Annotated in this window: 117 protein-coding genes, 8 tRNA genes, 3 rRNA genes and 3 pseudogenes (2 of these 131 running past the window's edge); 33 read left to right on the top strand and 98 right to left on the bottom strand. The window is 45.9% G+C overall.

The genetic code is table 11. The features are described from left to right. The 5 genes from ICN10_RS05105 to ICN10_RS05085 all read right to left on the bottom strand — a co-directional run. Positions 1-354, bottom strand: partial view of an ABC transporter ATP-binding protein gene (locus tag ICN10_RS05105; RefSeq protein WP_216213282.1) — the 5' portion only. 501 nt of this gene lie to the left of the window's left edge; the window shows 354 of its 855 coding nt (coding positions 1-354); its start codon is at positions 352-354; its stop codon lies beyond the left edge, outside the window. A 10-nt stretch (positions 355-364) separates the two neighbouring features. Then, complete coding sequence (locus ICN10_RS05100; RefSeq protein ID WP_216213278.1) at positions 365-1828, bottom strand: glutamate synthase subunit beta; 1464 nt, start codon at positions 1826-1828, stop codon at positions 365-367. A 41-nt stretch (positions 1829-1869) separates the two neighbouring features. Continuing rightward, on the bottom strand, positions 1870-6615 hold the full coding sequence (locus ICN10_RS05095; RefSeq protein ID WP_216213276.1) for a glutamate synthase-related protein: 4746 nt from the start codon (positions 6613-6615) through the stop codon (positions 1870-1872). Between the two features lie 194 nt (positions 6616-6809). Next, complete coding sequence (locus ICN10_RS05090; RefSeq protein ID WP_216213273.1) at positions 6810-7514, bottom strand: transposase; 705 nt, start codon at positions 7512-7514, stop codon at positions 6810-6812. A gap of 12 nt (positions 7515-7526) precedes the next feature. Further along, a complete protein-coding gene (locus ICN10_RS05085; RefSeq protein ID WP_216213270.1) occupies positions 7527-9863 on the bottom strand; it encodes a penicillin-binding protein 1A in 2337 nt (778 codons plus the stop codon). 141 nt (positions 9864-10004) lie between these two features. Here ICN10_RS05085 and ICN10_RS05080 point away from each other — a divergent pair, with 141 nt between their 5' ends. The 4 genes from ICN10_RS05080 (at position 10005) to aroB (ending at position 13445) form a co-directional block, all read left to right on the top strand. Then, positions 10005-10700 (top strand): hypothetical protein, encoded by a 696-nt coding sequence (locus ICN10_RS05080; RefSeq protein ID WP_216213269.1) that lies wholly within the window; start codon positions 10005-10007, stop codon positions 10698-10700. 116 nt (positions 10701-10816) lie between these two features. Then, the gene (locus tag ICN10_RS05075) at positions 10817-11809 is read left to right on the top strand and encodes a secretin and TonB N-terminal domain-containing protein (protein ID WP_255536810.1); all 993 of its coding nucleotides are present in this window, start codon (positions 10817-10819) and stop codon (positions 11807-11809) included. Positions 11810-11821: 12 nt separating this feature from the next. Further along, positions 11822-12346: a shikimate kinase gene (locus ICN10_RS05070; RefSeq protein ID WP_216213262.1), complete on the top strand. Its 525-nt coding sequence runs from the start codon at positions 11822-11824 to the stop codon at positions 12344-12346. 16 nt (positions 12347-12362) lie between these two features. After that, the gene (gene aroB, locus ICN10_RS05065) at positions 12363-13445 is read left to right on the top strand and encodes a 3-dehydroquinate synthase (RefSeq protein WP_255536874.1); all 1083 of its coding nucleotides are present in this window, start codon (positions 12363-12365) and stop codon (positions 13443-13445) included. On the opposite strand, the gene cyaY is transcribed toward aroB, so the two are convergent. Further along, a complete protein-coding gene (cyaY, locus tag ICN10_RS05060) occupies positions 13442-13849 on the bottom strand; it encodes an iron donor protein CyaY (protein ID WP_255536809.1) in 408 nt (135 codons plus the stop codon). The genes aroB and cyaY overlap by 4 nt on opposite strands. Before the next feature lie 17 nt (positions 13850-13866). Between cyaY and ICN10_RS10205 the strand changes: the two genes are divergently transcribed. Both ICN10_RS10205 and lysA read left to right on the top strand, forming a co-directional pair. Continuing rightward, positions 13867-14058 carry a lipoprotein gene (locus ICN10_RS10205; protein WP_082786345.1) on the top strand — a complete coding sequence of 64 codons (192 nt, stop codon included), beginning with the start codon at positions 13867-13869 and terminating at the stop codon, positions 14056-14058. Next, the gene (gene lysA / locus ICN10_RS05050; RefSeq protein WP_216213256.1) at positions 14058-15356 is read left to right on the top strand and encodes a diaminopimelate decarboxylase; all 1299 of its coding nucleotides are present in this window, start codon (positions 14058-14060) and stop codon (positions 15354-15356) included. The genes ICN10_RS10205 and lysA overlap by 1 nt, the downstream gene beginning before the upstream one ends. 97 nt (positions 15357-15453) lie before the next feature. Here lysA and ICN10_RS05045 read toward each other — a convergent pair whose 3' ends face one another. Further along, a complete protein-coding gene (locus ICN10_RS05045; RefSeq protein WP_216213253.1) occupies positions 15454-16170 on the bottom strand; it encodes a cytochrome c in 717 nt (238 codons plus the stop codon). A 114-nt stretch (positions 16171-16284) separates the two neighbouring features. Between ICN10_RS05045 and yihA the strand changes: the two genes are divergently transcribed. Continuing rightward, positions 16285-16950: a ribosome biogenesis GTP-binding protein YihA/YsxC gene (gene yihA, locus ICN10_RS05040; protein WP_216213250.1), complete on the top strand. Its 666-nt coding sequence runs from the start codon at positions 16285-16287 to the stop codon at positions 16948-16950. Next, positions 16934-17953, top strand: coding sequence for a porphobilinogen synthase (hemB, locus tag ICN10_RS05035; RefSeq protein ID WP_370626194.1), 1020 nt, complete (start codon positions 16934-16936; stop codon positions 17951-17953). The genes yihA and hemB overlap by 17 nt, the downstream gene beginning before the upstream one ends. 32 nt (positions 17954-17985) lie before the next feature. Here the strand turns inward: hemB and dsbD are convergent, their stop codons facing one another. The 53 genes and pseudogenes from dsbD to ICN10_RS04770 form a co-directional block, all read right to left on the bottom strand. Further along, positions 17986-19662, bottom strand: a complete 1677-nt coding sequence (gene dsbD / locus ICN10_RS05030) for a protein-disulfide reductase DsbD (RefSeq protein ID WP_216213247.1) — start codon at positions 19660-19662, stop codon at positions 17986-17988. Beyond that, positions 19659-20009, bottom strand: a complete 351-nt coding sequence (cutA, locus tag ICN10_RS05025) for a divalent-cation tolerance protein CutA (protein ID WP_216213244.1) — start codon at positions 20007-20009, stop codon at positions 19659-19661. Before cutA ends, dsbD begins: the two co-directional genes overlap by 4 nt. A gap of 69 nt (positions 20010-20078) precedes the next feature. After that, on the bottom strand, positions 20079-20474 hold the full coding sequence (gene rplQ / locus ICN10_RS05020; RefSeq protein WP_068320139.1) for a 50S ribosomal protein L17: 396 nt from the start codon (positions 20472-20474) through the stop codon (positions 20079-20081). Between the two features lie 16 nt (positions 20475-20490). Further along, on the bottom strand, positions 20491-21471 hold the full coding sequence (gene rpoA, locus ICN10_RS05015; protein ID WP_068320137.1) for a DNA-directed RNA polymerase subunit alpha: 981 nt from the start codon (positions 21469-21471) through the stop codon (positions 20491-20493). 23 nt (positions 21472-21494) lie between these two features. Next, positions 21495-22118, bottom strand: a complete 624-nt coding sequence (gene rpsD, locus ICN10_RS05010) for a 30S ribosomal protein S4 (RefSeq protein ID WP_011901924.1) — start codon at positions 22116-22118, stop codon at positions 21495-21497. A 118-nt stretch (positions 22119-22236) separates the two neighbouring features. After that, positions 22237-22644, bottom strand: coding sequence for a 30S ribosomal protein S11 (gene rpsK / locus ICN10_RS05005; protein ID WP_015420254.1), 408 nt, complete (start codon positions 22642-22644; stop codon positions 22237-22239). Positions 22645-22662: 18 nt separating this feature from the next. Beyond that, on the bottom strand, positions 22663-23028 hold the full coding sequence (gene rpsM / locus ICN10_RS05000) for a 30S ribosomal protein S13 (RefSeq protein ID WP_015420253.1): 366 nt from the start codon (positions 23026-23028) through the stop codon (positions 22663-22665). Between the two features lie 24 nt (positions 23029-23052). Next, positions 23053-23169 carry a 50S ribosomal protein L36 gene (gene rpmJ, locus ICN10_RS04995; RefSeq protein WP_012357167.1) on the bottom strand — a complete coding sequence of 39 codons (117 nt, stop codon included), beginning with the start codon at positions 23167-23169 and terminating at the stop codon, positions 23053-23055. Between the two features lie 33 nt (positions 23170-23202). After that, positions 23203-23421 carry a translation initiation factor IF-1 gene (infA, locus tag ICN10_RS04990; protein ID WP_068320132.1) on the bottom strand — a complete coding sequence of 73 codons (219 nt, stop codon included), beginning with the start codon at positions 23419-23421 and terminating at the stop codon, positions 23203-23205. A gap of 4 nt (positions 23422-23425) precedes the next feature. Continuing rightward, positions 23426-24763 (bottom strand): preprotein translocase subunit SecY, encoded by a 1338-nt coding sequence (gene secY, locus ICN10_RS04985; RefSeq protein WP_216213241.1) that lies wholly within the window; start codon positions 24761-24763, stop codon positions 23426-23428. 17 nt (positions 24764-24780) lie between these two features. Continuing rightward, the gene (rplO, locus tag ICN10_RS04980) at positions 24781-25221 is read right to left on the bottom strand and encodes a 50S ribosomal protein L15 (protein WP_068320126.1); all 441 of its coding nucleotides are present in this window, start codon (positions 25219-25221) and stop codon (positions 24781-24783) included. 27 nt (positions 25222-25248) lie between these two features. Continuing rightward, on the bottom strand, positions 25249-25437 hold the full coding sequence (gene rpmD / locus ICN10_RS04975; protein ID WP_015420249.1) for a 50S ribosomal protein L30: 189 nt from the start codon (positions 25435-25437) through the stop codon (positions 25249-25251). A gap of 24 nt (positions 25438-25461) precedes the next feature. Beyond that, complete coding sequence (gene rpsE / locus ICN10_RS04970; RefSeq protein WP_011901917.1) at positions 25462-25980, bottom strand: 30S ribosomal protein S5; 519 nt, start codon at positions 25978-25980, stop codon at positions 25462-25464. 18 nt (positions 25981-25998) lie between these two features. Next, positions 25999-26352, bottom strand: a complete 354-nt coding sequence (gene rplR / locus ICN10_RS04965) for a 50S ribosomal protein L18 (RefSeq protein ID WP_215360615.1) — start codon at positions 26350-26352, stop codon at positions 25999-26001. Between the two features lie 13 nt (positions 26353-26365). Further along, on the bottom strand, positions 26366-26899 hold the full coding sequence (rplF, locus tag ICN10_RS04960) for a 50S ribosomal protein L6 (protein ID WP_215360614.1): 534 nt from the start codon (positions 26897-26899) through the stop codon (positions 26366-26368). A gap of 10 nt (positions 26900-26909) precedes the next feature. After that, positions 26910-27305 (bottom strand): 30S ribosomal protein S8, encoded by a 396-nt coding sequence (gene rpsH, locus ICN10_RS04955; RefSeq protein WP_011901914.1) that lies wholly within the window; start codon positions 27303-27305, stop codon positions 26910-26912. 24 nt (positions 27306-27329) lie between these two features. After that, complete coding sequence (rpsN, locus tag ICN10_RS04950) at positions 27330-27635, bottom strand: 30S ribosomal protein S14 (RefSeq protein ID WP_011901913.1); 306 nt, start codon at positions 27633-27635, stop codon at positions 27330-27332. A 9-nt stretch (positions 27636-27644) separates the two neighbouring features. After that, a complete protein-coding gene (gene rplE / locus ICN10_RS04945; RefSeq protein ID WP_046329383.1) occupies positions 27645-28187 on the bottom strand; it encodes a 50S ribosomal protein L5 in 543 nt (180 codons plus the stop codon). A gap of 16 nt (positions 28188-28203) precedes the next feature. Then, positions 28204-28512, bottom strand: coding sequence for a 50S ribosomal protein L24 (rplX, locus tag ICN10_RS04940; RefSeq protein WP_011901911.1), 309 nt, complete (start codon positions 28510-28512; stop codon positions 28204-28206). A gap of 9 nt (positions 28513-28521) precedes the next feature. Continuing rightward, positions 28522-28890, bottom strand: coding sequence for a 50S ribosomal protein L14 (gene rplN, locus ICN10_RS04935; RefSeq protein WP_015420241.1), 369 nt, complete (start codon positions 28888-28890; stop codon positions 28522-28524). 183 nt (positions 28891-29073) lie between these two features. Beyond that, positions 29074-29343, bottom strand: a complete 270-nt coding sequence (rpsQ, locus tag ICN10_RS04930) for a 30S ribosomal protein S17 (protein WP_011901909.1) — start codon at positions 29341-29343, stop codon at positions 29074-29076. A 12-nt stretch (positions 29344-29355) separates the two neighbouring features. Continuing rightward, positions 29356-29550 carry a 50S ribosomal protein L29 gene (rpmC, locus tag ICN10_RS04925; protein ID WP_068320118.1) on the bottom strand — a complete coding sequence of 65 codons (195 nt, stop codon included), beginning with the start codon at positions 29548-29550 and terminating at the stop codon, positions 29356-29358. Positions 29551-29564: 14 nt separating this feature from the next. Next, positions 29565-29978 (bottom strand): 50S ribosomal protein L16, encoded by a 414-nt coding sequence (gene rplP / locus ICN10_RS04920; protein ID WP_011901907.1) that lies wholly within the window; start codon positions 29976-29978, stop codon positions 29565-29567. A 2-nt stretch (positions 29979-29980) separates the two neighbouring features. Beyond that, complete coding sequence (gene rpsC, locus ICN10_RS04915; protein WP_068320116.1) at positions 29981-30808, bottom strand: 30S ribosomal protein S3; 828 nt, start codon at positions 30806-30808, stop codon at positions 29981-29983. An 8-nt stretch (positions 30809-30816) separates the two neighbouring features. Further along, on the bottom strand, positions 30817-31149 hold the full coding sequence (rplV, locus tag ICN10_RS04910; RefSeq protein ID WP_198929325.1) for a 50S ribosomal protein L22: 333 nt from the start codon (positions 31147-31149) through the stop codon (positions 30817-30819). A gap of 7 nt (positions 31150-31156) precedes the next feature. Continuing rightward, positions 31157-31435 (bottom strand): 30S ribosomal protein S19, encoded by a 279-nt coding sequence (gene rpsS, locus ICN10_RS04905; RefSeq protein WP_046329379.1) that lies wholly within the window; start codon positions 31433-31435, stop codon positions 31157-31159. A gap of 19 nt (positions 31436-31454) precedes the next feature. Next, a complete protein-coding gene (gene rplB / locus ICN10_RS04900) occupies positions 31455-32285 on the bottom strand; it encodes a 50S ribosomal protein L2 (protein ID WP_068320114.1) in 831 nt (276 codons plus the stop codon). Positions 32286-32287: 2 nt separating this feature from the next. Continuing rightward, positions 32288-32602 carry a 50S ribosomal protein L23 gene (gene rplW / locus ICN10_RS04895; protein ID WP_068320111.1) on the bottom strand — a complete coding sequence of 105 codons (315 nt, stop codon included), beginning with the start codon at positions 32600-32602 and terminating at the stop codon, positions 32288-32290. Beyond that, complete coding sequence (gene rplD, locus ICN10_RS04890; RefSeq protein ID WP_011901901.1) at positions 32599-33219, bottom strand: 50S ribosomal protein L4; 621 nt, start codon at positions 33217-33219, stop codon at positions 32599-32601. Before rplD ends, rplW begins: the two co-directional genes overlap by 4 nt. Before the next feature lie 11 nt (positions 33220-33230). Then, positions 33231-33887 carry a 50S ribosomal protein L3 gene (gene rplC / locus ICN10_RS04885; protein WP_216215180.1) on the bottom strand — a complete coding sequence of 219 codons (657 nt, stop codon included), beginning with the start codon at positions 33885-33887 and terminating at the stop codon, positions 33231-33233. Between the two features lie 197 nt (positions 33888-34084). Further along, on the bottom strand, positions 34085-34396 hold the full coding sequence (gene rpsJ / locus ICN10_RS04880; protein WP_011901899.1) for a 30S ribosomal protein S10: 312 nt from the start codon (positions 34394-34396) through the stop codon (positions 34085-34087). Between the two features lie 116 nt (positions 34397-34512). Next, positions 34513-35703 carry an elongation factor Tu gene (gene tuf, locus ICN10_RS04875; RefSeq protein ID WP_215348176.1) on the bottom strand — a complete coding sequence of 397 codons (1191 nt, stop codon included), beginning with the start codon at positions 35701-35703 and terminating at the stop codon, positions 34513-34515. 50 nt (positions 35704-35753) lie between these two features. After that, positions 35754-37856, bottom strand: a complete 2103-nt coding sequence (fusA, locus tag ICN10_RS04870; protein WP_216213238.1) for an elongation factor G — start codon at positions 37854-37856, stop codon at positions 35754-35756. A 27-nt stretch (positions 37857-37883) separates the two neighbouring features. Further along, positions 37884-38354 carry a 30S ribosomal protein S7 gene (rpsG, locus tag ICN10_RS04865; RefSeq protein WP_068320103.1) on the bottom strand — a complete coding sequence of 157 codons (471 nt, stop codon included), beginning with the start codon at positions 38352-38354 and terminating at the stop codon, positions 37884-37886. Positions 38355-38515: 161 nt separating this feature from the next. Then, on the bottom strand, positions 38516-38896 hold the full coding sequence (gene rpsL / locus ICN10_RS04860; RefSeq protein WP_011901896.1) for a 30S ribosomal protein S12: 381 nt from the start codon (positions 38894-38896) through the stop codon (positions 38516-38518). 177 nt (positions 38897-39073) lie between these two features. Then, a complete protein-coding gene (gene rpoC, locus ICN10_RS04855) occupies positions 39074-43336 on the bottom strand; it encodes a DNA-directed RNA polymerase subunit beta' (protein WP_068320098.1) in 4263 nt (1420 codons plus the stop codon). Position 43337: 1 nt separating this feature from the next. Further along, complete coding sequence (gene rpoB / locus ICN10_RS04850; RefSeq protein ID WP_216213235.1) at positions 43338-47438, bottom strand: DNA-directed RNA polymerase subunit beta; 4101 nt, start codon at positions 47436-47438, stop codon at positions 43338-43340. Positions 47439-47665: 227 nt separating this feature from the next. Continuing rightward, the gene (gene rplL, locus ICN10_RS04845; RefSeq protein WP_216213232.1) at positions 47666-48040 is read right to left on the bottom strand and encodes a 50S ribosomal protein L7/L12; all 375 of its coding nucleotides are present in this window, start codon (positions 48038-48040) and stop codon (positions 47666-47668) included. A gap of 153 nt (positions 48041-48193) precedes the next feature. Then, positions 48194-48709 (bottom strand): annotated as a pseudogene (rplJ, locus tag ICN10_RS04840) (50S ribosomal protein L10); the annotation flags it as partial. 239 nt (positions 48710-48948) lie between these two features. After that, positions 48949-49650: a 50S ribosomal protein L1 gene (gene rplA, locus ICN10_RS04835; protein WP_215348179.1), complete on the bottom strand. Its 702-nt coding sequence runs from the start codon at positions 49648-49650 to the stop codon at positions 48949-48951. A gap of 2 nt (positions 49651-49652) precedes the next feature. Continuing rightward, the gene (gene rplK, locus ICN10_RS04830) at positions 49653-50084 is read right to left on the bottom strand and encodes a 50S ribosomal protein L11 (protein ID WP_068320088.1); all 432 of its coding nucleotides are present in this window, start codon (positions 50082-50084) and stop codon (positions 49653-49655) included. Positions 50085-50251: 167 nt separating this feature from the next. Then, entirely contained in the window at positions 50252-50824 is a 573-nt protein-coding gene (gene nusG / locus ICN10_RS04825; RefSeq protein WP_216213230.1) for a transcription termination/antitermination protein NusG, read from the bottom strand. Positions 50825-50831: 7 nt separating this feature from the next. Next, positions 50832-51209 carry a preprotein translocase subunit SecE gene (secE, locus tag ICN10_RS04820; protein WP_068320084.1) on the bottom strand — a complete coding sequence of 126 codons (378 nt, stop codon included), beginning with the start codon at positions 51207-51209 and terminating at the stop codon, positions 50832-50834. 20 nt (positions 51210-51229) lie between these two features. Next, a tRNA-Trp gene (locus ICN10_RS04815) sits at positions 51230-51305 on the bottom strand. Positions 51306-51319: 14 nt separating this feature from the next. Further along, on the bottom strand, positions 51320-52510 hold the full coding sequence (gene tuf / locus ICN10_RS04810) for an elongation factor Tu (RefSeq protein ID WP_215348176.1): 1191 nt from the start codon (positions 52508-52510) through the stop codon (positions 51320-51322). A gap of 64 nt (positions 52511-52574) precedes the next feature. Then, positions 52575-52649, bottom strand: a tRNA-Thr gene (locus ICN10_RS04805). Positions 52650-52670: 21 nt separating this feature from the next. Continuing rightward, positions 52671-52744, bottom strand: a tRNA-Gly gene (locus tag ICN10_RS04800). A gap of 5 nt (positions 52745-52749) precedes the next feature. Further along, positions 52750-52834: transfer RNA gene (locus ICN10_RS04795), tRNA-Tyr, on the bottom strand. Between the two features lie 105 nt (positions 52835-52939). Beyond that, positions 52940-53053: ribosomal RNA gene (gene rrf / locus ICN10_RS04790) — 5S ribosomal RNA — on the bottom strand. A gap of 106 nt (positions 53054-53159) precedes the next feature. After that, positions 53160-56033: ribosomal RNA gene (locus tag ICN10_RS04785) — 23S ribosomal RNA — on the bottom strand. A 267-nt stretch (positions 56034-56300) separates the two neighbouring features. Further along, positions 56301-56376 (bottom strand) — tRNA-Ala (locus ICN10_RS04780). A gap of 30 nt (positions 56377-56406) precedes the next feature. Continuing rightward, a tRNA-Ile gene (locus tag ICN10_RS04775) sits at positions 56407-56483 on the bottom strand. Positions 56484-56542: 59 nt separating this feature from the next. Further along, positions 56543-58075: ribosomal RNA gene (locus ICN10_RS04770) — 16S ribosomal RNA — on the bottom strand. Together the 16S, 23S and 5S rRNA genes with 5 tRNA genes alongside form the textbook arrangement of a ribosomal RNA operon. 492 nt (positions 58076-58567) lie before the next feature. Here ICN10_RS04770 and ICN10_RS04765 point away from each other — a divergent pair. After that, a complete protein-coding gene (locus ICN10_RS04765; protein ID WP_216213229.1) occupies positions 58568-59224 on the top strand; it encodes a GNAT family N-acetyltransferase in 657 nt (218 codons plus the stop codon). An 11-nt stretch (positions 59225-59235) separates the two neighbouring features. Here ICN10_RS04765 and ICN10_RS04760 read toward each other — a convergent pair whose 3' ends face one another. The 3 genes from ICN10_RS04760 to ICN10_RS04750 form a co-directional block, all read right to left on the bottom strand. Next, entirely contained in the window at positions 59236-59535 is a 300-nt protein-coding gene (locus tag ICN10_RS04760) for a c-type cytochrome (protein ID WP_216215178.1), read from the bottom strand. 77 nt (positions 59536-59612) lie between these two features. Then, positions 59613-60263: a BON domain-containing protein gene (locus tag ICN10_RS04755; RefSeq protein ID WP_216213227.1), complete on the bottom strand. Its 651-nt coding sequence runs from the start codon at positions 60261-60263 to the stop codon at positions 59613-59615. A gap of 33 nt (positions 60264-60296) precedes the next feature. After that, positions 60297-60899, bottom strand: a complete 603-nt coding sequence (locus ICN10_RS04750) for a phosphoheptose isomerase (protein WP_216213225.1) — start codon at positions 60897-60899, stop codon at positions 60297-60299. Positions 60900-61002: 103 nt separating this feature from the next. Here ICN10_RS04750 and rsmI point away from each other — a divergent pair, with 103 nt between their 5' ends. After that, positions 61003-61896: a 16S rRNA (cytidine(1402)-2'-O)-methyltransferase gene (gene rsmI / locus ICN10_RS04745; protein ID WP_216213224.1), complete on the top strand. Its 894-nt coding sequence runs from the start codon at positions 61003-61005 to the stop codon at positions 61894-61896. 61 nt (positions 61897-61957) lie between these two features. Here the strand turns inward: rsmI and ICN10_RS04740 are convergent. Beyond that, positions 61958-62449, bottom strand: a pseudogene (locus tag ICN10_RS04740) (cytochrome c5 family protein); the annotation flags it as partial. Between the two features lie 103 nt (positions 62450-62552). Between ICN10_RS04740 and ICN10_RS04735 the strand changes: the two are divergent. The 3 genes from ICN10_RS04735 to ICN10_RS04725 all read left to right on the top strand — a co-directional run bounded on the left by ICN10_RS04735 (position 62553) and on the right by ICN10_RS04725 (position 64079). After that, positions 62553-62628, top strand: a tRNA-Arg gene (locus ICN10_RS04735). Positions 62629-62701: 73 nt separating this feature from the next. Next, entirely contained in the window at positions 62702-63853 is a 1152-nt protein-coding gene (locus ICN10_RS04730) for a fatty acid desaturase (RefSeq protein ID WP_370626217.1), read from the top strand. A gap of 40 nt (positions 63854-63893) precedes the next feature. Further along, the gene (locus ICN10_RS04725) at positions 63894-64079 is read left to right on the top strand and encodes a hypothetical protein (protein WP_041396810.1); all 186 of its coding nucleotides are present in this window, start codon (positions 63894-63896) and stop codon (positions 64077-64079) included. Positions 64080-64100: 21 nt separating this feature from the next. Here ICN10_RS04725 and ICN10_RS04720 read toward each other — a convergent pair whose 3' ends face one another. Continuing rightward, a complete protein-coding gene (locus tag ICN10_RS04720) occupies positions 64101-64745 on the bottom strand; it encodes an MBL fold metallo-hydrolase (RefSeq protein WP_216861060.1) in 645 nt (214 codons plus the stop codon). Between the two features lie 82 nt (positions 64746-64827). On the opposite strand from ICN10_RS04720, the gene gcvH reads away from it, so the two are divergent. Further along, complete coding sequence (gene gcvH, locus ICN10_RS04715; RefSeq protein WP_255536808.1) at positions 64828-65220, top strand: glycine cleavage system protein GcvH; 393 nt, start codon at positions 64828-64830, stop codon at positions 65218-65220. A gap of 3 nt (positions 65221-65223) precedes the next feature. On the opposite strand, the gene priA is transcribed toward gcvH, so the two are convergent. The 26 genes from priA to dnaA all read right to left on the bottom strand — a co-directional run bounded on the left by priA (position 65224) and on the right by dnaA (position 91951). After that, the gene (gene priA, locus ICN10_RS04710; protein ID WP_216213220.1) at positions 65224-67350 is read right to left on the bottom strand and encodes a primosomal protein N'; all 2127 of its coding nucleotides are present in this window, start codon (positions 67348-67350) and stop codon (positions 65224-65226) included. Positions 67351-67616: 266 nt separating this feature from the next. Further along, entirely contained in the window at positions 67617-68735 is a 1119-nt protein-coding gene (gene hemE / locus ICN10_RS04705; protein WP_216215172.1) for a uroporphyrinogen decarboxylase, read from the bottom strand. A gap of 9 nt (positions 68736-68744) precedes the next feature. Then, positions 68745-69161, bottom strand: a complete 417-nt coding sequence (locus ICN10_RS04700) for a F0F1 ATP synthase subunit epsilon (RefSeq protein ID WP_068320066.1) — start codon at positions 69159-69161, stop codon at positions 68745-68747. 12 nt (positions 69162-69173) lie between these two features. Then, the gene (atpD, locus tag ICN10_RS04695) at positions 69174-70574 is read right to left on the bottom strand and encodes a F0F1 ATP synthase subunit beta (RefSeq protein ID WP_015420207.1); all 1401 of its coding nucleotides are present in this window, start codon (positions 70572-70574) and stop codon (positions 69174-69176) included. Positions 70575-70629: 55 nt separating this feature from the next. Further along, on the bottom strand, positions 70630-71499 hold the full coding sequence (gene atpG / locus ICN10_RS04690; RefSeq protein WP_216213218.1) for a F0F1 ATP synthase subunit gamma: 870 nt from the start codon (positions 71497-71499) through the stop codon (positions 70630-70632). 17 nt (positions 71500-71516) lie between these two features. Further along, positions 71517-73058 carry a F0F1 ATP synthase subunit alpha gene (gene atpA, locus ICN10_RS04685; RefSeq protein ID WP_216213215.1) on the bottom strand — a complete coding sequence of 514 codons (1542 nt, stop codon included), beginning with the start codon at positions 73056-73058 and terminating at the stop codon, positions 71517-71519. 45 nt (positions 73059-73103) lie between these two features. Continuing rightward, the gene (locus ICN10_RS04680) at positions 73104-73640 is read right to left on the bottom strand and encodes a F0F1 ATP synthase subunit delta (protein ID WP_068320059.1); all 537 of its coding nucleotides are present in this window, start codon (positions 73638-73640) and stop codon (positions 73104-73106) included. A 1-nt stretch (position 73641) separates the two neighbouring features. Further along, the gene (locus tag ICN10_RS04675; RefSeq protein ID WP_068320057.1) at positions 73642-74112 is read right to left on the bottom strand and encodes a F0F1 ATP synthase subunit B; all 471 of its coding nucleotides are present in this window, start codon (positions 74110-74112) and stop codon (positions 73642-73644) included. 63 nt (positions 74113-74175) lie between these two features. Next, a complete protein-coding gene (atpE, locus tag ICN10_RS04670) occupies positions 74176-74442 on the bottom strand; it encodes a F0F1 ATP synthase subunit C (protein ID WP_012357116.1) in 267 nt (88 codons plus the stop codon). Positions 74443-74487: 45 nt separating this feature from the next. Next, positions 74488-75363: a F0F1 ATP synthase subunit A gene (gene atpB, locus ICN10_RS04665; protein ID WP_068320055.1), complete on the bottom strand. Its 876-nt coding sequence runs from the start codon at positions 75361-75363 to the stop codon at positions 74488-74490. 40 nt (positions 75364-75403) lie between these two features. Further along, positions 75404-75898 carry an ATP synthase subunit I gene (locus tag ICN10_RS04660; RefSeq protein ID WP_216213213.1) on the bottom strand — a complete coding sequence of 165 codons (495 nt, stop codon included), beginning with the start codon at positions 75896-75898 and terminating at the stop codon, positions 75404-75406. 69 nt (positions 75899-75967) lie between these two features. Further along, positions 75968-76858 carry a ParB/RepB/Spo0J family partition protein gene (locus ICN10_RS04655; protein WP_068320051.1) on the bottom strand — a complete coding sequence of 297 codons (891 nt, stop codon included), beginning with the start codon at positions 76856-76858 and terminating at the stop codon, positions 75968-75970. 23 nt (positions 76859-76881) lie between these two features. Then, positions 76882-77652: a ParA family protein gene (locus tag ICN10_RS04650; RefSeq protein ID WP_216213210.1), complete on the bottom strand. Its 771-nt coding sequence runs from the start codon at positions 77650-77652 to the stop codon at positions 76882-76884. A gap of 19 nt (positions 77653-77671) precedes the next feature. Next, positions 77672-78340, bottom strand: coding sequence for a 16S rRNA (guanine(527)-N(7))-methyltransferase RsmG (rsmG, locus tag ICN10_RS04645; protein ID WP_216213208.1), 669 nt, complete (start codon positions 78338-78340; stop codon positions 77672-77674). After that, positions 78333-80255 (bottom strand): tRNA uridine-5-carboxymethylaminomethyl(34) synthesis enzyme MnmG, encoded by a 1923-nt coding sequence (gene mnmG, locus ICN10_RS04640; RefSeq protein WP_216213205.1) that lies wholly within the window; start codon positions 80253-80255, stop codon positions 78333-78335. Before mnmG ends, rsmG begins: the two co-directional genes overlap by 8 nt. Before the next feature lie 106 nt (positions 80256-80361). Beyond that, a complete protein-coding gene (locus ICN10_RS04635) occupies positions 80362-81099 on the bottom strand; it encodes a TSUP family transporter (protein WP_216213202.1) in 738 nt (245 codons plus the stop codon). A gap of 124 nt (positions 81100-81223) precedes the next feature. Continuing rightward, positions 81224-82153, bottom strand: a complete 930-nt coding sequence (locus tag ICN10_RS04630; protein WP_216213199.1) for a branched-chain amino acid ABC transporter permease — start codon at positions 82151-82153, stop codon at positions 81224-81226. Between the two features lie 2 nt (positions 82154-82155). After that, complete coding sequence (locus ICN10_RS04625) at positions 82156-83076, bottom strand: branched-chain amino acid ABC transporter permease (RefSeq protein ID WP_216213196.1); 921 nt, start codon at positions 83074-83076, stop codon at positions 82156-82158. Positions 83077-83092: 16 nt separating this feature from the next. Beyond that, positions 83093-84319 (bottom strand): ABC transporter substrate-binding protein, encoded by a 1227-nt coding sequence (locus ICN10_RS04620; RefSeq protein ID WP_068320659.1) that lies wholly within the window; start codon positions 84317-84319, stop codon positions 83093-83095. 22 nt (positions 84320-84341) lie between these two features. Further along, the gene (locus ICN10_RS04615; RefSeq protein ID WP_068320038.1) at positions 84342-85046 is read right to left on the bottom strand and encodes an ABC transporter ATP-binding protein; all 705 of its coding nucleotides are present in this window, start codon (positions 85044-85046) and stop codon (positions 84342-84344) included. Continuing rightward, positions 85043-85810: an ABC transporter ATP-binding protein gene (locus ICN10_RS04610; protein ID WP_216213193.1), complete on the bottom strand. Its 768-nt coding sequence runs from the start codon at positions 85808-85810 to the stop codon at positions 85043-85045. Before ICN10_RS04610 ends, ICN10_RS04615 begins: the two co-directional genes overlap by 4 nt. Before the next feature lie 106 nt (positions 85811-85916). After that, a complete protein-coding gene (locus ICN10_RS04605) occupies positions 85917-86138 on the bottom strand; it encodes a DUF3717 domain-containing protein (RefSeq protein ID WP_215350048.1) in 222 nt (73 codons plus the stop codon). A gap of 2 nt (positions 86139-86140) precedes the next feature. Next, a complete protein-coding gene (locus ICN10_RS04600) occupies positions 86141-86635 on the bottom strand; it encodes an SET domain-containing protein (protein ID WP_216213190.1) in 495 nt (164 codons plus the stop codon). Between the two features lie 2 nt (positions 86636-86637). Then, complete coding sequence (gene gyrB / locus ICN10_RS04595; protein ID WP_216213187.1) at positions 86638-89136, bottom strand: DNA topoisomerase (ATP-hydrolyzing) subunit B; 2499 nt, start codon at positions 89134-89136, stop codon at positions 86638-86640. An 11-nt stretch (positions 89137-89147) separates the two neighbouring features. After that, complete coding sequence (gene dnaN / locus ICN10_RS04590) at positions 89148-90263, bottom strand: DNA polymerase III subunit beta (RefSeq protein ID WP_216213184.1); 1116 nt, start codon at positions 90261-90263, stop codon at positions 89148-89150. Positions 90264-90526: 263 nt separating this feature from the next. Continuing rightward, on the bottom strand, positions 90527-91951 hold the full coding sequence (dnaA, locus tag ICN10_RS04585; RefSeq protein ID WP_255536807.1) for a chromosomal replication initiator protein DnaA: 1425 nt from the start codon (positions 91949-91951) through the stop codon (positions 90527-90529). A 222-nt stretch (positions 91952-92173) separates the two neighbouring features. On the opposite strand from dnaA, the gene rpmH reads away from it, so the two are divergent. From rpmH to mnmC, 7 genes and pseudogenes are all read left to right on the top strand, one after another. After that, positions 92174-92308: a 50S ribosomal protein L34 gene (rpmH, locus tag ICN10_RS04580; RefSeq protein WP_011903922.1), complete on the top strand. Its 135-nt coding sequence runs from the start codon at positions 92174-92176 to the stop codon at positions 92306-92308. 8 nt (positions 92309-92316) lie between these two features. After that, positions 92317-92634 carry a ribonuclease P protein component gene (gene rnpA, locus ICN10_RS04575; RefSeq protein WP_255536806.1) on the top strand — a complete coding sequence of 106 codons (318 nt, stop codon included), beginning with the start codon at positions 92317-92319 and terminating at the stop codon, positions 92632-92634. A 1-nt stretch (position 92635) separates the two neighbouring features. Beyond that, entirely contained in the window at positions 92636-92875 is a 240-nt protein-coding gene (yidD, locus tag ICN10_RS04570; protein ID WP_216213180.1) for a membrane protein insertion efficiency factor YidD, read from the top strand. Positions 92876-92885: 10 nt separating this feature from the next. Next, positions 92886-94559 (top strand): membrane protein insertase YidC, encoded by a 1674-nt coding sequence (yidC, locus tag ICN10_RS04565; protein WP_216213178.1) that lies wholly within the window; start codon positions 92886-92888, stop codon positions 94557-94559. 42 nt (positions 94560-94601) lie between these two features. After that, a complete protein-coding gene (mnmE, locus tag ICN10_RS04560; protein ID WP_216215166.1) occupies positions 94602-95963 on the top strand; it encodes a tRNA uridine-5-carboxymethylaminomethyl(34) synthesis GTPase MnmE in 1362 nt (453 codons plus the stop codon). Between the two features lie 90 nt (positions 95964-96053). Continuing rightward, complete coding sequence (locus ICN10_RS04555; protein WP_216213176.1) at positions 96054-97919, top strand: phosphoenolpyruvate carboxykinase (GTP); 1866 nt, start codon at positions 96054-96056, stop codon at positions 97917-97919. 48 nt (positions 97920-97967) lie between these two features. After that, a pseudogene (gene mnmC / locus ICN10_RS10135) lies at positions 97968-99059 on the top strand (FAD-dependent 5-carboxymethylaminomethyl-2-thiouridine(34) oxidoreductase MnmC); the annotation flags it as partial. Here the strand turns inward: mnmC and ICN10_RS04550 are convergent. Both ICN10_RS04550 and dprA read right to left on the bottom strand, forming a co-directional pair. After that, entirely contained in the window at positions 99029-101707 is a 2679-nt protein-coding gene (locus tag ICN10_RS04550; protein WP_216213174.1) for a DNA topoisomerase III, read from the bottom strand. The pseudogene mnmC and the gene ICN10_RS04550 sit on opposite strands and share 31 nt — an antisense overlap. Positions 101708-101903: 196 nt before the next feature. Beyond that, complete coding sequence (dprA, locus tag ICN10_RS04545; protein ID WP_216213172.1) at positions 101904-102605, bottom strand: DNA-processing protein DprA; 702 nt, start codon at positions 102603-102605, stop codon at positions 101904-101906. A 71-nt stretch (positions 102606-102676) separates the two neighbouring features. Between dprA and def the strand changes: the two genes are divergently transcribed. The 11 genes from def (at position 102677) to ICN10_RS04490 (ending at position 111794) form a co-directional block, all read left to right on the top strand. Further along, positions 102677-103192, top strand: a complete 516-nt coding sequence (gene def, locus ICN10_RS04540; protein WP_216213170.1) for a peptide deformylase — start codon at positions 102677-102679, stop codon at positions 103190-103192. A gap of 8 nt (positions 103193-103200) precedes the next feature. Then, a complete protein-coding gene (fmt, locus tag ICN10_RS04535; protein WP_216213169.1) occupies positions 103201-104199 on the top strand; it encodes a methionyl-tRNA formyltransferase in 999 nt (332 codons plus the stop codon). 2 nt (positions 104200-104201) lie between these two features. Next, positions 104202-105068, top strand: coding sequence for a zinc metalloprotease HtpX (gene htpX, locus ICN10_RS04530; protein ID WP_216213166.1), 867 nt, complete (start codon positions 104202-104204; stop codon positions 105066-105068). 1 nt (position 105069) lies between these two features. Beyond that, complete coding sequence (gene rsmB, locus ICN10_RS04525) at positions 105070-106386, top strand: 16S rRNA (cytosine(967)-C(5))-methyltransferase RsmB (protein ID WP_216213163.1); 1317 nt, start codon at positions 105070-105072, stop codon at positions 106384-106386. Continuing rightward, on the top strand, positions 106383-106964 hold the full coding sequence (locus ICN10_RS04520) for a DUF4390 domain-containing protein (RefSeq protein WP_068320005.1): 582 nt from the start codon (positions 106383-106385) through the stop codon (positions 106962-106964). Before rsmB ends, ICN10_RS04520 begins: the two co-directional genes overlap by 4 nt. Next, positions 106961-109270, top strand: coding sequence for an ATP-binding protein (locus ICN10_RS04515; RefSeq protein ID WP_216213160.1), 2310 nt, complete (start codon positions 106961-106963; stop codon positions 109268-109270). The genes ICN10_RS04520 and ICN10_RS04515 overlap by 4 nt, the downstream gene beginning before the upstream one ends. Positions 109271-109272: 2 nt before the next feature. Further along, complete coding sequence (locus ICN10_RS04510) at positions 109273-109956, top strand: response regulator (RefSeq protein ID WP_216213158.1); 684 nt, start codon at positions 109273-109275, stop codon at positions 109954-109956. Between the two features lie 93 nt (positions 109957-110049). Further along, a tRNA-Phe gene (locus ICN10_RS04505) sits at positions 110050-110125 on the top strand. Positions 110126-110327: 202 nt separating this feature from the next. After that, a complete protein-coding gene (locus ICN10_RS04500) occupies positions 110328-110834 on the top strand; it encodes a hypothetical protein (protein ID WP_216213154.1) in 507 nt (168 codons plus the stop codon). Positions 110835-110839: 5 nt separating this feature from the next. Next, positions 110840-111319 carry a hypothetical protein gene (locus ICN10_RS04495; protein ID WP_216213152.1) on the top strand — a complete coding sequence of 160 codons (480 nt, stop codon included), beginning with the start codon at positions 110840-110842 and terminating at the stop codon, positions 111317-111319. Between the two features lie 7 nt (positions 111320-111326). Then, the gene (locus ICN10_RS04490; RefSeq protein WP_216213149.1) at positions 111327-111794 is read left to right on the top strand and encodes an HD domain-containing protein; all 468 of its coding nucleotides are present in this window, start codon (positions 111327-111329) and stop codon (positions 111792-111794) included. Here ICN10_RS04490 and ICN10_RS04485 read toward each other — a convergent pair. The 5 genes from ICN10_RS04485 to ICN10_RS04465 all read right to left on the bottom strand — a co-directional run bounded on the left by ICN10_RS04485 (position 111780) and on the right by ICN10_RS04465 (position 114709). Next, positions 111780-112076 (bottom strand): hypothetical protein, encoded by a 297-nt coding sequence (locus tag ICN10_RS04485; protein ID WP_216213147.1) that lies wholly within the window; start codon positions 112074-112076, stop codon positions 111780-111782. The genes ICN10_RS04490 and ICN10_RS04485 overlap by 15 nt on opposite strands. 53 nt (positions 112077-112129) lie before the next feature. Further along, complete coding sequence (locus ICN10_RS04480) at positions 112130-112492, bottom strand: hypothetical protein (RefSeq protein ID WP_216213145.1); 363 nt, start codon at positions 112490-112492, stop codon at positions 112130-112132. Positions 112493-112618: 126 nt separating this feature from the next. Then, entirely contained in the window at positions 112619-113113 is a 495-nt protein-coding gene (locus ICN10_RS04475) for a hypothetical protein (RefSeq protein ID WP_216213142.1), read from the bottom strand. 7 nt (positions 113114-113120) lie between these two features. Continuing rightward, on the bottom strand, positions 113121-114092 hold the full coding sequence (locus ICN10_RS04470) for a YafY family protein (RefSeq protein ID WP_216213139.1): 972 nt from the start codon (positions 114090-114092) through the stop codon (positions 113121-113123). Between the two features lie 302 nt (positions 114093-114394). Beyond that, complete coding sequence (locus tag ICN10_RS04465; RefSeq protein WP_216213134.1) at positions 114395-114709, bottom strand: hypothetical protein; 315 nt, start codon at positions 114707-114709, stop codon at positions 114395-114397. A 160-nt stretch (positions 114710-114869) separates the two neighbouring features. On the opposite strand from ICN10_RS04465, the gene dcm reads away from it, so the two are divergent. Beyond that, positions 114870-115343: the 5' end (the start) of a DNA (cytosine-5-)-methyltransferase gene (dcm, locus tag ICN10_RS04460; RefSeq protein ID WP_216213131.1), read on the top strand. The gene runs 765 nt beyond the window's last position; 474 of the gene's 1239 nt are visible here — the first part of the coding sequence; its start codon is at positions 114870-114872; its stop codon lies off the right edge, out of view.

The raw sequence follows: 115343 nt of genomic DNA, 5'->3' as shown, positions 1-115343 counted from the left end.
TTCAAAAACACTAAGGTCGGTGAACAAAGCGCCAAACTGAAATAGCATCCCCATACGTCGACGAGCTACCATCAACTCAGCGCCGCTCATCTTGCCAATATCTTGTCCTTCAAAAAGAACTTGGCCCGATTGGGCTGTATATTGACCGCCAATCAGGCGAAGAATGGTGGTCTTGCCACAACCAGAGCCACCCATAACAGCAACCACTTGACCGCGTCGAAACTCCATATTGAGTCCCGACAAAATTTGCCGCTCACCCGGAGCATAGGAAAAGTTGACGTCTTTAATAGAGACGACAACTTCGCCTGCAGCTTGCTTGCTTACATCCAAGGAGTTTGGCTGGCTACTGTTCATATCCTCGATATTATCGAGGTAAAACAGAAGACCCCATTAAATACTCGTCCACTGAACGGGCACATTGACGGCCTTCACGAATCGCCCAAACTACGAGAGACTGTCCGCGACGCATATCGCCAGCAGCAAATACCTTGGGAACGTTCGTTTGATAGGCATTTTGACCGTCCACAGTAGCTTTAGCATTGCCACGAGCATCTTTTTCAACGCCAAAAGCATTCAGTACTTGCTGAACTGGAGACACGAAGCCCATTGCTAAAAGCACTAAATCTGCCTTGATCTCAAATTCAGAGTTTGGCACTTCTGACATCTTGCCGTCTTTCCACTCCAAACGTACGCCGATCAACTTCTCTACTTTGCCGTTTTTACCTTCAAAACGTTTTGTTCCAACAGACCAGTCACGATCACAGCCCTCTTCGTGAGAGGAGGATGTGCGCAACTTTGTTGGCCAATATGGCCATACCAATGGCTTGTTTTCCTCTTCTGGAGGCTGCGGGAGCAATTCAAACTGAGTAATCTTGGTAGCGCCGTGGCGGTTTGAAGTTCCTACACAATCAGAGCCGGTATCACCGCCGCCGATAACTACAACATGCTTGTCGGTTGCACGGATTTCATTTTTGAAATCGCCTGCATTTTCTTTGTTCTGTGGAATCAAAAATTCCAACGCATAGTGCACACCGGCTAACTCACGACCTGGGACTGGCAAATCACGTGGCTGCTCTGCGCCACCAGTGATCACTACAGCGTCAAAATCTTTCATCAACTGCTCAGGTGAAACTGTTTTGTTGGAGTAATTTTTTACTTCAGCACCAATCGCTTCTTTACCAACAAACACACCAGTTTCAAACTTCACACCTTCAGCTTGCATCTGCTCTACGCGACGGTCAATCAACCACTTTTCCATTTTGAAATCAGGAATACCGTAGCGCAGCAAACCGCCAACGCGATCATTCTTCTCAAACACAGTCACATCATGACCAACACGAGCCAATTGCTGTGCAGCCGCCATACCCGCAGGACCGCCGCCAACTACCGCTACTTTTTTACCTGTCTTGGTCTTGGATGGCTGAGGCTTAACCCAACCACTTTCCCAGCCCTTATCAATAATGGCGTGCTCAATAGATTTAATGCCAACTGCAGTGCTATTAATACCTAAAGTACATGCGGCTTCGCAAGGAGCTGGACAAATACGACCAGTAAATTCTGGGAAGTTATTGGTTGATTGCAAAACGTCTAATGCATTCTTCCAATCATTATGGAATACCAAATCATTAAAGTCAGGAATGATGTTGTTCACTGGGCAACCGTTATTACAAAACGGGATGCCGCAATCCATACAACGTGCGCCCTGAACTTTAGCCTCTTCATCAGTTAATGCAGCAACAAATTCTTTGTAGTGATGGAGACGTTTAACCGGCGCTTCGTACGTTTCATCAACGCGCTCAAACTCCATAAATCCAGTGACCTTACCCATATCGAATCCTTAGTATCTTTTCTTAATGTCTATCTATTTGATTAAGCAGCAACGGTTTTGTTCTGAGCCTTTTCCCACAACTCACCGAGAGCACGTTTGTACTCAGTTGGGAGAACCTTCACAAAACGTCCGCGGGCATTTTCCCAGTCAGCTAAAAGCGCTTTTGCGCGCTCAGAGCCAGTGTGGCGGAAATGACGCTCAATCAAGCCCTTCAAGATTTGCTCGTCTGTTAAACGCTCACCACCATCTTTAACATCGACAGGGGCATGCCACTCAGACTTCGGCATCTTGGCAATCTGCTCGGCAGAAGGCAGGACTTTTTCCAAAGTAGCCATGCTGGTGTTGCAACGCTTATCGAACAAACCATCTTCGTCGTAAACATAAGCAATACCGCCGCTCATACCTGCAGCAAAGTTACGGCCTGTTGCGCCCAATACAACTACTGTGCCACCAGTCATGTACTCACAACCATGGTCGCCAGTACCTTCAACAACTGTTGTAGCACCAGAGTTACGTACTGCGAAACGCTCACCGGCTACACCGTTAAAGAATGCCTCGCCAGCAATCGCACCGTAGAGAACAGTGTTGCCAACAATGATGTTTTTCGCTGTGTCGCCACGGAACTCATGCGGAGCACGAACAATCACACGACCACCTGACAAACCTTTACCAACGTAGTCATTTCCATCACCAACCAAATCTAAGGTGATGCCGCGAGCCAAGAAAGCTGCGAAGCTTTGACCAGCAGTGCCATTCAACTGAATGTGGATCGTGTCATCTGGCAAACCTGCATGGCCATAACGCTGAGCTACTTCACCTGAGAGCATTGCGCCAACTGTACGGTTCACGTTCTTAACAGGAACAATGAAAGATACCTTCTCACCACGCTCTAAGGCAGGCTCGCTCTTCTCAATCAAAATATTGTCGAGTGCGCTAGCTAAGCCATGATCTTGCGTCAACACTTGATAACGTGGAACTTCAGCAGCAACCTGTGGTTCAGCAAAAATCTTGCTGAAATCCAAGCCATGTACTTTCCAGTTCTCAATACCTTTGCGGGTATCTAACAAATCAACGCGACCAATTAAGTCATCAAATTTACGAATACCCAATTGCGCCATGATCTCGCGAGCCTCTTCAGCAATAAAGAAGAAGAAGTTCACTACATGCTCTGGCTTGCCAGAGAATTTCTTACGCAATTCTGGATCTTGTGTAGCAACACCAACTGGGCAGGTATTTAAATGACACTTACGCATCATGATGCAACCCTCAACAACCAATGGAGCTGTCGCGAAACCAAATTCATCTGCGCCCAATAAAGCACCAATCACTACGTCGCGACCAGTCTTCATTTGGCCGTCAGCTTGAACACGAATACGACTGCGCAAGCCATTGAGAACCAATGTCTGCTGTGTTTCAGCTAAGCCGAGTTCCCATGGAGAACCAGCGTGCTTGATTGAAGAAAGTGGGGATGCGCCGGTACCGCCATCATGACCAGCAATCACAACATGGTCTGCTTTAGCTTTCGCAACACCAGCCGCAACAGTTCCAACACCCACTTCAGAAACCAACTTCACAGAAACGTCGGCTTTTGGATTGACGTTCTTCAAGTCATGAATCAACTGGGCGATATCTTCAATCGAATAAATGTCGTGGTGCGGAGGAGGAGAAATCAAACCAACACCTGGCACTGAGAAACGCAACTTGCCGATGTAGTCAGAAACCTTACCCCCCGGCAATTGACCGCCTTCACCAGGCTTAGCGCCCTGTGCCATCTTGATCTGAATCTGATCAGCAGAACGCAAATATTCTGTAGTTACACCAAAACGACCAGAAGCAACTTGCTTAATCTTAGAGCGCAAAGAGTCGCCATCTTGCAATGGAATATTAGCCTCAACTACGTCGCTACCCAGGATGCTTGCTAAAGACTCACCCTTCTTAATTGGAATACCCTTGAGTTCATTAACATAACGGTTTGGATCTTCACCGCCTTCGCCAGTATTGGACTTACCGCCAATACGGTTCATAGCAATCGCCAAAGTAGCGTGGGCTTCTGTAGAGATCGAACCCAAAGACATCGCGCCCGTTGCAAAACGTTTAACGATTTCTTTTGCAGACTCTACTTCGTCCAATGGAATGGCTTTTGCTGGATCAATCTTGAATTCAAACAAACCACGCAAAGTCATTTGACGCTTAGTTTGATCATTGATGATGTTGGCGTACTCTTTATAAGTCTGATAGCCTTTCTCAGCGCCGATACGTGTGGAGTGCTGCAACTTCGCAATCGTGTCAGGAGTCCACATATGGTTCTCGCCACGAATGCGGAAAGCGTACTCACCACCAGCGTCAAGCATATTAGTTAGAACTGGGTCATTACCAAATGCTGATGAGTGCATGCGCAATGCTTCTTCAGCCACTTCAAATACGCCGATACCACCAACGTTTGATGGAGTGCCCTTGAAGTATTGATCAATGATGTCGTGGTTTAAACCAATGGCTTCAAAAATCTGTGAGCCTGTATAAGACATGTAAGTAGAGATACCCATTTTGGACATCACTTTTTGCAAGCCCTTACCAATCGCTTTCACAAAATTCTTCACTGCTTTTTCTGCAGATAAATCACCGGATAAACCTTTAGCCATTTCAGCTAAGGTTTCCATTGCGAGGTATGGATGAACTGCTTCTGCACCATAACCAGCCAAGAGTGCAAAGTGATGAGTCTCACGCGCGCTGCCTGTTTCCACCACTAAGCCAACGCTAGTACGCAAACCTTTTTGCACTAAATGTTGATGAATGGCAGAAGTAGCCAATAAAGCAGGAATTGCTACGTGCTTTTCATCAACCTGACGATCGCTCACGATCAAAATGTTGTAACCAGAGCGCACTGCATCAGCAGCTTCAGCGCACAGAGAAGCTAAACGCGCTTCAATACCAGCCTTACCCCATGAAGCTGGATAGCAAATATCCAATTCATAAGAGCGGAACTTGCCATTGGTGTAATGACCAATATGACGAATCTTAGTGATGTCATCAAAATCCAAAATTGGCTGACTTACTTCCAAGCGCATTGGTGGATTGATGTTGTTGGTGTCTAACAAGTTTGGCTTAGGGCCAATGAAAGAAACCAAAGACATCACCATGTTCTCGCGAATTGGATCAATCGGAGGATTGGTAACTTGTGCAAACAACTGTTTGAAGTAGTTATAGAGCGGCTTGTTCTTATTAGAGAGAACCGCTAATGGGCTGTCATTACCCATTGAACCAATAGCTTCTTCACCATTCATGGCCATTGGAGCCATGAGGAACTTAATATCTTCCTGGGTGTAGCCAAATGCTTGTTGGCGATCTAATAATTTTGCCGCTGGACGAATCGTGGTTTTCTCATCAACCAAGTCCACCTTACTGGCATCAACTTCGTCCAACTTCACACGAACCGCATCGATCCAGCTCTTGTATGGCTTAGCTTTAGAAACGGCATTCTTCAACTCAACGTCATCAATGATGCGACCTTGCTCCATGTCGATCATGAACATCTTGCCTGGTTGTAAGCGCCATTTTTGTACGATCTTGCTCTCAGGAATCGGCAATACACCAGCCTCAGATCCCATGATGACGAGGTCATCATCAGTTACGTAATAACGTGCTGGACGTAAACCATTGCGATCCAAAGTGGCGCCAATTTGACGACCATCGGTAAATGCCATTGCTGCAGGACCGTCCCATGGCTCCATCATTGCTGCATGGTATTCATAGAATGCGCGACGATTGTCATCCATCAATGCATGTTGTTCCCATGCCTCAGGAATCATCATCATCATGGCTTGCGCCAATGGATAGCCAGACATTACCAACAACTCTAAACAGTTATCGAAACATGCAGTGTCTGATTGACCTGGATAAATTAATGGCCACAGTTTTTGCAAGTCATCGCCAAGCACTGGGGAGCTAATTGCACCTTCACGTGCATTCACCCAATTGACGTTGCCTTTAACAGTATTGATCTCACCGTTATGCGCAATCATGCGATACGGATGCGCCAATTCCCAAGCAGGGAAAGTGTTGGTAGAGAAACGTTGATGCACTAAAGCCAGCGCTGAGACAGTGCGCTTGTCTTGCAAGTCTTGGTAATAAGCACCAACTTGATTGGCTAACAGCAAACCCTTGTAAACAATGGTTCTAGCAGACATTGAGGCAACGAAATATTCCTTGCCATGTTTGAGATGCAAATCTTGAATCGCGTGACTTGCTGTCTTACGAATGACATACAACTTACGCTCAAGCGCGTCGGTTGTCATGATGTCACGACCACGACCAATAAAAATTTGACGAATGAATGGCTCTGTCATTTGTACTGTTGGAGACATCGGCAATTTCACATCCACCGGAACATCTCTCCAACCTAAAACAACTTGACCTTCTAAACGAACGGTACGCTCTAATTCTTGCTCGCAAGCTAAACGAGATGCATGCTCCTTCGGCAAGAAAATCATGCCAACACCATACTCACCTAATGGTGGCAATGTCACACCTTGCTTGGCCATTTCTTCGCGATACAAAGTATCTGGAATCTGAATCAAGATACCAGCGCCATCACCCATCAATGGATCAGCACCAACTGCTCCCCGGTGATCTAAGTTCTCAAGAATCTGTAAACCCTGAGAAACGATCTCATGTGATTTCTTGCCTTTAATGTGTGCAACGAATCCTACGCCGCAAGCGTCGTGCTCATTACTTGGGTCATATAAACCTTGAGCGATAGGGCGAGGGTCTGTATTTAATTGTGTAGTCATAGTATTTCCGAGGGGCGACAAAGGCCTAATTACTTTTGGAGGATCAAATATAGGTGAATACCCATACCGATGCAATAGAAATAAAATGAGTCTGTCCCATTTATTTTGATGCCGCACCAATATGTATTACTTATATGGGGACAGAGTCAAAATATTCAATACCCAAAATTTATTTTTGGAAAGCTTTTATTTCTCTAAGTCGTTGAATTTAAAGAGTTTGTTTTTCTAGGGCGGCCACGATGCCGTATTACCGCTATCTCTGGGGCATTTTTGAAGAGCTTTTGCGCATAAATATCACTCACCCAAGGCTTGGAGCGAAGCAAGGATTCTGTAATTTGGCGATCCTCCCAGTGGGGTGCCCCCTCCTTCACAAAACTAGCCCAGGTCATTTGCCTTTCAAAGGGCGTATTACCTAACCTCCAAAAATGCTGGTGATCCACTAGCCATGGTTCGGCATTACCCCCAATATGCGTTGCAAAACTAGTCCAAGTTGAGCTTTGAGGGTTCGACTCAAATCCAGCCCTCACTGGGTTGAGTTCGATATAACGCTGACAACGCAAAAAATAATCTGGATCAATTAAGGATGAGCGATACCGACCTTCCCAAATAGTTCCAGAGCGTCGATGCTGTTGATTGAAATATTGCGCATAACGACGTCCCAGGGATTGCATGGTTTTTGCAAGAGAGTCTTCATTTTGCGGAGTCATCAACAGGTGCACATGATTCGGCATCAAAGCAAAAGCATGAACTGCACAACCAAATTGCCTTGCTGCCTCACGCAACCACTCTAAATAAGTGCGACGATCTTCATCGGTAAAAAACAGCGTTTCGCGATTATTACCACGAACCATCACATGCATTGCTTGGCCTGGTATTACAGTGCGCGCTTGCCGTGCCATGTTGAATACGAACTATTGAAGTTCGCGGACACCGCCATTGCTTGAGAATTCTGGAATAAACCAGTCGCCATCCACTTGCGTTACTCCACTTGGAACTTCACGCGTCTCCTGCGGAACCTCTCTTAGCGCGGTACCCATATAAGAAATCCACATAGGCAACGCAAGGCCACCACCAGTCTCTCGATCACCCAGGCTAGCCGGCTTATCAAAACCAATCCATGCAATCGCAACGACTTTGGGGTTATACCCAGCAAACCATGCATCGTGAGAATCATTGGTTGTACCAGTTTTACCTGCGATATCACTACGGCCTAATTTGCCGCGTGCAGAAGCTGCAGTCCCTGACTTAGTTACCTCTTGCAACATGCTATCCATGACAAACGCTGTACGGGCATCGAGCACACGCGGTGCATCTTCCCGAGCATGAGTAGGCTTTGCCTCAAACATGACAGTCCCTTTGGAGTCGACCATCTTGTTAATCAAGAATGGATCCACTCGATAACCGCCGTTCGCAAAAACACTGTAAGCAGAAGCCATTTGTAATGGTGTAACTGAACCCGCGCCCAACGCCATTGTTAAATAAGGAGGATGCTTTTCTGGCTCAAAACCAAAACGCTGAATGTATTCCTGAGCATAGGAAGGACCAATAGCGCGAATGATGCGCACAGAAACCAGGTTCTTCGATTTAGCTAAAGCAGTGCGTAAGCGCATCATGCCCTCATATTTGCCATCGTAGTTTTTTGGCTCCCAGGCTTGGCTACCAGTTTCCATACTGCCAATCGATAAAGGTGCATCATTCACCATCGTGCTGGGTGTGAAACCTTTTTCAATCGCGGCGGCATAGATGAATGGCTTAAATGAGGAGCCTGGCTGACGCAAGGCTTGTGTCACATGGTTGAATTGATTGCGACGGAAATCAAAGCCACCCACCAAAGAGAGAATTGCGCCAGTCTCAGCGTTCATGGAAACAAACGCGGCCTCTACTTGAGGCAACTGAGCTAACTTCCAAACTCCACCGTCTGACAGAAGCCGCACAACTGCACCAGGACGCAAACGTTTCTTAGGTTGAGTGCTATCGGTAATAGATGCTGCTGCCAACTTCATGCCCTCACCTTTAATGGTGATAGTGTCGCCAGTGGCAATCATGACCTGCATTTCTTTTGGCTTGATATCAAGCACAACACCAGACTGCAAATCATCTAACTGTGGATAAGCAAGTAATGCTTCATCAATGGCGCGTTGGCGTTTTACAGAATCTTCAGGAAGATCAATAAAACCTTCTGGGCCACGATAAGCGTGACGCAAGTCATATTCAAAAATTCCCTTACGTACCGCTTTGTAAGCGGCATCTTGATCTGCTTTCAAGATGGTGGTGTAAACATCAATTCCTTGGGAGTAGATTGCCTCACCATATTGCGTAAATAGCAATTGGCGCACCATCTCCGCTGGGAAATCTGCGCGAACAGCAAACTCGTTACCAAGACCTCGAATATGCAATTCCTCGATCATCGCTTTTTGATAATCCTCTGGAGTGATATATCCCAGATCGCGCATACGCTGCAAAATGTACTCCTGGCGAATCTTGGCACGACGGAAGTTGCTAACAGGGTTATAAGCTGACGGCGCCTTTGGTAGGCCGGCCAACATTGCAGACTCAGCAATGGTGATGTCTTTTAACTCTTTGCCAAAATAAATCTGCGCCGCACTAGAGAAACCATAAGCCCGCTGCCCTAAGAAAATCTGGTTCATATAGATTTCCAGAATCTTGTCCTTAGTTAATTGAGACTCAATTTCCCAGGCTAATAAAACTTCATAGATTTTTCGGCTAAAGGTCTTCTCGTTGCTGAGGAAGAAATTGCGCGCCACCTGCATGGTGATGGTTGAAGCGCCCTGCGAAAGATGTCCGCGCAAGTTGGTTAATGCAGCACGCAAAATTCCAACATAGTCCACACCACCGTGAGAATAGAAGCGATCGTCCTCAATTGCTAAAACAGCATTGCGCATACTTTGAGGAATTTCATTTAATGGGATTACCTTGCGACGCTCCTCACCAAACTCACCAATTAACACTTTGTCCGCCGTATAGATGCGCAGAGGAGTCTTTGGGTTGTAATCAGTTAAGGCGGAGATCTTTGGAAGATTAGGTTTTGCAACCAAAAAGGCATAACCCATCAGCAATGTAATCACTACGGCAAAAACCACGCCAATAATTAACAAAGCTTTTACTAATGGATTACTTGAATTCTTGCGCGGCAAGCCAGGCTGAACTCGTGTTTGCCGAGGACGTCTATCGGATGGACGAATAGGACGCTGATTAAGCGGCGGCTTGTCTTTTGGAGGTAAGGCCATATGCCCAAATTATAGGGTGCTTAGTCAATTTCCCTAAAAGCTCCAAATACCCTGTTTTACGTATGCCAAATGCCTACTTTCTGACGCTGGGTTCAATCTGAGCCGATGGCTTTTCAGGACTCAAAACTGAAGAATAGGGTCATGCCTGCACGCCACATTTCCAGCCAATCTTTTGACGAAATTTTGAGTGATCTTGGCGACGACCCCGCCATTCCCGATCCCCATGGAATTCGTAAACCACCCCCACATCAAAGCGCCGCACCCAAGACCTCAGGAAGGAGCAATAACCCCACTTTCACAGACCCACTTAACAAGTTAGAAATCCCAACTTCTATTCAAAAAATAGGCGGGATGATTGCCCTATTTTTCGGGATATTAATAGCTTCAGCAGTTGCAATCTACATTGCCTTTAACACCCTCAATCAGACATCCCAAAGCACTCAAGAGGAGTCTCAAAAGCTCATTTCCGAGCTAAAAAAGGACATGGCCTTATTGCGCGATGAATTTCATCAAGATCAAGATGATTTATATGCAGCAATAGATGAAATAGAAGTAAGCATTCACTCATTAATGAATAAAAAGCCCGAAAGCAGGGTTACCAGCAAACCTAGGATGCCGTCCTATGAGGCCGAATTACGCCGCTGGCGATACCTGGGTGCAGCCCAAATGGGAGACTCTCATCAAGCATTTTTTAATACCGGGAAAAGCAATATTGCTTTTGAAAAAGGGGGCCAAGCTTTGGGCGAATGGCGTCTTAGCAGCATAGAAAATGGCAGCGCAATCTTCTCTCATCCGGAAGGCAAATTTCTGGTGTTGAAAGCCTTCTCAAGCGAATGAGCCACTGCATTCATCGTCTCCAAAAATACTTCAATAGAGTCTGCTTTTCGCTAGCGTTATTCATGCTGCTTTCGCCCAACCTAGCGGGTGGTAACTCAGACTCACAAAACCATTTTTTGAGTCCAATTAGCCTGCAATTTACTGACATTGAAATAAGAGAGCTTTTACAGGTTTTAGCTAAATTGGGTAATACCAATTTTTTATTAAGTGAGTCGATCAAGGGAAGGATTTCAGTCGATCTCAACAAGACCCCTTGGCAGACTGCCCTTCATTCCATTCTTGCCAGTCGCGGCTTGAGGCTCGTTCGTAATGGCGATATCTATTGGATTGGGCCCCATGCAGAAATTCAGGCCTTTCAGAAGTTTCGTCGTGAGGATGCTGCGCTACCTTTTGGTGGCGATCACATCAATAGTCCAAGGCAGATTCTGATAGAAGCTCGCATTGTGGAGGCAGATGAACGCTTTGCTAAAGAACTGGGGGTCAAGCTGGGCTATCAAGCAAGTGGGGAAGGCGATCAAAAGCTAGTTGGTAGCATGGATTTAGCTGGCGCTGGATTAAGTGGCTTTAATCCAGCAACCATAGCTGCAACCTTAGTCTCGAAAAATGGGAGCCGCATTCTTCAGGCAGAACTATCTGCCCTAGAATCTGCGGGCCAAGGAAAAATTCTTTCCAACCCCCGAATCATGACAGGCGACCAAGTAAAGGCCACGATTGAACAAGGCACTGAACTCCCCTATCAAACCTCCAATCAAAATGGCAGCAAATTGCAATTTAGAAAGGCTAATTTAAGACTTGAAGTTCTTCCCAAAATTCATCCAGATGGAAAGATTTCAATGCTAGTAGGCATAAACAAAGATACGGTAGGCATGAAAACAGAGCAGGGTTATGCGATTGATACCAAAAGCCTCAGTTCCGAGGTCACTGTTGAGAATGGTGGAACAGCGATCATTGGCGGCATATTCCAAACCACCGAGCGAGAGGATGAAGTCAAAATCCCTTTATTAGGGGATATACCGCTAATTGGCCATTTTTTTCGCCATAAATCCAAATTACAAGACAAAACTGAATTGTTAGTCTTTTTAACTCCGACCGTTCTCGACAAACCCTAATAAAATCGAAGGGTGAACTCTTCGACAAACAATATCTTTCTGATCGGCCTCATGGGCGCCGGGAAGTCGACCGTCGGTAAAGTTTTAGCAAAAAAATTGGGGCGTCGATTTCTTGATGCTGACCACGTCATCGAAGAGCGCTGTGGCGTAAAAATTCCAGTCATATTTGAAATGGAAGGCGAAGAAGGTTTTCGCAAACGCGAGGCTCAAGCCATTCGCGAAATCACCTCTGAAAACGATATCATTTTGGCAACTGGCGGAGGCGCTATTCTCTTGCCAGAAAATCGCCAAGCACTCAGTGAGCATGGAACTGTTATCTACTTACACGCCAATCCGATTGAACTCTGGCATCGCACTAAAGGTGGCGAAGGTCGCCCACTTCTTAAAAATGGTGACGCCAAAAAAATACTAGAGAACTTGTACGCTATTCGCGACCCTCTCTATCGTGAAATTGCTGACCACGTGATTGAAACTGGTAAACCGAGTGTTAACCAACTGGTTAACACCTTAATCATGCAACTTGAACTCTCCGCATAAATACATTGGCAATATGATGAAAACACTTGAAGTTGATCTAGGTAATCGCAGTTATCCAATTTATATTGGTACAGACCTCATTGACCAGCCAAACTTATTTAGCGCCTGCGAAAAAGCAACCTCGATCTATATCGTCAGCAACACTACGGTTGCCCCGCTCTATGCTGAGCGCTTGACCAAGACCCTGAATACTTTTGGAAAGCCCGTTAAAACGATCGTCTTGCCTGATGGCGAGTCATACAAGGACTGGAAAAACCTTCAGCTTATTTTTGATGATCTCTTGAAGTTTGGCGCTGATCGCCAAACCATGTTAGTTGCTTTGGGTGGCGGAGTCATTGGTGACATGACTGGGTTTGCTGCGGCTAGCTTCATGCGTGGCATTCGCTTTATTCAAGTGCCAACCACTTTACTTGCTCAGGTAGATTCTTCAGTGGGCGGCAAGACCGGTATCAACCACCCTCTTGGTAAAAACATGATCGGCGCCTTTCATCAGCCGGCGGCAGTGATTGCAGATCTCAACACATTAAAGACCTTGCCTCCACGTGAGCTCTCTGCTGGTCTTGCAGAAGTAGTGAAACATGGTGCTATTGCAGACGCTCAATTTTTGGATTGGATTGAAGCCAATGCAATCCCTTTACTTGCTTGCGACACAGAAGCGATGGGTCATGCAGTGTTACGCTCGTGCGAAATTAAATCTGCAGTAGTTTCCGCAGATGAAAGAGAAGGCGGTATTCGTGCAACTCTAAACTTTGGTCACACCTTTGGACACGCAATTGAAGCAGGCATGGGTTATGGCGAATGGCTACACGGCGAGGCAGTTGGTTGTGGCATGGTCTTAGGTGCAGACTTATCTCGGCGCCTCAACTACATCAGCGAAGCCGATGTCCAACGTCTCACTAAAATTATCCAGTCGATGAATCTGCCAATCACACCGCCAAAGTTTGGTGCGGAACGTTATATGGAGCTGATGCAGGTTGACAAGAAAACCGAAGGCGGCCAAATCCGTTACGTTGTTCTAGAAAAGATTGGTAAAGCCCAGATTAAAAGCGTAGCTGATGCCCAAGTGATTGAAACCTTAAGCGCCACAGGTGCCGCTTAAATTAGGGCAATCTTTATTTCTGCGCCTGCTTGGGCAGCAGCAAACCCTGACAAATCACTTAAAAGCTCTTTGCCAGTTTTAGTGTCCAGCCACAAAGGTTTGGCCATAGTGCCAGCCCAACGATAGTGATATCCACCTGATTTTGCGGCCACCCAAATTTCATGTAAGGGTGGCTGAGTATTCACTACGATGACGCTTTTATCTTTAAAGCGAATATTGATGACGTTTCCACCCTGGCGCTCGACATCTAAGTCCAGATCCAATGCATCATCGGCAGCCTCTAATGCCACCTCTATAGAATGCAGCAAATGGCTTCCCAATTGATAAAACTGCTTGTCATCAATGGTTTCTGCGCCTGAATTATTTGGATTCATAGTGGAGTCCTGCATGCTATATTCAATCATTCGTTTTAGAGACATTCATGATAGCGATTCTTAATAGAACCCTCTGCCTTAGCCTTTTATTATCCCTTGTTGGGTGTGGGGTAAGAGGACCGCTATATATGCCAAACGTGCCACCGGTTCCACCCGCCCCTACAGAGCCAGAACCCAAAGGCAAGCTCTACCCGCCCCAAACACCTGCCAGTCCAAGCAATTCTTCAACGGCCAAGTAATGACAAGTAAAGCGCTTCCAATCCCTCAGTTATCCGGTTTTACCGAACGTAATGGCAACTGGTATGCCGAAGAAATTCCGCTTGCTGACTTAGCGAAAGAGTTTGGAACGCCCCTCTATGTCTACAGCAAGAAGGCGTTGACCGAAGCCTATCAGGCTTATGACAAGGCATGCGTAGATGCCAATGGCAAACGTCGTGCGCGCGTGCACTACGCCATGAAGGCCAACAGTAATTTAGCAGTGCTCGATTGCTTTAAAAAACTAGGCTCTGGATTTGACTTAGTTAGCGGCGGAGAATTAGCGCGCGCATTGGCCATCGGCGCAGACCCAAAAAGTTTGGTATTTGCGGGCGTAGGCAAATCGGCATCTGAAATCGGTGCAGCCTTAAAGGCTGGCGTTAAATGTATCAATGTTGAATCAATTGCTGAGCTACACAAGATTAACAAGGTTGCTACCGAACTGAATCTACGCGCCCCAATTTCTTTGCGCGTTAATCCGGATGTGGATGCACAAACTCATCCTTATATTTCTACTGGATTGAAGGGCAACAAATTTGGCATCGCCTATCACGAGGTTTTAAAAACTTATCGTGAGGCCTCACAACTTTCTCAAATTGACGTTGTTGGGATTGATTGCCACATTGGCTCACAAATCACCACCACCGCTCCTTACCTAGATGCGCTCGATAAAGTTTTGGATCTTGTAGCGCAACTGAAAAAAGAGGGTATTGTTATTCACCACCTTGATCTCGGTGGTGGTCTCGGAATTTCTTATAGCGATGAAACTCCCCCAGATATCACTGAGTTTACGAACACCTTATTAAATCGAGTAGCAGAACGTGGCTTTGGGCATTTAGATGTTGTTCTTGAACCAGGTAGATCCTTAGTTGGCAATGCTGGCGTGCTCTTAACCACCGTGGAATATCTAAAGCCAGGTGCTGAAAAGAACTTCTGTATTGTCGATGCCGCCATGACAGAGTTAATGCGCCCAGCCTTATATGAAGCACATCACGGCATTGTGCCCGTCAAAAAGAAAACAGCAACAGCTTTGACTTACGACATTGTTGGTCCAGTTTGCGAGTCTGGTGATTGGCTAGGAAGAGATCGTCATCTTGCAGTAGAAGAAGGTGATCTTCTTGCCATTCTGTCTGCTGGTGCTTATGGTTTTGTGATGGCATCCAACTACAATACGCGGCCTAAACCTGCAGAGATTATGGTTGACGGAAAAAATGCTTACGTCATTCGTGCGCGTGAAAATACTGCCGACTTATTTTCTTCTGAAAAAACTTTACTGAACTAAAAATTGCTTAGTCTTAGTGATGCAATAGCAATGCAAAAGTTTTAGGCAATAAAAAAACCCGCTACTTGAGCGGGTTTTTTTATTTGAAGAAATTCGCTTAATGCAAACCAGCGATGTAATCAGAAACTGCTTTCATTTCTTGATCAGAAAGCTTAGTAGCAATCGCAGTCATCTGGCTGCTATTTTTACGCACACCTTCACGGAACGCGAGCAATTGTGAGTTTGTGTAATCGGCCCATTGACCACCTAAGAGTGGGTACTGAGCAGGAATACCGGCACCAGTTGGGCTATGGCAAGCCGCGCATGCTGGAACACCTTTTGCTGCAATACCACCACGATAGATGCTTTGACCTAGTTCAATTGTGTTCTTGTTTTGTGCAACGCCTTGTGACAATGGTTGCTTAGCTAAATAAGCTCCAATGTTTTGCATGTCTTGTTCAGTTAATGTTGCCGCCATACCCATCATCACAGGATTAGCGCGAGTACCCTCTTTAAAGTTCTTCAACTGCTTAGCTGTATAAGCTGCGTGCTGAGCAGATAACTTAGGCCATGTAGCAACTGCGCTTTGACCTTTAGGGCCATGGCAAGTTAAGCAAGCTGTAACGCCGCGTGAAGGATCGCCATTAGAGTACAGAGCCTCGCCAGCTGCTGCGTCGACTTTTGGCTTGCCTGGAATGGCAGCCTTGGCTTCAGCAGCAGGAGCCGCATCGGCAGCAAAAACTGTGCCAGAAAAGCCAATCAAGGCGAAAATAGAGAGAGCCGCAAAACCAGCACGTAAGCCAGTTAATTTGGAGATTTGAGAGGTTTGACGCATTATGTTTACCTTGGCAAAAATTCCTAAAAGTGTTTGGGCCCTGCATTTACAACCTTTTACCCAACACCATGAGATATTTCATGATTTTGCGTGATTTTACAATAGCTTCTGGACATGTCTAAACTCTTTCAAGCCCGCTTCGCCACCACAGTCAATGACACCCATTGCCTGCCTGCCACGCCCCTGCGTGAGGTAGCCTTTGCCGGACGCTCAAATGCAGGCAAATCCAGCGCTCTTAACGTGCTTTGCAACCAAAAAAGGCTTGCCTTTGCCAGTAAAACCCCTGGGCGCACCCAACACATCAACTATTTTGGGATTTTTGCAAAAGACGACCTTTTGGGCTATTTGGTGGATTTACCGGGTTATGGCTATGCCGCCGTCAATCATGAGACCAAATACCACTGGAATGCCCTCCTAAGCGACTATCTACAGGAGCGAGAGCAGTTGGTAGGCATGATCCTCATTGTTGACTCTAGGCGTGGCATAACCGAGCTAGACGAGCAAATGATTGAGTGGTTTGTGCCAACCGGCAAGCCAATCCATGTTTTGCTGAGTAAATGCGACAAACTCAATAAAAGCGAGTGCAAGCATGCACTAGAGGCAGTTCGCAATCAATTACAACAATATGACCCCGCTTTGCCCGACGGCAATGGCGAGTCCAAACAACTTACGGCACAATTATTTTCAAGCACCAAACGTATTGGGCTTGAAGAGGCCGACAATATTGTTATTAAATGGTTATTTGAAGCAGAGACTAAAGAAGATGAAATCACCAGCTAATTCATTGCTTAATTTTCCAGGGCATCGTCCTCGTCGCATGCGTCGTGATGATTGGTCACGCCGCCTCATGCAAGAGAACAGCGTCTCTACCAATGATTTGATCTACCCAGTGTTTTTGCTAGAAGGTCAGGGCAAATCTGAAGCCGTTGCATCGATGCCAGGCGTGAATCGTGTTTCTTTGGATTTGCTTTTTCCAGTCGCACAAGAGTGCGTTGATTTAGGCATTCCAGTACTTGCACTCTTTCCAGTAATTGATGCAGCGCTAAAGACGCCGAATGGCAAGGAAGCCTTTAATCCAAAGGGGCTCATCCCATCTGCCGTTCGTGAGCTCAAGAAACGTTTCCCAAATTTAGGCATCATGACTGATGTTGCACTTGATCCATACACAAGCCATGGTCAAGATGGTGTGCTCGATGATCAGGGTCGCATCCTAAATGATGAGACCACCGCCATCTTGGTACAGCAAGCAGTTGCGCAGGCTGAAGCAGGTGTTGATATTGTTGCGCCATCAGACATGATGGATGGCCGCATTGGAAAAATTCGTGAAGCGCTTGAACAAAAGAAACTCATTCACACCCGCATCATGGCTTACTCAGCTAAATATGCCTCTGCTTTTTATGGCCCATTTAGAGATGCAGTAGGGTCTGCAAAGAATCTGGGTAAAGCCGATAAAAAAACCTATCAAATGGATTGCGCCAATGGGGATGAGGCTTTGCGGGAGATTGCCCTCGATATTAGCGAAGGTGCTGATATGGTGATGGTCAAACCAGGCATGCCTTATTTGGATATTGTTCGTCGCGTAAGAGAAGAGTTTGATTACCCTACTTATGCCTACCAAGTGAGTGGCGAATACGCCATGCTCAAGGCAGCCGCACAAAACGGTTGGCTAGATCATGATGCCGTCATGATGGAATCTTTACTTGCATTTAAACGTGCTGGTGCAGACGGCGTTCTAACTTACTTTGCGCTTGAAGCGGCAAGACTCATTAAAGCAGCTAAGTAATTCAATATTTACTTGTTGGTTGTATAGCTGCTTTAGTTTTTCAATACGTTTCTTAAGCGTTCAATAAAACGCTGCGGTGGCATATAACCAATGACGCGTTGATCTTTTTGCTCTTGAGAATTTTGATCAAAGATCAAAATTCCTGGCGGACCAAACAATCCAAAGCGCTTAAGTAATGCCTGGTTCTCAGGGCTATTTGCAGTGACGTCAGCCTGCAATAAAACAAACTGCTTTAGCTCCTTGCTAACCTCTGGATTAGCAAAAGTATTCACTTCCATTTCTTTGCAACTGATACACCAGTCTGCATAAAAATCGAGGAGCACTAATTTCTTTTCTTCTTTGGCTTTGCTCAATTGAGCATCAAGCTGCGCCGGCGACTGAATGACCACAAAAGCCAATTCTCCGACCTGATGAATGCTTTGACCGTTGACTATTTTTGCGCCCCCCGCAACATCATTCGTTTGCAGCAATGGTGATGCAATCCAAGCTGCTGTTGCAACCAGCAATACACCCAAAGTACGCTGTAACCACACCATCCAGATTCCAGTAGATGGAATCAAGATGCGTGCCTCAACAGCAATAAATAGCAGCGGCAGACCCATTCCTAACGCCATAACAAAGAGTAAGCCCGCGCCCAAACTCATAGAACCGGTTTGGGCAATAAAGGCTAAAACGCCTGCTAAAGGAGCTGTAATGCAGGGGCTGGCTACCAAAGTGGAAATACCCCCCAAAGCAAAGGCACCAAATACGCTACCGCCCTTTTGACGCCCTGCCAACCTATCGACATGCTGATGCCACGATTGGGGCAGACGTAAGTCATACAAGCCAAATAGACTGCCAGATAGGGCTAATAGCAATAGGGCAAAAGTAGCGAGCGCAAAGGGGCTTTGCAGGGCGCGTTGTACGCTGCCCCCTAGGGCTGCCATGAGTACGCCAGCTAAGGCATATACCAATGCCATACCTAAGACGTATGCGAGCGCTAAGGCGCTTGCACGACCCTTAGAGACAGCTTTGCCACCCTGGGTACCGAAGATAACGCTCGACAAAATTGGCAGCATCGGAAGCACGCAAGGCGTGAATGCCAATGCCAGACCCAACACAAAGAAGGCTAGAAATAAATACGCAGTTGAAGTGCTTTCTAAAAAGCGGCTGATGGCATTAACGTCATCACGCTGACGCCATAAATCTGCCAAACTAAATTGGTCATTCGCCTGCACACTAGACGAGGGAGCACCATCCAATGCTTCTGGAATTGGCGCTGCTTTTACGCCAGGTCCGGCAAGTAAAAATTTAAGGTTCATGGGTGGATAGCAAATCCCTGCTTCCGCACAACCCTGAAGAGTGACCTCCAAATGAACGGGCTGTCCAGCCACCGACTTGATCTCTAAAAAGACTAAGAACGGATCTTTGTATACCTGCAGCTTTTTTTGAAAAGTTTCATCAAACTTTTCTATACCTGATGGCAGTGAAGGCCCTATATTACTTAGCTTCCCAGCCTGTGAGCCCGCCTGAAACTTCAAAGACTCTTGATAAATGTAATAGCCTTTGGCAGGCAAAAATTCCAGTTCAATTTGATTGGAATTTTCAAGCCAAGTAGCCTCAACCCGAAATGCTTTTTCTGGCGGCAAGAAATCTTGCGCAGCAAATACTTGTGCTGAGATGAACAGCAAGAGTGCAAAAATTTTCCCCAAGAATGAATGTAATTTCATGACTTCGAATTTACCTCAGACTCAACCCACTTGCCGTACTGACTTTCATATTGCTCAGGAGCAAATGCCAAAATCTCAGGCAGGTCATATGGATGCGCGTTTTTAATAAAAGCTAATATCTCAAGCCACTTAGGTTCGGTGGTTTTTGCAGCAAGAAGAACTTCTTGTTCTTCGCAAATTTTGCCTTCCCAGCGATAAATCGATTGAATGCCCTCAGTAAGCTGCACGCAAGCTGTCAAATTCTGTTCAACCAAGGCTCGAGCTAAGCCCTTGGCAGCCTCCAGACTTGGAAGACTTGTAACGACTACCAAAAGCTTGCTGGGATTGACTGTAGCGTTTTCAGACATTCTGTATTTATAACCCGATAAATGAAAAAAGCCAGACCGAAGCCTGGCTTTCTACTGTAACCGTGAGACTTAAGCCTCTTCAGCTACTACTGCAGTTTCATCAACTTCTGGGCGATCTACCAACTCAACCAAAGCCATTGGTGCATTGTCGCCATGACGGAAGCCAAACTTCAAAATGCGAAGGTAGCCACCTGGACGTGTTGCGTAGCGTGGTCCGAGTTCTGTAAAGAGCTTGGCAACGATATCGCGATCACGTGTGCGATTGAATGCTAAGCGACGGTTTGCCAAGTTATCTTTTTTACCCAAGGTAATTAAAGGCTCAACAACCATGCGCAATTCTTTAGCTTTTGGCAAAGTCGTTTTAATGACTTCGTGCTCCAAAAGTGAATTGGACATGTTGCGCAGCATCGCCAAGCGATGTGATGATGTTCTGTTTAGTTTGCGTAAGCCGTTTCCGTGACGCATGATGCTTCCTTTCTAATTATTTCTCGAGGTTAGCTGGAGGCCAGCTTTCGAGTTTCATGCCAAGACTTAAGCCACGAGCCGCCAATACATCTTTGATTTCATTCAAAGATTTACGACCTAGATTAGGCGTCTTCAACAATTCATTCTCTGTACGTTGAATCAAGTCACCGATGTAGTAAATGTTCTCAGCCTTCAAACAGTTTGCAGAGCGCACTGTCAACTCGAGGTCATCTACTGGACGCATCAACATTGGATCAACCATTGAAGAGCGGCTTGGTGCCAAATCACCAGAAACTTCGCTGCTCTCAAGAGCTGCGAATACAACTAACTGATCAACCAAGATACTAGCTGCTTGACGAATTGCTTCTTCAGGAGACAACACACCGTTTGTTTCGATAGTCATTACGAGACGATCGAGGTCGGTACGTTGCTCAACACGAGCAGATTCAACAGCATAGCTAACACGGCTTACCGGGCTGAATGAAGCATCCAACACGATACGACCAATGATCTTAGTAGCTTCGTCGTTATATTGACGTACGTTACCTGGAACATAGCCGCGGCCTTTTTCAACCTTGATCTGCATGTCCAACTTGCCACCAGCAGACAAGTGAGCGATCACATGATCAGGATTCATGATTTCTACATCATGTGGCAAATCGATATCTTTTGCAGTAACAACGCCTGGGCCTTCTTTACGCAAATTGATAGTAACTTCGTCACGTGACTGCAACTTAAATACGATACCTTTGAGGTTCAACAAGAGGTTAACTACGTCCTCTTGAACTCCATCCAATGTGGAGTACTCATGAACAACACCTGCAATAGCTACTTCAGTTGGCGCATAACCAACCATCGAGGACAACAGTACACGACGTAATGCATTTCCGAGTGTGTGGCCATAGCCACGCTCGAACGGCTCCATAACAACCTTTGCTTGGTTGGCGGTAAGCGCTTCAACAGAAATAATCTTTGGCTTGAGCAAATTTGTTTGCATATTTTTTCCTTGAGAGTGCCTAATTAGCGTGAATACAATTCGACGATCAAACTTTCATTAATTTCACCGCTAATATCTTCACGGTCAGGCACTTGCTTAAATGTTCCCTCGAGCTTGGCTGCGTCAACTGAAACCCAAGTAACAGCTGCCATTTGCCCAACCAAATTGAGTGATTCTGTAATACGCGCTTGCTTCTTCGCTTTTTCACGAATAGCAACTACATCACCAGGCTTAACCTGAATAGATGGAATATTCACAGGGCTGCCATTGAGCAAAATTGCGCAATGGGAAACCAACTGACGTGCTTCAGCGCGTGTTGAACCAAAGCCCATGCGATAAACCACATTGTCTAAACGTGACTCGAGCAACTGGAGCAATGTTTCACCAGTGTTGCCCTTACGACGCTCAGCCTCTGCGAAGTAACGACGGAATTGACGCTCTAATACGCCATAGATACGCTTAACCTTTTGCTTTTCACGCAATTGATTACCGTAATCAGATGTTCTTGAGCCAGATGTACGGCCATGTTGACCAGGCTTAGTATCTAACTTGCACTTGTCTGACAGGGCGCGACGTGCGCTCTTTAAAAATAAGTCGGTACCTTCCCGACGTGCTAATTTGGCCTTAGGCCCTAAGTAACGTGCCACGATGCTTTCCTTTCTTTGCCGCAGTCTTGCGACCGGCGGTGAGTTCGCCCTTTAAATCAGGCGAACAGTGGGCTTTAATAAAAAACTACTGAAACTGTTGTACTGCCAACTTCCAAGCTTAGATACGACGACGCTTTGGAGGACGGCAACCATTGTGTGGAACTGGAGTTACGTCTTGAATCTCAGTGATCTTGATGCCCAATGAGTTCAATGCACGAACTGCTGATTCACGACCTGGGCCTGGGCCTTTGATCTGAACTTCCAAATTCTTGATACCGCATTCAATGGCTGTCTTACCAGCAACTTCTGCAGCTACCTGAGCAGCAAAAGGTGTTGATTTACGTGAGCCTTTGAAGCCCTGGCCGCCAGAAGTTGCCCATGAAAGCGCATTTCCTTGACGATCAGTGATCGTAATAATGGTGTTGTTAAAAGAAGCGTGAACGTGTGCAATACCGTCAGCAACGTTCTTTTTAACCTTCTTACGAGCGCGCTGTGAAGCGGCGGAAGCGGATTGTTGTTTTGCCATGTCAATAAACTTTCTTGATTATTTCTTCAGTTGCACGCCAGACTTACGTGGGCCCTTACGGGTACGCGCGTTAGTCTTAGTACGTTGACCACGTACAGGCAAGCCCTTACGATGACGAACACCGCGGTAGCAACCTAAGTCCATCAAACGCTTGATGCTCATAGTTACTTCACGACGAAGGTCACCTTCAGTAATGAATTTACCTACTTCATCACGCAACTTTTCCAAGTCACCGTCAGTAAGGTCTTTAACTTTTTTGTCGATTGCAACACCTGTGGTTTCACAAATTTTGCGTGCACGAGTTGTGCCAATGCCAAAAATTGCTGTTAAACCGATAACAGTATGTTGATGATTTGGGATGTTTACCCCAGCGATACGTGCCATGAGATTTCCTCTTAATTAACCAGATCAGCCTTGACGCTGCTTATGACGTGCGTCTGAAGAACAGATCACGCGCACAACGCGTTTGCGCTTAATGATCTTGCAATTTCTGCAAATACACTTAACGGATGCTAAAACTTTCATAACTCACCTCTTAAAAATAGGTACTACTAATCTTTACTTCGCACGGAAAATGATTCTGGCGCGCGTTAGGTCGTAAGGAGTCATCTCCACCGTCACCTTGTCTCCCGGCAAAATACGGATGTAATGCATCCGCATCTTTCCGGAAATGTGCCCTAGAACCACATGTCCGTTTTCAAGCTTCACGCGAAACATCGCGTTCGGCAAATTCTCTACAACTTCTCCCGCCATCTGAATTACATCGTCTTTAGACATTCAGTTAAGCGCCCATCTTAAAGTTGGCTTTCTTCATCAAAGAGCCATACTGCTGTTGCATTACGAATGACTGAACTTGAGCCATGAAATCCATTGCAACAACAACAATAATCAACAGTGAAGTACCGCCGAAATAAAACGGCACGTTGTACTTCAACACTAAGAATTCTGGCAACAAGCAAACCAGAACCATATAAATTGCACCGGCTAGAGTCAAACGCACCAAGATCTTATCGATGTAACGCGCTGTTTGATCGCCTGGACGAATACCCGGAACGAATGCACCACTCTTCTTTAGGTTCTCAGCTGTATCGCGGCTGTTAAATACCAATGCGGTATAGAAGAAGCAGAAGAAGATAATCGCAGCTGCATACAAAATCGTGTACACAGGTTGTCCTGGTGCCAAAGTGGCTGCCAAGTCTTTAATAATTCTGCTGAACATATTAGTTGGCTCGCCTGAAGTGAACCAGCCAGCAATCGTTGCAGGGAACAAAATGATTGAAGAAGCAAAAATTGGAGGAATAACGCCTGCCATATTCAACTTCAATGGGAAGTAAGAAGATTGTCCACCATAGATCTTGTTGCCAACTTGACGCTTAGCGTAGTTAACCAAGATACGGCGCTGACCGCGCTCTACAAACACCACAAAATAAGTCACCGCTACGCAAATCACAACGATCAGCATTGCAGAAATAATATTCATTGAGCCAGTACGAACCAACTCTAACAAGCTTGCTAACGCATTCGGCAGACCAGAAACAATGCCGCCGAAAATGATGATGGAAATACCGTTACCAAGACCACGCTCAGTAATTTGCTCACCAAGCCACATTAAGAACATCGTGCCAGTAACCAAAGTTACTACAGTGTTCAATTCAAACATCAAACCTGGGTTGATAACCAAACCTGGCTGAGCCTGCAAGGCAACAGAAATACCCAATGCTTGGAATGTTGCCAAGAGCACAGTGCCGTAGCGTGTGTACTGAGTAATCTTACGCTGACCAGCTTGACCTTCTTTTTTCAAAGCCTCTAAAGAAGGCACAACGATGGTCATTAACTGCATGATGATCGATGCAGAAATGTACGGCATGATTCCTAAGGCAAAAACGGTGAAGCGAGATAAAGCACCGCCTGAGAATAGATTGAACATTCCCAAAATACCGTCCTTTTGGCCAGAAAATAACTGTGCCAATTGGTCTGGGTCGATTCCAGGAACAGGAATATGTGCACCCAAACGGAACACGAGCAAAGCCAACACCAGGAAGACTAAGCGTTGGCGTAATTCGCCAAACTTGCCACCTGCTGCTGGGGTGCTTGCGTTATTGGTAGGTGCTAATGCCATATCTACTAAAAGACCTATTAAGCCAATTCAACCAATTTGCCGCCAGCTGCTTCAATAGCTGCTTTAGCGCCGGCAGTTGCTGTGATGCCCTTGAGGGTTACAGCAATCTTGAGTTCGCCAGTCTTAATAACCTTAACTGCATTGATCTGCTCACCAGCAAAACCATGAGCTTTCAATACCAATAAGTCCACTTCTGGCAAATTGATTTTTGCTAAGTCGTTCAAAGTAATTTGACCAACATGACGACGTGTCAAAGACACGAAACCACGTTTTGGCAAACGACGATACATAGGCATCTGACCGCCTTCAAATCCAACCTTGTGGAAACCACCAGAACGGGATTTTTGACCTTTGTGACCACGGCCAGCAGTTTTACCAAGACCAGAACCAATGCCGCGACCAACGCGACGACGGTTTTTCTTGGAGCCTTCTGCAGGTTTAATTGTGTTGAGTTGCATATTCTTCGCCTATTTACTTGCTAGTTATTAGCCAATGACTTTAACTAGATAAGAAACTTTATTAATCATGCCGCGAACAGCTGGAGTGTCTTCCAATTCAGAAACTGAATTGATGCGACCGAGGCCTAAGCCACGAACAGTTGCACGATGGCTTTCACGTGTACCGATCAAGCTGCGTACTAATTGCAGTTTGACTTTGGAGTTAGATGTTGTCATTTATAGATTCCTAATCTTTTGGTCTTAGCCGAGAATCTCTTCAACTGACTTACCGCGCTTAGCAGCAATCTCAGCAGGAGTACTCATCTTGCTCAAACCATCAATGGTTGCACGAACCAAGTTGTATGGGTTTGTTGAGCCGAGTGACTTAGCAACCACGTTAGTTACACCCATTACGTCGAAAATCGCGCGCATTGGGCCACCAGCAATAATTCCAGTACCGTCTTTAGCTGGAGAAATCAAAACGCGTGACGCGCCATGCTGACCAGTAACAGTGTGCTGCAAAGTACCTTTACGCAAAGTAACCTTGATCATCTTGCGACGTGCTTCGTCCATTGCCTTTTGAACAGCAACTGGAACTTCTTTTGATTTGCCTTTACCCATGCCGATGCGGCCATCGCCATCGCCAACTACAGTGAGTGCAGCGAAGCCGAGAATACGACCACCCTTAACCACTTTAGTTACACGATTAACAGCAATCATCTTCTCGCGAAGACCATCATCACGCTCTTCGTTTTGCATCTTAGTTTGCATTTTTGCCATGTTTTTTCCTAAACCCTATTAGAACTTCAGGCCGGCTTCACGCGCAGCTTCAGCTAAGGCCTTAATACGGCCGTGGTAACGATGACCGGAACGATCAAACGCAACATCAACAACGCCTGCCTTAACAGCACGCTCAGCAACTAACTTGCCGATTTGTTTTGCCGCTTCAGCGTTGCCGCCGTTTTTGATCGCTTGGCGCAAATCTTTTTCCATTGTTGAAGCAGCTGCTACAACCTTGGTTCCGCATGGGCTATAAACCTGAGCAGAAATATGTGTGTTGCTACGGATAACTGTTAAGCGATTTGCCAATGCTTCGGCAATGCGAATACGAGTCTGCCTAGCACGTCTTTGTCTGGATTCGTCTTTATTCATTTTCTAATCTCGCTTACTTCTTCTTAGTTTCTTTCAGATGCACAACCTCATCCACGTAGCGAACACCCTTGCCTTTGTATGGCTCTGGTGAACGGTATGCGCGAACTTCAGCTGCGACCTGGCCAACTTGCTGCTTGTTGGAACCTTTGATAATGATTTCAGTTTGAGTTGGAGTCTCGGCCTTTACACCCTTTGGCAGGTTGTAAATAATGTCGTGTGAGAAACCTAACTGCAATTTCAATGTTTCGCCTTGAGCAGCAGCACGGTAACCAACGCCTACTAAGCTGAGCTTGCGCTCAAAGCCAGCAGTTACGCCAACAACCATGTTGTTAACTAAAGCACGGGCTGTACCTGACTGTGCACCAGCTTCTGGTGAGTCGTTATTTAAAACAACTGTCAATACGCCATCTTCTTGTTTCAAACCAACAGAAGGATGCAAGTTATGTGTCAAAGTGCCCAAAGGACCTTTAACAGTAATGTTTGCACCGTTGATGCTGATTTCAGCGCCTTTAGGAACTGTAATTGGTGATTTACCTACGCGGGACATATTTCGCTCCTTAAGCTACGTAGCAAATAACTTCGCCGCCCACGCCTGTTGCACGTGCTTTACGGTCTGTCATTACGCCTTGAGGGGTTGAAATAATTGCAATGCCCAAGCCATTCATTACTTCTGGAATGTCATGACGGCCTTTATAGATACGCAGACTTGGTGTAGATACACGGTCGATACGCTCGATAACAGGACGGCCTGCATAGTATTTGAGATCAATGTGGAGCACTGGCTTAGCTGCTTCACCTTTGATTTCGAAACTTTCGATATAGCCTTCATCTTGCAAAACTTTTGCGATGGCTACTTTAACTTTTGACGACGGCATCAAGACTACGGGTTTCTGCACTGCTTGCGCATTGCGGATCCTTGTCAACATGTCGGCGATTGGATCGCTGATACTCATGAGTTCTCCTAATTCTTTCGCCGCTTACCAGCTGGCCTTGGTTAAACCGGGGATTTCGCCACGGAAGGCGATTTCACGAATCTTGCTACGAGCCAAACCGAATTTACGGAATGTGCCACGTGGGCGACCGGTTAATGAACAACGATTTCTTTGACGAATCGGGCTTGCGTTACGTGGAAGTGCCTGTAGTTTCAAGCGAGCTTCATAGCGCTCTTCATCGCTGCGTGATTGATCAGCAATGATCGCTTTGAGTTCGGCACGCTTAACAGCGTACTTCTCTACAGTTTTTGCGCGCTTATTTTCGCGCTCAATCAGGGATAGTTTTGCCACGTTAGCCTCTTAATTGCGGAAAGGGAATTTGAATGCTGCCAACAAAGCTTTTGCTTCTTCATCGGTTTTAGCAGTCGTCGTAATACTGATATTGAGACCACGGAGGGCATCAATTTTGTCGTATTCGATTTCAGGGAAAATAATCTGTTCTTTAACGCCGATGTTGTAGTTACCACGGCCGTCAAATGCTTTACCAGAAATGCCGCGGAAGTCGCGTACGCGTGGCAATGCAACAGTAACGAAACGGTCCAAGAATTCGTACATGCGTGCGCCACGCAATGTCACCATGGCACCGATTGGGTAACCTTGACGAATTTTGAAACCTGCAATCGCTTTTTTAGCTTTAGTTACAACTGGCTTTTGGCCTGCAACTTTAGTTAAATCGCCTACTGCATTTTCGATAATTTTCTTGTCGTTCACTGCATCGCCTAAGCCCATGTTCAGGGTTACCTTAGTGATACGTGGAACTTCCATTACTGACTTGTAACCAAATTTGGCGATCAAATCAGCAACAACTTTAGCTTGATAGTGTTCTTGAAAACGTGTGCTCATAATTTCTCCGTGCCCCTTATGCGCTTAAAGTTGCGCCAGTGGTTTTGAGGAAACGTTGCTTTTTACCGTCCACGAGTTTGATACCAACACGTGATGGTTTGCCGTTACCGTCAACCACAGCCACATTAGAAATGTGAACAGGCATCGTCTTGTCAATCATGCCGCCAGTAACACCGGCTGCTGGATTTGGCTTAACGCTCTTTTTATAAATATTTACGCCTTCGATTACTAACTTGTTCTCGAGAACGGCTGTAACAGTTCCTTGCTTGCCCTTATCGCGGCCAGTCAACAGAACTACGGAATCACCTTTACGAATCTTTTTCATATCAGCCTCTTAAATAACTTCGGGGGCGAGAGAAACGATCTTCATGAACTTCTCAGTACGCAATTCGCGTGTAACTGGTCCGAAGATACGTGTGCCAATTGGCTCTAACTTAGCGTTGAGCAATACCGCAGCGTTGCCATCGAACTTAATCAATGAACCATCTGGACGGCGAACACCCTTAGCAGTTCTAACTACTACGGCGTTATAAATGTCACCTTTTTTTACACGGCCACGTGGAGCAGCGGACTTTACAGTCACTTTAATGACATCACCGATACTGGCGTAACGACGCTTAGAGCCGCCCAATACCTTGATGCACAACACTTCACTGGCGCCTGTGTTATCGGCAACCTGTAATCTACTTTCGGTTTGTATCATTTCTAATCCCCAACTTATTGGCCAAAGGCAAACAGTCTTGGTTCCGTCTATGGGCTTTAACGAAAGTTAAAACCCGGAATTAATGAAAAACACTGCTTCTCCAATAAAACCAGAGAAGCCTTCTATTCTACTACGTAAAACAGGGATTTGGGAAGAATCTTCGCCAAAATCCCTAATATTTCTTTAAATACCCTTTGAAGCTTCAACTAAACGGGTCACAACCCAAGATTTAGTGCGTGAAATTGGCTTAGATTCAGCAATTTCAACGGTATCACCCATCTTGTATGTGCCAGCTTCGTCATGAGCGTGGTACTTTTTGGACTGGCCAACGTACTTACCAATCACTGGATGCTTAACTTGACGCTCAACCAACACCGTCACAGTTTTTTGCATTTTGTCGCTAACGACGCGGCCCACAAGGGTGCGGCGCAAGGGTTTAGATAATTCTGTCATATCCCTTTTTCCTTATTTCTGTGCAGTCTTTTGGGCGATAAAAGTCTTCACACGAGCGATGTCGCGCTTATTTTTACCCAATTGGCTGGTATTTGTGAGTTGCTGAGTGCCTTTTTGCATGCGGAGCTTGAAACCGGTCTTAAGCAACTCGGTTAACTCTGCATTTAAAGCGTTCAGATCTTTTGAAGCTAATTCTGTATTTTTCATAATCTCTATCCCGATCAACCTAAGTGGCGAATCACGAAAGTGGTCTGTAAAGGCAACTTAGCAGCAGCAAGCTTGAAAGCTTCGCGCGCCAATTGCTCATCAACACCGTCCATCTCGTAGAGCACTTTGCCTGGTTGAATTTCAGCTACGTAGTACTCTGGATTACCTTTACCGTTACCCATACGTACTTCAGCAGGTTTTTGTGAAATTGGCTTATCTGGGAAAATGCGAATCCAAATACGGCCACCACGTTTAATGTGACGAGTCATTGCACGACGTGCTGACTCAATTTGACGAGCAGTCAAACGACCACGGCCAACGGCCTTCAATCCAAAGTCACCAAAGGCTACAGAACTACCGCGTGTTGCCACGCCAGTGTTACGGCCTTTTTGTTCCTTACGATACTTGCGACGCTTTGGTTGTAGCATGCTTACTCTCCTGACTTCTGCGTATCTGCGGCAGGTGTTTCAACCTTACGCACACGCTTTACTGCTGGTTTAGCAGCAACTAATGGCTTGTCTGTGCCAGCAGCTGGTTTACGAGCAGCTGTCTTGCTTGGAGCACGACGAGTTTTCTTTTCTTCGGCAGCTGGTTCAGCAGCTTGTGCAGCAACTTGAGCTTCTGCACCACGACCCAATGTGTCGCCTTTGTATACCCAAACTTTTACACCGATGATGCCGTATGTTGTTTCCGCTTCTGAAGTTGCGTAATCAATATCAGCCTTCAATGTATGAAGTGGAACGCGACCTTCACGGTACCATTCGCGACGAGCAATTTCAGCACCATTCAAACGACCAGATGACATGATCTTGATGCCTTGTGCGCCTAAACGCATTGCGTTTTGCATTGCACGCTTCATTGCACGGCGGAACATGATGCGCTTCTCTAACTGTTGAGTAATAGAGTCAGCGATCAATTGCGCATCAACTTCAGGCTTACGAATTTCTTCGATGTTCACGTGAACTGGAACGCCCATACGCTTTTGTAATTCGCGGCGGAGCACTTCAATATCTTCGCCTTTTTTACCGATTACAACGCCTGGACGTGAGCTATAGATAGTAATACGTGCATTCTTTGCAGGACGCTCGATAACTACTTTACTTACGGATGCATTCTTCAACTTCTTCTTCAGATAGATGCGAACGTCAACGTCCTCTTTCAACATCTTTGCGAAGTCAGTATTGTTTGCATACCAACGTGATGTCCAATTCTTCGTTACCGCGAGTCGGAATCCGGTTGGGTTTATCTTTTGTCCCATATCTTTCCTTAGTTACTCAAGGTCACGCTAATGTGACAAGTTTGTTTTTCAATTTGATTTCCACGACCCTTAGCGCGTGCGGTAAAGCGCTTCAATGAAGTGCCTTTATCAACAATAATTGCTGAAACCTTGAGCTCATCAATGTCAGCACCTTTATTGTGTTCAGCGTTGGCCACTGCGGACTCAACAACTTTCTTCACAATGAAGGCAGCTTTCTTGGGGCTGAAGTTCAAAATGTTTAATGCGCGGGCAATCGGCAAACCACGAATTTGGTCAGCGACCAAACGAGTCTTTTGCGCAGAAATGCGGGCACCCTTGTGAATAGCTTTAACTTCCATCATCATCCCCTTACTTCTTCGTTACTTTCTTGTCAGCAGCGTGACCTTTGAAAGTACGGGTCAAGGCAAATTCGCCTAACTTATGACCCACCATGTTTTCTGATACATATACCGGAACGTGTTGACGACCGTTATGTACAGCAATCGTCAGACCAATAAAGTCTGGGAGGATTGTTGAACGGCGTGACCAAGTTTTGATCGGTTTTTTGTCTTTATTGGCTTGTGCGACTTCAACTTTATTTACTAAGCTGGCTTCGCAAAATGGGCCTTTTTTAGCTGAACGTGTCATATCTATTTATCCTTATCGCTTAACGTTTTTGACGACGTTGAACGATCATCGAAGTTGTACGCTTATTGCGACGTGTACGATAACCTTTGGTTGGTGTGCCCCATGGGGATACAGGTACACGGCCTTCGCCAGTTCTACCTTCACCACCACCGTGTGGGTGATCTACTGGGTTCATTGCCACACCGCGAACGGTTGGGCGAATACCACGCCAGCGATTTGCACCAGCTTTACCGATAACGCGCAAGCTATGCTCTTCATTACCAACTTCACCAATAGTGGCACGGCAATCAATCAGAACACGGCGAACTTCACCGGAGCGCAAACGCACCTGAGCGTATACGCCTTCACGAGCTAACAATACTGCGGAACCACCAGCAGAACGTGCTACTTGAGCACCTTTGCCAGGCATGATTTCTACACAGTGAATAGTGCTACCAACTGGAATATTGCGAATCGGCAAGTTGTTACCAGACTTGATAGGGGCTTCAGAGCCACTCATCAACGCCTGACCAACAGTCATGCCTTTTGCAGCCAGAATATAACGACGCTCACCATCAGCAAACACGATCAATGCAATATTTGCACTGCGGTTTGGATCGTATTCCAAGCGTTCAACTTTTGCTGGAATACCATCTTTGTCGTTGCGTTTGAAGTCAACAACACGATAGTGATGCTTATGACCACCACCTTTATGACGGGTAGTGATGTGACCGTTATTGTTACGGCCAGCTTTTTGAAACTGTGGCTCTAACAATGGTGCAAAAGGCTTGCCTTTATGGAGGTCAGGATTGACCACCTTGACCATTGAGCGACGACCTGGTGAGGTCGGTTTTGTTTTCATCAAAGGCATGATTAATTCGCCTCCGCTTCAAAGTTAATTTCTTGACCTGGCTTCAAGCTTACGTAGGCCTTCTTAGTGTGGTCACGACGACCTTCAAAACGGCCATAGCGCTTAGGCTTACCTTTTTGATTTACGATTTGAACTGAGTCAACTTGCACTTTGAAGAGCAATTCAACTGCTTGTTTCACATCGCTCTTGTTTGCGTCGCGAGCTACTTGGAATACCACTTGTTCGTTTTTCTCTGCAACCATAGTGGCTTTTTCAGAGATCACCGGTCCAAGCAGAACCCTCATTAGGTTGTGATCGTTTTTACGGACTTGGCTCATTTCAGCAACTCCTCAATTTTTGCGATCGCAGCTTTGCTTACCAATACTTTTTTGTATTGAACCAAAGCTAATGGATCAGCGTGCTGTGGCTCACATACAGCAACTTTATGCAAGTTACGTGATGCCAAGTACAAATTCTCGCTAACCTGATCAACAATAATCAAGACTGAATCCAAGCCCATTGCTTTAACTTTGTCAGCTAAAACTTTAGTCTTTGGAGCGTCGAGACTGAATTGATCAACAACATTCAAACGACCTTCGCGAGCTAACTGAGACAAAATTGATCTCATACCAGCGCGGTACATTTTCTTGTTTACTTTTTGGCTGAAATTCTCTTCTGGAGAATTCGGGAATATACGACCACCTCCACGCCACAGCGGGGAAGAGCTCATACCAGCACGCGCACGACCAGTACCTTTTTGACGCCAAGGTTTCTTAGTTGTGTGCTTAACTTGCTCACGGTCTTTTTGTGCACGGTTACCGCTACGTGCATTTGCTTGGTAAGCCACTACAACTTGGTGTACCAACGCTTCGTTATATTCACGTTCGAAAACTTCTGGTGAAGCTTGTACGCCCGCACCTAAAGTACCGTTGTCCTGGAGAAGCTTAAGTTCCATATTCGCTCTCCTTATTTCTTCTTCAACGGTGTTTTAACCGCTGGAGTAACAATAACTTTACCGCCTGGGGCACCTGGAATAGCGCCTTTAACCATGATGAGATTACGTTCTGCATCAATGCGTGCGATGACTAAATTTTGAACTGTACGTGTAACGTCACCCAAGTGACCGGTCATACGCTTACCAGGGAAAACACGACCTGGATCTTGCGCCATACCGATTGAGCCTGGTACGTTATGTGAACGTGAGTTACCGTGGGATGCACGACCAGAAGCGAAGTGATAACGCTTGATGGTACCTGCGTAGCCCTTACCGATAGACACGCCTTGTACGTCCACTTTTTGACCAGCAGTAAATGCAGTGTCAGCAGGAATTACTTGTCCTGGTGTCATTTCTGCGATTTTTGCTGCGTCTAAATGAAATTCGTTGAGACCGTTACCAGCCATCACTCCTGCTTTAGCGAAGTGACCAGCCATTGCTTTGGTAACGCGAGTAGCTCTACGTGTGCCATGTGCCAACTGGATAGCGTTATAGCCATCAGTTGCCTGGGTCTTGATTTGAGCGACTCTGTTGTCGCTCACGTCGATTACGGTGACAGGAATCGCTTCCCCTTCGTCCGTAAATAGACGGGTCATGCCGACCTTGCGGCCGATTAAGCCTAAGCTCATATTCATGCTCCACGCCGACTTCGATTGGTCGGCAAAATTAATTTAAGTGATTTACAAGTAAAAGTACTTCTAAATCAATAACTTACAACGTTTTTAATGCTGATAAAACTAAGATTATCGCCCAAATAATTGAGCGAAGCCTTAGATTCTATCCCGAAAACCCAGTCTTGACAAGCAAAAAGACTGGGAACAACAAATTACTGCAACTTAATTTCGACGTCCACACCTGCTGGGAGGTCTAATTTCATCAAAGCATCTACAGTTTTCTCTGTAGGATCAACGATATCCATCAAACGGAGATGGGTACGGATCTCTAATTGATCACGGGATGTCTTGTTCACGTGTGGTGAACGCAAGATATCAAAGCGCTCGATACGAGTTGGCAAAGGCACTGGACCCTTAACAACTGCACCAGTACGTTTAGCTGTATCAACGATTTCAGCTGCAGACTGGTCGATCAAACGGTAATCAAATGCTTTAAGGCGAATACGAATTTTTTGGTTTTGCATATTAATTCCAAAGAGCGTTGTGGTGCTGCCACGTTATACATCTAAAGAGCACGGTGACATCAGCAGCACTGATGTCACCGGTTAGCAAACCGCTAAATATTTGTTACTAGTAAAACTTAAGCCAAAATCTTTGCAACCACGCCGGCGCCAACAGTACGGCCACCTTCACGGATCGCAAAACGTAAACCTTCTTCCATCGCGATAGGAGCGATGAGTTTTACGGTAATCGTGACGTTATCACCAGGCATTACCATTTCTTTGTCTTTTGGCAACTCGATTGAACCAGTTACGTCCGTTGTACGGAAGTAGAACTGTGGACGATAGTTGTTAAAGAATGGAGTATGACGACCACCTTCGTCTTTACCCAAGATGTAAACCTCGGCTGTAAAGTGAGTATGTGGGGTGATTGAACCTGGCTTAGCCAATACTTGGCCGCGCTCAACTTCTTCACGTTTTGTACCGCGTAACAAGATACCAACGTTATCGCCTGCTTGACCTTGGTCGAGCAATTTGCGGAACATTTCAACACCAGTACAAGTTGTCTTGAGTGTTGGCTTGATACCGATGATTTCGATCTCTTCACCAACTTTAACGATACCGCGCTCGATACGGCCTGTAACAACAGTACCGCGACCGGAGATAGAGAACACGTCTTCTACTGGCATCAAGAACGCGCCGTCAACAGCACGCTCTGGAGTTGGGATGTATGAGTCAAGTGCTTCAGCCAATTTCATGATGGCTTCTTTACCCAATTTACCTTCGTCGCCTTCAAGGGCTAACTTAGCAGAACCTTGGATGATTGGTGTGTCATCGCCAGGGAAGTTGTACTTAGATAGAAGCTCACGAACTTCCATTTCAACTAACTCGAGCAATTCAGCGTCATCAACCATGTCGCACTTGTTGAGGAACACCACGATGTAAGGAACACCAACTTGGCGTGCCAAGAGGATGTGCTCACGAGTTTGTGGCATTGGGCCGTCAGCAGCAGAGCAAACTAAAATTGCGCCGTCCATCTGAGCAGCACCAGTAATCATGTTCTTAACGTAGTCAGCATGTCCTGGGCAATCAACGTGAGCGTAGTGACGGTTAGCTGTCTCGTACTCAACGTGCGCTGTATTAATCGTAATACCGCGTGCTTTTTCTTCTGGAGCAGCATCGATCTGATCGTATGCTTTAGCTTCGCCACCGAATGCTTTAGAAAGCACGGTTGCGATTGCTGCTGTCAATGTGGTTTTACCGTGGTCAACGTGACCAATGGTGCCTACGTTTACGTGCGGTTTTGTCCGCTCGAATTTTTCTTTTGCCATTTTTGTCTGCCTTCTCTAGCTAGTCAATATTCAAAATTAATGTGGATAAATTACTTCGCTTTAGCAGCCATAACTGCTTCAGCAACGTTCTTAGGTGCTTCGGAATAATGCTTAAATTCCATGGTGTAGGTAGCGCGGCCTTGGGTCAACGAGCGCAAGCCAGTTGAGTAACCAAACATCTCTGCCAACGGCACTTCAGCGCGAACGATCTTACCGCCGCCTGGAATGTCATCCATACCTTGCAAAATACCGCGACGGGATGAGAGATCACCCATTACGTTACCCATGAAATCTTCTGGCGTTTCAACTTCAACAGCCATCATCGGCTCAAGCAACACTGGGGATGCTTTGCGCATACCGTCCTTGAACGCCATAGAACCCGCCATCTTAAATGCGTTTTCATTGGAATCAACGTCATGGTATGAACCGAAGAACAATGTTGCTTTGATATCTACAACTGGATAGCCAGCCAAAATACCGGAGTTCAATGTTTCGATGATGCCTTTTTCTACCGCAGGGATGTATTCACGTGGAACAACACCGCCCTTAATAGCGTCAACGAATTCAAAACCTTTGCCTGGGGCTTGTGGCTCTAACTTCAAGACCACGTGACCGTATTGACCACGACCACCAGACTGCTTAACGAATTTACCTTCGATCTCTTCGCAAACCTTACGAATCGTTTCACGGTATGCAACCTGTGGCTTACCAACAGTTGCTTCTACACCGAATTCACGCTTCATACGGTCAACCAAAATTTCCAAGTGGAGCTCGCCCATACCGGAAATAATTGTTTGGCCTGATTCTTCGTCAGTCTTCACACGGAAAGAAGGATCTTCTTGTGCCAAGCGATTCAAAGCAAGACCCATTTTTTCTTGGTCAGCTTTTGTCTTTGGCTCAACAGCTTGAGAGATCACAGGCTCTGGGAATACCATGCGCTCCAAAATAACGATGCTATCTGGATCACACAATGTTTCGCCTGTAGTTGCGTCTTTCAGACCAACTGCAGCAGCGATATCGCCAGCAAATACTTCTTTGATTTCTTCACGTTCGTTTGCGTGCATCTGCAACAAACGACCAACACGTTCTTTCTTACCCTTAATTGGGTTGTAGATTGTGTCGCCAGATTTCATTACGCCTGAATAAACACGGAAGAAGATGAGCTGGCCAACAAATGGGTCAGTCATGATCTTAAATGCCAACGCAGAGAACTTCGCGCTATCAGACGCTTCACGTGTTGTAGGCGTGCCATCTTCCAATTCACATGGAACTGGTGGAACGTCTAATGGTGAAGGCAACAATTCAACTACAGCATCCAACATCGCCTGAACGCCTTTGTTTTTGAAAGCTGTTCCGCACAACATTGGAACGATTTCATTGGCAATAGTACGTTGACGCAATGCTGCTTTGATTTCTTCTTCGGTCAAGCCTTCGCCACCGAGATACTTTTCCATCAACTCTTCTGAGCTTTCAGCAGCAGCTTCGAGCATCTTCTCGCGCCACTCTTCAGCAGAAGCCTGCAATTCAGCAGGGATGTCTTCGTATGTAAATTTAGTACCTTGTGAAGCCTCATCCCAATAGATAGCCTTCATCTTCACCAAATCCACAACGCCTTTGAAGTTTTCTTCAGCGCCGATTGGAATTTGGATCAAAATTGGATTTGCTTTAAGGCGAGTTCTCATTTGGTCGTAGACCTTGAAGAAGTTCGCACCAGTACGGTCCATCTTGTTTACGAATGCTAAACGTGGAACTTGATACTTGTTAGCTTGACGCCACACAGTTTCAGATTGTGGCTGTACACCACCTACCGCACAGTAAACCATGCAAGCGCCGTCCAAAACACGCATTGAACGCTCAACTTCAATAGTGAAGTCTACGTGTCCTGGGGTATCAATAATGTTGATACGGTGCTCTGGGAAATTACCAGCCATGCCCTTCCAGAACGTTGTAGTAGCAGCAGAAGTAATCGTGATACCACGCTCTTGCTCTTGCTCCATCCAGTCCATGGTTGCAGCGCCGTCATGAACTTCACCAATCTTGTGATTAACACCGGTGTAGAACAAAACGCGTTCTGTAGTTGTTGTTTTACCTGCGTCAATGTGCGCAGAAATACCGATATTGCGGTATTTGTCGATAGGGGTTTTACGTGCCACTGTTGGTGCCTTTTCTTTACTATTTGATTAGAAGCGGAAATGTGAGAAAGCTTTGTTAGCTTCTGCCATACGGTGAACTTCTTCACGCTTCTTCATTGCGCCGCCACGACCTTCAGCAGCTTCTAATAATTCGTTGGCTAAACGTTGAGCCATAGATTTTTCGCCACGCTTCTTAGCAGCTTCACGCAACCAGCGCATTGCCAAAGCGGAACGACGTGATGGACGAACTTCAACAGGAACTTGATAGTTAGCGCCACCAACACGACGGCTCTTAACCTCAACCATTGGCTTAACGTTGCCCATGGCTGTTGAAAAAATTTCGAGTGGTTCTTTATTTGCTTTTTTCTCGATGTGATCAAAGGCACCGTAAACGATACGCTCTGCAACCGATTTCTTGCCGTCCAACATGAGGACGTTCATGAATTTAGCTACTTCTACATTACCGAATTTTGGATCCGGCAAAATTTCCCGTTTGGGAACTTCACGACGACGTGGCATAACTACTCCTTCAGTTCAGTTAGGGGTGTTCACATGAATCACCCGCTCCGGCTGTCCTACTATCCAAGAAAATTCTTAGACGGAACAGCCACTTACTTGTCTTTTAAGTCTGACAAACAATGACTTACTGCAAAAAACTACAACTGCTTAATTACGAAAAATTAAGCAGCTTTCTTAGCGCGCTTAGCACCGTACTTGGAACGTGATTGCTTACGGTCTTTAACACCTTGCAAGTCAAGTGAGCCACGAACGATGTGGTAACGAACACCTGGCAAATCCTTTACACGACCACCACGAATCAACACTACTGAGTGTTCCTGGAGGTTATGGCCTTCACCACCAATGTATGAAATAACTTCAAAACCATTGGTTAAGCGAACTTTGGCTACTTTACGAAGCGCAGAGTTAGGCTTTTTAGGAGTAGTGGTGTACACACGTGTACAAACACCACGGCGCTGCGGACTGTTTTCCAGTGCAGGGCTCTTGCTTTTAACGATAAGCCTGGATCTTGGCTTGCGTATTAATTGATTAATTGTTGGCATAAAATAGCTCGGTTAGTACTTCTTTGTTGCTTTCTTCAAGAAAATCAATGACTTAGAGAATTTCTAGGTCAAAAAGACCCTCTTCTGAATCAGTAGAACTCAGCATTCTAGCTTGGCCAGCCTTTTCCGTCAACCAAATGGGGAAAAAACTGGCCATTTCTGGCCAGAATTACCAAATTAGCTTGGATCAGCCTCCCCAGTAGGAGCAACGACTTCAGCCTCGATTTCTACAGGCATATTGGCCATTGCTTCCTCTTCGGCGGCAATCATTTGAGCGCGGTCACGCTCGAATTGCTCTCTGACCTTGCGTGCACGGCGATAAGACAAGCCGGTACCAGCAGGGATCAGACGACCAATAATGACGTTTTCCTTGAGGCCACGGAGTGTATCGGTCTTGCCCATAATTGCGGCTTCGGTCAATACACGGGTGGTTTCTTGGAAAGAAGCCGCTGAAATAAAGCTGTCGGTCGACAAGGATGCCTTAGTAATACCTAGCAACACGTTATCGAACTGAGCTGGGTGCTTACCTTGGGCGATCACTGCATCGTTAGCGTCATACAACTTAGAACGCTCAACTTGCTCACCAGTGATGAATGATGTGTCGCCTGGATCAGTTACCTGAACACGACGCAACATCTGACGCACGATAACTTCAATGTGCTTGTCATTGATCTTCACACCCTGGAGACGATAAACGTCTTGAACTTCGTCAACGATGTAGATTGCCAACTCTTCGATACCTTTGAGAGTCAAGATGTCGTGTGGATCAGCAGGGCCTTCCACAATCATCTCGCCCTTGTTCACAACTTGACCGTCGTGAACGAGAACTTGCTTCTCTTTAGGAATCAAGAATTCATTGGCTTCACCGTCCATATCGGTAATCACCAAACGTTGTTTACCTTTGGTTTCTTTACCGAATGAAACTGTTCCAGTAACTTTCGCCAATACTGCTGCATCTTTTGGTGAACGTGCTTCGAACAATTCTGCAACGCGTGGCAAACCACCGGTAATGTCGCGAGTCTTCTGTGATTCGATTGGAATACGTGCCAATACTTCACCGACTTCAACCTTCTGGCCATCTTTAACAGTAATCAAAGCGCCTACCTGGAGGCCAATGTTTACTGGATGATCAGTACCAGCGATCATGACTTCATTACCCTTTTCATCAACCAAGTTGATCATTGGGCGAACGCCTTTGCTTGCTGCTGAACGACGCTTACCGTCAATAACCACCAAAGTGGAAAGACCGGTAACTTCGTCAACCTGCTTAGCAACAGTTACACCTTCTTCGACGTTGTCGAAGCGAGCGATACCAGCGTACTCAGAAATAATCGGACGTGTTAATGGATCCCAAGTTGCTAAGCTTGCGCCAGCCTTAACTGCTGCATCTTCTTTCAACAAGAGAGTTGCACCGTAAGGAACTTTATGACGCTCGCGCTCGCGACCATTCTCATCAACGATCAAGGCTTCGCCAGAACGTGAAATCACGATCTGCTCACCCTTCGCGTTCTTCACAACACGCATCGTGCCGGAGAACTTCAATGCACCATTTGATTTAGCTTCAATATTGCTTGCAACTAAAGCGCGTGACGCTGCACCACCAATGTGGAAGGTGCGCATAGTCAACTGTGTACCTGGCTCACCGATCGACTGAGCAGCGATAACACCAACTGCCTCACCAACGTTAACCAAACCACCGCGACCTAGATCACGTCCGTAGCACTTAGCGCACAAGCCAAAGCGAGTTAAGCAAGACAATACTGTGCGAACTTTAACTTCGTCGATGCCCAATGCAACGATTTGATCAACATGATCTTCATCGAGCAATGTGTCGTTAGGAACAATCACTTCTTGTGTGTCAGGGTGAACGATGTCACCGATACATACACGACCCAAAATACGATCACGCAATGCTTCGATAATCTCGCCGCCTTCAACAAGCGCCTTCATTGTTACGCCAGTAGTCGCGCCGCAATCCTCTTCGATCACCACGAGATCTTGAGTAACGTCGCACAAACGACGTGTCAAGTAACCAGAGTTCGCTGTCTTCAATGCTGTATCAGCCAGACCTTTACGAGCACCGTGGGTTGAAATGAAGTACTGCAACACGTTCAAGCCTTCACGGAAGTTCGCAGTAATTGGGGTTTCAATGATGGAGCCATCAGGCTTAGCCATCAAACCACGCATACCAGCCAACTGACGAATCTGCGCTGCAGATCCACGCGCACCGGAATCCGCCATCATGTAGATGGAGTTAAAGGATTCTTGGCGAACAGTCTTACCGTTGCGGTCGAGTACATCAACGTGTGACAACTCATCCATCATTGCTTTACCAACTTGGTCGCCTGCGGCACCCCAAATATCAACCACGTTGTTATAACGCTCTTGATTGGTTACGAGACCAGACATGAACTGCTTGTCATACTCTTTAACCTTGGCAGAAGCTTCAGTGATGATGCGCTCTTTAGATGTTGGGATCAACATATCGTCGATCGCAACAGAGATACCAGCATTGGTTGCCAAACGGAAACCAGACTGCAAGAGACGGTCAGCAAAAATGACTGTTTCACGCAAACCGCACTTGCGGAATGACGTGTTGATCAAACGTGAGATTTCTTTTTTCTTTAAAGGCTTGTTGATTTCCTCGAAAGACATGCCTTTAGGCAAAATCTCAGACAAGATTGCACGGCCAACTGATGTTTGATAGATCTTGGTCTTCTCAGCAAAACGCGCATCGCCTTCTGCCTTCTTGTCCACGATCTCATACTCAGTAATACGCACAGCAACACGTGAAGCCAATTCAACTTGACCTGCTTCGTATGCACGCACTACTTCAGTAATGTTGGCGAAAACCATGCCTTCGCCCTTACCGTTGATCTTGTCACGTGTAGCGTAGTACAGACCCAACACCACGTCCTGCGAAGGAACGATTGATGGCTCGCCGTTAGCTGGGAACAATACGTTGTTCGAAGCCAACATCAATGTACGTGCTTCCATTTGCGCTTCGAGCGACAAAGGAACGTGAACCGCCATTTGGTCACCGTCAAAGTCAGCGTTAAATGCCGCGCAGACTAATGGGTGCAATTGGATTGCTTTACCTTCAATCAGCATTGGCTCGAAAGCCTGAATACCAAGACGGTGCAATGTAGGCGCACGGTTCAACATGATTGGATGTTCACGAATCACTTCTTCGAGAATGTCCCAAACGATTGGAGTCTGGCTTTCAACTTCTTTCTTTGCAGCCTTAATAGTGGTTGCAATTCCCAAAGTCTCGAGCTTGTTGAAAATGAATGGCTTGAACAATTCCAAAGCCATCAATTTTGGTAAGCCGCACTGATGCAATTTCAATGTAGGGCCAACCACGATGACTGAACGACCAGAGTAGTCAACACGTTTACCCAACAAGTTTTGACGGAAACGACCGCTCTTACCTTTAATCATCTCAGCTAAGGACTTGAGAGGACGCTTGTTAGCGCCAGTCATAGCCTTACCGCGACGACCGTTGTCGAGCAATGAGTCAACCGCTTCTTGCAACATACGTTTTTCGTTGCGAACGATGATCTCTGGTGCGCGCAACTCTAACAAACGCTTCAAACGGTTGTTACGGTTAATAACGCGACGATAGAGATCGTTCAAATCGGAGGTAGCAAAGCGACCGCCATCCAACGGCACCAATGGGCGCAATTCAGGTGGCAATACTGGCAATACTTCCATGATCATCCAGTCAGGCTTAATGCCTGAAGTCTGGAACGCTTCGAGCACTTTTAAGCGCTTAGCGTATTTCTTGATCTTGGCATCGCTACCAGTAGCTTTCAAGTCAGCACGAATGGTTTCAACTTCACGATCGATATCAATCGAACGCAAGAGATCACGAATACCTTCCGCGCCCATGATGGCGGTAAATGCACCGTCACCATACTCTTCAGTCTTGGCAATGTATTCGTCTTCAGACATGATCTGACCGCGCTTCATCGCGCCCTCAGGAGTCATGCCAGGATCAACAACTACATATGCTTCGAAGTAAAGAACGCGCTCGATATCACGCAATGTCATATCGAGAACCATACCCAAACGGGATGGTAAGGACTTCAAGAACCAAATGTGCGCTACAGGGGCTGCCAACTCAATGTGGCCCATGCGCTCACGACGTACCTTAGCGAGAGTAACTTCAACGCCGCACTTCTCGCAGATTACGCCACGGAACTTTAAGCGCTTGTACTTACCGCATAAGCACTCGTAGTCTTTTGTTGGTCCAAAAATCTTGGCGCAAAACAAACCATCACGCTCGGGCTTAAAAGTCCGGTAGTTGATGGTTTCTGGCTTGCGTACTTCACCAAAAGACCATGAGCGAATTTTCTCAGGAGATGCGAGGCCAATCTTGATGACATCAAACTGCTCATCACCCTGCGTTTGCTTAAATAAATCGAGCAATGCTTTCATATCAGTTGCGCTCCATGTCAATGTCAATACCCAACGAACGGATTTCTTTTACCAGCACGTTGAAGGATTCGGGCATGCCAGCATCAATCGTGTGCTCGCCCTTGACGATGTTTTCGTAAACCTTGGTACGGCCTGCGACGTCATCGGACTTCACTGTCAGCATTTCCTGCAAGACATATGAAGCACCGTATGCTTCGAGGGCCCAGACTTCCATCTCACCAAAGCGCTGACCACCGAACTGAGCTTTACCGCCCAATGGCTGTTGCGTTACTAAAGAGTAAGGTCCGGTTGAACGAGCATGCATCTTGTCATCGACCAAATGGTGGAGTTTCAAGACGTGCATTACGCCAACAGTTACTGGACGCTCAAACTGATCGCCAGTACGGCCGTCGCACAAAATCATTTGCTGACGTGAAGGAGTCATCTTCAAAGAAGTAGCAACTTCTTCTGGATAAGCCAACTCGAGCATGCGTCCGATTTCAGCTTCTGTAGCACCGTCAAACACTGGGGTTGCAAATGGCAAGCCTTGGCGGAGATTCTCAGCCAATACTGTGATTTGCTCATCAGTGAAGTTGTCGATGTCTTCAATACGGCCTGTTTCGTTGTAAAGCTGCTTCATGAACTTACGGAGTTCAGCTTGTTTAGCTTGTTGACGAACCATCTCGTCGATACGCTTACCAATACCTTGAGCAGCCCAACCTAAGTGGGTTTCCAAGATCTGGCCAACGTTCATACGGGAAGGAACACCCAATGGGTTCAAGACGATGTCAACAGGGCGTCCGTCAGCCATAAATGGCATGTCTTCTGCTGGAGCGATTTTAGAAACCACACCTTTGTTACCGTGACGACCGGCCATCTTGTCACCAGGCTGTAAGCGACGCTTAACAGCCAAGTACACCTTAACCATCTTCGTTACGCCAGGCTGCAAATCATCGCCCTGGGTAAGCTTGGTGCGCTTCTCTTCGAAGGCTTCATCAAACTGTTTACGTTTCGCTTCGATAGAGGACTTAATCGCTTCAACTTGTGAGGCAACTTCATCATCTGCTGGACGCACATCAAACCAATGGTATTTATCTAAGCCAGCAAGGTATTCCTTGTCGATCTTAGTGCCTTTAGCTAATTTCTGAGGACCACCATTAGCAACTTTGCCAATCAACAGTTTTTCTAAACGCATGAAGGCATCGCCCTCAACAATACGCAACTGGTCGTTTAAGTCCAAACGATAGCGTTGTAATTCTTCTTGAATGATTGACTGTGCACGGGCATCGCGCTCAATACCTTCACGGGTGAAGACTTGAACATCGATAACAGTACCGATCATTCCTGATGGAACGCGCAAAGAAGTATCTTTTACGTCAGATGCTTTTTCACCGAAGATCGCACGGAGGAGCTTCTCTTCAGGAGTGAGAGTTGTCTCGCCCTTTGGAGTTACCTTACCAACCAATACGTCACCAGCTTCAACTTCAGCACCGATGTAAACAATACCGCTTTCATCTAAACGGGAGAGTTGTGACTCTGCCAAATTAGAGATATCGCGAGTAATTTCTTCTGAACCAAGCTTGGTATCACGTGCAACTACTGACAACTCTTCAATATGAATAGAGGTGTAGCGGTCGTCAGCAACAACTTTCTCAGAGATCAAGATTGAATCTTCAAAGTTGTAACCGTTCCATGGCATAAATGCCACAGTCATGTTTTGACCCAAAGCCAATTCACCTAAATCGGTAGATGCACCGTCAGCAACTACGTCGCCGCGGGCTACACGATCGCCAACCTTCACGATTGGACGTTGGTTAATGTTGGTGTTTTGGTTTGAACGGGTGTACTTGATGAGGTTATAAATATCCACACCAACTTCACCAGCTGCAGTTTCATCATCGTTCACACGAATCACAACACGATTCGCATCAACATAATCAACAATACCGCCACGCGCTGCTAATACAACAGTGCCGGAGTCAACCGCAACAATACGCTCTAAGCCAGTACCAACTAATGGCTTATCTGGACGCAAGCAAGGAACTGCTTGACGCTGCATGTTCGCACCCATCAACGCACGGTTCGCATCATCGTGCTCTAAGAATGGAACGAGTGAGGCAGCAGCAGAAACGATCTGGCTAGGAGCAACGTCGATGAAATCGATGCGCTCTGGGCTAACCATCATGGTTTCACCAGCTTGACGAGCAGAAACCAATTCGTCAGCTAATTTACCGTTTTTGTCGATCGTTGCATTCGCCTGAGCAATAACGTATTTCGCCTCTTCAATAGCAGACAGATACATCACTTCATCGCTTACCTTGCTATTAGCAACCTTACGATAAGGCGTTTCCAAGAAACCATGCTCATTCAAACGCGCAAACAACGCGAGTGAGTTGATCAAACCAATGTTTGGTCCTTCTGGAGTTTCGATTGGGCAAACACGTCCGTAGTGGGTTGGATGCACGTCGCGCACTTCGAAACCTGCGCGCTCGCGTGTCAAACCACCAGGTCCCAATGCAGAAATACGACGCTTGTGCGTGATCTCTGAGAGTGGGTTGGTTTGGTCCATAAACTGGGACAACTGTGAAGAACCGAAGAACTCACGAATAGCAGAAGAGATTGGCTTGCTGTTAATCAAGTCATGCGGCATGAGGTTTTCTGTTTCGGCTTGGCCGAGACGTTCTTTAACCGCACGCTCTACACGTGACAAACCAGCTCGGAATTGGTTTTCTGCCAATTCGCCAACGCAACGTACACGACGATTACCTAAGTGATCGATGTCGTCTACTTCGCCTTTGCCGTTACGCAAATCTACGAGGGACTTAATGGTGTCGAGAATATCTTCGTTTGACAGAACCATTGGACCTTCCATTTCTGGACGGTTCAAACGGCTGTTGACCTTCATGCGGCCAACGCGTGACAAATCGTAGGTATCTTCGCTATAGAACAAGCGCTGGAACAAGGCTTCAACAGCATCTTCTGTTGGAGGCTCACCAGGACGCATCATGCGATAGATGGCGATACGAGCAGCCATTTGATCCGCAGTTTCGTCAGTACGCAATGTCTGTGAAATGTACGCACCAGAATCTAAATCGTTGGTGTAGATGGTTTCTAACTGCTTGATACCTGCATCGCGCAATGTCGCCAATAACTCTTCAGTGATTTCATCATTAGCGTAAGCCAAGATTTCACCGGAGTCTGGATCAACAATATTACGTGCAACTACACGACCAATTAAATAGTCATCTGGTACAGCGATTGTTTTTGTTTTTGCAGCTTCGAGTTCGCGAATATGCTTTGCATTGATACGCTTGTCTTTTTGAATGACTACAACGCCATTCTTGTCGAGCACATCAAAGCTAGCCAACTGACCACGCAAACGCTCTGGCACAAATTCCATTGAGCCGCCATTAGCAGTCAATGAGAAATGGTCAAAGTTAAAGAAGTTAGCAAGAATCTGTTCGTTGTTTAAACCAATTGCTTTGAGCAAAATGGTGACAGGCATCTTACGACGACGGTCAACGCGGAAATAGAGAATATCTTTTGGATCAAATTCGAAATCGAGCCATGAACCACGGTAAGGAATGATGCGTGCTGAGAACAGCAACTTACCTGAGCTGTGTGTCTTGCCCTTATCGTGCTCAAAGAACACGCCTGGGGAACGGTGCAACTGAGAAACGATCACGCGCTCAGTACCGTTAATCACAAAAGAGCCGTTTTCTGTCATGAGTGGAATTTCACCCATGTAGACTTCGCTCTCTTTTACCTCTTTAACCTTAGTAGGCGCTTCGCGATCATAAATAATCAAGCGAACTTTTGCGCGTAAGGCAGAGTGGTATGTGTAACCACGTTGTTGACATTCTTTAACGTCAAATGGTGGCTGTGATAACTGGTATGACACGTATTCCATACGTGCGTAGCCGTTGTTAGACACAATTGGGAACGCTGATGTAAAGGCGGCTTGAAGTCCCTCAGTAAGACGAGACATTGCCGGCTTATCAGCCTGTAAAAATTTAGCGTAGGATTCCAGCTGCGTTGCGATCAGGTACGGAACCTGGTGGTTGTTTACTCGCTTAGCAAAGCTTTTACGGACTCGCTTGCGTTCGGTGAAGCTATAGTTCATTTCATCTCCGAATTCAGCGACTGTACAAAGATTTGGCGATTGGCCACTACCAATCACTGGCGGACAACACTAAACCGTTTCGATCTAGTGTCCGACCAAACTTGCATTCTGCAGTCGTATCAGAAGGCAAACCCGATTTCAATCAGAAATGAAATCGGGTTTGACCACTAATGGTCAAACCCAACATGGCTAACGCCCCTTTTTGAGAGGCGCCAGCATTGTGTGTATTACTTGAGTTCTGCTTTAGCGCCAGCTTCTTCAAGCTTCTTCTTAGCTTCTTCAGCAGTTTTCTTGTCAACGCCTTCTTTGATTGGCTTTGGTGCACCGTCAACCAAGTCCTTAGCTTCTTTCAAGCCAAGACCAGTAATTTCGCGAACTGCCTTAATTACTGAAACCTTGTTTGCGCCAGCTTCGAGCAAGTTAACAGTGAATTCTGTTTGCTCTTCACCAGCAGCAGCTGCGCCACCACCAGCAGGACCAGCAACAGCCATAGCTGCAGCTGAAACGCCAAACTTCTCTTCGAACGCTTTAACCAAGTCGTTCAAATCCATAACGGACATGCTACCTACTGCATCAATGATTTCTTCTTTAGTAATCGCCATTTTTAGCTCCTAATACTTAAATAGTTAATCTGTCGCTTATTCAGCGGCAGGGGTTTCGTTTGCTTCTGTTCCAGCTTCTGGGGCTGCGGCTGCAGGCTCAGCGGCTGCTTCTGGAGCGGCTTCAGCGGCTACTGCTGCTGGGGCTGCTGCTTCTGCAGGTGCTGCTGCGGGAGCGGGTGCTCCAGCTGCCTTTTGTGCTGCTACTGCGCCCAATACGCGAGCCATCGCAGATACCGGTGCCAACATCACACCTAACAACTGAGATAACAACTCGTCGCGGCTTGGAATTGTTGCGAGGGCTTTTACACCTGCAACGTCTAACAACTTGCCGTTATATAAGCCAGCAGTAATGACTAGCTTGTCTTGAGTCTTAGCAAAGTTCTGCAATACTTTTGCCGAAGCAATCGGATCAGCAGAGATGCCATAGATCAAGGGGCCAACCATCGAATCAGCAAGAGGCTCAAACTGAGTGCCTTGTGCAGCACGGCGTGCCAATGTGTTCTTCAAAACGCGAAGATATACACCTTGGTCACGTGCGCTAGCACGTAGCTTTGTCAACTGCTCTACTGGAATACCACGGTATTCAGCGAGCACGACAGTTTGGGCTCCAGCCAATTGAGCGCCGACATCAGCAACAATCGCTTTTTTGTCTTGTACATTCAAAGGCACGGTTTAACTCCATAAAAACCAACTGTTTCCAGTTGGGGTTACACACCAGCGTCTGATCATTTGTTCACAAAGTCTCTTGTGAAAATCTTTTCAGGGTCGCCATCTGCGCTGGCTATTACTTTCGTAACGATTAAGAATTAATTTCTGAGTAAGCAAACCAATCCACCAACGGTCTTTGATGTTCGACTCTCACTCAAAGAGCGGGAGTCGACCCAAAGTTCTTTTTTGTTACAGGCTAATTAAGCTGCTGCCTGTAACGATGCTTGGTCTACGCGTACGCCTGCACCCATGGTGCTGCTTACGGCAACCTTCTTTAAATAGATGCCCTTAGATGCAGGTGGCTTTGCTTTATTCAAAGCCTCAAGCAATGCGAGCAAGTTGGATTTCAATGCAGTTGGCTCGAATGAACGACGGCCAATGCTTGCGTGCACGATACCGGCTTTGTCCACACGGAACTGAACTTGACCAGCTTTTGCATTCTTAACTGCAGTAGCAACGTCAGGAGTAACAGTTCCAACTTTTGGATTCGGCATCAAACCACGTGGGCCCAATACTTGACCTAAAGTACCAACAATTTTCATTGTGTCTGGAGATGCGATCAAAATATCAAAATCAATTTTGCCGCCTTTAATTTGTTCAGCAAGATCTTCCATGCCAACGATTTCTGCACCAGCAGCTTTAGCTTGCTCAGCCTTCTCGCCTTGTGCAAAAACAGCTACACGAACATGCTTACCTGTACCAGCTGGGAGCACTACTGCGCCACGCACAACTTGGTCAGATTTCTTAGCATCAATACCCAACTGAACAGCAACGTCGATAGACTCATCAAACTTAGCAGTTGCACACTCTTTAACGAGGTTCAATGCATCGTCCAATGAATAGAACTTATTGCGATCAACTTTGGATTGAATTGCTTTTACGCGTTTAGATAACTTAGTCATGATTAGAGACCTTCCACAGTGATGCCCATGGAACGGGCGCTACCAGCGATAGTTCTAACAGCTGCGTCCATATCGGCTGCTGTCAAATCTGGCATTTTTGCTTTAGCGATTTCTTCCGCTTGAGCACGAGTAATTGAACCAACCTTATCGGTATGGGGACGTGGTGATCCTTTTTCGATCTTCGCAGCCTTCTTAATCATGATGGTTGCTGGAGGAGTCTTCATGATGAATGTGAAGCTCTTATCAGCAAACGCTGTAATCACGACTGGAATTGGTAGGCCAGGTTCCATGCTCTGAGTTTGAGCATTAAACGCCTTACAGAATTCCATAATGTTGAGGCCGCGTTGACCCAATGCTGGACCTACGGGTGGTGATGGATTTGCTTTACCTGCAGGGATCTGCAGCTTAATAAAGCCAATGATCTTCTTTGCCATGTGTTGCTCCTTAAAGCGCGCCTAACCTCATTAGGAAAGACCGCTGTTGAGTAAACGCTTCGCTAGTTTTTGGCTTTCTAGCTCCGCTCCTCGGTTAAATACAAAATCTAAATAACCATCTAAAACTACAAACTACTACACTGCAAAACTGGACTAAGTCCTTGTTTTTACATCTTTTCTACTTGGCCGAACTCCAGTTCAACTGGGGTACCGCGGCCAAAAATTGTAACAGAAACGCGTAATCTTGACTTCTCATAATTGACTTCTTCGATATTTCCATTGAAATCAACAAATGGGCCTTCTTTAACGCGCACAATCTCACCAACTTCAAATAGGGTCTTAGGCTTAGGCTTATCTACACCTGCCTGCATTTGATCCATGATTTTCGCTACTTCAGCAGTGGAAATTGGGCTTGGGCGGTTACGAACACCACCTACGAAACCAGTCACTTTTGGCGTATTTTTCACTAAATGCCAGCTCTCGTCGGTCATTTCCATCTCAATCAGGACATATCCTGGGAAGAAACGACGCTCAGAAACTGATTTTGTGCCGGATTTGATTTCCACAACCTCTTCGGAAGGAACCAAAATACGACCAAATTTCTCAGGCATGCCAGAACGTGAAATACGCTCTTCGAGGCCTCTTTTCACGCTTTTTTCCATTCCGGAATAAGCATGGATTACATACCAGCGCATATTGCCGGTAGCTTGTGGATTTACAGCTACTTCAGAATCAGTCATTTTTTACTCACTTCCAGCCCAAAAAGACTGAAAAAACTAGCCATTCAATCAATTTGTCTGCAATCCACAAAAACAAGGACATGATCAGAACAAAGCCAAATACGACTAGAGTCATCTGGGTAGTCTCTTTACGAGTCGGCCAAACAACCTTTTTTACTTCATACCAAGAATCTTTTGCATAGGCGATAAAACGACGCCCGTCTGGTGAAATCGCCACAATTAAAACTGCTGATGCAATGCCGCCAAACAAAACGGCAAGACGTACCAACATAGACTGGTCAGCCAACGTGTAGTAGAGCACTAGCGCTGCGACAACGATTAAAGCAGCGAGTCCAGAGACCCAGCTGCTTTTTTCTTCAGATTGACTTGCTGTTTGTTGAGACATATTGCTTTCAGTTCAAATCGTGGCAGGGGCGGAGGGCATCGAACCCCCAACCTTTGGTTTTGGAGACCAACGCTCTGCCAATTGAGCTACACCCCTTTATAAAAAACTAATTAAGCCAAAATCTTTGCAACCACGCCGGCGCCAACAGTACGGCCACCTTCACGGATCGCAAAACGTAAACCTTCTTCCATCGCGATAGGAGCGATGAGTTTTACGGTAATCGTGACGTTATCACCAGGCATTACCATTTCTTTGTCTTTTGGCAACTCGATTGAACCAGTTACGTCCGTTGTACGGAAGTAGAACTGTGGACGATAGTTGTTAAAGAATGGAGTATGACGACCACCTTCGTCTTTACCCAAGATGTAAACCTCGGCTGTAAAGTGAGTATGTGGGGTGATTGAACCTGGCTTAGCCAATACTTGGCCGCGCTCAACTTCTTCACGTTTTGTACCGCGTAACAAGATACCAACGTTATCGCCTGCTTGACCTTGGTCGAGCAATTTGCGGAACATTTCAACACCAGTACAAGTTGTCTTGAGTGTTGGCTTGATACCGATGATTTCGATCTCTTCACCAACTTTAACGATACCGCGCTCGATACGGCCTGTAACAACAGTACCGCGACCGGAGATAGAGAACACGTCTTCTACTGGCATCAAGAACGCGCCGTCAACAGCACGCTCTGGAGTTGGGATGTATGAGTCAAGTGCTTCAGCCAATTTCATGATGGCTTCTTTACCCAATTTACCTTCGTCGCCTTCAAGGGCTAACTTAGCAGAACCTTGGATGATTGGTGTGTCATCGCCAGGGAAGTTGTACTTAGATAGAAGCTCACGAACTTCCATTTCAACTAACTCGAGCAATTCAGCGTCATCAACCATGTCGCACTTGTTGAGGAACACCACGATGTAAGGAACACCAACTTGGCGTGCCAAGAGGATGTGCTCACGAGTTTGTGGCATTGGGCCGTCAGCAGCAGAGCAAACTAAAATTGCGCCGTCCATCTGAGCAGCACCAGTAATCATGTTCTTAACGTAGTCAGCATGTCCTGGGCAATCAACGTGAGCGTAGTGACGGTTAGCTGTCTCGTACTCAACGTGCGCTGTATTAATCGTAATACCGCGTGCTTTTTCTTCTGGAGCAGCATCGATCTGATCGTATGCTTTAGCTTCGCCACCGAATGCTTTAGAAAGCACGGTTGCGATTGCTGCTGTCAATGTGGTTTTACCGTGGTCAACGTGACCAATGGTGCCTACGTTTACGTGCGGTTTTGTCCGCTCGAATTTTTCTTTTGCCATTTTTAATCTGCCTTTAGTTAACTCTTAAACCAAACACGAAATACACAATTAATAAAACCATACATGGTGCCCATGGGCAGGATCGAACTGCCGACCTCTCCCTTACCAAGGGAGTGCTCTACCACTGAGCCACATGGGCGTAATCTAATGCAACAAATTCTGGAGCGGGATAAGAGAATCGAACTCTTGACCGAAGATTGGAAATCTGCTGTTTTACCATTAAACTAATCCCGCACATCTGGTGGAGGGGGTAGGATTCGAACCTACGTAGGCGTAGCCAACAGATTTACAGTCTGCCTCCTTTAGCCGCTCGGACACCCCTCCGCGAACCCAATATTCTGACTCCAAATGGAGTTTCTGTCAATCACTCTAAACGCTTTGCACAAGTAAAAACGCCCAGACCTAAGAGGGTCTGGGCGTCGCATTGGTGCCCGGCAGTTACCTACTTTCACACGGGTAATCCGCACTATCATCGGCGTAGAATCGTTTCACTGTCCTGTTCGGGATGGGAAGGAGTGGTTCCAATTCGCTATGGTCACCGGGCGTAGAGGGTCGAGTTGCTGATTAAATCAACAACTCTATTTGAGTAAGCATGTAATAAGGATGCAGATTAAATCTGGCAAACATCCAACACAATAGTGCTGGTTATAGGATCAAGCCTAACGGGCAATTAGTATCGGTTAGCTTAATGCATTACTGCACTTCCACACCCGACCTATCAACGTTGTGGTCTTCAACGACCCTTTATGTAGGTTAAACCTACGGGAGATCTCATCTTCAGGCAAGTTTCCCGCTTAGATGCTTTCAGCGGTTATCTCTTCCGTACATAGCTACCCTGCGATGCTTCTGGCGAAACAACAGGTACACCAGCGGTACGTCCACTCCGGTCCTCTCGTACTAGGAGCAGCCCCCGTCAAATCTCCAACGCCCATGGCAGATAGGGACCAAACTGTCTCACGACGTTTTAAACCCAGCTCACGTACCTCTTTAAATGGCGAACAGCCATACCCTTGGGACCGGCTACAGCCCCAGGATGAGATGAGCCGACATCGAGGTGCCAAACACCGCCGTCGATATGAACTCTTGGGCGGTATCAGCCTGTTATCCCCAGAGTACCTTTTATCCGTTGAGCGATGGCCCTTCCATACAGAACCACCGGATCACTATGACCTGCTTTCGCACCTGCTCGACTTGTCGGTCTCGCAGTTAAGCACGCTTTTGCCATTGCACTTTAGGTACGATGTCCGACCGTACCAAGCGTACCTTCGTACTCCTCCGTTACACTTTGGGAGGAGACCGCCCCAGTCAAACTGCCTACCATGCACTGTTCCCGACCCGGATAACGGGCCAAGGTTAGAACCTCAAATAAATCAGGGTGGTATTTCAAGGTTGGCTCCAACAGAACTAGCATCCTGTTATCAACGCCTCCCACCTATCCTACACAGACCGATTCAAAGTCCAATGCAAAGCTACAGTAAAGGTTCATGGGGTCTTTCCGTCTAGCCACGGGTAGATTGCATCATCACAAACATTTCAACTTCGCTGAGTCTCAGGAGGAGACAGTGTGGCCATCGTTACGCCATTCGTGCAGGTCGGAACTTACCCGACAAGGAATTTCGCTACCTTAGGACCGTTATAGTTACGGCCGCCGTTTACTGGGACTTCAATCAAGAGCTTGCACCCCATCATTTAATCTTCCAGCACCGGGCAGGCGTCACACCCTATACGTCCACTTTCGTGTTTGCAGAGTGCTGTGTTTTTATTAAACAGTCGCAGCCACCTTTTTATTGCAACCCTTTCGTCCTCCCGTTGTTCACGGTCAAACTACAAGGGCGCACCTTATCCCGAAGTTACGGTGCAAATTTGCCGAGTTCCTTCTCCTGAGTTCTCTCAAGCGCCTTAGAATACTCATCTCGCCCACCTGTGTCGGTTTGCGGTACGGTCTTGTTAGACTGAAGCTTAGAGGCTTTTCTTGGAACCACTTCCAATTGCTTCGCGAATAAATTCGCTCGTCTCACGCCCTTGAATTACGCTACCGGATTTACCTAATAGCCATCTCCAACGCAAGAACCGGGACTTCCAACACCCGGACAACTTTCCGCGATCCGTCCCCCCATCGCATCTAACAATGGTCAAGGAATATTAACCTTGTTCCCATCAGCTACGCATCTCTGCCTCGCCTTAGGGGCCGACTCACCCTGTTCCGATGAACGTTGAACAGGAAACCTTGGGCTTACGGCGAGGGGGCTTTTCACCCCCTTTATCGCTACTCATGTCAGCATTCGCACTTCTGATACCTCCAGCATCCTTTACAAGACACCTTCACAGGCTTACAGAACGCTCTCCTACCATCACATTACTGTGATCCGCAGCTTCGGTTATATGCTTAGCCCCGTTACATCTTCCGCGCAGGACGACTCGATCAGTGAGCTATTACGCTTTCTTTAAAGGATGGCTGCTTCTAAGCCAACCTCCTGACTGTTTTAGCCTTCCCACTTCGTTTCCCACTTAGCATATATTAGGGACCTTAGCTGGCGGTCTGGGTTGTTTCCCTCTTGACACCGGACGTTAGCACCCGATGTCTGTCTCCCGTGCTTGCACTTGTAGGTATTCGGAGTTTGCTATGGCGCAGTAATCCGCAATGGACCCCACTACCATGACAGTGCTCTACCCCCTACAGTGATACACGAGGCACTACCTAAATAGTTTTCGGAGAGAACCAGCTATTTCCAGTTTTGTTTAGCCTTTCACCCCTATCCACAGCTCATCCCCTAACTTTTCAACGTTAGTGGGTTCGGTCCTCCAGTACGTGTTACCGCACCTTCAACCTGGCCATGGATAGATCAACTGGTTTCGGGTCTACACCCAGCAACTAGCGCCCTATTCGGACTCGCTTTCGCTACGCCTTCCCTATTCGGTTAAGCTTGCTACTGAATGTAAGTCGCTGACCCATTATACAAAAGGTACGCAGTCACCCCTTACGAGGCTCCTACTGTTTGTATGCACACAATTTCAGGATCTATTTCACTCCCCTCCCGGGGTTCTTTTCGCCTTTCCCTCACGGTACTTGTTCACTATCGGTCGATTACGAGTATTTAGCCTTGGAGGATGGTCCCCCCATATTCAGACAGGATTTCACGTGTCCCGCCCTACTTGTCTCTAGCCTAGTACCACCCAATAATTTTCACATACGGGACTATCACCCTTTATTGTTGGACTTTCCATTCCATTCTGTTAATTACTGAGCTATCACTAGAAGGCTCTTCCCATTTCGCTCGCCACTACTCTGGGAATCTCGGTTGATGTCTTTTCCTCTCGCTACTTAGATGTTTCAGTTCACGAGGTTCGCTTCTCATACCCTATGTATTCAGGTATGGATACCACAAAAGTGGTGGGTTTCCCCATTCAGAAATCCCCGGATCAAAGCTTATTTACCAGCTCCCCGGGGCTTATCGCAGGTTATAACGTCTTTCGTCGCCTGTAATCGCCAAGGCATCCATCATGTGCACTTATTCACTTGATCCTATAACGAGCACCATTGCTAGTACCTGTTACAGGTTTACTTCTACTTCTGACATGTTTGCCGTAATCCAAACTGTAAGTACTTTGTTAAGAACTTGGTAAAACTCGTTTGTATTACTGATTGATGATTCAATCTTTACCCTTATTACATTGTCAAATGTCCTCTCAAAGAAACATTTGACACTTTGCTTACTCAAATTTTTAAAGAACAGCCATAAATGGCAAAACTAAACAATTGTTAAATCGCTTAGTTTTGACATTTAGATGATGGTGGAGGATGACGGGATCGAACCGACGACCCCCTGCTTGCAAAGCAGGTGCTCTCCCAGCTGAGCTAATCCCCCAACGTCCCACTAAGTCTTGTTTCTGGCTGGTGGTGGGTCTGGTAGGACTTGAACCTACGACCCCTGCGTTATCAACACAGTGCTCTAACCAGCTGAGCTACAGACCCGTGGCTTTTATTGTCAACCGATAAGTGTGGGCACTATAGATCCAGCATCTTTTCTCTAGAAAGGAGGTGATCCAGCCGCACCTTCCGATACGGCTACCTTGTTACGACTTTACCCCAGTCATGAACCCTGCCGTGGCAGTCGCCCTCCTTGCGGTTAGGCTAACGGCTTCTGGCAAAACCCACTCCCATGGTATGACGGGCGGTGTGTACAAGACCCGGGAACGTATTCACCGCGACATTCTGATCCGCGATTACTAGCGATTCCAGCTTCACGTAGTCGAGTTGCAGACTACGATCCGGACTACGATGCATTTTCTGAGATTAGCTCCCCCTCGCGGGTTGGCAACCCTCTGTATGCACCATTGTATGACGTGTGAAGCCCTACCCATAAGGGCCATGAGGACTTGACGTCATCCCCACCTTCCTCCGGTTTGTCACCGGCAGTCTCTTTAGAGTGCTCTTGCGTAGCAACTAAAGACAAGGGTTGCGCTCGTTGCGGGACTTAACCCAACATCTCACGACACGAGCTGACGACAGCCATGCAGCACCTGTGTTCACTTTCTCTTACGAGCACCTAATGTATCTCTACTTCGTTAGTGACATGTCAAGGGTAGGTAAGGTTTTTCGCGTTGCATCGAATTAATCCACATCATCCACCGCTTGTGCGGGTCCCCGTCAATTCCTTTGAGTTTTAATCTTGCGACCGTACTCCCCAGGCGGCTGACTTCACGCGTTAGCTACGTTACTCAGGATGTAAATCCCGAACAACTAGTCAGCATCGTTTAGGGCGTGGACTACCAGGGTATCTAATCCTGTTTGCTCCCCACGCTTTCGTGCATGAGCGTCAGTGTTATCCCAGGGGGCTGCCTTCGCCATTGGTATTCCTCCACATATCTACGCATTTCACTGCTACACGTGGAATTCTACCCCCCTCTGACACACTCTAGCTATACAGTCACAGGCGCCATTCCCAGGTTAAGCCCGGGGATTTCACGCCTGTCTTGTATAACCGCCTGCGCACGCTTTACGCCCAGTAATTCCGATTAACGCTCGCACCCTACGTATTACCGCGGCTGCTGGCACGTAGTTAGCCGGTGCTTATTCTTCAGGTACCGTCATTCCCGGACTGTGTTAGAGCCGGTGTTTCTTCCCTGACAAAAGAGCTTTACAACCCGAAGGCCTTCTTCACTCACGCGGCATTGCTGGATCAGGGTTTCCCCCATTGTCCAAAATTCCCCACTGCTGCCTCCCGTAGGAGTCTGGGCCGTGTCTCAGTCCCAGTGTGGCTGATCGTCCTCTCAGACCAGCTACTGATCGTCGCCTTGGTGGGCTTTTACCCCACCAACAAGCTAATCAGGCATCGGCCGCTCTAATCGCGCGAGGTCTTTCGATCCCCCGCTTTCCCCCTCAGGGCGTATGCGGTATTAGCACAGCTTTCGCTGCGTTATCCCCCACGATAAGGTACGTTCCGATGTATTACTCACCCGTTCGCCACTCGCCACCAGGTGCAAGCACCCGTGCTGCCGTTCGACTTGCATGTGTAAGGCATGCCGCCAGCGTTCAATCTGAGCCAGGATCAAACTCTTCAGTTCAATTCCTGTGATCCTTGCGGATCGTCGCACTCATTCAAGAAATTGACTTGGTAATAAAACCAAATCTTTTTACTGTCTATGAGTACTATTTATTTACATCTGTCCCGAAGGACTGGATGCTTTCACTTAGTACCCACAATTATCGGTTGACTAATTTTTAAAGAGGGCTGACTTGTTTTGTATTTCAAATAACATTCAGCAGAGAGGTGAGACTATAGCGCACTTATTTTGGGTCGTCAACACCTTTCGTAGTCTTTTTCTTAAAAAAGGCAGGGTTTTTTCCTATTAAAAAAATAAACCCAATAAAAACAAGCACTTATTTTTGAAAAAAAATTTCAACTTTTTTCTTAAATTTCTAATTTTTTAAGCTTTTTTGGATTCAAGGTATGAATTCAGCCGATTTTTGACCACAAATTCACCCCCCTTATTGCGCATAAGCCACACATTAGGGAAAACCCTGAAAATTATTCTAATTCCTGCTAATATATTGCTATGCACAATAAATTAGCGAATAGTCACTTACCTGCGAGCCCATATTCGGCAGGGCAGACTGTACCCGTTCGCGAACTTCATGCGGGCTACAGAGAAGAGATATTGAATCATTTACTACAGCTAAATGATGAAGATAGGCGCTTACGGTTTGGTACTCAAACCCCTGATGAGGTCATTCGTCACTATGTAGAGCACTTAGATTTCAACAAAGATGCCATTTTTGGCGTATTTGATTTGGATCTGAAGCTCATTGGCATGGCCCATTTAGCCTACTTACCAGAGCATAAGGGGCAACCACGAGCCGCTGAATTTGGTGTATCAGTACTGCCAGAAGGGCGCTCTCAGGGCCTAGGGACAGCGCTACTGCAGCGTTCTGCCGTGCATTCACGCAATACCCGCATTGAAACACTATATGTTCACTGCCTTGCAAACAATAAGGCGATGATGCATTTGGCACAAAAGGCTGGAATGACAGTTGAATACGCCTATGGCGATGCCGACGCTTGCCTTAAATTGCCGCCCGCAAGTCCTGCAACCATTGTGGAAGAAGCTGCAAACGAACAGTGGGCCGATATGGATTACGTACTGAAGAAAAACCTCAAGCAATCCAATCAAGCATGGTGGTGGTTCTTAGGTAGGCCTGGTCTCGCGCGTTAATTAATTCTGCATTAATTTTTGTTGGGTGCGCCACGCAATATCCAACTAGTTAATGTAGACAGATCCGCATCATTCAGTTTTGTGTTCGCCGGCATAGGCACCACACCCCAAGACCCAGATCCGCCTTTAGCGATTTTATTTTTTAAAAACGCTTGAGCATTTGCATCGCCCTTATATTTTTCTGCAATCGCTTGAAAGCTTGGGCCAACAATTTTTTTATTGATTGCATGACAACCTAAGCATGCATTTTGTTTTGCAATTGCAATTGCAATTGCTTTTTCATCTTCAGCACTAGCTTGTGCAACAGGCATAAAGTAAGCGAGCGCTGCAAACAAAAATAATATTTTTACAGTCACTCGCTTTTTAAACATCAACAGCCTTCAATAAATTACTGAAATTTTGGTGGGCTACTAGGTTGTGTTTGATCAGCCTTGCCTTGTTTTTCTAGGCGCACTTTTTCTTCTTGAGAAATAATGTCGAAGTAAACATAAACATCTTTAACGCCGTTTGTATTGCTAGCTACTTTCTTGGCAATATCTGCTTCGTTTTGCGTCAAGATACCCATAAGATAAATGCTGCTACCTTCAGCAACTATCGCCATAGAATTCGATGGCAACTGATCAGTGAAGATCATTTGAGTTTTGATTTTTGATTCGAGATAAGAATCATTTGCGCGAGCTGTGTAACTACTATTCGGCCCAATAATTAATTCGTTAAATACCGAGCGTGCGTTCTTCATCGCCTTGACGTAGGAGCCGGCCTCACCCTTAATATCGGCGTCCTTAACCTCTCCAGTTAACAACACTTTTTGATTAAACGAAGTGACGTTAATGTGCGCGTTATCTCCGAATTTCTTCGCCAGCGCATTTCCTGCTTCTAGCTCAATACCCTTATCAATTGCTTGTACGCCTGGCGTGCGTCGATCCGCCGCTATCGATGCGCCAGCTGCAACACCGCCCACTGCAAGTACACCACATGCTGTCACCTGAGATGCAATTAACAGCACAACAAATAACTTGGCGATAGAGGAAATTTTCATTGGGATATTTTCTGTGTTGAGTGTCAATAAATTTTAGTCGAGCAAAACATGATCTACGCCATCGCATAAGGCGTGCAGTAAAACCAAGTGAGTTTCCTGAATGCGCGCAGTTCGAGTTGATGGTGCGCATAAATGAATGTCATCTTTATCTAACAACTGCGCAATTTTTCCGCCGCCATTTCCGGTCAACGCAATAATTTTAATGCCCATCTTTTTTGCAGCTTCAATTGCCTTAACAACGTTCTTTGAGTTTCCAGAAGTTGAAATTCCCAAAAGAATGTCGCCCTTTTTTCCAAGCCCGCGAACTTGCTTACTAAAAACTTCGTCATAGCTGTAGTCATTTCCAACTGCAGTCAGAATAGAAGTGTCGGTTGTCAGAGCAATCGCCGCCAACTCTTGGCGCTCTCTTTCAAACCGACCGATTAACTCAGCGGCAAAGTGTTGAGCATCGGCAGCCGAGCCACCATTGCCGCAAGCCATGACCTTACCGCCAGCGCGCAAACATTCCACCATTGCCAATACGCCTACAGCAACAGAGTCAGGCAACACTTTCTCGGCCTCTTGCTTTACCGCAATGCTATCTAGAAAATGTTGGGAGGCGCGCTTGCGCAAACGTTCATTGAGATCTTTTTCCATAGCAATATTATGCGCCAAAGATGGCCTAATTTCAGCGCCAATCGGGTCATCTCAAAAGCAACGTATTCTCTTACTAATTATTTAACTTTTTCAGGCAAATCCCATGGAACTTAGCTCATTTGATTTTTTAAAGCAGCAGGATTTGCCTGCTGGGGCTCTTTACATGGTGGCCACACCTATTGGAAATTTGGGTGACATTACCTTACGCGCCCTACACGTATTAAATGCAGTGGATGGAATTGCCTGTGAAGACACTAGGCATAGCGGAGCGTTACTCCAGCAATTTGGCATACATAAAAAATGTTTAGCGCTTCATGAGCACAATGAAATCAGTGGGGCTCAAACAGTTATTCAGCATCTCGCCAATGGCGAGCGTTGGGCCTATATCTCAGACGCAGGTACGCCGGGAGTTTCTGACCCTGGGGCAAGACTTGTAAGTGAAGTTCAAAAAACTGGGTTGCGGGTAATACCCATTCCTGGGGCAAGCGCAGTGTCTGGTGCGATTTCAGTGGCGGGATCTGTGATGCATGGGTCGGAAGGGCGCTTTCAGTTTTTAGGTTTTTGGCCCAACAAAACAAAAGATCGCGACACCTTCTTACAAGATATTTCTAGCAGCAAAAAAGCAAGCATCTTTTTTGAATCACCACATCACATCAAAGAGACATTGGCGCTATTGGCGAATCATCTAGAGTCCGATCGTCAGCTTTTGATTTGTCGCGAGTTAACCAAAAAATTTGAAGAGATTGTTTCGCTTGAAGCCTGCAACGTTGCCAGCTGGCTTGCGACTGCAGAGAGCCTTAAAGGCGAATTTGTAATTGTGGTTGCAGGCCGTCCAGCCAAAGGCGATGAGGCGCCCGAACATGCATCGCTACTATTGTGGGCTAATGCACTAAGGCCTTATATGGGTAGCAAAGAAATTGCGGCAGTCCTCTCGCAAACTCTAGGGCTCACAAAAAAAGAGGCATACCAAATTGCCTTAGATGCAAAAAGCGAATAAGCAAAAATAAAAAAGCTGGCATATAGCCAGCTTTTAAATACGTGCAAAGAAATTATTTAGCAGCGGGAGCAGCAGGCGCTTTTGGCTCTGGTAATTTGCCACCAGCAGAATTTGCCAAGTACACAACTGCACGACCTAACTCATAGTCACTCACATCAGCAGGAGCGGCACCACCACGAGCAGGCATAGCACCTTTGCCCTTAATTACAGATGCTAGTAAGCCGTCATAGCCTTTACCTAAACGTGAAGCCCATGCGCCTGCATCACCAAATTTAGGCGCACCTGCAGCGCCGCTTGCATGACATGCAGCGCAAACTGCTTTATAAACTTGCTCGCCTGTTTGAAGCTCTTTAGGGGCGCTAGCGTCTTTAAAATTCAACTGGGCTACTGGCTTGATCAATTGCTCGGCGCTTGCAGACGAATCGCTACGCTTGCCATTGTTTACAAACACCATTAGCAACAAAATAATGATGAGTGGCACAAAAAAGCTTGCAAACACCATGATGATGAGTTGTTTTGGGGACTTAATCAGACTTCCGTGCTCGTTGCTCATAAGAATTTATCGTTTGACGGGTTTTAGGATTGTTTTGCCGTGATTATAACTAGAGAGTAGGGTTATAGGCACTTACAATAGATGGGTAGCCAGATTTTCACTGGCGCCCGTAGCTCAGTGGATAGAGTATTGGCCTCCGAAGCCAAGGGTCGCAGGTTCGATTCCTGCCGGGCGCGCCAAAAACAAAGGGGTTTTTGACTTACATCATGCGAAAAATTGCGAAAACCGCTATCATTTCCACCTAACTTATTGATTCTTATCGTGTCTACACATCTAAATTCCGCCCTTTCAGAGCCTTCTTTGACTAACCCGTTGCCGCCAGAGGCACCATTACCGCATCGAAAAATCATTCGAAGCTGGTTAATTCCAATGGCACAAGGCGAAACGGGGCGCGCAATCATGCTCCTAGTAGTAGATGCCCTTTTATGGCTTGGCTGTATCGCTGGAACCATATTTGTTGAAAGCATTCTGCTAAAAATCGTTTTTGGTGTGATCGCAGGGTTTGTAACAGGACGCATCTTTATTTTGGGTCATGATGCATGTCACCAAAGCTACACCCCTAATCGCGAACTTAACAAGGTGTTGGGTCGCATTGCTTTCTTGCCTTCACTCACACCATATAGCTTGTGGGATGTTGGTCATAACGTTGTGCATCACGGACAAACAAATCTGAAGGGCTTTGACTTCGTTTGGGCGCCTTTATCAAAATCAGAATACGACGCGCTTCCCGCATGGCGTAAGGCTTTGGAGCGTCTTTATCGTAGCGGCTGGGGCCCTGTTTTCTATTACTTAATTGAAATTTGGTGGAGACGCGAGTACTTCCCAAATGCAAAAAACAAACCTGGTGATCGCCCAATTTTCCTAAAAGATAATTTGCTCGTTACCGCATTTGCGATTGTTTGGATTGCTTGTTTAATTGCTGGCGCCATTGCAACTGGTCAATCTATTTGGATTGGTTTAATCACTGGCTTCGCAGTTCCATTCCTATTCTGGAACGGCATGATTGGTTTTGTGGTCTACGTACACCATACCCATCCAAAAGTCTCTTGGTACGACAAAAAATCTGAGTGGTTACGTGCTCAGCCATTCGTCTCAACTACTGTTCATCTGACCTTTAACTGGATTTGGGGCAAATTGATGCACCACATCATGGAGCACACAGCGCACCATGTGGACATGAGCGTACCGCTTTATCGCCTGCCAGAAGCCCAGCAGACTCTTGAAACCATCCTTCCAGAGCGTATTTTTGTACAAAAGTTCTCTTGGGGCTGGTATTTCGATACTGCGCGCAAGTGCAAGCTTTATGACTTTGAAAACAAGGCTTGGCTAGACTTTGACGGCAATAAAACGGCTGATTCAGTCCGAGTTGTGCTCAGCCCAGCTCCAGCGGGACAAAACGGGTAAAATAGATCTTCTGTATAGATTTGCCTTACCCGGATTGCCCATGACTACCTCGACTCCAGCAGCTACCCAAGAAACCTCTCAGAGCCTTAAATTTTGCTCTTCTTGCAGCCGTGAAAAACGACTTGAGGGTGGCACATGGATTCCAACAAGCAATCGTAAGCAACGCTGGATCTGCGCTAGCTGTTTATACAACCGTACACATCGTACCGGCTCAGCAAAAACCTAATATCACTAGTAGTAAAAAGTTTTAAGCGCGATCCCCAACATAGGGATTCGTTTTTCGCTCCTGGCCAAATGTCGACATTGGTCCATGGCCCGGCACAAACTGAACATCATCCCCCAAGGGCCACAATTTAGTTTTAATCGCATGAATTAAATCCGCATGGTTGCCTCGCGGAAAATCTGTCCTGCCAATTGAGCCGGCGAATAAGACATCGCCAACAATTGCCAAACGATCTTCTTTGTCAAAAAACACTACGTGACCTGGAGTGTGTCCTGGACAATGAAACACTTCCAAATCAACATTGCCAACTTTTACATGGTCGCCATTATTCAACCAACGATCAGGCTCAAAAACTTTGGCGTGTCCAAAACCAAAGCGCACTGTTTGCTCTGGTAATTGATCAATCCAAAATCGCTCATCTTCCTGCGGCCCCTCAATGGGCACGCCAAGCTGATCAGCCAAGTCTTTAGCGGCTGCGCAATGATCAAGATGTCCATGGGTTAGTAAGATCTTTTTTACGTTTCCGCCCATCTGCTTAACGCCTTCGAGGATCTTCTCAATATCACCACCCGGATCCACCACCGCAGCATCGCCAGTCTCTTGGCAAACCAAGATGGAGCAATTTTGTTCATAAGGGGTAACAGGAACAATTCCTAATTTGATTGGCATATATGTACAGTAGCTAAATTCATAATTTGATGGATAAACATTTTATGAGAGTGGGCATAAAATGCACTCAAAGGATAAAACAATGAACAGCCAAGATACTTTTAAATTTGCAGAAACCCACGAATGGGCCGATCAGGAAGATGATGGCCTAATCTGGGTTGGCATTAGCAACCACGCCCAAGAGGCTCTTGGTGATGTCATGTTCTTTCAGGCACCAAAGCTAGGTCAACAAGTAAAGCAGGGCGAAGCGATTGCAGTGATTGAATCAGTAAAAGCAGCGAGCGATATTCATGCTCCAGTGAGCGGTGAAATTGTTGCGCTCAATGAGGAGGTAGATGCATCACCTGAGCTCGTAAATGAAAAGCCTTATGGTGTGTGGCTTTTTAAAATCAAACCTACATCTGATGACAGTCTTGCCTCTGATTTAAGCCAGCTCTTAACTTTAGAAACATATAACGCAGGCCCGGGGGCTTAAACATTAGATAGAAATTGGGTCGCGCTCAATGAGCCAACGAATGCGGCCTTCCTTGCTAATGCGCCCCTGAGAATTCTCCCGCAAATAGCGGTCTATCGCCTCTAAAATTTCTTGTAAATTTTTACGATCATCAGACTCCACCAGGAGCTGGGCGCGCTCTGAACCTGCCACTCGCATCATCGCCTTGGGAACGGGGTCGTAGACTCTGAGCCCATTAGCTATATGGCCGCCAGACTTTAAATAGCCCTTCAAAGCGCTCAGAAACTGGATTGCCTTATCAAGACTTTTGGCCTCGGCATGAACTAATGCCTGATACGCAAATGGAGGCAAGCCAGCCTCTTTTCTTTCGTTTGCCGTATAGGATAAAAATCCATCGACGTCATGACGCAAAAGAAACTGAAAAACTGCAGCCTCTGGAAATTGGGTTTCGATATAAATTGCGCCGCCCGCTTCTCCGTCTTTGCCCGATCTTCCTGCGCGACCAGCCACCTGGACTAGTTGCGCAAACAATCTTTCTGCAGCTCTAAAGTCCTGTGAAAACAATCTGCTATCGGCATCCAATACGGCAACCAAACCAATATTTTGATAATCGTGCCCCTTGGCGATCATTTGGGTACCAACAACGATATCAACATTTCCCTGGTGTATTTCCTGAAAGAGCTCTTCAGCACCTTTACTCTTTCTACTTGAATCCGTATCCACTCGCAACACTCTAGCGCTTGGCCACATCTCTTCAATAGAGTCTTCAATCTTTTGGGTGCCTTGCCCTAGGGTCTTGAGATCGGCATTGCCGCACTCAGGACAATGATTCGGGATGCTCTTAGCCAGGCCGCAGTGGTGACAACTCAAAACTGATTTTCTGGCCAAAGCACCAGCCTTATGAAGCACCATATATGAACTACATTGCTCGCATTTAGATAACCATGAGCACGCGCTGCAACTCAGCACCGGCGCATAACCACGCCTATTGATGAGTATGAGGCTTTGCTGCTGTTTTTCTAAATTCTGAGTGACTGCATGCGCAAGCGTTTTAGTAATGAGGCTTTTAGACTTTGGCTTCTCTACATCGCCAGGGCTAAATTGTGTTTGTGGATCACGTGTGTTCACCAAATGTACTTTAGGAAGGCTTGCGCCTTGTGCGCGTTGATCTAAGCGAATATATTCATAGCGTCCCGCTTTAGCAGCCATCCAAGTTTCAAGCGATGGCGTGGCAGATGCTAACAAGATTGGCACTTTAAGATCATGAGCACGCCAAACAGCAAGGTCGCGCGCAGAATAACGAATGCCATCTTGCTGTTTATAGGATGGGTCATGCTCCTCATCTACAACGATAGCGCGTAAGTTGGGCAGGGGTGTTAATGCTGCTAAACGTGTACCCAAAATAATTTGTGCTTTGCCAGTCATTGCTTCGTGCCACGCAATACCTCTAACCTTTTCACTAACGCCACTGTGAAGTACAACCATTTTTTTATCGGGGAAATATGCGCGCACTCTGCGCTCTAACTGTGGCGTTAAATTTATTTCAGGAACCAGGAGTAATGCTTGCGCATTTACATCATCCAAAATTCCACTAAGCCAGTTTAAAAATACTGCGGTCTTTCCGCTGCCTGTTTGTCCTTGCAACAGAATTGCCTTGAATTCATTCGAGGGGCAGGCGCGTAATTTTTCTAACGCAAGTTTTTGTCCTTCGTTTAAATGGCCTTCATCGACATATCCCTCAACAGCCTCTTGTTTGGTTTTTTTCTTTTGCTTTTCCTCGGCAGCAACTAATTTTTTTGGAATTTTTTCCCAGTCATCCGGCTTTTTCCACATCTGCGGAATGGTGGGAATAATGGTTTCCCCAAGGGCGTGGATGTAATACTGGCTTGCAAAGTTCATTAAGCGCAGAACTGCGGGGTCTAAAGGAGGCAGCGGGGCTACCCTAGAAACACTTTTTAATTTATCAAGCTCATAATCAGAGTGAGTGCTTACTTTAATAACCATCCCAACAAGTGAGCTGCGCCCAAAGGGAGCCTCTACCAGCACACCAATAGATGGCGGGCTGCCTAGTAACTCCTCATCCCACAAGTAGTCAAAGCCCTGGGCAAGGGGCTTGTCAACGACGACCTGAACAACGATTGGAGGGGCCATGAATTACGTCTGATTTCTTATTTAGCTTGTGGATAAGTCTGTGGATATCATCCAAGGATTCTGATTTATAAACTAATTTATCAGCTTTCCGTTTTTGCACCCTTTTAAAGCTATTTGGTAATTTCTTATATTTATCAATGACTTATAGAGATATTCGAAAGTGAATTTTCATCTTTAATCGCAATCTCACTGAATTTCGAATTTTGCTGCTAACTGTGCATAACTTTCGCTAAAAATTTTGGCGGCAAGTTAGCGATCACTCAGTATTACGACTTTGCCCTGAGTGCCCTAGAGCGATTAACGACGGCTTCTGCCAGTGCGGTGACGCTCTCAGGGGGGGTGAACTGAGAAATGCCGTGACCCAAATTAAACACATGGCCATCCAAAGGATGTAAACCGGGTTTAAGGGCCGGTGCGCTCGCTAAATCTTCAAGAAGAAGGTTTGCTTGTTCCGCGATTTGTTTTGGCTCTGCAAACAGGATTAGCGGATCTAGATTACCTTGCAATGCCAACGGCTTGTTCAGGGCGAGCAATTGTTTTCTTGCGCGACTAAGTGACATTGTCCAATCGATTGCAATCACGTCAGCACCAACTTGCGCCATGTCATTGAGCCAAATTGCGCCGCCTTTAGTAAACATGATCACAGGAATTTTTCTGCCTTCATGCTCGCGGGGCAACATAGCAATCACTTTTTGCATAGACGCCAAAGACATCTTTTGATACCAACCATCTGGAAGCATGCCGCCCCAGGTATCAAAAATCATGAGTGCTTGCGCACCTGCTTTTACTTGCTCAATTAAATAAGCAGCAACAGATTGTGCATTGATATCCAAGATATGTTGCATTAAGTCAGGGCGACTAAACATCATGGTTTTTGCATGACGGAAATCATCAGCACTAGAGCCATCAATCATGTAGCAAGCCAATGTCCATGGGCTTCCGGAGAAGCCAATCAATGGGACGCGTTGCTTACCGTCCTGAATCAATGCTTTGCGAATTTCAGAGACAGCATCAAAAACATATTTGAGCTGATCCATATCAGCTACACGTAATTTCTTAACCGCCTCTTCTGTGCGAAGGGGGTGCTCAAAGCTTGGGCCTTCGCCGGCCGTAAATTTCAGACCCAATCCCATTGCATCGGGAATGGTCAAAATATCGGAGAACAAAATAGCCGCATCCAATGGATAACGATCCAAAGGCTGAAGGGTTACTTCAGTAGCATAAGCAGGATTTTTTGCGAGCCCCAGAAAACTTCCGGCTCTGGCGCGTGTAGCGTTGTATTCAGGGAGATAGCGGCCGGCTTGGCGCATGAGCCAAAGCGGTGTTTGATCAACCGCTTCGCCCAGGCAGGCCTTTAAAAACCGATCATTTAACAGCAAGGAGATGACCGGCTATTACTTTTTACGACGGAAACGAGCAATTGCAGCCAACTGCGCAGCTGCCATTGCAAACTCAGACTGGGCCAAGGCCAAATCAAAGTCAGTGCCACGATTTTGCATCGCTTCTTCGGCACGTTTCTTGGCTTCAATTGCTTTAGCTTCATCAAGATCATGGCCGCGAATAGCAGTATCTGCTAGTACAGTAACGTGATCTGGCTGAACCTCTAAATAGCCACCTGCTACGAAAACAAACTCTTCGTCACCATCAGCTTTTTCAATACGAACTGAGCCTGGACGAATACGTGTAATCAAAGGAGTGTGGCCGCGCAAAATGCCGAGCTCACCACTTTCGCCAGGAAGCGCAACAAACTTGGCTTCCCCGCTGAAAATGGACTGCTCAGCACTTACTACATCGACGCGTATGGTTGACATAATTTCCCTAGATTAAAGCTTCTTGGCTTTCTCGATGGCTTCATCAATTGAACCCACCATGTAGAACGCTTGCTCAGGCAAGTGATCCAATTCGCCGCTGCAGATCATTTTGAAACCACGGATAGTTTCTTTCAATGGAACGTATTTGCCTGGCGAACCAGTAAACACTTCAGCAACGTGGAAAGGCTGGGACAAGAAACGTTGAATCTTACGAGCACGTGATACAGCCAATTTGTCTTCTGGAGACAATTCGTCCATACCCAAAATCGCAATAATGTCGCGCAATTCTTTGTAGCGTTGCAATGTCATCTGTACTTCACGAGCTACTTCATAGTGCTCTTGACCAACCACTTGTGGGTCGAGCTGACGGCTGGTTGAATCCAGTGGATCAACCGCTGGATAAATACCCAATGCAGCGATGTCACGTGACAACACAACTGTGGAGTCTAAGTGCAAGAAGGTTGTAGCTGGTGACGGATCGGTCAAGTCATCTGCAGGAACGTAAACGGCCTGAATAGATGTAACAGAACCAGTCTTAGTAGAAGTAATACGTTCTTGCAATTTACCCATCTCTTCAGCCAATGTAGGCTGGTAACCCACAGCAGAAGGCATACGGCCGAGCAACGCAGAAACTTCAGTACCTGCCAATGTGTAACGGTAGATGTTGTCAACGAAGAACAAAATGTCACGGCCTTCGTCACGGAACGCTTCAGCCATAGTCAAACCAGTCAACGCAACGCGCAAACGGTTACCTGGAGGCTCGTTCATCTGACCAAACACCATCGCCACTTTGTCGATAACGTTAGATTCTTTCATCTCGTGGTAGAAGTCATTACCTTCACGAGTACGCTCACCAACACCGGCAAACACTGACAAACCTGAGTGCTGCTTAGCAATGTTGTTAATCAATTCCATCATGTTCACGGTCTTACCAACACCCGCACCACCGAACAAGCCAACCTTACCGCCTTTAGCGAATGGGCAAACTAAGTCAATAACCTTAATTCCGGTTTCGAGCAAGTCAACAGAAGGTGAGAGCTCATCAAACTTAGGTGCTGGCTGGTGAATAGCACGACGCTCTTCAGTAGCGATCGGACCTGCGTCGTCAATTGGGCGACCCAAAACGTCCATGATGCGACCCAAAGTTGCTGGCCCAACAGGCACAGAAATTGGGCCGCCGGTGGATTTCACTTCCATACCGCGGCGCAAGCCATCGCTGGCACCCATGGCAATCGCGCGAACTACGCCGTCACCGATTTGTTGCTGAACTTCAAAGGTCAAACCTTTTTCAGCAAATGATTTTTCGCCGCTATCAACTAATGTCAATGCATCATAAATGTTTGGCATTTTGTCGCGTGGGAACTGAATGTCCACCACTGGACCGATACACTGCACGATATTTCCGTTACTCATCGCATTTCTCCGCTTTTAATTCCTGAATTCTTTCGTATTCCTAAACGCTGACTGCTTAAACCGCAGCCGCTCCGCCAACAATTTCTGACAGCTCTTTGGTAATAGCAGCCTGTCGTGTTTTGTTGTATTCCAATTGCAATTCGCCGATTACGTTCTTCGCGTTGTCTGAAGCGGCCTTCATTGAGACCATACGTGCAGACTGCTCAGAAGCCATGTTTTCAGCAACCGCCTGATAAATCATTGCTTCAACGTAACGCTTTAGCAGGCCATTCAAAATGGACTCTGCATCAGGTTCGTAGATGTAATCCCAAGAATTGCCTGTTTGCTCTTCTGGAGTCAAAGCAGCTGGCTCCAAAGGTAAGAGTTTTTCTAAAACAGGCTCTTGTTTCATTGCATTTACAAAGCGGGTGTATGCCAAATAAACAGCATCAATCTCGCCACGCTCAAACGCTTCCAATTGGGCGGTAATCGCACCAATCAAAACATCCAAATGCGGCGTATCGCCAATTTGAATTGTTTGAGAAATGAGTTTTGCTTTTGAGCGATTCAAAAATTGCAGACCTTTTGAACCAATTGCGGTGTACGCAATCTCAATATTGTTTTCTTGCAAATCGCGCACTTGGTTAGCAATCAAACGCAAGACGTTGGTATTTAAACCGCCGCACAAGCCTTTGTCTGTCGTAACCAAAATCGTGCCAACCTTCTTCACTTCACGAGTTGCCATGTAAGCAGGGCGGAACTCAGGATTTGCTTTAGAAAGATTGGCAACAATCTCACGAATTTTTTCAGCATATGGGCGCGCATTACGCATGCGCTCCTGGGCGCGACGCATCTTGGATGCGGCGACCATTTCCATTGCCTTCGTGATCTTGCGCGTGTTTTGCACGCTCTTGATCTTAGATCGTATCTCTTTTGTGCTTGCCATGATTTATGCGAGCCCTCTTAGAAAGAGGCAGAACGCTTGTAATCCTCAATGGCAGCACGCAAAGCAGCTTCGTCATCTTTGCTCAAATCTTTAGTCTCTTCAATACGTCCAACTAAGTCAGCGTATTTAGATTTCAAATGATCTTGCAAACCTTTTTCGAAGGCCAATACGTTCTTCACTTCGAGGTCATCGAAGTAGCCGTTGTTCACAGCGTAGAGTGAAGCAGCCATTTCCCAAACTTGGAGTGGCTTGTATTGAGCTTGCTTACACAATTCAGTAACGCGGCGACCACGCTCGAGCTGCTTGCGGGTTGCTTCGTCAAGATCAGATGCGAACTGAGCAAACGCTGCCAATTCACGATATTGCGCTAAGTCGGTACGAATACCGCCAGACAATTTCTTAATAACTTTAGTTTGTGCAGCACCACCAACGCGGGATACAGAAATACCAGCGTTAATCGCAGGACGTACACCAGCGTTGAATAAGTCAGTTTCCAAGAAGATCTGACCGTCAGTAATCGAAATTACGTTGGTTGGAACGAATGCAGAAACGTCGCCAGCTTGAGTTTCAATAATTGGCAATGCGGTCAAAGAACCAGTTTTGCCTTTTACTGCGCCGTTAGTGAACTTTTCAACATACTCAGCATTTACACGAGCAGCGCGCTCGAGCAAGCGTGAGTGGAGGTAGAACACGTCGCCAGGATAAGCTTCGCGGCCTGGTGGGCGGCGGAGCAACAAGGAGATTTGACGATAAGCAACTGCTTGCTTGGTCAAGTCATCGTAAACAATCAAAGCGTCTTCGCCGCGGTCACGGAAGTATTCGCCCATGGTGCAACCTGCGTAAGCAGAGAGGTACTGCATCGCTGCAGACTCAGAAGCACTCGCTGCAACAACCACGGTGTACTCCATCGCGCCCAATTCTGTGAGCTTGCGAACAACGTTAGCAATAGTAGAAGCTTTTTGACCGATCGCCACGTAAACGCAATAAACGCCTTTACCTTTTTGGTTAATGATCGCATCAACCGCAACAGCTGTCTTACCAGTTTGACGATCGCCAATGATCAACTCACGCTGACCACGGCCAATTGGAACCATCGCATCAATCGCCTTCAAACCAGTTTGTACTGGCTGGCTAACGGATTGACGTGCGATAACGCCAGGAGCAACTTTTTCAATAAAGTCAGTTAACTTAGTGTTGATTGGGCCTTTGCCATCAATTGGTTGACCGAGCGCGTTTACAACGCGACCGAGCAACTCTGGGCCAACTGGAACTTCCAAAATGCGGCCAGTACATTTCACTGGGTCGCCTTCTTTAATGTGGGTGTATTCACCCAACACTACGGCACCAACAGAATCACGCTCAAGGTTTAACGCGAGGCCGATAGTGTTGTTTGGAAACTCCAACATTTCGCCCTGCATAACGCCTGACAAGCCATGTACGCGGCAAATACCGTCGGTCACTGAAATAACAGTGCCTTCGTTGCGAACTTGGGAGTCAACGCCCAATTCGCTAATTCGGCTTTTGATCAGCTCGCTGATCTCGGAAGGGTTGAGTTGCATTACTTACTCCTGGGTCTTATTTCGTATGTTCTTAATAGGGATCACTTATGCGCCAAGACTTGCTTGCATTTGAGCTAACTGGGCCTTAACTGAACTATCCATTACTTCGTCGCCAACCTGAATGCGAACTCCGCCAATCAATGTTGGGTCAACTTGAATAGTTGGGCGCAATTCTTTACCCCCAAAGCGCTTCTTCAAACTTGACAACAAATCATTTAACGCAGAACCCTCTAAAGGGAATGCGCTGGTAATGTTTACTTCTGCTGCGCCTTCGCTCTTGTTCTTCATTGCTTCAAATTGCTGTGCAATTTCAGGAACGGCTGCTAAGCGGTGGTTTTGATTTACAAGATTTAAAAAGCTGGCAACCTTGCCATCTAGCTTGGTCTTCACCATGCCAGAAAGTAACTTACTTAAATCATCAGCGGATACTTTTGGATTGTTTGACAAAGCAGCAACTTCTGGCAAAGCAGCAAGCTGTGCCAATTCGTTTAACTGCTCCAAACAACCAGCAAGCTCAGCCGGCTTGGCGCTTTGAAAAAGCGCTTCCGCATAAGGACGTGCAATAGTGGCTAAATCAGCCATATCAAAGTTCTGCCTTTAGTTGGTCAAGCAATTGGCCGTGGGCTTTTGCATCAATCTCACGACGCAAAATTTGCTCAGCGCCTTTAACAGCGAGAACAGCAACTTCGGCACGCAGCACTTCACGAGCGCGCGTTACTTGTTGATCTGCATCTTGCTTAGCTTGAGAAATGATTCGAGCCGCTTCAGCTTGTGCGTTAGCGCGAATTTCATCGGCTGACATTTGTGCACGTTTTTCAGCTTCGGCAACACGTTGAACACCTTCTTGGCGTGCTTTAGTTAATTCTTGCTCAGCTTCATTGCTGGCTAATGCGAGTGCTTCTTTACCGCGCTCGGCAGCAGCTAAACCATCAGCAATTTTGCTTGAACGCTCATCTAACGCCTTAACAAGTGGTGGCCACACAAAGCGTGCAACAACCCACCATAAGACGAAGAAAACGATCATTTGCGCGAATAGGGTCGCGTTCAGATTCACGATATTCCTTTCAGTATTGTTGAGAACAGTTGGATGACCCCTTGGTCATCCACGCCAAAACAATTACTTAATAACTGCGAGCAGTGGGTTTGCGAAAGCAAACAACATTGCAACACCAACGCCGATCAAGAACGCAGCGTCGATCAAACCAGCCAAAAGGAACATCTTAGTTTGGAGTGGCTCCATCAATTCTGGTTGACGTGCACAAGCTTCGATGTACTTACCGCCCATCAATGCAATACCTAAACAAGCACCGATCGCGCCGAGGCCGATGATGATGCCGATAGCGATTGCTGTGAAACCTTGAATGTTTGCGAGAAATTGTTGCATGTTGCTGACTCCTGAAGTTAAAGAGATAAGTTAAAAATAAAAATCTTAGTGATGGCTATGCGCTTGCCCGATGTAGACCAAGGTCAACATCATGAAAATAAAGGCTTGCAACAAAATAACCAAAATGTGGAAGATGGCCCAAGCTGATCCAGCAATAACATGGCCCACCAATCCGAACAGGGATAAATCTAAATTAAATGTCCACACACTACCTAGCAATGCGATCAACAAGAAAACCAACTCGCCGGCATACATGTTGCCGAAAAGTCGCATTCCCAATGAAACACCTTTAGCAAGATATTCGATGATGTTCAAAGCAAGGTTGAATGGGGCCAAGTACCACTTCGCGCCAAACGGGGCAGAAACGAGCTCATGCAAGAAGCCGCCAAAACCTTTTACTTTGAAGCTATAAAAGAAAACTAAGAGTAAGACGGACATAGACATGCCCATCGTTGCATTGAGGTCAGTTGTCGGAACAACTTTATGGTGCGGCACGTGCACGCCAAAACTTTCAATGAAATGATTTACGCCCAATACCCAATCCACCGGCACTAAGTCCAAGGTGTTGAGCAAGATGATCCAAAAGAATACAAATAGCGCAAGCGGGGCGATGTAAGAACGATCGCCGTGAACAATGCTCTTAGATTGTGTCTCTGCCATTTCAACAATCATTTCAACGAAGCACTGGAAACGACCTGGCACACCTGGAGTTGCGCGACGCGCTGCAATCAACAAAATAAATACAGCGAGCAAGCCCATGAGGGATGCCCAAAAAATAGTGTCTAAATTGATAATGCTGAAATCAATAATGGACGTCTGTGGTCCACCTGAATTGTTGAGGTTTTGTAAGTGCTCTGAAATGTACGCTGTTGGCGTCATTTGTTCTGCTGCCCCGTGGGCTTGGTTTACTTCGCTAGACATCTCTTAACTAGTCCTTTGTTTCAATCTCAATTGTCACTACTTAGCGCCACAACCACGCCAGCCAAACACACTTCAAGGCAAGCAGGTAAGTCACCAATAAAGGGACCCAAAGCACGCCTGGGACTAAATACGCAATCCCAATAAACAGCATTAAAGTCACGACGATTTTGATAAATTCGCCTGAAACTAATGCTGCTAAAAATCTTCCTGGATTCAATATTTGCGATTTTTTTGCCAACTCCAACCTTACTAAAAACAGGGTTGTAGGCAAGACGCTAATTAAACCACCTAAAAAGGCCGACTGAGTATAAAGGCTTACCCCTACCGGCTCCCCAAAAATTGACCAAAACACCATGCTGATAGCTGTAATCAACATTTGGGCCAACACTATTTTCCAAGGTGAAAGGGCTCGGTACTTTGCTGCATTATTCTGCTGCAACGCAACAATCTCTTCCTTGCTGTAGACCCGAATAACTTCTTCTTCGGGCTCATCCCACTCATTTACCTCGGAAAATTGATTTTTTTGAGGAATCAATTTAGCCCCGAAAGTTTAATGTGTGCACTGCAATATGTCAAAGGATTTGGGTACATTTTTTGCCCTTATTTATGACTCAACGCCCAACTTTTTTAACAAAGAATCCAGCTCATCGAATTGGCTAAAGCGAATTCTGAGCTCTCCACCCTTGCCTTTGAGCTTAAATTCCGTGCTCAAACCGATCAAATCTGCTATTTCCTGGGTTAAACGCTGCATATCAGGGTCGGCATTCTTTGTTGGGCTACCGGGCTTACTTTTAGCTTTTTTGTCGCCTATTTGGCCGCCAGCAATCACCAAAGCAGCTGTCATTCTTTCCGCTTCACGGACTGATAAGCCTTGAGCAGAGATTCTTTGCGCTAAGGCAACCTGGCTAGAGCCTGGAAGAGGGAGTAGCGCACGGGCGTGGCCCATATCTATGTCCCCAGCTAGCAGCATGGCCTGAACTGGCTTTGCCAGCTGGGCAAGGCGCAGCAAATTGGTAATGGCGCTGCGGGATTTGCCCACTGCTTTTGCGGCCTGCTCATGCGTAAAGCCAAATTCCTCGATCAACCGAGCCAAGCCCTGAGACTCTTCAAGAGGATTTAAATCCTCGCGCTGCATATTTTCGACCAAGGCCATTGCCGCGGCAGCTTGATCATCTGCACCAGAAACTAAAACAGGAACCTCTTTTAAGCCGGCAATAGTAGCGGCACGAAAACGTCTTTCTCCTGCAATGATTTCATATTTGCCGGGGGCTACTAAGCGAACCAACAGAGGCTGCATCACACCTTGCTCACGAATACTTTCTGCTAACTCTTGCAGCGCACCCGCTTCCATTTTTTGACGTGGCTGATATTTGCCTGCTTGAAGCGCTGTTAGCGGCAAGCGATTAATGTCGGTTGATGGGCTGGCTTGTTGAGTTTTTTCTCCAAGCAGGGCCTCAAGACCTCTACCCAAACCTTTTTTCTTAATGGCAACCATGTTCTATATTTTCTCTTTAAAAATTACATCTGCTTAATGCGTTCAACCATCTCGGCGCCAAACTCTAAATACGCTTTTGCGCCACGTGATGATTTGTCAAAAGCAACCCCAGGAAGCCCATAGGAAGGGGCTTCTGCTAGGCGCACGTTACGCGGAATAAAGGACTTGAAAACTTTGTCGCCGAAGTGTTCGAGCAACTGATCAGAGACTTGTTGTTGCAATGTCATGCGCGCGTCAAACATTACGCGCAACAAACCAATAATGACTAAATCCGGATTTAAATTTGCGTGCACTTGTTTGATGGTGTTAACCAAATCAGACAAGCCTTCTAACGCAAAATATTCACATTGCATTGGAACGATCACGCCGTTTGCTGCGCACAATCCATTGAGTGTTAACAATGACAAAGCGGGCGGACAATCGATCAAAATAAAATCGTAGTCATCAGCGACCTGTGCAAGCGCATCCTTCAATCGCACTTCGCGCAAATCTAAATCTACCAATTCAATTTCAGCGCCAGCTAAATCACGATTGGCTGGCAATACGTCATAGCCTGAACTTTCGCAACGCTGTGCACATTCTTTAACAGATGCCATGCCAATCAATACTTGATAGACGCTAGTATTTAAATCTGCCTTTTCAACCCCGGAACCCATAGTTGCATTGCCCTGGGGGTCTAAGTCAACCAACAAAACCCGTTGTTTGAGCCCTGCCAAGCCTGCGGCCAAATTAACGGCAGTCGTGGTCTTGCCAACGCCACCTTTTTGATTTGCGATACAGAATATTTTTGCCATAGCTACTTTTTGGGTCTACTTAAGGGGTGAGGGTGGATTTTCTCACGGGGGCCAACACCAAAAGGCGCCGCTCCACCGCTAAATTAGGAATATGCAGGGGTTCATCGGCGACTAAGCGCCACTCCTTCATAGAAACATCTTTCATTTCATCGTCTGCGCGCTTAGCCTTCATTGCGAACACCAGGCCATCAGGCTTCAGGAAAGGCAATGACAAATCTAAAAAGCGTGCCAGGTTGGTAAATGCACGAGAAATAACTGCATCAAACTGCCCTGGTTGCTGCACTGCAGCATCTTCTACTCGCTCACAGAGTACTTCAATGTTTTTTAGCTTTAACTTTCCGCGCACATGCTGCAGAAATGCCGTCTTTTTACGTATGGCTTCAATCAAAGAAAGTTGCCACTCCGGCTGAACAATTGCAATCGGAATTGCCGGCAAGCCACCGCCCGAACCGAGATCTGCAATCTTGGGTGATGGGCCCAGTAAAAACTGTCTAAGAACAGGTAAAACAGCAATGGAATCAATGAGATGTAGGCGTACAGAATCTTTTTCACCCTCAATTGCTGTAAGGTTATGGACCTGGTTCCAGCGTCCCATTTCTTGTAAAAACAGCTCTAAATCGGCAATATTGGTCGCGCTTAATTTGAGGCCAAGATCCTCAATTCCTAAAGCAAGGAGCCCCTCACTCATGCGTTTCTTGAGTGCGCCCCAAGCCCTTTTTTAGATGCACCAACAAGAGGGAGAGGGCTGCTGGAGTTACACCTGAAATACGACCAGCCTGACCTAATGTTTCTGGTTTATGCAAGTTAAGCTTTTGTTGTACTTCTTTGGACAAGCCAACAACCTGCGAATAATCGAGTGATTCTGGGAGAGGGAATGTCTCATTGTGTTCTTGACGGGCAATTTCGGTCGCTTGACGCTCAATATAACCCTGATATTTCACAGAAATCTCTACTTGATCGCTTATTTGAGCAGCCAGCCCAAGATCTTCATCCAAAGATTCTGGGGCCCACATTCCATCGCCTAGAGCAGTAATTGCCTCATAAGTAATGCCTGGGCGCCTTAAAAGCTCAGCCAAACTACATTCATGGGAAAGGTCTTGCCCCAATAATTGGGAGACAAAGGGAGCAGCCTCACTCTTAGGGCCCACCCAAATATTTTGCAATCGAGATGTTTCACGTGAAACAGCCTCCTGTTTCCTGCAAAACACTTCCCAGCGATAGTCGTCGACCAAGCCCAACTCTCGCCCAATAGTAGTCAAACGCATATCAGCGTTATCTTCCCGCAAGCTCAGGCGATATTCGGCGCGGCTTGTAAACATGCGATAGGGCTCTTGAACCCCGCGTGTGATCAGATCATCAACCAAAACGCCTATGTAAGACTCGCTACGCTTAGGCAACCAAGGCTCTTTACCTTTAGCGGCTAAACCGGCATTGATGCCGGCCAGCATTCCCTGTGCCGCAGCCTCTTCATAACCCGTGGTGCCGTTGATCTGGCCCGCAAAGTAAAGGCCGCCAATAACCCTAGTCTCTAAACTATGGCGCAATTGGCGCGGATCAAAGAAGTCATACTCAATGGCATACCCGGGACGGACGATTACTGCAGACTCCATACCCCGAATGCTTCTAACCAAGTCCCACTGCACATCAAAAGGCAGGCTAGTGGAGATGCCGTTTGGGTAGAACTCGTTGGTTGTTAAGCCCTCTGGCTCTAGAAAGATCTGATGGCTATTTCTAGAGGCAAAGCGATGAATCTTGTCCTCAATAGAAGGGCAGTAGCGCGGACCAACGCCCTCAATGACGCCCGTATACATCGGCGAGCGGTCTAAACCACCTCGAATAATGTCATGGGTTTTCTCATTCGTATGAGAAATCCAGCAAGGAACCTGCTTGGGATGCTGCTCGGGACGACCTAAATACGAAAACACCGGAACAGGGTCTAAATCCCCAGGCTGCTCCAGCATTACCGAGAAATCAATCGTTCTGCCGTCAATTCGGGGTGGGGTACCCGTTTTAAGCCTGCCCTGAGGAAGTTTTAACTCTTTTAATCTAGCAGACAAAGAAACTGCTGCCGGATCACCTGCGCGACCGCCAGCATAATTATTCAATCCAACATGGATCTTCCCGTCCAAAAAGGTGCCTGCTGTAAGCACTACCTTTTTAGCCATAAACTCCAGGCCCATTTGCGTAACAACGCCCTGTACCTCATCGCCCTTTACCAATAAGTCATCAACAGCAGCCTGAAATAGACTTAAATTAGGCTGGTTTTCTAAACGACGGCGAATTGCGGCTTTATATAGAACACGATCGCCCTGGGCACGAGTGGCCCGCACAGCAGGACCCTTACTTGAATTAAGGATTCGAAACTGAATGCCGGCCTCGTCAGTGGCAGCAGCCATCGCACCACCCATTGCATCAATCTCTTTTACTAAGTGGCCTTTACCAATCCCACCGATGGAGGGATTACAGCTCATCGCCCCCAAGTTTTCGATGCTGTGGGTAATCAGTAGCGTATCGCAACCCATGCGAGCTGAGGCGAGGGCAGCCTCAGTCCCGGCGTGACCGCCACCAACCACAATGACATCGAAATTTTTGGAATAACGCATGATTTGCCTCAGATAGGGCGATGATCATAGCATTTTGTTTGTTTCACGTGAAACAAAACATTGCAAATATCTTAAAAACTAAAAGGTGTATTTCTAAGTAATTGATTTAATTAGAAAAATAGGCATCCCAAGCAGACTTCAAAATTAACACGCTCACAATAAGCAGAAAAGCCTTTCTAACAAAGGTGCTGCCATGCTTAATTGCCAGACGACTTCCGAACTGACTGCCTGCAATATTGGCCACCATCATGGCAAACCCAAGTGCCCAATTAATTTGCCCTAGGCTGGCTAACATCAAAATAGCCGCCAGATTAGTTGCAACGTTTACCAGCTTTGTTGCAGCAGAAGCATGCAGAAAATCAAAGCTGAAGAAGCGAACAAAACCAAACAGCAAGAAGCTGCCCGTGCCCGGTCCAAAGAAGCCGTCATAAAAACCAATTGTTAAACCAAGAATTGCTGCCTTAAGTTGTTGAAAGCGTCCAAGGATTTTTGGCGCGTGGGCTTCGCCGAGCGATGGCTGAAACCAGGTGTACAACAACAGAAATAACAATACAAAAGGCAAAGCCTTGCGAAGTGGTTCTGCCGGGAAGTTGCTTACCGCATTAGCACCCAACAACGAGCCAACAAAACCCGCAACAATTGCGGGGCCAACTACAGCCCATGGCAAAGACACATGCCGTAAATATCTTCGCGCAGCATTGAGCGTTCCACCAACCGCAGACACCTTATTGGTTGAGAGCAGGGTTGCGGGCGGCGCATCTGGGTAGGCTGCAAAAAGAGCGGGGACCTGAATTAGGCCACCACCACCAGCCACCGCATCAACCAGCCCGGCAAAAAAAGCCATCGCTAAAAGCAATGGCCAGATATAAATTGAAAATTCGATGAGAGTCTCTTTTAATTAAATGAGTGTGACGCAATTAAAAATTGACGCCACACTAAAACCAAATAATAAAAGGAAAAAACAAAAATTAGTTTTTGTTTTTGAAGTGCGCAGCGATTTCACCAACAACGCCGCGACGGAAAGCTAGAACGCAAATTACAAAAATAAATCCGGTAGCAATTGTGCTCCAAGATCCAATATTGGCTAAATAGTTTTGTAAACCAACAACAATTCCTGCGCCAACTACTGGACCAAGAATAGTTCCCATTCCTCCAAGCAAAGTCATCAATACAACTTCACCCGACATATGCCAATGAACGTCAGTAAGTGTTGCAAGCTGAAACACCAAGGACTTCATTGATCCAGCGAGACCAGCTAATGCCGCAGAAATAACAAACGACATTAATTTAAATCGATCGACGTCATAACCCAAAGAAATGGCGCGTGGCTCATTCTCGCGAATAGCTTTGAGTACCTGACCAAATGGTGAATGAACCGCGCGCATGATCAACGCGAAGCCAAACAGGAAAACAGCTAATACAAAGTAGTACATCGCTACGTCATCTTTTAGGTCAATAAAACCAAATAACATTCCGCGAGGCACGCCTTGAATACCGTCCTCACCACCAGTAAAAGGCAGTTGAACAGCTAAAAAATAAATCATTTGCGAAAGAGCCAAAGTCACCATCGCAAAGTAGATTCCTTGCCTACGAATAGCCAGGGATCCAATTAAGAAGCCCAAAATCCCCGAGCCAACAACACCCAAGATAATCCCCAATTCAGGGGAAAGGCCCGCTTCTTTGCAAAAGTAAGCGGTGATGTAAGCCGCCGTTCCAAAGAATGCAGCGTGGCCAAAAGACAGCAAGCCCGTAAAACCTAAAAGCAAATTAAATGCGCATGCAAACAATGCGAAACATAAAACCTTCATCGCAAACACAAGGTAAATAAAATCTTGGAATGGCAATAACAGTCCAATAAGGACCAAAATTCCGTAAAGTAGTTTTGTTTTTGGATTCATGCTTATTTCTCCCGCCCAAACAGTCCAGCAGGACGAACCAACAAAACAATTGCCATGATCACAAAAATCACAACGCCAGAAGCTTCTGGGTAAAAGACTTTGGTCAGGCCTTCAATCAAACCTAAACCCAAACCAGTCAAGATGGCGCCCATGATGGAGCCCATGCCGCCAATCACCACCACCGCAAAAACAACGATGATAAGGTTAGAACCCATTAGCGGGTTTACTTGAAAAATAGGGGCCGCTAAAACACCAGCAAAGCCAGCTAAGCCAACACCATAGGCGTAAGCCAATGAAATCATTAAAGGAACATTAATACCGAAAGCTTGTAGTAATTTAGGGTTTTCAGTTCCAGCGCGCAAATAGGCGCCCAACTTTGTTCTTTCAATCACGTACCAAGTAGAGAAGCAAACCACCAGAGAGATGATCACCACCCATACTCGATACTTCGGCAAAATAATGCCGAGAGACTCAAGGGGAATAGCGCCCTGCAGTATCTCTGGGGCTGGATAGCTCTCACCAGAGATTCCGTACCAATGACGGAACATGCCCTCAATAATGAGTGCCAAACCAAATGTCAGCAAAAGACCATATAAATGGTCTAAGTGATACAGACGGCGCAGCATCGTGCGCTCCAGAATTAAACCGAAGCCCGCCAAAACCAACGGGACAACAATTAAAGCAAACCAATAATTGATTGATAGCTCAGGAAAGCCGAGCCATTGACTGATTTGAGTTAAACCAATCCAAGCAATAAATGCACCCATGGTGTACTGAGCACCATGCGCAAAATTAATGATGTTGAGAAGGCCAAAAATAATGGCCAATCCCAAACTCAATATGGCATAGAAAGAGCCATTAATAAGCCCCACCAAGAGCTGGGCAACCAGCCCTTGAGGGGTAATTCCAAGAAGTTCAAACATACTTAATAGAGATCAATTACTTGTTAGTAACCAGCTTGCATCGTGACAATGAAAGTGGTTGAGTTGCTTCAGCAGCAGGAATAACTGCCTTAACGTTGTAATAGTCCCATGGGCTCTTAGAGTCAGATGGCTTCTTAACTTCTAGCAAATACATATCATGCTCAAACTTGCCGTCAGCACGAATCTTGCCTTTGAACAAACCATCATCAATGTTTGTAGACTTCAAAGCCTTCATCACCGCTTGGGTGTCATCGGTGCCAGCTTTTTGTACGGCATTTAAGTAAGCAAGAACAGATGAGTAAACGCCTGCCTGAACGCTGGAAGGCATGCGCTTATGTTGCAAAATAAAGCGTTTTGCAAAAGCACGAGTCTTGTCGTCTTTATCCCAGTAGAAACCTTCTGTGAGGTACATGCCTTGAGCAGCATTTAAACCCAAAGAGTGAACATCGGTAATAAACATCAACAAAGGCACAACAGTTTGCTTTTTATTGATACCAAACTCGGAAGCCTGCTTAACACTGTTGATGGTGTCTTGCCCGGCGTTTGCCAAAGCAACTACGTCAGCACCACTAGCTTGAGCCTTCAAGAGGTAGGAAGAAAAGTCGCTGTTTGGGAATGGGTGCTTGCTGGTTCCTAAAACCTTGCCGCCGTTCGCATTAACAACGTTGGTTGAGTCTTTTTCCAAAGCCGCGCCGAAAGCGTAGTCAGCAGTAAGGAAGTACCAATTCTTTTTGCCCTGCTTTACAACTGCTTTAGCTGTGCCGTTAGAAAGTGCGTAAGTGTCATAAGTCCAATGTACGTTATTAGCGGTACATTTTTCGTTGGTAATTGGCAAAGAGGCTGCGCCAGAAACCAAAGTAATCTTGTTCTTTTGTTCGGCAACTTCCATTACAGCCAAAGCAACGTTAGTTGAAACCAACTCAACAATCACGTCTACACCGTCTTTGTCGTACCACTCTCGAGCCTTGTTTGCAGCAATGTCAGCCTTGTTCTGGTGATCGGCGCTAACTAACTCAATCTTCTTGCCGATTACTGTGCCATCTTTAGAAAAATCCGCAATCGCCATCTTTGCAGCAATTACAGCACCTGGACCAGCCAAGTCAGAATAGGTTGAGGAAAGGTCGGTCAACACACCAATCTTAATAACATCGCCACTAACCTTCGGTGCGCTTTGCGCAAACACTGGGTTTGAACCAAACATGGTCGCCGCAACCAGACACGCGGTTATTTGCTTTAACTTCATTGCCATCTCCTATAGAAATCCACTAAACACCAAGATACTCATTTAATAGAGCCGCTTTTTCAGCAAGCTCATTCTGATTTACAACCTCAACCACATTTCCATGTTCAACAACATAGTGGCGATCAGCCAAAGGTGCCGCAAAACGGAAATTCTGCTCAACCAAAACAATGGTGAATCCCTTATTGCGCAGGCTGGTTACAACCTCACCAAGCTTTTGCACAATAACTGGAGCCAAACCTTCGGTAATTTCATCAAGCAACAGAAGCTTAGCGCCCGTTCTCAGAATACGAGCCATGGCCAGCATTTGTTGCTCACCACCAGAAAGACGAGTGCCAGGGCTATTTCTTCTTTCATAGAGGTTTGGAAACATTTCATAGATCTCATCCAAACCCATGCCGCCAGGAGCGATCTCCGGCAAAAGCAACAAATTCTCTTCGGTGCTTAAGCTTGCAAAAATCCCGCGCTCTTCAGGGCAAAACCCAACACCCAAACGGGCAATCTTGTAGGTTGGCATAGCGATAGTTTGTGTGCCATAAATTTCTACAGAACCAGTTCTTTTGCTGGTTAAGCCCAAGATGGTTTTAAGAATGGTGCTTCTTCCGGCGCCATTTCTACCAAGCAAGGTCACTACTTCGCCATCACGCACAGCAAAATTTACGCCGTGCAAGATATGGGATTCCCCATACCAAGACTCTAAATTTTTAACTTCTAGCGCCATGGTGCTCATAGGTTGTCTCCCCCATGACTTCCCATATAGGCTTCAACAACCAATGGGTTGTTTGAAACCTCATGATAAGACCCCTCAGCAAGAACCGAGCCTCGCTGTAAAACAGTAATACGGTCAGCAATTGAAGAGACCACCTTCATGTTGTGCTCAACCATGAGAATAGTGCGGCCCTTAGCCACCCGATCGATCAACTCAGTAACACGCTCTACATCCTCGTGACCCATGCCCTGGGTTGGCTCATCCAAGAGCATTAACTCTGGCTCCATAGCTAAGGTTGTCGCAATTTCGAGCGCCCTTTTGCGACCATAGGCCAGGTTTAAGGTTTCCTCATGAGCAAAGTCTTCCAACCCAACCTCATGGAGGAGTTCTAAAGCACGCTCATTAAGTACATTTAAAGAGTTGCCAGATTTCCAGAAGTGGAATTCAGTGCCCAATCCTCGCTGCAGTGCAACACGAACGTTCTCAATAACCGTCAGATGGGGGAAAACCGCTGAAATCTGAAATGAGCGAATAACCCCCCGACGGGCAATCTGTGCGGGGGCCTCATTGGTAATGTCTAAACCATTAAATAGGATTTGGCCACTACTAGGCTCCAAGAACTTGGTTAACAAATTGAAGCAAGTAGTCTTGCCAGCCCCATTGGGCCCAATCAAAGCGTGAATGGTTCCCCGGGTGACGTCTAAGTTCACATCGGTGACCGCAGAAAATCCTTTGAAAGATTTTCCCAGTCCAATTGTTTTTAATATTGTTTCTTGCAATCTCATACCCTCTACCCCCTACTTGGGAGCAAGAATATGAGAATACCCCAAGATAGCTTCGCTATATATAGCAATAACCCTAAACAACTCGGGGAAGACAAACAAAAAATATTTAAGCTATTTTTTGAAATTGTTGAATTGCAGAACGAGCCATGTCATCGAGAACATCGACCGGCACCCGTTGGGCACCCTGCACAATCATGAGGGCGTAAGGCTTGGCAAGCGCTGAGGCCTCAGGGCAAAGGCGCAACTCATCACCCTCTGACGGTGATTGACTGCGCCAATAATTAATTGCTGCCTCTAGCTCTTGAATTGTTACAAACAACATAGAAATTTTTACTTCTCTTTTGTTGCCAACATGGTGCCGCGACACTTTTTAGCACCACAGCGACATTCGTAATCTTTTTTCATTTGCTTGGTAATTTTTCCCTCGATATCTAGTGAATAGTCATAAAACAACTCTTCACCAACTTTGAGGGCGCGCTTTGCATAAATAAACACCCTTGGCTCGCCGTCGAAAGTATCTTCACGGGTTTCACAACTAGGCTTGCAGGAGTGGTTGATCCAGCGCGCAGCATTGCCGCCATACTTTGCATCGATTACACGACCATCCTCTAGTGAAAAGTAAAAGGTATGGTTGGGGTCTTTGGGATCATGTGGATGACGCTTTTCAGCCAACTTCCAACTAATGCGCTCACCCTTGTATTCAATGATTGCCTCACCTTTTTTAATTGGCTTCGCAACAAAAACACCCTTGCCATGAATTGGAGAGGATTTAACAACAATAGAAGATCTGTCCACCTTTGGTGGTTTTAATTTTTTGTCAGCCATTTTTATACGTCTAAGTTACGAGCAATTAGGGCGTTCTTTTCAATAAACGCTCGACGAGGTTCAACCTCATCACCCATTAGAGTTGTAAAGACTTGGTCTGCAGCAATCGCATCTTCAATCTTTACTTGCAAAAGCGTTCTTGAGCTTGCATCCATCGTGGTTTCCCACAACTGTGATGGATTCATCTCACCAAGACCTTTGTAGCGTTGACGACTTAATACGCGCTCTGCTTCAGACAGCAACCAAGCAAAGGCAGCCCTAAAGTCACCAATGGTTTGCTCTTTCTGGTTTTTGTCTGGGTCGCCGCGACGAACCTTGGATCCTGAAACAACCTTGCCAGACAAAACTGCAGCTGCATTTGCCAGACTCTGATAATCGTCGCCATGTACAAAGTCGGAGTTAATGGAAGACAACTTGAGGTTTCCATGAATGCGGCGGGACAGCAGTAAGCGGAAACGCTCTGTGCGGTCTTCTTTTTGCACAATAATTTCTGGTGCTACAGCCAATGGATTTAAGGAATCCGCAAGCGCTTGGCGCAAACGATCAGCAGACTCGTTTGCTGATTTTTCAGTATCCAGATTTAATGAAGTACCCGAAGCAATGGCACGCAAAGCATCTTCATCGATAGTGCGAGAAAGACGATCGACAATCGACTGAATCACTTGATAGTGTTTTGCCAACTCATTTAATGCATCGCCTTCAATAACTTCGCCAGATGGCGTTTGTAAAGAGGCGGTCTCAAGAGCAATCTTCAACAACAATTGATTTAGTTCGTTGTCATCTTTAATGTATTGCTCGCTCTTACCAAACTTCACTTTGTAAAGTGGTGGTTGAGCAATATAAATGTGGCCGCGCTCAATTAACTCAGGCATCTGTCTATAGAAGAAAGTTAACAAAAGCGTGCGAATATGGCTTCCGTCAACGTCCGCGTCGGTCATGATGATGATGCGGTGATAACGGAGTTTGTCTGCTTTGTATTCCTCAATGCCAATACCCGTACCAAGAACGGTAATTAAGGTAACTACCTCTTGGCTTGCAAGCATTTTGTCAAAGCGAGCTTTTTCAACGTTAAGGATTTTGCCTTTTAAGGGAAGAATTGCTTGGAAGCGACGATCACGCCCCTGCTTAGCAGATCCACCCGCAGAATCACCCTCAACAATAAATAATTCAGACTTTGATGGGTCTTTTTCTTGGCAATCAGCCAACTTTCCAGGTAAACCCAATCCATCTAGTGCACCCTTGCGACGGGTCATGTCTCGTGCTTTGCGCGCCGCCTCACGAGCACGGGCTGCATCAACAATCTTGCCGCACAAAATCTTTGCGTCTGCTGGGCGCTCTTGCAAATAAGCACTTAAAGCCTCAGCAACGATCTCTTCTACCGGTCCACGAACCTCGCTTGAAACCAATTTATCTTTGGTTTGGCTGGAAAATTTTGGTTCTGGAACTTTAACTGATAAAACGCAAGCCAAACCTTCGCGCATATCGTCACCAGAAATTTCTACTTTTGCTTTCTTAGCAACTTCGTTTTCATCAATATATTTATTAATGACACGAGTCATTGCTGCGCGCAAACCAGTTAAATGGGTTCCGCCATCGCGTTGCGGAATGTTGTTAGTAAAACAAAGCACTTGTTCACTAAAGCTGTCATTCCACTGCATTGAGACTTCAGCAGTAATTTGCCCACCGAGATCAGAAGGACGAACACCTTCTGCGTAAAAAATGTTTGGATGTAAAACGTTTTTAGTTTGATTGATGTACTCAACAAACCCTTTAACACCACCAGAGAAGGCGAAGTCTTCTTCTTGACCTGTGCGCTGATCAATCAACTTGATGTGAACGCCATTATTTAAAAAGGAAAGCTCACGAATGCGCTTCACCAAAATTTCATAATGGAATTCTACGTTTCCAAAAATTGTCTCATCAGCTAAGAAATGAACTTCAGTTCCAGAAAGTTCTGTATCACCTGTAACAGTGATTGGGGATACTAAAACACCATTTTCATCTACAACATTACGGTTTTGAATAACACCGCGCGCAAATTCCATGTAATGCGCTTTGCCATCACGACGGATAGTTAACTTTAACCATTTGGATAGTGCGTTTACACAACTAACACCTACGCCATGTAGACCACCAGAAACTTTATAGCTGTTTTGGTCGAACTTACCGCCAGCGTGTAGTTCAGTCATAACGATTTCAGCAGCACTTCGCTTAGGCTCATGCTTATCGTCGTATTTAATGCCTGTAGGAACACCGCGCCCGTTATCAACAATAGAAATTGAGTTATCAGTTTGGATAACTACAGTAATTTCAGAGCAATACCCTGCTAATGCCTCGTCAATTGAGTTATCCAACACCTCAAAAACAAGATGGTGTAAACCGGTTCCATCAGAAGTATCTCCAATGTACATACCAGGACGTTTACGAACAGCCTCAAGACCCTCTAGGATTTGAATCGATGCAGCGCCGTACTGCTCTACTACTTTTTTTTCTTCAGTCATTTTTTTCTAAGTTAAATACGCATTGGCATCACAACATACTTAAAGCTCTCTGAGCCAGGCAGAGTAACTACAGCACTACTATTCGCATCACCCAAACTAATTTGAATCTTTTCGTTCTTGAGGTTTGATAAAACATCAAGTAAGTAACTCACGTTAAACCCAATCTCCACCGCATCACCTGAGTACTCAGTCTCAATCTCTTCTTGCGCTTCTTCTTGCTCGGCGTTGGTTGATTGAATTGTGATGCGATTAGGAGATAAAGAGAACCGAACACCCTTGAATTTATCGGTGGTCAAAATGGCAGCACGTTGAAGGGCAGATTGCAATGCATCTCTACCAACCACTAATGAGTTTTTTTGACCTTTAGGAATCACTCTTTGGAAATCTGGGAATTTACCTTCAACCAGTTTTGAGATTAATTCAATATCACCAAAGGAGAATTTCACCTGGTTTGCAGTCAAACTAATCTCAAGAGGCTCTTCAGAGTCTTCTAATAAATGCTGACACTCCAAAATAGTTTTGCGTGGAATGATGATTTCCTGCTTCTGACCTGAGCCGGATGGCGCTTCAGCCAACTCAACCTGTGAATACGCAAGACGATGGCCGTCTGTTGCAACAGCAACAACATCCTTACCCTCAATCACCAACAACATACCGTTCAAGTAGTAACGAATATCTTGCTGCGCCATTGAAAAATGCACCTGGCTAATTAATTGACGGAAACTTTTCTGAGACATCTTCCATGCAGCAGTAACTTCACCAACGCTCTGCATTACAGGAAACTCAGTTGCAGATAGTGTTTGCAAAGAAAAGCGGCTCTTACCACTCTGAACAACCATCTTGTTATCTTTAAGATTTAAAGAAACCGGCCCCTCAGGCAAGGCGCGCAAAATATCCAATAATTTTCTTGCAGCAACAGTGGTTGTTACGTCTTCAGAACCAACGCCAAAATTGGCATTAGTTGTAATTTGTATTTCAATATCAGTAGAGATAAAAGAAACTTTTTCACCTACTTTTTTAAACAGTAGGTTTGCCAAAATTGGCAGTGTATGTCTGCGTTCAACAATTCCACTAACAACCTGAAGAGGTTTTAGTAAGTTATCGCGTGAAGTGTTAACGAGTTGCATTGCTTTTAAATCCTTGTATATATCTTAGTAGTAATAGTAATAAGGGTTTGAAATTCCGTGGATAAGTCAAAAACACCCTATAAAACAACACCTTAAACGCTAAAAAACCTGTGGAAAACTTTTGTATAAGCACTGCATAAAACGGGGATAACTTTTTATCAACACCCTATTTTTGCATGAAGCTGAGACTTTCCACAATTTATCCACATGTAATCCCCAAACTTATCCCTGGGGTTCTCCACAACCTTATCCACAGCCCAGAATTAAGCTTTCAAGGTTTGTTCAATAACGTGAATTTCATGATTCAGCTGACTGTCGTGCGAACGCTCGTCTGCAATCTTGCGAACCGCATGTAAAACCGTTGTGTGATCCCTACCACCGAATAACTCCCCAATCTCTGGAAGACTTTTTTGTGTCAACTCTTTAGCCATAAACATCGCGATTTGGCGGGGTCTGGCTATGTTTGCTGGGCGCTTCTTTGAATACATATCCGCAACCTTAATACTATAAAAATCAGCAACGGATTTTTGGATGTTTTCCACAGAAATTTGTCGATTTTGAATTGACAGCAAGTCCTTCAGCGCCGTTCTAGCAACCTCAATAGTTACCTCTTTGCCATGAAAGCGTACAAAAGCCAAAATCTTTCTTAAAGCCCCCTCAAGCTCTCTAACGTTTGAGCGAAGGTGTTTTGCCACAAAGAAAGCGACATCCTCACTCATGGGGATACCCTCATTAATTGCCTTCTTCATCAAAATAGCAACCCGCATTTCAAGCTCTGGGGGCTCAATTGCAACAGTTAAGCCTGAATCAAAGCGGGATATAAGTCGATCATCGATACCCGCCATTTCTTTGGGGTAGGTATCACTAGTAATAATGACTTGGGATTTATTACTTAGCAGAGCCTCAAAAGCATAGAAAAACTCTTCCTGAGTCCTGGACTTCCCACTAAAAAACTGAATATCGTCAATTAACAGAAGGTCTAAGGAGTGATAGTAGCGCTTAAAGCGGTCAAAAGCCTTTTGTTGGTAGGCGCGCACCACGTCCGAAACATATTGTTCTGCATGGATGTAGCGGATTCTGGCGTTGGGCTTCTCTTTAAGAAGATGGTTCCCGATTGCGTGGATCAAATGTGTTTTACCTAGACCCACACCACCGTATAAAAACATGGGGTTATACGAGGTGCCTGGATTGTGGGCAACTTGAATTGACGCAGCTCGTGCCAACTGGTTTGCTTTACCAGTCACAAATGTTTCGAATGTGAGATTTGGGTTTAGTTTTGAGTGGTCCTCAATCTCAAAACCCCCTTCTTCGACAGAAATAACAGGCTCTACAGCTTCTGGAGCATCCGCTTTTTGTTGTACTTCTTCAGGCGCAATCGTTTTATTGCTCTCTGGATTTGCCTCGGTCGCCAATGTAAATCCTACATTTATAGGGCGACCAAAGTACTGAGATGCCAACTCTTGAAAGCGGTCGGCAAAAGTTTTCTTGATCCAATCTAACTTAAAGCGGTTTGGCGCACCTATTGTTAGTGAGTCATCACTTTCAACGAAGGATAATAAAGTTAGGGGCTGAATCCATGTTTTAAACTGTTGGGGCGACAGTTCGCGAGATAAAATGCCAATGGCATCATCCCAAAATCCCAGTGGGCTGATTGAATTCAAGGCGGGGGGATTGTGTAAGTTGCTCATATTTTTGGAGGATCCATTGTAGCGATCCCCCAAAGTTATCCACAAGCTACAAAAACGTGGAAAACCTGTGGATAACTTGTGAATAATAGAAAATTCTCTATTTAAATTAATGATTTAAGAGAAATTTAGCCAAAAATAGAGAAAAACACCTACATATTCATCAAGATAGATTGACCTTTTGCTCTGCAACAAGGAAAATACTTGGTTTTCCAGGGATCGATCATGAAAAGAACTTACCAACCCTCAGTAACACGTCGCAAGCGCACTCACGGCTTTCGCATTCGTATGAAAACCAAAAGCGGACGCGCAGTTTTAAATGCACGCCGTGCAAAAGGCCGCAAGCGTTTGGCTGTTTAATTTAGCCATTGAATAGCGCTAGGATTTCTGAATTACTAAAAATACGTCCCCAGACAAGTTTGTACTGGGGTGTATATGCTGCATCCACCCAAGAGGGCGCTAAGCCTGACTTGGGGGTTGCTGTAGCAAAGAAGTTAGCCAAAAGAGCGGTTGACCGAAATCGCCTCAAGAGAATGATTCGCGAATTGGTTTGGGCGGCTCAAGCCAACACCTTAAATAAAGATGTTGTAGTTAAGCTCAAAAAACCAATTGGTCGCGAAACACGAGGCAGGCTTAGAAAAAAAGAAAAAGAAATTCTGCGCTCTCAAATTTCAGGGTTAATTTAAGGTGCGTGTTTTAAACCACGTGGCAATAAAGTTGGTAAAAATTTATCAACTAACATTGAGCCCATATGTGGGAATGCACTGCAAATACGTACCCAGTTGTTCGCAATATGCTTGTGACTGCTTTAGTCATTATGGATTTTTAAAAAGCCTTGGATTAACGGTGTGGCGTATCTTGCGCTGCAACCCATGGTCACACGGCGGCTATGATCCTGCTTTAAAAGATACAAAAACATCAACTTAAGTGAATGTAAATGGACTTTAAAAAAACAATTCTTTGGGCTGTATTCTCGATGTCGGGTCTTATGCTCTACAACAATTGGCAGGTTCATGAAGGCAAGCCATCTTTGTTTGGTGGCGCTCCAGCAAGTGCTCCAGCAGCTGCCGATAAAACAGCTACCACCAACAAGGTTGATGTTCCTACACAAATCTCAGGATCACCAGCCGTTGCTGCAACCCCTGTCGTAAGTGGAGGTGCGATTGAAGGCGCAGAAAAATTCACACTACAGAACGATGTTTTAGTGTTGGAGATCAGCGCAAGCGGCGCAAACGTTATTGATGCAAAGCTATTGAAATCTTTAACCGCAGAAAATAAGCCGGTTGAGCTGTTCCAATACACGCCGACACATAAATACTTTGCTCGTTCAGGATTAATTTCCCTTGGAAATAACGATCTGCCAAACCATACAAGTACATTTAAGTTGGCTCAATCCGGCAAAGATGGCTCAGGTAGACCGTTTGCTGTTTTTGTTAGTGAACGCAATGGCGTTAAGTTGGAAAAAACATTCATTCTTAATCCAGGCAGCTATGTTGTGGATGTTGGGCATCGAGTTACCCAATCATCAAACAACCCAAACCCACTTGTTCTATACACAGAGATTGTGCGCGACGCATCCCAAGAACAAAAAATCGGCCCCTTCGATGGCGCCTTTTCTGCTAGCACCTTTACTGGGCCAGCTGCTTACACCGACAAAGAAAAGTTTAATAAGCTTGAGTTCACGGCAATTGATAAAAACAAAATCACTATCCCTACCCAAGTAGCGGCTGGTGAGCCAGCTTGGATTGCAATGGTCCAGCATTATTTCGCAAGCGCATGGATCCCGGGCGATAAAGTTGCACGCGATATTTACGCCGGCAGAATTGACAACGGCCTCTATCGAATTGGTATGCAAACCCCCCTCGGCGTGGTTGCCTCAGGATCTTCTGTTGTAGAAAAAGCCAAGTTATTTGTTGGCCCACAAGAGGAGCGTGTTTTAGAAACTATCGCCCCAGGGTTTGAGTTGCTAAAAGACTATGGCTACTTAACCATTTTGGCCAAACCAATTTTTTGGCTGCTAGACAACATCCACTCTTATGTTGGCAACTGGGGTTGGTCAATCATTCTTTTGACCATCTTAATTAAGTTGGTGTTCTTCCCGCTTTCTGCAGCAAGCTATAAATCAATGGCGCGCATGAAGGAAGTGCAACCCCGCTTGGTGGCCATGAAAGAGCAGTACAAAGGCGAGCCACAAAAACTCAATCAAGCCATGATGGAGATGTATCGAAAAGAAAAAATTAACCCGTTGGGAGGCTGTCTCCCTGTGGTTATTCAAATCCCAGTGTTTATTTCTTTGTATTGGGTTTTGTTGTCTTCGGTTGAGATGCGTGGGGCGCCATGGGTATTGTGGATTCATGACCTTTCAGTTCCTGACCCGTACTACATCCTTCCGGTAATTATGGCTGCTTCAATGTTCGTGCAAACCAAGTTGAACCCAACACCACCAGATCCAGTTCAGGCAAAAATCATGATGTACATGCCGATTGTTTTCTCGGTCATGTTCTTCTTCTTCCCTGCCGGATTGGTTTTATATTGGGTTGTAAACAATTTGTTATCAATTGCACAGCAGTGGCAAATTAACCAAATGTTTGGAAAAAAGCCCGCTAGGTAATTTGCGAGCCGCATAAAACTTTGTAATAAGTAGACAGCAATGATGACGAGAAAATTGCCTATCATTGCTGTCGCAACCGCACAGGGTAAGGCTGGCGTGGGCGTTGTTCGCATCAGCGGACAAAACCTACAGCCCATCGCAAACTCCCTCTTTCAAAAAAAACTTTCTCCACGTCAAGCCAATCTATTAACACTGTGTGACGAACACGGCGATGCTATTGATCAGCTTATTGCTATTTACTTTGCTGGACCAGCCTCATTCACAGGTGAAGATGTTTTAGAGCTTCAGTGTCATGGTGGGCCACAACTACTCGAGTTGGTAATAAAGCGCTGTTTAGAGTTGGGAAAAAACGAGGGGCTTGTTATCGCAGAGCCTGGCGAATTTACTTTGCGCGCCTATCTCAATAACAAGATCGATTTGACTCAAGCCGAGGCAATTGCAGATTTGATTGATGCGCAAAGTGAGGCGGCCGTGCGTGGAGCCGCGCGCTCCTTGCAAGGTGCTTTTTCTGATGACATTAACAATCTCATCGAGGAAATTACTCAGCTCAGAATTTTGGTTGAATCAACCCTGGATTTTCCAGAAGAGGAAATTGAGTTTTTGGAAAATGCCCAAGCGCGTCAACGCTTGGCGGCTGTAAAAGAAAGGTTGCAGGCTTTACGTGCTGGCGCTAAGCAGGGAAAAATCTTGCGAGATGGAATCCAGTTGGTTTTGGCTGGGGCTCCTAATGTTGGGAAAAGCTCCCTATTAAATCGTTTGGCTGGCGAAGAGGTGGCTATTGTTACCCCCATTGCTGGAACTACCCGCGATCGAGTAAAGGAAAGCATCACTATTGATGGCGTGCCAATGCACATTATTGACACCGCAGGCTTGAGGGAAACTTCCGACATAGTCGAGGCAAAGGGGATTGAGAGATCTTGGGATGCCATTCGTCATGCTGATATGGTGATTTTTTTGACCGACGCTCAGGCGGGCAATCAAGAAGATGAGCTAAAAGCCCAGATTTTGGAGGAATTACCCCCTAAATGCGCTGTACTCGAAGTCGTCAATAAGGCTGACTTGCTGCCCGACTCTCCAAAATTGCCGTCCGATCAGGCTTTATTGATTTCTGCCAAAACTGGAGTGGGAATAGATCAGCTCAAGCGGAAGATTTTGGAGATTGTGGGCTGGGATGGGCCTCAAGAGGGCACAATTTTGGCTCGCAGAAGACATTTAGACTACATAGAGCGAGCTGCAGAACATATTGAAAAATCAGAACAATTTGCCGCAAATGGCAACAATTCGCTGGAGTTGTTTGCAGAAGAGCTATCTTTAGCGCAAAAACACCTTGGCGAAATCACTGGCAAACTGCTCCCTGACGACCTTTTGGGCAAAATCTTCAGCCAATTTTGTATTGGCAAGTAAAGGGTTTGTGCGGTGTGGGGCTGAGGGTAAAAATTCACCCAAAATGATAAAATTGTCGGATTAAAAAATTCAATCTTCATAGGGAAACATATGACTTCAACTACCAGCGGCCAAATCAATGTGAATGCGCCAGCTTACGTAAAAAACAAGCGTTTAATTGAGTGGGTTGGCGAAGTTGCCGCTCTGACCAAGCCTGACGCGATTCGTTGGTGTGATGGCTCACAGGCTGAGTACGATGAGCTGTGCGAGTTGTTGGTTTCGGCTGGTGTATTTAAGCGTCTTAACCCTGCCAAACGTAAAAACTCCTTTTTAGCTTTGTCTGATCCTGAAGATGTGGCGCGTGTTGAAGACCGCACCTTTATTTGCTCTGCCAAGAAAGAAGATGCTGGTCCAACCAATAACTGGGTTGAGCCAAGCGAGATGCGTGCAACATTGAATCCATTGTTTGATGGCTGTATGCGTGGCAGAACAATGTATGTTGTGCCATTTTCAATGGGCCCAATCGGCTCACCAATTGCACACATTGGCGTTGAGTTATCTGACAGCCCTTACGTTGCAATCAATATGAAGTTGATGACCCGTATGGGCAAAGCAGTTATTGACCAGTTGGGTGCTGACGGCGAATTCGTTCCTTGTATTCATACGGTTGGCAAGCCTTTGGCTGCTGGCGAAAAAGATGTTGCATGGCCTAACAACAAGAACAAATATATTGTTCATTACCCAGAAACTCGTGAGATCTGGTCCTTTGGATCTGGCTACGGTGGCAATGCATTGTTAGGTAAAAAATGTTTTGCCTTGCGCATTGCGTCAAATATGGGCCGTGACCAAGGTTGGTTGGCTGAGCACATGTTGATCTTGGGCGTAACTTCACCCGAAGGTAAGAAATACCATATCGCAGCAGCATTCCCATCTGCTTGCGGCAAAACCAATTTCTCCATGATGATTCCTCCAGCAGGATTCGATGGTTGGAAAGTAACTACTATTGGTGACGATATTGCTTGGATCAAACCACGCAAAGATGCTGTCACTGGCAAAACCCGTTTATTTGCGATCAATCCTGAGTCTGGCTACTTTGGCGTAGCTCCTGGAACCAATCGCCAAACAAACCAAAACTGTATCGACTCATTGAACCAAGACGTGATTTTCACTAACGTTGGCTTGACCGATGATGGCGATGTTTGGTGGGAAGGTTTGACAGAAACCCCGCCAGCACATTTGATTGACTGGCAAGGTAAAGACTGGACTCCTGCTGATGGCGCTGCTGGTCGTAAAGCCGCACATCCAAACTCACGCTTCACTGTTGCTGCAACCAATAACCCAGCGGTTGATCCAAACTGGGATGATCCTGCAGGCGTTCCAATTGATGCTTTCTTGTTCGGCGGTCGCCGTTCAAACACTGTGCCTTTGGTTAGCGAAGCGCGTGATTGGGTTGAGGGTGTTTACATGGCTGCGACATTGGGCTCGGAAACTACCGCAGCGATTACAGGACAGATCGGCGTTGTGCGCCGTGACCCATTTGCAATGATTGCATTTGCTGGTTACAACATGAGCGACTACTTCCAACACTGGTTAAATATTGGTAAGAAGTTGGAAGCTGAAGGCGCTGTATTGCCGAAGATCTATTGTGTGAACTGGTTCCGCAAAGACGAAAATGGCAAGTTTGTATGGCCTGGCTTCGGCGAGAACATGCGCGTTCTTTCTTGGATTTTGAATCGCGCCGAAGGCAAAGCTAACGGCAAAGAAACACCGTTTGGCATTACTCCAGAGTACGCAGATATGCACTGGGGCGGCCTTGATTACTCAGCAGAGAAGTTCACTCAAGCCATCAATGTTGGAATTGATGACTGGAAGAATGAGCTTAAGCTTCATACAGAATTGTTCGAACACCTTGGCGATCGTTTGCCAAAAGAGTTGAAAGAAACTCGCTCTAAGATCGAACAACGTTTGAATGCTTAATGCTGACAACCCTTCAGTAATCACAAACGTTTTATATAGATTTATTAAATGACCAAACCCCAACACCATGAAATAGTGGTGATTGGGGCAGGCATTTGTGGGGCAACCATTGCAAGTGAGTTGCTCGAGCGCGGCAAAGCAGTTTGCATTATTGACGCCGCCGCATCTCCAGCGACTGCCTGTTCCAGCCATGCTTATGCCATTGCTCATCCCCATATTGGTAAAGGCTCTCCACGCCTATTGCGTCTAACGCGTATTGCATTTTTGCTAGCAGAAGCGCGCTGGAAAAATGTATGGCAGCAGCATGGAATATTTCAGCCGACCAAAAAAGACAAAGTATTTGATCGTGCACAAACGATGGAGCATCTTCACTACCTAGATCTTGATGTCGATATGGCAATCGCTATGGATGCTAAGGAAGCGCAGCGTGTTTGTGGAATTGAGCAAAGCGGTGTGTGGTTGCCGCGAGGTGCTGGTTTAAATTTATACGAAGCAAGCAAACAGCTTTTGAAGAATCACGAGCGGTTAACTTGCGTCTGGAATACACACATTACGCGCCTTGAAAAGGGTACCAAGGCTTGGCATTTGTTTGATGCACAAAATGAGATGGTCGTCTCAGCAGACAAGGTAGTTATTGCTTGCGCCATGGAGGCGAAGCCTTTAATGGGCAGCATTGATATTCGCTTACCTTTAAGGCCTGTACGTGGACAACTCAGCATTTTCTCGGTTCAAGAAGGAGATCCTTGGGCCGAAAGGTTGCCAAGTGTCGGAATTTCTGGCGATGGTTATTGTTTGCCTGCGACTCGTTTAGAGGACGGCAGTTATCAATGGATCGTGGGCTCGAGCTTTGATGAGGGCGAAGACGATCTGGTGCCAAGAGATGAAAGCGATGATTTCAATCGCGAACAAGCTAAGGGCCTGATAGCCTATGAAGAGGGGGATACGCGCTCGTTAGTGAAGGCCGGTGAATTTGTTGGCGTTCGTTGTGTTGCTGGCGATCGCTTGCCCATCATCGGCGCCCTCACTCAGCGCCCAGGGATATTTCTGGCTACCGCCTTGGGGTCACGTGGAATTTTGTGGTCCGCTCTAGCGGCCAAGCTTATTACCGCTCAGCTACTAGAGGATGACTTTGCTTTGCTAGCGCGCTTAGGTTTTGCAGCTGATTTAGTTGCTGCACTTGCGCCTGCCCGTTTCTTCGCAGGGGCTTTAGCAGCACCCTCTGCTTTGGGAGCTTTGGCCTCAAATTCAAAACCAATTTTGCCTGCTGAATCTAAGGCTAAATAGGCCTTAAACCCACGACCAGTACGGTTCGACTTAAAGTTGGTCAGAAGATCGGTTTTGCCTTCTTTCAATAACTTTTGAACTTGTTCTGCCGATACTTCTTGTTGTAAAACAACCTTGCCGGTTTTGAAGTCACACGTTTTGCTTGGGCCCGTATTGTTTTCACAAACGTAGCGCATGCCATCTTCATAAACAGCACCAGAACACTTAGGACAAACTCCTAGAGCTTGACGACCTGTGAAATCAACCGCTTCAGTTTCGTCATCTTGTGTATTACCAAAATCAAACTCGAGTTTGAAACCAGCATTTGGATAGTCTTTGTCATCCTCTGGAATTTCACTCAACTTGATAATTGCTGCAAATGGCCTTCCCATTTTGCTGCGGAATCCTTGTAGAGGGCCAATCGTTTTTTCACGTAGCAACTCTTCAACTTCAGGGTATTCAAATGCACGTCCACCCGGTGTTTTGCTGATAGTAAAGCCACACTTTTCGCAAGCAAAACGACGGTAGTTTTCTTTCACCGGACCCTTACAGTGCGGGCATGGCGTGGTCATAGTGGCATAGTCGCCAGGGATAGTATCGCTATCGTATTCTTTGGCGCGCTTCACAATGCGCTGGGTCATCTGCGCGATCTCTTGCATGAAAGTATCGCGATTCATCTTGCCTTGCTCGATGAGAGAAAGTTTGTTCTCCCAGCTACCAGTTAAATCGGGGCGCGTTAACTCTTCAACATCTAAGCCGCGCAATAAAGTCATCAGCTGGAACGCTTTTGCTGTTGGTATTAGCTCACGTGCTTCGCGCACGATATACTTTTCTGCTAGCAGACCTTCAATAATTGCCGCGCGTGTTGCAGGAGTGCCTAAGCCTTTTTCGGCCATAGCTTCACGCATCTCATCATCATCTACCCACTTACCAGCGCTTTCCATTGCGGAGAGCAATGTTGCTTCTGTATAGCGTGCTGGTGGCTTTGTTTTTAATGGCACAGCAGCAATAGTTTCTGTTTGGACTGATTCGCCCTCTTGGACTGGAACGAGCTCATCATCCGCCTGATTGGATTTACCGTAGACCGTTAGCCAGCCTGGGTTTACAAGCACACGCCCCTCGGTTTTAAAGTGGTGTCCTGAAGCCTCTGTAATACGAGTAGTAACGCGGAATTCCGCAGCAGGATAAAACACCGCCAAGAAACGACGTACTACCAAATCGTAGAGCTTTGCCTCGGGCTCGCTCAAACTCTTTGGCGTTTCTAGAGTTGGAATGATCGCAAAGTGATCGGAAATTTTGGAGTTATCGAAAATACGCTTGTTCGGTTTAATCCATCCGTAGCCTGCCTTGGCTTTTGGATCCTTAGGATCGCCTTGCAGAATTTGTTTGGCAAATGCACGATAGTCTTGCGAATTCTCAGAAAGATTTTCCATGGTTTGCTTAACTGTATCGAGATAATCTTCTGGCAGTGCTTTTGCATCAGTACGCGGATACGTTAATACTTTGTGACGCTCATATAAAGCTTGTGCAAGACCTAATGTATTTTTTGCGGAGAAGCCAAAGCGTGCATTCGCTTCGCGTTGCAAACTAGTTAAGTCGAATAGTTGAGGAGCAAGCTGTGTGGCTGGCTTGGCCTCTTCGGTTACGTTTGCTTTTTTGTCGCGACATGCCGCTACGATGCTTTGTGCGGCCGCTTCGCTCCATAAGCGATTCTCGCGCGCATCTGGTTCAGCAGCATCTTTTTTAAATTTCGGATCAAACCAACGACCCTCATAGACGCCTGCCGCAGCAATGAATTCTGCTTTTACTTCCCAGTAGTCTTTAGAAATAAATTTACGAATGAGCTCTTCTCTCTCAACCACAATTGAGAGTGTTGGGGTTTGAACACGGCCGACCGTGGTTAAAAAGAAGCCACCACTCTTGCTATTAAACGCAGTCATGGCGCGAGTGCCATTGATACCAACTAACCAATCTGCTTCAGAGCGGCAACGCGCTGCATCTGCAAGGGGCTGCATATCTTCATCGGTTCGTAAGTTGGCAAAGCCATCACGAATTGCTGCTGGTGTCATCGACTGCAGCCACAAGCGTTTAATAGATTGCGATGCTTTTGCATGTTGCGCAATCAAACGGAAAATCAGCTCGCCTTCACGCCCCGCGTCGCATGCATTAATCAGCGCGGTGACATCTTTACGCTTAATAAGCTTTTGTAAAACTTTTAAGCGTGACTCTGTTTTGGCAATCGGACGCAAATCAAAATATGGAGGCACCACTGGCAGGTTGGCAAAAGACCACTTGCCACGTTTTACGTCAAATTCTTCGGGAGCGGCGATTTCTAATAAATGGCCCACTGCAGAAGAAATCAGAAATTCATCGCTTTCAAAATAATCTTCATATTTTGTAAAGCCACCTAGGGCCTTAGCAATGTCATTGGCAACAGAGGGCTTCTCCGCAATGATGAGTGCCTTTGGGTTATCCCCGGCGGTAGTCTTAGAGCTGCTTTTTTTGGTAGTTGCTTTAGTCGCCACGCGTTTTGCCTAAATTTGAGCTAAAAATGATGTTTTATTGGGTAAAACGGAGGGTCGATTAATGCCTAAATAGGACCCAGCCAATTACATACCCCTTTTTTATTATTAACCGATAAATTAAGAAAAGTCCAAAAACCCCAATTTTTTGCCTATTTTGGACGCAACAGATTGCCTATTTTTATAGCAAAACCTTGCTTTAAAGCAATTTAAATGAGGTTTTTGAGGAAAAATCGAGCTCCTCAAGTATGTCACTCGTCCTAAAGGCCAGTTTTGCACCTTGCTGAATCAGCAGGTGACAACCTATTGAATTGGGGTTGCTTATAGGGCCAGGAAGGGCGAAAACCTCTCTTCCCAGCTCTGCAGCCAAGCGCGCCGTAATGAGAGAGCCCGACCTTTTTGCCGCCTCTATGACTACAACGCCAAGCGATAGGGCTGCAATGATGCGATTTCGCCTGGGAAAGTGCCATGCCTTTGGGCCTGTCCCCATGGGCAACTCAGATATCAGTAGCCCTTGTCGTCCAATGGCCCTAGAGAGGCTGATGTTTTGACGGGGATAAACAAGGTCTAGGCCGGTGCCCAGTATGGCGGCGGTAAAGTGCCCCGGCCCAAGCTCAATAACCGCATGGTGGGCCGCACTATCAATGCCCATTGCCATCCCAGAAACAATGAGCGCCCCCGCCTTGGCTAAACCCTGTGCAAGGTGGCGAGCATTTTTCAAACCTTCTGGGCTGGCGTTTCTTGAGCCGACGATGGCAATCATGGGCTTCTTTAAAAGACCGGCATCCCCATATATATAGAGCGAGTCTGGAGGGTCGTATAAATCGTGAAGACGGCGAGGGTAGTCGGCGCTTTTACGATCGATGCGGATGGCGCTAGTCGTTACAGGCGTTAATTGCATAAATCAATTTTGTGCCATAGGGGAATTAGAACAATCAGGACAGACTGATAGCTCTGTTGGATAATTCTTATATGGCTTTGTTAAACGTCCTTTGTTATCCAGATCCCCGCCTGCATAAGGTTGCAAAACCAGTTGCACAGGTTGATGCTCGCATTAAAAAAATTGTCGCTGATATGGCGGACACTATGTATGAGGCTCCTGGTGTTGGCTTGGCGGCAACCCAGGTAGACATACATGAGCGCATCGTAGTGATCGACGTATCTGATGAACAAAACGAGTTGATGGTTTTTATTAATCCGGAAATTGTTTGGGCAAGTGCTGAAACGAAATCTTGGCGCGAAGGTTGTTTGTCTGTCCCCGAGTTTTATGACGAGGTTGAAAGACCAGCAGAAATCCGCGTTAAGGCATTAGATGTTGACGGGAAAGAATTTGAAATAAACGCCGATGGTTTGTTGGCGGTTTGTTTGCAGCACGAGTTAGATCACTTGCAGGGAAAAGTATTTGTTGAATATTTATCAATCCTCAAGCGAACTCGTATCTCACAAAAAATGAAGAAGCGCGCTAAAGAATTAGTAGGTCAGCGCTAAGCGCCCCAATGAAAATTGTCTTTGCTGGAACCCCAGAGTTTGCTGCGCAAGCCATGCGTGCAATCTATGCTGCTGGGCATGAAATTGTTTTGGCCCTCACTCAGCCTGACCGCCGTGCTGGCAGGGGCATGCATTTGCAAGCAAGCCCGGTTAAAGAGTTTGCTTTAGAAAACAATATTCCGGTATTGCAGCCAGAAACCCTAAGACGCACTAGTGCTGATCCACAAAAAAAAGCACAAGCTGACGAAGCCTATGAGCGTCTCTCCTCAACCGACTTTGATGCCATGGTTGTTGTTGCGTATGGCTTGATCTTGCCTCAAGAAATTTTGGATATTAGCGAACGCCCCGGAAGATTTGGCAGCTTTAATATTCACGCTTCCTTACTTCCACGTTGGCGTGGTGCTGCGCCAATTCAGCGGGCGATTGAGGCTGGAGATGCAAAGACTGGTGTTTGTATTATGCAAATGGATGCAGGTCTTGACACTGGCGATACCGTTTTAGTTTCCAGTCTTGATATTGCCCCTGATGAAACAAGCGCAAGCTTGCATGATCGATTGGCGCAGCTTGGCGCAGATTCGATTGTTAAAACTTTAGACACCTTGCAGCAAGGTAAAGATATGAACCGGGTGCCACAGCCAAACGAAGGCATTACTTATGCTGAAAAAATACTAAAGAGCGAAGCAGAAATTGATTGGTCCTTAAGCGCAAAAGAAATCGATCAACGCATTCGTGCTTTTAATCCTTTCCCTGGCGCTACTGGTCACATTAATGAGCTGGTAGTGAAGCTTTGGGATTCCAGAATTCCAGAGATGGGAGCGATAAGCTCAGCCGGCAGTGTTGGTGATGTGCTTGGGTTTAGTGGCGATGGCGTATATATTCAGTGTGGCCAAGGTGTCATCGAGGTGATGCACATGCAAAAACCCGGAGGCAAAAAAATAGATGCTAAAACCTGCTTACAGTCGATTAGTGTTGGTCAAAAACAGTTGCATTTTCTGTCAAAGGAGTAGAAATGTTTAATTTTGCAAAGACTGCTGTTTTGATGGCAGCCATTACTGCGTTATTTATTGTGGTTGGCGGCATGCTGGGCGGCGAGCAAGGCATGTTGATGGCTTTATTGATGGCTGTTGGCATGAATTTCTTCAGTTATTGGTTTTCTGACACCATGGTGTTGAAGATGACCAATGCACAACAGGTAGACGAAAGATCTGCGCCCCAGTTTTACGCATTGGTGAAAGAGCTGGCTGAGAAGGCGGGCCTGCCGATGCCTAAAGTATTTTTGATTAATGAAGATGCGCCAAATGCATTTGCAACGGGACGCAATCCAGAAAACGCTTCCGTTGCCGCAACAACCGGCATTCTAAAAATTCTCTCGAATCGTGAGCTGCGTGGCGTTATGGCACATGAGCTTGCACATGTTCGTCACAGAGATATTTTGATTTCAACAGTGGCTGCAACTATGGCAGGTGCAATTTCTGCATTAGCAAACTTTGCGATGTTTTTTGGCGGGCGCGATTCAGAGGGTAGGCCTAACAACCCAATAGCAAGTTTGATGGTGGCGATATTGGCGCCAATAGCGGCAAGCTTGATTCAGATGAGCATTTCACGCGCACGGGAATATGAGGCTGATCGCGGTGGTGCAGAAATTAGCTCTGATCCAGAAGCCCTTGCACATGCGCTAGAAAAAATTCATAACTATGCTCAAGGCATTCCATTTCAGGCTGTCGAGCAACATCCAGAAACTGCACAGATGATGATTCTCAATCCTCTTAGTGCTGGCGGCCTTGCGCAACTTTTCTCAACCCACCCTCCCACTGAAGAGCGGGTGGCACGCTTAATGCACATGGCTAAAAACGGGGTATACCCCGGAGCAAATTAATTTGACCGACCAAAAAACACCACGCAGTCTCCCGCTTTCAGAAGCAATCACTATTGCAGCACAAGCAATCAGCGAGGTAATGAGCGGAAGATCGCTTACAGAGGTCTTAGATCAGCTTGAGCCGCATGAGCGACCAATCGTGCAAAGCCTCAGTTTTGATGCGCTACGAAAGTGGGTCCGTTCGCATGAGTTAATCAAGCAATTTATTCCAAAGACTCCGCCGCCTGAAACAGATCACTTGCTAAGCGTGGCAATCGCTTTGTTTTTGCAAGATGCAACAGAAGGCAAAGGTTATCCAGCGCACACCATTGTTGATCAGGCTGTGAAGGCATGCGGCGAATATGACAAGACCATGTATGCCAAGGGATTGGTGAATGCGGTCTTACGTAAGGTCAGCCTCTTAGTGCAGCCGCCCGAAGGGGAGAAGCGTTACCCACCTGACCCCATTCCAATGTATGTGCCAGCATGGTGGCGCGCAAACTTAAAGCGCAATTACTCTAAACAGTGGCAAGCCATTTTGTTTCAGCAGGCTAAGCGCGCACCATTAATTTTGCGCGTTAATCAACGGCAATATACACGCGAGCAATATCAATCATTATTGTCTGATGCCGGCATCGCATCAACACCAATTAATGAGGTAGCTGGCATTGCTTTGCCTTGTGCGCTTTTAATTCCAGAAGCTGTACCTGTTTCTGATTTGCCAGGTTTTTATAGTGGCGCTGTATCAGTCCAAGATGCGGGAGCTCAGCTTGCTGCGATTTTGTTAAATCCTCAAGATGGCGAGTTAGTGTTAGATGCTTGCGCAGCTCCCGGTGGCAAAACAGCGCATCTATTAGAACTTGCTGATTGCTCAATGCGGGCCTTGGAGTTGGATGGTGAGCGGATTGGAAAAATTGGCGGTAATTTAGATCGCCTTCGCCTGCATTCCGACAAGGTAAGAGTGCTTCGTGGCGATGCCTCTAAAGCCGCATGGTGGGACGGCATTCTTTTTGACAAAATTTTGCTCGATGCGCCCTGCTCTGCTTCGGGGATTGTGTCTCGTCACCCAGACATACCGTTTTTAAGGCGTGAGGCTGATGTAAGAGCCCTGCAAGAAAGGCAGCGTGGCATTCTGAATCAGGCGTGGCAGATGCTCAAACCAGGGGGCACCCTCCTATATGTCACATGTTCAATATTTTTTGAAGAGGGTGAGGATCAGGCCAATTGGTTTGCTGAGCAGCACCCCGATGCGGTACGATTGAGCGCTCCAGGCCAGCTTTTGCCTGGTGAGCTAAACGACAGTTTTTACTATGCTTTGTTTAAGAAAAATGGGCCATGAGCCAAAGAATTAAACAATTCCTATTTTTGTTCTTAATGGTGTTGGGAATTTTCTCAACCACCGTGAGTGCAGAAGGTATCAAGATCAAATCCTTTGAGTTGGAGAGGTCTGATAACGACTGGCTTTTGAGCGCTACGTTTCAGATTGAATTATCTCCGGGCCTAGAAGACGCGGTACAAAAAGGTGTTGTGCTGTATTTTCAGACTGAGTTTGATTTAACGAGATCGCGCTGGTATTGGTTTGATGAAAAGCCAGCTCTTGTACAAAGACAAACCCGTTTGTCATATCAGCCCTTAACGCAGCAGTACCGCATTGCTTCCGAGGGATTTACTTTCTCAGCTAAATCGATGTCTGAGGCGCTACAAGCAGTGGGCAGTATTGGTGGATGGCGTGTAATGGAGAATTCACAACTAGATCCAGGTAAATCCTATACGGCTAGTATGCGCATGAACCTAGACCTTAGTAAGCTGCCAAAACCTTTTCAGGTCAACGCGCTAAACAACCGTGATTGGAATGTTTCTAGCGATTGGTATCGCTTTCCATTCTCTTCAAATGGCCCCAACCTGATTAAACGATGAGATCTATAGCGTCCTTGCTGGACTCAGGCTTTTTTACATCAAAAGCATTGGGTAAAAAAGTCGTACCAATCACGATTGGTTTGATTGGCGTATTCGCTTTATTGCTTTTGGTTCTATTGGCAATAGCCTCATCCAACACCGAGTTTTTTGATAACTACTTCATTTGGCTATATGCCGCAAATGTTGTTATTGGAATTTGTCTGACCTTGGTTATTTTGACCTTGGTGGGTGTGATTGCAGTGCGTTGGTATCGAGGTCACTTTGGCACGCGCTTGATTGCCAAGCTAGCGATGATTTTTGCTTTGGTTGGCATTGTTCCCGGTTTAATTTTGTACGGCGTTTCTTTGCAGTTCGTATCCCGCAGCATTGAAACCTGGTTTGATGTGAAGGTAGAGTCGGCATTGAATTCTGGCTTGGAGCTGGGGCGTGTGACTCTGCGTGTTGCTCAAGAAGAGATTTTGGGCGAAGGTAACTTTATTGCCGAGCAGATTGCTCTGGTTCCAGCGGGCGCATCTACGGAGCAAGTTGCGACTATGGTTATGAAGATTCGTAACCAATTTGGTATTCAGGAGGTGAGCCTCTTCAATATGCAACGTAATTTGATTCTTACTAGTGAGTTAAAGCCCAAAAAATACTTTCCTCCGCCTAGTGCAGATGTGGTTGCTGAAGCCTTTAAAAAGAAAGGGACCACCTTCTTAGATCAGATTGAAGTGGATGGCGGGCAGCGTGGCTATCGCATTAGAGCAATCGTTCCTGTAATACGAAAAAAATCGATTCATAGCAAATCAGATTCCAGTAAAGATGCGGATGATAAATATTTTTTACAGCTTGTGCGCTATATTCCTGCCCCATTGGCAAAAAACATTTTTGCGGTTGAGTCTGCCTATAGTGAGTATCAAGAAAAATCATTAGGGCGCACAGGTTTGCGGAAGATGTTCGTGGGAACTTTAACCCTCACGCTCTTTTTCGCGGTATTTGTTGCAATCACCTTGGCGCTCATGTTGGGTAGGCAGTTGGCCCGCCCACTCCTAATGTTATTGAGGGGTACGCAGGCGGTTGCCCAGGGTGACTTGTCGCCTAAGCCCGAGTTAGATACTGGCGATGAGCTAGGAATGCTTACGCGACAATTTAATGTCATGACAAGGCAGTTGGCAGATACTCGGACCTCTTTGCAAGAATCCAAGGCATTCTTGGAGCGCGTGCTGGGAAGCCTGACCGCAGGCGTATGTATTTTTGATAAAAACTACAACGTCGTTTCTAGCAATGCAGGGGCAGACCGAATTTTTGGTCAAGACCTTACTCAACTTGATGGAAAGCCCTTGAGTAGCAGCCTTGCTTTACAAGAGTTTGAGGGCGCCATTAAAGAGGGTTTTGCCACCATGAAGCTTGCCGTAGTTGGCGAGGGTGACGCAGGAAAAAATGCGGGCCAAACAAGCGCACCCGTATGGCAAAAACAAATTAAGCTGCACAGTACTAATGAGTTTGAAAATGAATTAGGCGTCACTTTATTTGTGCGCGGCACAGAATTGACCGGTGATTTGCGCATGGTAGTTTTTGATGACATTACCGACGTAGTGAGCGCACAAAGATCGATTGCCTGGAGCGAGGTAGCAAGACGCCTTGCCCATGAAATTAAAAATCCTCTTACGCCTATTCAGCTCTCCGCCGAAAGATTGCAACATAAGCTTGCTGGTAAGCTGAGCCCCGAGCAAGAAGAAATGATTAATCGCAGCACTGAAACCATTATTGGTCAGGTGCAAGCCATGAAAGAAATGGTGAATGATTTTAGGGATTTTGCTAAAACACCAACCCCTCAATTGAAGTCAGTTTCTATTAATACGCTTACTTCAGAAATTTTGGGCCTTTATGAAGGCAGCCCATTAAAAACGAAATTGGATCCAGCTTGCCCAAATATTATGGGTGACCCAACCCAACTGAGGCAGGTTATTCATAACTTACTCCAAAACGCTCAAGATGCTACTCTTGAGGGTCCAAATCCCACCAGTCCAGTAGAGGTGAAAACAGAGTTGGTGCCTTATGGTGAGCATAATGGCGTAGTCCAAAATGCGGTGCGCTTAACAATAAGTGATTGTGGAGTTGGATTTCCAGCTAAGATATTGGCAAGAGCCTTTGAGCCGTATGTAACAACTAAGAGCAAAGGCACTGGATTGGGTTTGGCAGTAGTGAAGAAGATTATTGATGATCACGCTGCGAAAATTGAAATTAGAAATCGTATGCAGGGCGATGAAGTAGTTGGTGCGCAGGTATCAATATTGTTTATGAATCTAGCAAAAGAGGCAGCCTAAGCATGGCTAGTATTTTGGTTGTTGATGACGAGATGGGAATTCGTGAGCTTCTCAATGAGATTCTGACGGATGAAGGTCATACTGTGTACGCTGCAGAAAGCGCAATACAAGCGCGCACTATTCGCGAACAAATGCGACCTGATTTAGTCCTGTTGGATATTTGGATGCCCGATACCGACGGTATTACTTTATTAAAAGAATGGTCTAACACTGGTCAGCTCACGATGCCCGTGGTCATGATGTCTGGCCACGCAACAATTGATACTGCCGTTGAAGCAACTCGAATTGGCGCCCTCAATTTTTTAGAAAAGCCGATTGCCCTACAAAAGCTTTTGAAGACGGTTAGCAAGGCTTTAGAGAGCTCTCCCAAATATGTTGAGCCTGAACAAGAGCGCGCTGTTCAGGCCAATACAAACGCAGTGGCAACGCCAAAGCAAGCTATTGTTGAATCAGCTCCAGCACCTGCCGAGGGTGAATACATCAGCGGAATAGCAAAAACGTACTTTGACCTGCCATTAAGAGAGGCTAGAGATCTCTTTGAAAAAGCGTATTTTGAGCATCAGATGCAAATCATGGGTGGCAGCATGACCAAGATTTCTGAGTACACGGGCCTCGAGCGTACCCACTTGTATCGCAAGCTCAAGGCGCTTGGAATAGATACCTCGCGGAATAAAGGCGAGAGCTAGACCCCCGTTAACCATGGGCATGAAGCCCATGAAATTAAGCAAATCCCCCAAATCAAGGGCGCTTAAAGCAAATTCGTTATAATTCCAAGTCTTGGCCTGGTAGCTCAGTCGGTAGAGCAGAGGATTGAAAATCCTTGTGTCGGTGGTTCGATTCCGCCCCGGGCCACCAAGAATCTATAAACCACCTTCGGGTGGTTTTTTCGTTTTCACTCTCCATTCACAGTATTCGACGCTTTTGGACTTTGCCTACCGCTAGATGATTTGCTCTAACTCTGCCTAACCGTGTCAACCATCCAGGGTGGTTGCTTGGCGTGTCGTTTAAAACGACAAATTAGATAATATGAGGCATATAACGATATTTGAAATTATTAGTGAATCCAATCAATCAAATTAATTTAAACAGCGCTCAACAGCTTTTATTAAAAAGGCTTATAGAGCATGAAGTTATCTTTCTTGTAATTGGTGGCCAAGCAGTTTGTTCTTATACAAGCCATCGTCAAACAAGAGACCTTGATATTCTTTTGTCAAAATCAAAAACTAATGTAGAAAAAGTTGTTAAAGCTTTCAGGCTTGAAACCGTTAAATCGTTCTCAGGCCTTCCATTGAGTCGCGAACTAACTAAGCCAAATAAGCTGATTCCCTATCCAAAAGTTGGTGTAGAAAAAGAGGCAGATTTATTGTCTTCAATAGAGGGTATTAATTTTGGAAAATGTTTCCAGAATTCAAAGAAGGCCATATTTAATGGAATGGAAGCAAGGGTACCATCTGTAAGTGATTTAATTGAAATGAAAAAGATATCTTCATTAACTAAAAACTTTAAAGCAAGAAAGCAAGATCAAGAAGATATTGACGAGCTTATGAAGTTAATAGCATCATGAAGCATATGACAAATAAAACTAATCTATCTGAGCTTTCCGACTTTGAAATCATAGAGCTTTATCCTTCCATCCTTAAGGAGTTAAAGGCGCGAGGAATAATTAGAACTAATAATCTTATAGGTGAGTTAGGCGAGTATTTGGCGGCCAATGCGTATCAGAAGAATCCTAAATTACCCAATCTCCAGCTTAATATTAAGAGCACGAAAAATATCGATGCCACTAGCAATAAGGGCGAGCGATACGCAATTAAGGCAACCTCAGGAAATGGAACGGGTGTATTTGCGAGCCTGCCAACTGAGGATGACGGCAAGGTCTATTTCGAATATCTAATTCTTGTTCGATTTAATAAAGATTACACACTTGATTCAATTTATGAGTTAACTTGGGAGCAATTCATTCAGTATCGTAAGATGAAGCCGCCTGAAAATAAATGGAATCTTCCAATTACTGAAGCAGTTAAGGCTGCCGCCAAAAAGATCGTTTAATTCTCAAATGATTGAATACAACCGCAACAATCTTATTGAGCATGTTCGTAATCAATTTAAGATTGATTGGCATGGCTTACATGGCGCCAACCACTGGGCTAGGGTATTTCATCATGGTAAGTACATTGCTCAAAGGCGTGAAGCTGATTTATTAGTTGTTGAGCTATTTGCTTTTCTACACGACAGCTGCCGCTTTGATGAGGGTAGAGATATAAAGCACGGTGAGCGTGGGGCAGAGTTTGCTTATGGAATGAATGGCAACTTATTTCATCTTAATGGCAATCAGTTGGACGACTTGTGCTTTGCTATACGACACCACTCGGGTGGTGATATTTCAACTAACGCAACCATCCAAACATGTTGGGATTCGGATAGGTTAGATTTGGGAAGGGTGGGCATTATTCCCTCCCCAAAATTCATTTCAGAAGTTGCCTCTGAAATGATTGATTACGCTTTTGATTTAAGTATTAAATAAAAGTTCTTTATCTTCTACCAATAGCTCGCTGTTAGGCGGTTCACCATCTTCTAGCGGACGTAGCTTATGCCTATCTGTAATGGCTACTGTTGAAAAGCCTTTCACCAAAGAGGTGCCTCGCCACATTTGGTTGAATTTCCTGCCGGTAATCGTTTTGATTTCGTACGCATCCTCACGACCATCATGCCTACCAAGATGCGCAACAACCTCAACAAGCATCCCAATGTTCTCCGGGCACCCGCCAATAATGATACAAAGTGTTCCCTTTTTAATTTTTGACATACTAGAACCCCCCTTCTAACTAAGTTATTGTGTATTTCAGGTTGATTTATGTATCAATGAATTACCGACTCTGCTGCCTCAGGCTTTCCTTGAGGATCTTTTTTTTGGTTTGTTACTAAAAACTCTTTAGTTTCTAGAGCAATTTTTAGATATTCATCCGTGGCAATCCTAAAGTTATCCGCCCCATCTTCTTTGCTAAAGATATAAGTGAGGCTATAGATTAAGTTGTCGCCATCTTCGCCATCAACAGTAACGGTATTAACGTCATCGTTATCTACGACACGCAGGCCTCTCGTGAATTCTGGTTTCTCCCCATCTACCCAGCTCATATCGAGCCTATCAATATCAAAGCGTAGGCTGCGAAATAGATTTGCCACAGTAAAACGTGCGCCACTCAAATATGTGTAATCTCTCATAACACCCCCAATCAATGAATTAGATTCTTTGATTAAATTATGGGCATTCACAAGCTCAAATAATGAGCTTGTGAATGGGGATTGCTAAAGAAGTCGTTTTAAACGACAAAGAGTAAAGAACGGTTCTTATTGCCCATAAAAACTAGTGATGTCGAAATAGAATTCTTTTGTAAATCGATAAGCCCTTGATTCCCTGTAGGCGTCAAGTTCGGGCATGAGCTCCACTTTCCCGCTATTTTTAATTTCTTCAAATCGCCTTGTTAATTCATCCCAAACTTCATCTGTAAAGCCGATAACATTGAAAATAAGTTTGTCATAGGCTTTTTCATCTTTAAAAAGTAACTCTTGGTTTTTAAGTTCCCATCTGATGCCAGAGTATTTTTCATTCGCTTGACGAAAAATAATCATTTCTTCATAAATGCGCTTTTCGACAAAAACATATTCAATGCTTACGCCATTAAATGGGATTGCTTTACTTACTGTGGAATCATTTTTATCAATAACGCAGGCACTTTCAAAGTCGTAGCCCCATCCACCGGTTATTGGCAAATCTAATTTAAAGTCCTCAAAAATAATTTGCCTTGGAGACTCCTTAGTTAAAAGCTGTGATGGTTCTCTCATTTAGTTCCTATTCATATTTATTTGATGCTCTTGCTAGCTCTTCTTTAATTCTTTTGCGTAGGCTTTGAGGGGCAAGCACCTCTACACTTGACCCATGTTTCAAAATATCCATAACTAATTCGGGATCTTGATTAAAGTCAAACTCAAGTATGTAATTTCCATCTTTATCAAAGCTGGAAATCTGCTGGCTATGCCACGTCTCAGCACTTACCCATCTTGCCCGCTCTGGAGAGAATTTCAGCTTGGCTCGTTGCCCAGCTTTGCCAGAAAAGATCCCGTAGCTATCAGCAAAATATTCATGTAACTGTTTATCTGAAATTTCATCCGCCTTCACATTTGTAATGTGAGCGGCCTTAATACTATCTACAGCAAAGCTTCTCAATTCTTTTCGAAGATGACAGTAAGCATCTAGATACCAGTTGTCCCTATAGAAAATGAGGCGCTGAGGAGATATTTCCCTCTCTGTAGTTTTATCCGTGCTTCGTGCGTAGTAGCTAATTTGTAGTCTTTTACGTTTTAATAATGCGACACCAATTTCTTCAAAGCACTTGACATCGCTGTTGCGAGCAGACATCCCGAAAACCTTAATTCTTTTTCTTAGCTCTTTGGCAGGAGTTTCCCCTTGTCCAAGAATGCCATCAATAATGGATGTGAGAGGGGCAATATGGGGCTCAATGATTCCGCCTTTATCAAGCCCAGATAAAAGGTGTTGGGTTAGGGCGAGCGCCGTTGCTTCTTTCTCGGAAAACCAAAGTCCTGGTAGCTCAATCTTCTCACCCGTGGTTTGATTCTCAAAGCAGTAGCCACCATGGAACCTGTCATAAACAATAGGAGCGTTCATGCGGCTTCTTAAGTACTCAAGGTCACGCTTAAATGTTGCTTTTGATATTTCCAGCTCATCAAGAAATTCTTGTAGTGGCACATGTTGTTTCGCCTGGATCATGTATTTGATCTTGTGTAGTCTTTCCATATCACCCATATAACTTCCTTTATTTGCGCATTAGATTTAATACTAGCTCATTTTGTGAGCTAGTAAAAATGCGTTCTGAAATATAAGCGTCTCCAATTAACGGGCGTTATCGTTTGATTGGACTGGGTAGTAATTAAGTCAAATCTTTGTACTTCTTGCGCGTATTTTTTTGCTGCCTTGGATGCTGGCATGCCAAGAATTACTGAGGTATCTATGACGGCTTGGACTACAAAGGGTTCAAGTTTTGTTTGGTGTGCTGATATTTGTAATGGCAAGATAATGCTAAAAAGTATTGCTCCACAAAGCATGACTTATCGCTTCGATGGTGTGTAGCCAATTCGGTTGCCGCTATTATCAAAGTAGTTGGTAACTCCGCTTGGCGCCTTTACTTCATATCCAACCCTATTGCCGGAGTTGTCGTAAATCCCATTCGTTGCGCTCAAATTATTTGGGCTGTTATCCATGTTGTATGGACTATTACGCATGTTTGAAGAAGAGTTATCCATGTTGTATGGACTATTTTTCATGTTGTAAGGCGAACTATCTAAATTCGTAACTTGAGAAAAACTGTTCTGTGCGTATAGCGCCGCCTGTGCCAGTAAAAATAGGCTGATTAGATATTTCATAAATTCTCCTTGTAGGTGCTTAGGAGTAATTTAAGGGGGCGGAGGCTCATTAAATGAGCCTTTAATCAAATAATGTCGTTTTAAACGACAAATAATTTATACAAATTTGAGGTGGTGACTGTATTATAGTAACCACTGCTTAGGCAAAGGTTACTAAAAAATGGATTTAAATTCTACTTCACACATTTCAATTTCAGATGCTAGCGAAAAGTTAGACGTCTCATTAGACACAATCCGCCGTTGGGAAAAAAAAGGGCTTATTAAAGCTCACAGGAGTCCTAACGGCCATCGATACTTTGATAAAAAAGAGCTAGATAGGCTGTTGGCTAAAAATAGTGGAAGCGGAGATGTAGGCTACAAAGTTCTTAAGGCAAAGAAAAAGTCCGGATACTCCGTTGTCGAATTGTTTGCTGGTGCGGGCGGTTTGGCTTTAGGCATGGACAATGCTGGCCTTGAATGTAATCTACTTGTAGAGATTGATAAGAAGGCTGTAGAGACGTTAAGAGCTAATCGCCCCAAATGGAATGTTGTTGACGATGACATCGCAAATGTAGACTTTAAGAAAATCAAAGCCGATGTAGTTGCGGGGGGCTTTCCCTGCCAAGCTTTTAGCTATGCTGGCAAAAGGATGGGA

The organism is Polynucleobacter sp. 86C-FISCH, from assembly GCF_018882415.1.
Classification (GTDB): Bacteria; Pseudomonadota; Gammaproteobacteria; order Burkholderiales; family Burkholderiaceae; genus Polynucleobacter.
Note: the sequence above shows the minus strand (reverse complement) of the source record. Positions and strands in the feature narration are given on the sequence as shown.

Excerpts from the sequence above, each read along its gene's own strand:
- ICN10_RS05100 (WP_216213278.1), bottom strand. The coding sequence starts at position 1,828 with ATGGGTAAGGTCACTGGATTTATGGAGTTTGAGCGCGTTGATGAAACG.
- ICN10_RS05095 (WP_216213276.1), bottom strand. The coding sequence starts at position 6,615 with ATGACTACACAATTAAATACAGACCCTCGCCCTATCGCTCAAGGTTTA.
- ICN10_RS05090 (WP_216213273.1), bottom strand. The coding sequence starts at position 7,514 with ATGGCACGGCAAGCGCGCACTGTAATACCAGGCCAAGCAATGCATGTG.
- ICN10_RS05085 (WP_216213270.1), bottom strand. The coding sequence starts at position 9,863 with ATGGCCTTACCTCCAAAAGACAAGCCGCCGCTTAATCAGCGTCCTATT.
- ICN10_RS05080 (WP_216213269.1), top strand. The coding sequence starts at position 10,005 with ATGCCTGCACGCCACATTTCCAGCCAATCTTTTGACGAAATTTTGAGT.
- aroB (WP_255536874.1), top strand. The coding sequence starts at position 12,363 with ATGAAAACACTTGAAGTTGATCTAGGTAATCGCAGTTATCCAATTTAT.
- cyaY (WP_255536809.1), bottom strand. The coding sequence starts at position 13,849 with ATGATTGAATATAGCATGCAGGACTCCACTATGAATCCAAATAATTCA.
- ICN10_RS10205 (WP_082786345.1), top strand. The coding sequence starts at position 13,867 with ATGATAGCGATTCTTAATAGAACCCTCTGCCTTAGCCTTTTATTATCC.
- lysA (WP_216213256.1), top strand. The coding sequence starts at position 14,058 with ATGACAAGTAAAGCGCTTCCAATCCCTCAGTTATCCGGTTTTACCGAA.
- ICN10_RS05045 (WP_216213253.1), bottom strand. The coding sequence starts at position 16,170 with ATGCGTCAAACCTCTCAAATCTCCAAATTAACTGGCTTACGTGCTGGT.
- yihA (WP_216213250.1), top strand. The coding sequence starts at position 16,285 with ATGTCTAAACTCTTTCAAGCCCGCTTCGCCACCACAGTCAATGACACC.
- hemB (WP_370626194.1), top strand. The coding sequence starts at position 16,934 with ATGAAATCACCAGCTAATTCATTGCTTAATTTTCCAGGGCATCGTCCT.
- dsbD (WP_216213247.1), bottom strand. The coding sequence starts at position 19,662 with ATGAAATTACATTCATTCTTGGGGAAAATTTTTGCACTCTTGCTGTTC.
- cutA (WP_216213244.1), bottom strand. The coding sequence starts at position 20,009 with ATGTCTGAAAACGCTACAGTCAATCCCAGCAAGCTTTTGGTAGTCGTT.
- rplQ (WP_068320139.1), bottom strand. The coding sequence starts at position 20,474 with ATGCGTCACGGAAACGGCTTACGCAAACTAAACAGAACATCATCACAT.
- rpoA (WP_068320137.1), bottom strand. The coding sequence starts at position 21,471 with ATGCAAACAAATTTGCTCAAGCCAAAGATTATTTCTGTTGAAGCGCTT.
- rpsK (WP_015420254.1), bottom strand. The coding sequence starts at position 22,644 with ATGGCAAAACAACAATCCGCTTCCGCCGCTTCACAGCGCGCTCGTAAG.
- rpsM (WP_015420253.1), bottom strand. The coding sequence starts at position 23,028 with ATGGCACGTATCGCTGGGGTAAACATCCCAAATCATCAACATACTGTT.
- rpmJ (WP_012357167.1), bottom strand. The coding sequence starts at position 23,169 with ATGAAAGTTTTAGCATCCGTTAAGTGTATTTGCAGAAATTGCAAGATC.
- infA (WP_068320132.1), bottom strand. The coding sequence starts at position 23,421 with ATGTCTAAAGACGATGTAATTCAGATGGCGGGAGAAGTTGTAGAGAAT.
- secY (WP_216213241.1), bottom strand. The coding sequence starts at position 24,763 with ATGGCATTAGCACCTACCAATAACGCAAGCACCCCAGCAGCAGGTGGC.
- rplO (WP_068320126.1), bottom strand. The coding sequence starts at position 25,221 with ATGCAACTCAACACAATTAAACCTGCAGAAGGCTCCAAGAAAAACCGT.
- rpmD (WP_015420249.1), bottom strand. The coding sequence starts at position 25,437 with ATGACAACATCTAACTCCAAAGTCAAACTGCAATTAGTACGCAGCTTG.
- rpsE (WP_011901917.1), bottom strand. The coding sequence starts at position 25,980 with ATGGCAAAAATGCAAACTAAGATGCAAAACGAAGAGCGTGATGATGGT.
- rplR (WP_215360615.1), bottom strand. The coding sequence starts at position 26,352 with ATGAATAAAGACGAATCCAGACAAAGACGTGCTAGGCAGACTCGTATT.
- rplF (WP_215360614.1), bottom strand. The coding sequence starts at position 26,899 with ATGTCCCGCGTAGGTAAATCACCAATTACAGTTCCTAAAGGCGCTGAA.
- rpsH (WP_011901914.1), bottom strand. The coding sequence starts at position 27,305 with ATGAGTATCAGCGATCCAATCGCCGACATGTTGACAAGGATCCGCAAT.
- rplE (WP_046329383.1), bottom strand. The coding sequence starts at position 28,187 with ATGAGCACACGTTTTCAAGAACACTATCAAGCTAAAGTTGTTGCTGAT.
- rplX (WP_011901911.1), bottom strand. The coding sequence starts at position 28,512 with ATGAAAAAGATTCGTAAAGGTGATTCCGTAGTTCTGTTGACTGGCCGC.
- rplN (WP_015420241.1), bottom strand. The coding sequence starts at position 28,890 with ATGATACAAACCGAAAGTAGATTACAGGTTGCCGATAACACAGGCGCC.
- rpsQ (WP_011901909.1), bottom strand. The coding sequence starts at position 29,343 with ATGACAGAATTATCTAAACCCTTGCGCCGCACCCTTGTGGGCCGCGTC.
- rpmC (WP_068320118.1), bottom strand. The coding sequence starts at position 29,550 with ATGAAAAATACAGAATTAGCTTCAAAAGATCTGAACGCTTTAAATGCA.
- rplP (WP_011901907.1), bottom strand. The coding sequence starts at position 29,978 with ATGCTACAACCAAAGCGTCGCAAGTATCGTAAGGAACAAAAAGGCCGT.
- rpsC (WP_068320116.1), bottom strand. The coding sequence starts at position 30,808 with ATGGGACAAAAGATAAACCCAACCGGATTCCGACTCGCGGTAACGAAG.
- rplV (WP_198929325.1), bottom strand. The coding sequence starts at position 31,149 with ATGATGGAAGTTAAAGCTATTCACAAGGGTGCCCGCATTTCTGCGCAA.
- rpsS (WP_046329379.1), bottom strand. The coding sequence starts at position 31,435 with ATGACACGTTCAGCTAAAAAAGGCCCATTTTGCGAAGCCAGCTTAGTA.
- rplB (WP_068320114.1), bottom strand. The coding sequence starts at position 32,285 with ATGCCTTTGATGAAAACAAAACCGACCTCACCAGGTCGTCGCTCAATG.
- rplW (WP_068320111.1), bottom strand. The coding sequence starts at position 32,602 with ATGAGCCAAGTCCGTAAAAACGATCACAACCTAATGAGGGTTCTGCTT.
- rplD (WP_011901901.1), bottom strand. The coding sequence starts at position 33,219 with ATGGAACTTAAGCTTCTCCAGGACAACGGTACTTTAGGTGCGGGCGTA.
- rplC (WP_216215180.1), bottom strand. The coding sequence starts at position 33,887 with ATGAGCTTAGGCTTAATCGGCCGCAAGGTCGGCATGACCCGTCTATTT.
- rpsJ (WP_011901899.1), bottom strand. The coding sequence starts at position 34,396 with ATGCAAAACCAAAAAATTCGTATTCGCCTTAAAGCATTTGATTACCGT.
- tuf (WP_215348176.1), bottom strand. The coding sequence starts at position 35,703 with ATGGCAAAAGAAAAATTCGAGCGGACAAAACCGCACGTAAACGTAGGC.
- rpsG (WP_068320103.1), bottom strand. The coding sequence starts at position 38,354 with ATGCCACGTCGTCGTGAAGTTCCCAAACGGGAAATTTTGCCGGATCCA.
- rpsL (WP_011901896.1), bottom strand. The coding sequence starts at position 38,896 with ATGCCAACAATTAATCAATTAATACGCAAGCCAAGATCCAGGCTTATC.
- rpoC (WP_068320098.1), bottom strand. The coding sequence starts at position 43,336 with ATGAAAGCATTGCTCGATTTATTTAAGCAAACGCAGGGTGATGAGCAG.
- rpoB (WP_216213235.1), bottom strand. The coding sequence starts at position 47,438 with ATGAACTATAGCTTCACCGAACGCAAGCGAGTCCGTAAAAGCTTTGCT.
- rplL (WP_216213232.1), bottom strand. The coding sequence starts at position 48,040 with ATGGCGATTACTAAAGAAGAAATCATTGATGCAGTAGGTAGCATGTCC.
- rplA (WP_215348179.1), bottom strand. The coding sequence starts at position 49,650 with ATGACTAAGTTATCTAAACGCGTAAAAGCAATTCAATCCAAAGTTGAT.
- rplK (WP_068320088.1), bottom strand. The coding sequence starts at position 50,084 with ATGGCAAAGAAGATCATTGGCTTTATTAAGCTGCAGATCCCTGCAGGT.
- nusG (WP_216213230.1), bottom strand. The coding sequence starts at position 50,824 with ATGACTGATTCTGAAGTAGCTGTAAATCCACAAGCTACCGGCAATATG.
- secE (WP_068320084.1), bottom strand. The coding sequence starts at position 51,209 with ATGTCTCAACAAACAGCAAGTCAATCTGAAGAAAAAAGCAGCTGGGTC.
- tuf (WP_215348176.1), bottom strand. The coding sequence starts at position 52,510 with ATGGCAAAAGAAAAATTCGAGCGGACAAAACCGCACGTAAACGTAGGC.
- ICN10_RS04765 (WP_216213229.1), top strand. The coding sequence starts at position 58,568 with ATGCACAATAAATTAGCGAATAGTCACTTACCTGCGAGCCCATATTCG.
- ICN10_RS04760 (WP_216215178.1), bottom strand. The coding sequence starts at position 59,535 with ATGCCTGTTGCACAAGCTAGTGCTGAAGATGAAAAAGCAATTGCAATT.
- ICN10_RS04755 (WP_216213227.1), bottom strand. The coding sequence starts at position 60,263 with ATGAAAATTTCCTCTATCGCCAAGTTATTTGTTGTGCTGTTAATTGCA.
- ICN10_RS04750 (WP_216213225.1), bottom strand. The coding sequence starts at position 60,899 with ATGGAAAAAGATCTCAATGAACGTTTGCGCAAGCGCGCCTCCCAACAT.
- rsmI (WP_216213224.1), top strand. The coding sequence starts at position 61,003 with ATGGAACTTAGCTCATTTGATTTTTTAAAGCAGCAGGATTTGCCTGCT.
- ICN10_RS04725 (WP_041396810.1), top strand. The coding sequence starts at position 63,894 with ATGACTACCTCGACTCCAGCAGCTACCCAAGAAACCTCTCAGAGCCTT.
- ICN10_RS04720 (WP_216861060.1), bottom strand. The coding sequence starts at position 64,745 with ATGCCAATCAAATTAGGAATTGTTCCTGTTACCCCTTATGAACAAAAT.
- gcvH (WP_255536808.1), top strand. The coding sequence starts at position 64,828 with ATGAACAGCCAAGATACTTTTAAATTTGCAGAAACCCACGAATGGGCC.
- priA (WP_216213220.1), bottom strand. The coding sequence starts at position 67,350 with ATGGCCCCTCCAATCGTTGTTCAGGTCGTCGTTGACAAGCCCCTTGCC.
- ICN10_RS04700 (WP_068320066.1), bottom strand. The coding sequence starts at position 69,161 with ATGTCAACCATACGCGTCGATGTAGTAAGTGCTGAGCAGTCCATTTTC.
- atpD (WP_015420207.1), bottom strand. The coding sequence starts at position 70,574 with ATGAGTAACGGAAATATCGTGCAGTGTATCGGTCCAGTGGTGGACATT.
- atpG (WP_216213218.1), bottom strand. The coding sequence starts at position 71,499 with ATGGCAAGCACAAAAGAGATACGATCTAAGATCAAGAGCGTGCAAAAC.
- atpA (WP_216213215.1), bottom strand. The coding sequence starts at position 73,058 with ATGCAACTCAACCCTTCCGAGATCAGCGAGCTGATCAAAAGCCGAATT.
- ICN10_RS04680 (WP_068320059.1), bottom strand. The coding sequence starts at position 73,640 with ATGGCTGATTTAGCCACTATTGCACGTCCTTATGCGGAAGCGCTTTTT.
- atpE (WP_012357116.1), bottom strand. The coding sequence starts at position 74,442 with ATGCAACAATTTCTCGCAAACATTCAAGGTTTCACAGCAATCGCTATC.
- atpB (WP_068320055.1), bottom strand. The coding sequence starts at position 75,363 with ATGTCTAGCGAAGTAAACCAAGCCCACGGGGCAGCAGAACAAATGACG.
- ICN10_RS04655 (WP_068320051.1), bottom strand. The coding sequence starts at position 76,858 with ATGGTTGCCATTAAGAAAAAAGGTTTGGGTAGAGGTCTTGAGGCCCTG.
- ICN10_RS04650 (WP_216213210.1), bottom strand. The coding sequence starts at position 77,652 with ATGGCAAAAATATTCTGTATCGCAAATCAAAAAGGTGGCGTTGGCAAG.
- rsmG (WP_216213208.1), bottom strand. The coding sequence starts at position 78,340 with ATGAGTGAGGGGCTCCTTGCTTTAGGAATTGAGGATCTTGGCCTCAAA.
- mnmG (WP_216213205.1), bottom strand. The coding sequence starts at position 80,255 with ATGCGTTATTCCAAAAATTTCGATGTCATTGTGGTTGGTGGCGGTCAC.
- ICN10_RS04635 (WP_216213202.1), bottom strand. The coding sequence starts at position 81,099 with ATGGCTTTTTTTGCCGGGCTGGTTGATGCGGTGGCTGGTGGTGGTGGC.
- ICN10_RS04630 (WP_216213199.1), bottom strand. The coding sequence starts at position 82,153 with ATGAATCCAAAAACAAAACTACTTTACGGAATTTTGGTCCTTATTGGA.
- ICN10_RS04625 (WP_216213196.1), bottom strand. The coding sequence starts at position 83,076 with ATGTTTGAACTTCTTGGAATTACCCCTCAAGGGCTGGTTGCCCAGCTC.
- ICN10_RS04620 (WP_068320659.1), bottom strand. The coding sequence starts at position 84,319 with ATGAAGTTAAAGCAAATAACCGCGTGTCTGGTTGCGGCGACCATGTTT.
- ICN10_RS04615 (WP_068320038.1), bottom strand. The coding sequence starts at position 85,046 with ATGAGCACCATGGCGCTAGAAGTTAAAAATTTAGAGTCTTGGTATGGG.
- ICN10_RS04610 (WP_216213193.1), bottom strand. The coding sequence starts at position 85,810 with ATGAGATTGCAAGAAACAATATTAAAAACAATTGGACTGGGAAAATCT.
- ICN10_RS04600 (WP_216213190.1), bottom strand. The coding sequence starts at position 86,635 with ATGGCTGACAAAAAATTAAAACCACCAAAGGTGGACAGATCTTCTATT.
- gyrB (WP_216213187.1), bottom strand. The coding sequence starts at position 89,136 with ATGACTGAAGAAAAAAAAGTAGTAGAGCAGTACGGCGCTGCATCGATT.
- dnaN (WP_216213184.1), bottom strand. The coding sequence starts at position 90,263 with ATGCAACTCGTTAACACTTCACGCGATAACTTACTAAAACCTCTTCAG.
- dnaA (WP_255536807.1), bottom strand. The coding sequence starts at position 91,951 with ATGAGCAACTTACACAATCCCCCCGCCTTGAATTCAATCAGCCCACTG.
- rpmH (WP_011903922.1), top strand. The coding sequence starts at position 92,174 with ATGAAAAGAACTTACCAACCCTCAGTAACACGTCGCAAGCGCACTCAC.
- yidC (WP_216213178.1), top strand. The coding sequence starts at position 92,886 with ATGGACTTTAAAAAAACAATTCTTTGGGCTGTATTCTCGATGTCGGGT.
- mnmE (WP_216215166.1), top strand. The coding sequence starts at position 94,602 with ATGACGAGAAAATTGCCTATCATTGCTGTCGCAACCGCACAGGGTAAG.
- ICN10_RS04555 (WP_216213176.1), top strand. The coding sequence starts at position 96,054 with ATGACTTCAACTACCAGCGGCCAAATCAATGTGAATGCGCCAGCTTAC.
- dprA (WP_216213172.1), bottom strand. The coding sequence starts at position 102,605 with ATGCAATTAACGCCTGTAACGACTAGCGCCATCCGCATCGATCGTAAA.
- def (WP_216213170.1), top strand. The coding sequence starts at position 102,677 with ATGGCTTTGTTAAACGTCCTTTGTTATCCAGATCCCCGCCTGCATAAG.
- fmt (WP_216213169.1), top strand. The coding sequence starts at position 103,201 with ATGAAAATTGTCTTTGCTGGAACCCCAGAGTTTGCTGCGCAAGCCATG.
- htpX (WP_216213166.1), top strand. The coding sequence starts at position 104,202 with ATGTTTAATTTTGCAAAGACTGCTGTTTTGATGGCAGCCATTACTGCG.
- ICN10_RS04520 (WP_068320005.1), top strand. The coding sequence starts at position 106,383 with ATGAGCCAAAGAATTAAACAATTCCTATTTTTGTTCTTAATGGTGTTG.
- ICN10_RS04515 (WP_216213160.1), top strand. The coding sequence starts at position 106,961 with ATGAGATCTATAGCGTCCTTGCTGGACTCAGGCTTTTTTACATCAAAA.
- ICN10_RS04510 (WP_216213158.1), top strand. The coding sequence starts at position 109,273 with ATGGCTAGTATTTTGGTTGTTGATGACGAGATGGGAATTCGTGAGCTT.
- ICN10_RS04495 (WP_216213152.1), top strand. The coding sequence starts at position 110,840 with ATGACAAATAAAACTAATCTATCTGAGCTTTCCGACTTTGAAATCATA.
- ICN10_RS04490 (WP_216213149.1), top strand. The coding sequence starts at position 111,327 with ATGATTGAATACAACCGCAACAATCTTATTGAGCATGTTCGTAATCAA.
- ICN10_RS04485 (WP_216213147.1), bottom strand. The coding sequence starts at position 112,076 with ATGTCAAAAATTAAAAAGGGAACACTTTGTATCATTATTGGCGGGTGC.
- ICN10_RS04480 (WP_216213145.1), bottom strand. The coding sequence starts at position 112,492 with ATGAGAGATTACACATATTTGAGTGGCGCACGTTTTACTGTGGCAAAT.
- ICN10_RS04475 (WP_216213142.1), bottom strand. The coding sequence starts at position 113,113 with ATGAGAGAACCATCACAGCTTTTAACTAAGGAGTCTCCAAGGCAAATT.
- ICN10_RS04470 (WP_216213139.1), bottom strand. The coding sequence starts at position 114,092 with ATGGGTGATATGGAAAGACTACACAAGATCAAATACATGATCCAGGCG.
- ICN10_RS04465 (WP_216213134.1), bottom strand. The coding sequence starts at position 114,709 with ATGAAATATCTAATCAGCCTATTTTTACTGGCACAGGCGGCGCTATAC.